Origin of the sequence: Bradyrhizobium sp. OAE829, from assembly GCF_040546575.1 — a bacterium.
Taxonomy (GTDB): Bacteria; Pseudomonadota; Alphaproteobacteria; order Rhizobiales; family Xanthobacteraceae; genus Bradyrhizobium.
This window is the reverse complement of the sequence record NZ_JBEPOE010000001.1, coordinates 3,155,769-3,267,296: the sequence shown is the minus strand read 5'-3', so window position 1 is coordinate 3,267,296 and position 111,528 is coordinate 3,155,769. Positions and strand designations below refer to the sequence as shown.

The window sequence follows — 111,528 nt, the reverse complement described above, 5'->3', positions numbered from 1 at the left end:
AGGCGAGGGAAGTCGGGCCATCTGCATCGACCGGCAGCAGGGTTCCGATGCGGCATGCCGTTCCGGCATTTCGCTTCGGTGCTTGATCGGCAGAGATAGGTAGTCTCGCTAACGGCTGCCATGCCTTTTCAGTTGCAGGGCATGCCGGAACAGCGTGCGGGTCCTGGCGCCCGATGTGTTCCGGCTCGTGATCAAGACAAAGGACCACGTCCATGGCCGATTGCGAGCAATCGGTTACCTGGACGCGTCCATCCTCGATTGTCGCGGTTCGAGTTGGGCGATGCTTCCTGGTCTATCTCGTGTTCGCGATGGTGGCGCTGATATTTGCCGCGTTCGTGGTTGCCGCGTTCAGCGGATTCATCAGCTTGATGAACTCGGTCGACGGCGACTCCGCGACCGAAATCACGTCGTGATCGCGCATCCGGAATGAGTCCGCGTGGAACCAGCCGTCGGGCTTGCTCATGTCGAACTTGTAGATGGCGGGCGCCAGCTCGGTCGGGAACTGAGCTACTTCGAGTCCGATCTTCTCCAGCAGCGGCTTTGGTTCGAAGCGATAGACGAAGATCGATTTGGCGTCGGCGCGGATACCGTCCAGACCGCCGGCTTTCGCCAGCGCTTCGGCCAACGTCATGCTGTCGTTCTCGAAGGTGAAACGGCGATTGTTGGTGCCGCCGATCGAGCCGGGCGACGGTGTCGAGCCGAACACCATGAACACCCTCGGAATTCGCGTCAGGAAGACGACGTCGCCGGGAGCGAGCAGTACGTCTTCGCCGGGATGTCGGACCACGCTCGACATCGACTCATTGTAGGTACGGCCGTTTCGTTTGATCGTGATGGTGGATTCGTAAGAGGGATATTTGGGGCCGCCTGCACGTGCAATGGCCCCCATCAATCGAATACCGCCGGGATCGACCGGGAAGCGCAGCGGCGTGTTGACCTCGCCAAGCACGCTAACCTGGTTGCCGCGCTGCTCCGCAACGCTGACGACGGCTTGCGGATCGATGGCGCGATCCTTGAGACGTTCGCGAATAATATTGCCCACCGCGCGCGGGGTCAGGCCGGATACCTTGATCGAACCGGCATACGGAATGTTGATATTGCCCGACTGGTCGACCTGCTGGCGCGGAATGTCGACGAAATTTCCTGGCCTCACACCCGCTTCGCGCGGAATGAACAGACCGCCGGCTTGGGCCTCGTAGACGGTGACGGTAACGATATCGCCGACGCCGATGGTCACATCGCGATAGTTCCCGCCAGGCAACTTGGAAAATACCAGCCCCGCCCCGTCGGTGAAGGAATTGGTGGCCTGCAGCACCACCGGATTGATCGGCATCAGGATGTAGGGAAGGGGCGCCGATGGCTGCGTAACTATCGCAGCGTTCGAATGCGTCGCTGATCCATCCGGCGCATCCGTCGGAATAAAGCCCGCGCAGCCGCCAAGGCCGAACGCCAGTGCCGCGAAAAGAGCAGAAGAACAAATCAACCCTTTTGCTTTTGCTCTTCTTTCAATCACTGCAGCACCCTCGTGATACGCTTCGTCCAATTTAAAACTCTTCGTCCGGTTTAACCGTAGCAACCATCCGGATCCGAAGTCACTCCCGAGCGACCGCCTTCCGAGGTAAAGCCCCGATCATGTGACCTTCTTGCAACTTGCACTGAGAGGGTTCTGAGCAAAAGCTGGCTAAAGTTTGAGCATGGCGTGTATCGGTCAGTAAATGCGCCATTTTATTGTCACTATCTCGCCTTCATGCCCGGCGGAAAATTAAATGTCCTGCTATTCGGCGATATTTAATATCAGGGGCGACGGCGCGCATACGCTGCGGCGGGTGAGTGCGGCGCCGAGTGGATCAAGGTCAACATGAAGGGTCGAGCGACCAGCCAAGGGATCAACTGAGCGATCAGCCGAACGATCCTTGGGACGCCGTGCCTGAGGCTGCGGAACGCCGTTCGGCGCGGCCGCCGAGCGCCCGCCCGGGGGCGGTACGGCCCCGCCCGGGGCGGCGTCCCGGATCGGCTACGGCGGGTGCACGCAGGATTGAGCGGCTAGGTGGGTTCTTGCTTCGCGGCGATCGATGAGCGAACGCGCTCGCTCAGCCAGTGGCCAAAGAACAAAACCCGGGTGACGATGGAATGGCCGCGTCCACCGGACGATTCAAATTGTATTGGACGTCCGCTCGCGGCATCGGATGGATCCGCAGCGTGAGATTGGGCCGGGTTATCGGCTGAGGCAGGATTTGGCCGGATCGGTCGGAAGTACATTGCCACGGCGAAAAAGATATTAAACACGAACCAGCCTGCCAAAACGTACAGCAGCGTTTCCAAATGGAAGCCTCCTCAGGGGCATCAGCCACTTATACATGAGTTGGCATGGGGAACTCGCCGCAAATCGATGCCGCAGCGCAATAATATTTCGCGGGCCGCAGCGATAGCCGCTTGTCCAATATTTGTTAGGGATTTCAGCCGTTAAGCACGAGTCTCTTGGATTGACGTAACTACTTACTAATCCGGGCTCCCTAGCTATACTCGCTTCAAACGAGAAAAGGGAGGCAAGCGAAATGGATGCCCTACCGGTGGCATTGCTGGCGTTCACCGCGGGATTTTTGACCTGCGCGTTGCTCGTCGCTGTCCTGATACGGTGGTCGTTCTCCGACAGGCGCGAGCGCGGGAACGAATCCGCCGCCAACAATGATCAGAAGCCGCGCGGAGTCGACTTTCTGTGGCTGGGCAGGTGATTTGACGACGCCCGGCCGCCAGCCGTTCGGCGAGGCGTCCAGGCTTTTGAAAATTAATGCCTTTGAAAATTAAAATCTTTGAAGAATTAAGTCGGCTCCGCAAGGCAGCGGCTGCGATCAGTAATTGTTCGGCAGATCCGATTGCAGTTCGGCTTGTTGCCGGGATCGCATGTGATCGCCTCGACCGAGGTCGACATAGACCTGGCTGAGCACGCGATGCGTCTTCTCGATGTCATAAAGCTGTCTGAAGCGCTCGTAGCCTCGCTGGCCGACCGCAGGCAGATCGAGCTTCTGCGCGCGCCGAAACCCTTCAACGAGCTGGGCGGCGGAAGCCGGCTCACAAAGCACGCCCGTCACGCCATCTTCGACGATTTCCGGCAACGCGCCGATGCGAAAGGCAATGATCGGTTTGGCCGCCCGCATCGCCTCGAGGGCGACGAGGCCGAAGGCCTCCCAGCGTGAGGGGATGACGACGAGATCGGCCTTTTCGAGCTGGGCCTCGATCTGGTGCCGGTCCTGCCAGCCCAGCAAAGAGACGTTGGAGGGAAGCGCACGCCCTTCATCCCTGTATTTGCCGATCACCGAAGCCCCGACGATCCGGACGTCGACCTGGTCCTCGAGCGCGCGGGCGGCTTCGGTCAGGAGATCGTACCCCTTCTGGCGGTCGAGGCGGCCGATGAACAGAACCTTGGTCTTTTCCGAAGGCCATATCGCCGAGACCGTATTGAGCAGCGGGCGATTCTTCGAAATGCCGTTGTGCACAAGAACCAGACGATCGGCGTCAATTCCGGCCTGAACCCCCTCTTTATATTCATCCCTCGAAATGCAGATGATCCGGTCCGTGATCCTGGCGAGGATACCTTCCGTGATCTTGGTGACCTGATGGCTCAGGCGGCCCGTCTCGCGAGAGAAAGCCCAGCCGTGCGGACAGTAGACGACCCGCGGCCGCTTGCGCCTCAGCAACAGGAACGGGCGGAGAACCAGTCCGGCGAACGAGGAGTGCAGGTGAACGACATCCGGTTGCTGGCGGTGAACAGCGCGCAGGGTCGCGACCAGCATCCGGAACAGGCCTGAAATACCCCGGTCCGCACGGCCGAATTCCGTGATTTCCGCGTCTTCGATCCCAACCAGATCGGCCCGATGACCGGATGGAATAACGTAGTGCACGTTGCCGGCGCCGAGGCTGGCCCGCTGGTGGGGGTGCAGCTCGTTGAGATAAGTCGCAATGCCGCCCCGGATCGTTTCGGCGACATGCAAGATTCTCATGGTTTTAACCTGACTGCTGGGCACCCTTAATCCTTTATTTTTCTTCACGCCGATACGACAAGGCTGATCCTCATACGCAGCAATAATTGGGCCGCGATGTGGTGGGTTCCTGCCTTTGTTCAGGTTTAATACGTTTATTTAAATTTTAAACTGGGGGTTTTTCGAGAAAACGCAACATGGCGGCAGCGGATTTGGCCCACGAATAGACTAAAAGGCGCGCTTCCTGTTTCTGCCGCTCGGGGCCGGAGATGCCTCCTGCTGCAATTCTTTCGAGCATGCGTTGATGCAGCTCGTCCACGTTGAGAGGGTCGAAATAAGCCGCGGCGTCGCCGCAGGTTTCGCGTACCGCCTCTGCGGTGCTCGCTATCACCGGACAGGCGAAGAACATTGCCTCCAGCGGAGGGACCCCGAAGCCTTCATAAAGGCTGGGGAAAATAAATGCATTTGCACGCGAAAACAGCGCTGCGATCTCCTGGTCGCTGAGCCGGCCCGCCATCACGACCCCGGCCTTTGCGGCGGTGGGGCCGTCGGAAAACACCTTGCTGTTGTCGCCGCCGACCACGACGAGCGGAATATCCGCGCGGCCCAGCCGCTCCGACGCCTGGATGGCCAGCGATACGTTCTTGTTCTTCGTCATCGACCCGACGAAGAGAAAGTACCGGTTGGGAACGAGGCCCAACCGGTCGATCACCCCAAGATCCGGCACCGTTGCCGCAAAATGCTCGGCGCTGTTGGAAAACACCGGCACGGCCGGCGGTGCCAGCCGCAGGGCGGCGGCGAGTTCGCGCCGCGAGAACTCGGAAACCGTTGCAATTGTCGCGGTGCGGGCCAGCAGATGGCCCAGCGTCCGGTGCAGCAGCAGGTAGCTCCGGCTGAAGAAGTCCGGCCGGCGAAACACCTGGGCGTCATGAAGGACGACGAGGTGGTTACGGTGCAGAACCGGCCCGGAGTTGGCGAGGCTGATCAGCCGGCCACCCGCCGACGCCCGCGCAAGGTCGATCTGATCCCAGGCATGCCCGGTCCGCCGGCCCACCTGTCTGGTCCTGATGACGGCGAGGTCGAGCTCGGCCTTCGCGTTGGGCGGGGTGAGGAGCTGCCATTCCGCCGCGAGCAGCGGCTGCGCGGCTTGCCCGGACGCCAGCAGGCGATCCATGGCCTTAACCATTTCGGCGGCATAGCGCTGAACGCCCGTGAGCGATTGCGACAGGAATCTACCGTTGATGAAAATTTTCAAAGACGATCTTCTTCAGCTTTCACGCAACCCGGGCGTCGGCTGCTGCCTTGTTAGTGGGCACGAGGGAGTGAGTTCGAGTTCTGCCGAGTCTGGCATGGCGAAGTCTGGCATGGCGAACCATCCGTGGGAACCGTTCCGCACGCATGCTGTCTCCGTTAAATCACCACATGCCGTGCTGGCAAGAGAGGCTCAATCAAAAGCAAACCAAACGAGCATGTCGGCTTCATGAATCTTGCAGCGTGCTAATTGTTTAGGAACGAATTTGGTTTGATGTGATCGGGCGCGCGCTGTCGGCTGGATTTAATTGAGCGGAGATGGAACCCAGCGCGCAACAAAAAGCACACATTCTGCGCGCATGGGATTTGTGCGGGCATGTTTCCTTGTTGGATCAGCGCGAAATGGTGGAGCGGGATTGTCGCAATGGCTGGGTCTGGTCCAATTAAGGCAAGCGCCGTTCTCGTCAACGGCGTGAAGTCGTGCGTTCCGGCAGTCATGACGACGGTGGTTTTCAGCTTCTTCATTAATCTGCTCGCATTCACCAGCCCGCTTTATATGCTGCAGATCTATGACCGGGTGATCGGCAGCCGCAACGAGACCACGCTGCTCGGCATCACGCTGCTGGTCGGTTATCTCCTGATCATCAATGCGCTGCTTGAGATGCTGCGCTCGCGCCTGATGGTTCAGGCCAGCCTCGCTGTCGACAGCAAGCTGGCCGGCTCGGTCTTCGATGCAACGCACTCCGCCGGCCTGCATTTCCCCCGTCTTGCCCAGGGACAAACGCTGCGGGACCTCGATTCGGTTCGCGAGTTCATCGCCGGTCCCGCGCTGATTGCGCTGTGCGACCTGCTGTGGATGCCGATCTTCATCGTGACCTGCTTCTTTCTTCACCCCTGGTTCGGGGCTATCGCGCTGGTCGGTTCAGTCCTTATCTTCCTGTTGACGCTTGCCAGTGAGCTCGTCACCACGGGCCCGATGAGCCAGGCGTCCAAGTCGTCGATCGCGGCCAACCAGAAGGCCGTGTCTGCCCTGCGCAACGCCGAAGTCATTCACGCCATGGGCATGCTCGATGTCCTGCGCGAGACCTGGATTGCGCAACATACCCATGTGCTCAATCTTCAGGCAATCGCAGGCACACGGTCGGGATTGATGGCGGCCGCGTCCAAGTTCGTCCGCATGTTCCTGCAAGCGATGGTGCTGGGCCTTGGCGCCTATCTTGCGATCCACAATCAGATTTCCGCGGGCATGATCATCGCCGCCTCGATCTTTGTCGGGCGGGCGCTTGCTCCCGTCGAAGGCGTCGTCGCAAACTGGAAGGGACTGACCAACGCGCGCAACAGCTGGAGCAGACTTGTCAAATTGTTCGCCGTGGCTGGCGAGGAGCCGAAGCGGGTGAGCCTGCCGCGGCCGGTAGGCCATCTGACGCTCGAGGCGGTCGCCGCAGGCCCCCCGGAACAGTCTCGCAGCACCTTGCGGAATATCTCATTCGAAGCACGACCGGGCGAAGTCGTGGGCATTGTCGGCCCGAGCGCCGCCGGAAAATCCAGCCTGGCTCGGGTGATTACGGGCGTGTGGCGACCGTCGTCAGGCAATGTGCGTCTCGACGGCTTCGATTTTTCGCATTGGAATCCGCGCGAACGCGGTCGCTACATCGGTTATCTGCCGCAGGATATCGAGCTGTTCTCCGGAACCGTCGCGCAGAACATCGCGCGCTTTCAAGAGGTCGACAGCGAAGCGGTGATCGAGACCGCCCGGCTTTGCGGATGTCACGAGATGATCCAGCTCTTGCCGGACGGCTACAACACGGCGGTCGGCGAGGGGGGCGCCACGCTGTCCGGCGGCCAGCGCCAACGCATCGGGCTCGCGCGGGCGTTCTTCGATCGTCCGGCCCTGGTCGTGCTCGATGAACCCAATGCAAGTCTGGACCAGGGCGGCGAGGAAGCGCTGGTCCAGGCGATCAGCCGATTTCGCTCGTTTGGCACGACAATCATTCTGATTACCCACAAGATCAGCGTACTGACCGTCGCCGACAAGATTCTCGTGCTTGAGGGCGGCATGGCGCAGGTGTTTGGTCCCCGCCACGAAGTGCTCAAGCACTTGATCGCTCCTCCAGTGCCCGTTCGGGCTGCGGCAGGCTGAGGTCAGTCATCATGTTCAAGGTTGGTTTCTCAATTCCTGCATGGTTTTCAATTCCTGCGCGTTTCAAGCCCGGCATTCCCCGGCGCGCCCCCAGTTCGCTGCCATTCGCAAATGCGCAAGGTAAAACGGCAATCGCCGGATACACGCTGATCATTTTCACCTTCGGTGTCATGGGGGGATGGGCGGCTGTCGCGCCGCTCGACCGCGGCGTCGTTGCGCAGGGCGTCGTCATGATCGAGGACAGCCGCAAGGTGGTGCAGCACCTCGAAGGCGGTATGGTGAGCGAGATTTCGGTCAGAGAAGGCCAGTCGGTCGTCGAGGGGCAATTGCTGGTCAATCTGTCGCCGTTGCAGGCGAGCTCGGGGCTCGAGACGGTGCGCAGCCAACTCGACGGCGCACTCGCGCTCGAAGCGTCGCTGGTTGCCGAAATCGATCGCCGTGATCGCATCACCTTTCCTCCGGAACTGCTGGAGCGGCAGGCAGCGTCCCCGGTCCTGGCCAGGATCGTCCAGGACCAGACGCTGCAATTTGAAGAGCGCAAGCGCTCGCGCGCGACCCAGATCACGCTGATCGAATCCAAGATTCAGCAGCTCGGGTGGGAAATGGAAGGCATCGGCGTCGAGAAGTCGTCGACCGAGAAGCAGATCGGTTTCCTCGACGAGGAGTTGACGGGCCTTCGTTCGCTGAAGGAGCGGGGGTTGATCCCGATCACGCGCGTGCTTGCCATGGAAAGGGAGCGCACACGCCTTGAGGGCATCGTCGGCCGGGCCATCGCGGATACGGCGAAAGCGACCAACGGAATCAGCGAAGCGCGCCTGCAGGTGATGCAGCTGGAGCAGAAATTCCAGGAGGAAGTGTCGGCCCAGCTGCTGGAAACACGCCAGAAGATCAATACCGCGAAGGAAAAGCTGATCGTGGCGCGGGACTTGTTCACCCGCCTCGATATTCGCGCGCCGCGGGCGGGCACCGTACAGAATCTGAAGGTGTTCACGGTCGGGCAGGTCGTTCGTGCCGGCGAGTCGCTGATGGAAATCGTTCCCAGCAACCAAAAGCTCGTCGTTCACGCCCAGCTTCCCGTCAATTCGATCGAACATCTCAGCGTGGGGCAGACCGCCGAAATTCGTTTCCCGGGACTCCGCGCGCGCGGCATTCAAATGATGACCGGAAAGCTGGCGTCCATTTCGCATGACAGGCTGGTGGACGACATTACCAAGCAGCCCTATTTTCTCGGCCTCATCGATCTCTCCGATGCCAAGCTCGATGCACGCTACCGCGACAAGCTGATCGCGGGCATGCAGGCCGACGTCGTGGTCGCGACCGGCGAGCGTACGGCACTGGAATATATCGTGTCGCCGCTGACGGATGCCCTGCATACGTCTTTCAGGGATTGAACGCGCGAACGGCGATTTAAATCTTGACGTGGCGGGGTAACTGGCGCCACTCACCCAGATGAGAAAACAGCGGCCGAGCTCAATTGCCCGGCGATCTCGCGCCCCGCGACTGCAATTTGGGCAAATTGGGTCGGGCATGATGCTGTCGCATGCCTGCCCGTCGTCTTGAGTAGGTAAGCCGCAGCTCGTGGCACTATTCTTGCGTTTCATTGTCATTCGCATTTCGTGATCGACGGCTAGGTCGTGCGGTGATTGATGGAGATTCTTCGTGCAAGAGACAGGTGTGCGTAACGGTGCCTTTGGCGCCGATAAATTTGGCTTAAAGAAACTCAAAGAGGTTCGCTGGAACCTCGGAGCGCCGCAGCTCTACCAATATTCGCTGTCGTCAGGCGAAGCCGTGCTCTCCGCCGATGGGTCGCTGTGCGCCGACACCGGCGAGTTCACCGGCCGCAGTCCGAAGGACAAGTTCACGGTGCGCGACGCCTCCACCGAGAAGATGTGGTGGGCCGGCAACCAGTCGATCACCTCAGAGCAGTTCGACGCGCTCTACGCCGATTTCCTCAAGCACGCCGAAGGCATGTCGCTGTTCGCGCAGGATCTCTATGGCGGCGCTGATCCCTCCTTCCAGATCAAGACCCGCGTCTTCACCGAGCTGGCCTGGCATTCGCTGTTCATCCGCACGCTGCTGATCCGCCCTGAAGCGGCCGATCTCGCCAGCTTCGTGCCGGAGCTGACCATCATCGATCTGCCGAGTTTCCGCGCCGATCCCAAACGTCACGGCTGCAAGTCCGAGAACGTCGTCGCGATCGATTTCGCCCGCAAGATCGTCCTGATCGGCGGGTCTTATTATGCCGGCGAGATGAAGAAGAGCGTGTTCACCACGCTGAACTATTATCTGCCCGCCAAAGGCGTGCTGCCGATGCACTGCTCGGCCAATGTCGGCCCCGACGGCGACACCGCGATCTTCTTCGGCCTGTCCGGCACCGGCAAGACGACCTTGTCGGCCGATCCCCAGCGCACGCTGATTGGCGACGACGAGCATGGTTGGGGCAAGGACGGCGTCTTCAACTTCGAAGGCGGCTGCTACGCCAAATGCATCAAGCTCTCGCCGGAAGCCGAGCCCGAGATTTTCGCGGCCTCCAACCGCTTCGGCGCGGTGCTGGAAAACGTCGTGCTGGGCGAGCGCACCCGCGTGCCGGACTTCGACGACGGTTCGAAAACCGAAAACACCCGCTCGGCCTATCCGCTCGATTTCATCCCGAACGCCTCGCGCACCGGACGGGCCGGCCAGCCCAAGAACGTGGTGATGCTGGCCGCCGACGCCTTCGGTGTGCTGCCGCCGATCGCAAAACTGACCCCGGCGCAGGCGATGTATCACTTCCTGTCCGGCTACACCGCAAAAGTCGCCGGTACCGAACGTGGTCTCGGCAACGAGCCACAGCCGGAATTCTCCACCTGCTTCGGCTCGCCGTTCCTCCCGCTTGATCCGTCGGTCTACGGCAACATGCTGCGCGAGCTGATCGCCAAGCACAATGTCGATTGCTGGCTGGTCAACACCGGCTGGACCGGCGGCAAGTACGGCACCGGAAGCCGGATGCCGATCAAGGTGACCCGCGCGCTGCTGACCGCCGCGCTGAACGGCAGCTTGCGCAATGTCGAATTCCGCACCGACAAGTATTTCGGCTTTGCGGTGCCGACGGCGCTGCCGGGCGTGCCCAGCGACATCCTCAATCCCGTCAACACCTGGAAGGACAAGGCCGAGTTCGACAAGACCGCGCGCGCGCTGGTCGGCATGTTCCAGAAGAATTTTGCGAAATTCGAAGCCCAGGTCGACGCCGACGTCCGCGCCGCCGCGCCCGAGGTCAAGCTCGCGGCGGAGTGACCAAGGCGTGACGGTCCCGCGTCGCTGGAAATAATCGGCGCCTGTCTTGGGATAATCCAAACAGGCGCCCCATAAGAAATATCGACGCCAAGTGTCCGGGCAAGGCATTTGAAATAACGGCTATTTGAAATAACCGTAAAAACCGAATCGAAATGCGCTATTTGGCGCGGCCGATTTTGCCCCTCAGCAGCATGACCGCCCATTGTCCGGCGCCAATCCCGCCGATGCCGCCCGCCGCTTTCACGGCCGCATCAAGCAGACGGCCGTGGCGATCCGGCGTCAGCAGTTGCAAGATCTCCAACGCCACTGCGCCTCCGACAACGATCGTGACAACAAAAACCACGCGGTTGGGGTAAGCGAGGGCAAGCGCAAGGCCCAGCAAGGCGAAGGCGACGAAATGCTCAATCAGGCCTTCGGCGAGCACGGGGCGGACGTGGATCGGCGACAGCGTTGCGAAGGCGATGAATGCCAGTGCCAGCCAGCCTATAATCATGCATAATTTTTGAATGGTCGCGATAACCGGACCTCGTCAATGATTGTTGAGAAAACCCTGGGCGTGGAGATCGTCCAGCCTGTCCAGACGCCGGCTGTGCGCGCGTCCTGCAATAATCACAGCAGCAATAAAAAAAGCGAACCCAAGGCAAAACCAAATCATGTACCGGAACTTACCCTCCAACAGCGTCGAAGCAAGTCAATTGAACTTGAGGGCTAAAATTCCCTCTTGTTGATCCGAAACCGCACATTTGCGAGAGTCGTGTTTCTACCGGATGGAGTGACGGCGATGCCCTTGTGGACTTGCGAGCAATGTGGTGCCCAGTTTCCGGACAGCGTCGCGCCGCCGGCAGCGTGCCCTATTTGCGAGGACGAACGGCAGTACGTGAACTGGAAGGGCCAGCTATGGCTTTCGCGCGAAGCATTGGCGGAGCGCCACAAGCTCGTCTGGCGCGATGACCTCGGCCTAGCAGGGATCGCTCTCGATCCGGGCTTCGCGATCGGGCAGCGCGCGCTGCTCATTCCCGGGCCCGACGGTTGCGTGATGTGGGATTGCGTGCCCCTGGCCACATCGGAGGCGGTGGACCACGTCCGGTCGCTCGGCGGCCTGAAGGCGATTGCGGTTTCGCACCCGCATTATTACGGCGCGGTCGCCGACTGGAGCGAGGCCTTTGGCGGCGTTCCGATCTATCTGCATGGCGACGATCGGCAATGGGTCACGCGTCCGCATGCCGCGATCGTGCCGTGGACCGGCGACAGCCGCCAGATTTCCGATGACATTGTTCTCATCCGCACCGGCGGTCATTTCGCGGGCGGCACGATCCTGCATTGGCGTGCGGGTGCGCAGCGGCGAGGCGCGCTGCTCACCGGTGATGTTGCCATGGTGGCGATGGACCGCCGCTCGCTGAGCTTCATGTACAGCTTTCCGAACTACATCCCCCTGAACGCGAAATCGGTTCAACGCATCGCGCGCGCGGTCGCGCCGTTGGCGTTCGACCGCATCTATGGCGCGTGGTGGGGCAAGAACATCGAGGCGGGCGCAAAGGCCGCATTCGATGCTTCGGTCCGGCGCTATCTGGCCGCGATTGCGGATTAGGCTGGCCGAGGGTGGGAACCGGCCGGCCGTCGAACCTTGCCACTCCAGATAGTATCGCTATATCAGGGCTTTCCCACCCACGCTTGATCTCGTGAGCCCCTGATGACCACCACGACTGCCCCCGAATCCCAGCCGTTCCAGGCCGAGGTCGCCGAACTCCTGCATCTGATGGTGCACTCGGTCTATTCGGAAACCGATATTTTCCTGCGCGAACTGATTTCGAACGCGTCCGATGCCTGCGACAAGCTGCGCTATGAGGCGATCGCCGCACCCGAACTGATCACCGATGGCGCGCCGCCCGCGATCCGCATCGTGCCGAACAAGGCGGCGAACACGCTTGCCGTGGTCGACAGCGGCATCGGCATGGACCGGCAGGAATTGATCGACAATCTCGGCACCATCGCGCGCTCCGGCACCAAGTCGTTTCTGTCGCGCCTGACCGAGGCCAAGGATGGCGCCAATTTGATCGGCCAGTTCGGCGTCGGCTTCTATGCCGCCTTCATGGTCGCCGAGCGCATCGTCGTCACCAGCCGCCGCGCCGGTTCGGATCAGGTCTGGACCTGGTCGTCGTCGGGCGGCAGCGGATTTGAGATCGCGCCCGCGAGCGAGGAGGACGCCGCGCGCATCACGCGCGGCACCGAGATCGTGCTGCATCTGAAAGAGAACGCGCAGAAATATATCGAGACCTACGAGATCGAGCGGATCGTCCGCGCCTATTCCGACAACATCCAGTTTCCAATTGAGCTGGTGCCGGAGGAGGGCGAGCCGCGCCAGATCAATTCGGCCAGCGCGCTGTGGCAGCGGCCAAAATCGGAATTGACGCCTGACGATTACAAGGGCGCCTATCAAGCGATCGCCGGCGCGTTCGACGAGCCCGCGATGACCTTGCATTACCGGGCCGAGGGCCGCCAGTCCTATGCGGTGCTGCTGTTCGCACCGTCGACAAAACCGTTCGACCTGTTCGACCAGGCGCGCAAGGGCAAGGTGAAGCTCTATGTTCGCCGCGTCTTCATTGCCGACGACGCCGATTTGTTGCCGGCCTATTTGCGCTTCATCCGCGGTGTGATCGACAGCGAGGATCTGCCGCTCAATATTTCCCGCGAGATGCTGCAGAACAACCCGCAGCTCGCGCGGATCCGCAAGGCCGTCACCAGCCGCGTCGTCACCGAGCTGGAAAACCTCGGCGACAAGGAGCCGGAGGCGTTCGCGAAAATCTGGGATTCGTTCGGGCCCGTGATCAAGGAAGGCATATGGGAAGATTTCGAGCGGCGCGAAAAGCTGCTGGGCCTGTCGCGATTCACCACGACGTCGGGCGAGAAGCGTTCGCTCAAGCAGTACGTCGAAAACCTGAAATCGAACCAGACCGAGATCTATTACCTCACCGGCGACAGCATCGAGCGGCTGAAGTCGAACCCAAAACTCGAATCCGCCACAGCACGCGGGATCGAGGTGTTGCTGCTGACCGATCCGGTCGATGCGTTCTGGACTTCGGCGCCGCTCGATTTCGGCGGCAAGCCGCTGAAATCGTTGAGCCAGGGCGATATCGATTTCGCCCTGATACCGCTGATGGACGACAAGGCCGACGACAAGAAGGAAGAGAGCACCACGGATGAGGCCGCGACCATCGCCGTCATCAAGGACACGCTCGGGGAACGCGTCTCCGACGTGCGGGCGTCGCAGCGGCTGACGTCGAGCGCATCCTGCCTGGTGGCCGGCGGCGACGGCCGCGACCGCCAGCTTGAGCGGTTGCTGGCAATGCAGAACCAGGGGTCAGTGAGCAAGCCGATCCTCGAGATCAATCTGCGCCATCCATTGGTCGCGGCGATTGCCGGGGCCAAGGACGCAGCCGCGGATCTGTCGTTCCTGCTGCTGGAGCAGGCGCAGATCCTCGATGGCGAGTTGCCGGAGGATCCGGCGGCATTTGCCAGCAGGCTCAACCAATTGGTGCTGCGGGGCGTCAAACTGTAGCAGGGGCGAACCCGAATATGGGTTAGGCCGTATCTGTTAGACAGCTTCGGAAAACGGGGTAACTTGCATCGCAATGACCACGCCCGACGGCACCGACATATTTTACGGCGGCATTCCGGTCTTTCGCGGCTTCACCAGCCTGATGGATCCGGCGCTGTACTCGCCGTTGCCGGATGATTGGACCGTCGGCGTCGCCGACATCGTGGAATCGACCAAGGCGATCGCCAATCAGCGCTACAAGGCGGTCAACATGGCGGGCGCCGCTGTCATCGCCGCCGTGACCAATGCGCTGGATGGACGCGAGTTTCCGTTCGTGTTCGGCGGTGATGGCGCCAGCTTTGCCGTGGCGCCCGCCGATCTCGGCCGCGCGCGCGAGGCGCTGGCGGCGACAGCGACCTGGGTCAGCGAAGGCCTTGACCTCGCAATGCGGGTGGCGCTGGTGCCGGTGAAAGCAATCCGCGCGCAGGGCCTCGACATCAGAGTCGCGCGGTTCGGGCCGTCGCCCAATTTGTCCCTCGCGATGTTTTCCGGCGGCGGTCTCGGCTGGGCGGACGCGGCGATGAAGCGCGGCGAATTCGCGGTCCCCGCGGCGCCGGCGGGCGAGCAGCCGGATTTGTCCGGCCTGTCATGCCGGTTCGAGGAAATTCCCTCCGCGCGCGGTCTCATTCTTTCGGTGCTGGTGGTGCCGGCAAAGGGCGCCGATCCGCGCGCATTCCGCAAAGCGATCGAAGACATCATCGATCTTGTCGAACGCAGCCCTGATGCCGGGCGGCCGGTGCCTTCAGGCGGACCCGATATCCGCTTTCCCCCGGCGGGCATCGAATACGAGGCGCGTGCGGCGCGCGGTGGGTCGTTGTTGCGGCGGCGCAGTTCCGCGTTGGCCATCGCGCTGTGGGCCTATGTTGTGTTGCGCTTCGGCATCAAGGTCGGCAATTTCGTGCCGAAGACCTACATGCAGCAGGTGGTGGAGAATTCCGACTTCCGCAAATACGACGATGGATTGCGCATGATCCTCGATTGCACGCCCGAGCTCGAACAGGCGCTGGCGCAACGGCTGGCCAAGGCGGCCTCAAACGGTGTCGTGCGCTATGGCTTGCACCGCCAGGACGCGGCGATGATGACCTGCTTCACGCCGTCGGTGATGCGCAGCGATCACGTTCACTTCATCGATGGCGCGCGCGGCGGCTATGCCTCGGCGGCGACCGCCTTGAAGGCGATGGCGGCTTGAGCTTCTCGCCGCCGCATAACGCGGGCTGGCTGCTCACTTGCCCCAGCGCGTGAAGCGAATGAACAGCACAGTGGAGAGGCCGTATACGACCATCGCGGCGCCGACGAGCGCGAACAGGGTCCAGGCCGGTGCGCCCGATGACGCCAGCCACCAGCCGCCGAGGCCGACCAGCAGCAGCCGGATGGTGCCGGCCATGACCGGGCCGCCGACCTTGGCTGCGCCCTGCGAGGCGAAGTAGAGGGCGAGGCCGGTGCCGAAGAAGCCGAAGGCCGGGCCGGCCCAGGCAAAGTAGGAAGAGGCGGCAGCCGTCACGCCGGGATCGCTGGTGAACAGCGAGATCCAGAGCACCGGCTTGATCGCGACGACCAGGCCGATCAGGCCGACGGTCAGGCCTGCCGCGGCGGCCGCGGTCCAGGCCACCCGGCGCGCCCGCGCCACGAGGCCAGCGCCGACAGCCATGCCGACCATCGGCACCGAGGCGATGCCGAATGCAAAGGCAATCGGGACCAGCAGGAATTCCAGCCGCGAACCCATGCCGTAACCGGCCAGCGTCTCCGTGCCGAGGCCCGCCACGATTTTGGTGAAGATCAGGATGGTCAGGACGGTTTGCAGCGGCGCCAGGCAGGCAATCGCGCCGACTTTGAGGATGTCGACGAACATCTCGCGCTCGAACCTGAAGGCTGTGAAATTCAGCTTCAGCCGGCTGCGGCCGCTGGCGAGGTACCACGCCAGGAAGATCGCGCCTAACGTGAAGGCGGTGAGCTGGCCTGCGGCGACCCCGGGCATGCCGAGTTTCGGCAGGCCGAATAATCCAAGACCGAGGCCGCCGCCGACCGAGACCTGGGCGATCGCAACAAAGATCAGCACGATTGATGGGAGGCGCATATCGCCGGTGCCGCGCACCACCGAGGCCAGCGTGTTGACGAGCCAGATCGAAACCGCGCCGGAGAACAGCACGTGGGAATATTGCATGGCTTGTTCGAGCACGCCGCCGCGGCCGCCGAGCAGCGAGTAGAATTGCCGGCCGAGCGTCAGCATGACAACGGTGAAGAACAATCCGGCGCAGGTGCCGATCATGGCCGCATGCAGCGCCAGCGTGGCGGCGCGGTCGCGGTTGCCGGCGCCGAGCGCGCGGCTGATGGCGGACGACACGCCGCCGCCCATGGCGCCCGCCGACATCATCTGCGTCAGCATCACGAACGGAAACACCAGCGCGATGCCGGCCAGCGGCTCGGTGCCGAGCCGGCCGATATAGGAGGTCTCGGCGACCGCTACCAGCGTGGTGCCGAACATCGCGATCGCATTGGGGAGCGCGAGTTTCAGCAGCGTCGGCAGGATCGGCGAGGTCACCAGGCTGTTGACCGGCGCGGTTCGTATGGCCGCGGGGCGCGCGTCAAGCGGGGCGTCGATCGTCATGCGTCACCGGTTTGTCGGCCAGAAGGGCAATATATTATGGCCAACATATTATCGGCAGGCGCATGCGCAAGCCACCCCATCGCCGCGCAGGGGTCACCATGGCAGGCCGCATAGGTCGATGACGCCGTCGCGCGGAGCGCGGGTGAAGTCGAACACGAACGGCGCCATCGCCTCGAAACGAATGCGTCCCTCCGGCTGCTCGGCATAGATCTCGCCGGTGAATTTATGCCACCCGCGGGCCTCGTAGAAGGCGAAATTATGCGGCTCGCAGAACAACAGCGCAAACTTGATCGCTTCGTGGTCGCGCATGGTCTGGACCGCGGCGCCGAGCGCGAGGCCGGCAAGCCCTCGCCCCCGGAAATCCTCGCGGGTCGCAACCCCGCCAATACCGCCGATATCGACCTTGCGCCCGTTCCAGGTGGCGGTGCGGAAAAAGATACCGACGTGGCAGGCAAGCCCGGGGTTTGGCGATTCGCCGTTAGAATCCTCCGGCGCTTCGATCAGCACGCGCAAATCGGCGTGGGCCCATTTGACATGGCCCCAGGACAGTTTCTCGACCACATGCTGCGGCCAGACCGCATTCATCAGCGGTTCGACCCTCGGCCATGACGCGTCCCCGTTCAGGACATCGATCTCGATACTCATCTTTTACCCCGCAATAGCCGTATGTCCCGTCATACGCTGGACGCGGAGCATCGTTACCGAAGAAGCCGCCCGCTTTGTCAAATTGCGGTGTTTAAGCGCGATGGAACCTTCTATAAGGGTTCCCGTTACACCACGTCTCCCATCATTTTCGGACATCACCCCATGACCTTCACGCTTCCTGACCTTCCCTATGCCCATGACGCCCTTGCCCCCTATATGTCCAAGGAAACGCTGGAATTCCACCACGACAAGCATCACCAAGCTTACGTGACCAACGGAAACAACGCGATCAAGGGGACCGAATTCGAAGGCAAGTCCCTCGAGGAGATCGTCAAGGCCTCGTTCGGCAAGAACCCGGCGGTGTTCAACAATGCCGGCCAGCACTACAACCATCTGCATTTCTGGAACTGGATGAAGCCGAATGGCGGCGGCAGCAAGCTGCCCGGCCGTCTGGAAAAGAAGATCACCGAGGATCTCGGCGGGCTCGACAAGTTCAAGACCGACTTCGCCGCCGCCGGCGTCGGCCAGTTCGGCTCCGGCTGGTGCTGGTTGTCGGTCAAGAACGGCAAGCTCGAAATCTCCAAGACCGCGAACGGCGAGAGCCCGCTGGTTCATGGCGCAACCCCGATCCTCGGCTGCGACGTCTGGGAGCACTCCTACTACATCGACTATCGCAACCGCCGCCCGGACTATTTGAAGGCGTTCGTCGATAATCTCGTGAACTGGGAATATGTCGACCAGCTGTTCGGCAAGGCTTCCTGATTGAGCCCGTCATTCCGGGGCGCGCGATAGCGCGAACCCGGAATCTCGAGATTCCGGGTCTGTCCTTCGGAACATCCCGGAATGACATCGAACTTATATCAAGGGCGGCGGTGCAAAACTGCCGCCCTTATCTTTTGCCTTCCATGCCATCCTTGCAGGCGTCGTGGGCTTGCGGCACAAGCGCTGTTGCCGGGTGATTTCGCGATGTGGAAAATGCTGCGATGAGCTATTTGCTGGTCTTCGTCGGTGGCGGCCTTGGCGCGTCGCTGCGCCATTTCATCAATCTCACCTGCGCCCGCTGCATCGGCCCCGGATTTCCCTGGGGCACCATCATCATCAACATATCAGGATCGACCGTGATGGGGCTGATCGCGGGCTATCTCGCGCTCAAGGGCGAGGCCTCGCAGCCGTGGCGGCTGTTCCTGATGACGGGCATACTCGGCGGCTACACCACGTTTTCCGCGTTCTCGCTCGATACCGCCGTGCTCTATGAGCGGGGTGAGCTTGGCCTGGCGGCGGCCTACATTATCGGCTCGGTGGTGCTGTCGATTGCCGGCCTGTTTGCCGGCCTCGCGCTGGTGCGCCACCTGACCTGAAAAGCGCGTGACAGCCTTGCATGGCCATGCCTGAGCGGCGCATGGATGTTTCAGTTGTTCCGTTTGCGTGAGGCCCCGGCCGGGACTAAGCAGGGTTGGACTTTTCACCTGCCGATTCATTGCATTGTCAGAACCCCCATTGAAAGAACCGGTGCCCGCCGACGAACTTGCGGAGGCCGAAGCGGTCCCGCGACGCAAGCGCAAGCCGGTCGGCTGGTCGATGATCTTCATCGCCGTGCTGGTCGCGGTCAGCGCCACGCTGGTCTATCGCCGCGACGGTATCGACGGCGTGCTCAAGATTCTCACCCATGATCTCTGGCTGTTCGGCGAGATCCTGCCGCGCGTATTGGCTGGCTGCCTGCTCGGCGCGTTCATTACGGAAATCCTGCCGCACGAGAAAGTGTCGCGATCGCTCGGGCCGAACTCCGGCCTGAAGGGATTGCTGATCGGAACGGCGTTCGGCGCCATCCTGCCGGGCGGGCCGTTCACGGCCTATCCGGTGGCGGCGGCGCTGCTCACGGTCGGCGCGGATTTCGGCGCCACCATCGCGATGGTGGTGAGCTGGACGCTGATCGGTTACGGCCGCGCGGTGGCCTGGGAATTGCCGATTCTCGGCACCGATTTCACGCTGTGGCGGATCGTGATCTCGCTGCCGATCCCGGTGCTCGCCGGCGCGCTCGGGCGCTTCGTCTATGTGCGGATGTATCCCAAGGGCGAGGGCGAGCCGTCATGACGATGAGCGCGCTCATCATCGACATCAGCCTGTGGGGCTCGGTGCTGGTGCTTGGCATCATCGCGTTCCGGCGCGGCCGTGTCGTGGTGGTTTCGGCGGCGCGCGAGGGCGCGATGGATTTCATCAACATCGTGCCGCGGATCGCGCTCGGCGTGATCGGCTCCGGCTACATCGCCGCCGTCATCCCTCCCGAAATCATCACCGGCTGGCTGGGCCCGGATTCCGGCTGGCTCGGCGTGCTCACGGCCGTGATCGCGGGCGGACTGACGCCGGGCGGCCCGGTGGTCGGCTTTTCGATCGGCGCGGTGGCGCTGAAGGTCGGCGGCGGCTCGCCGCAAGTAATCGCCTATGTCGTCGCCTGGGCGCTGTTCGCCTTCCAGCGGCTGATCCTCTGGGAAATCCCGTTCATGCCGGCGAAATTCGTCTGGTTCCGCGCCGCGGTATCGGTGCCGTTTCCGTTCCTGGCGGCGGCGCTGGCGATGGCGATCGGGAAGCCGTGAGGCAAGGCCGCTGCAAGGCTTCCTAAGAGGGGCTGAAGCCACTATGTTCCGGGTATGACGCGACTGCTTGAACAGGCCATCGAAACTGTGTCCGCCCTGCCTGACGACGTGCAGGACGATCTCGCGCGGATTCTCCTGCAATTCGCGGGCGTCGAGCAACCGCCTTATGTGCTCACACCAGAAGAAGAAGCTGACCTGAACGCTTCACTCGCTGAGGCTGAGCGCGGCGAGTTTGCGACGGATGAAGAAGTCCGCGCTGTCTGGGCGAAGCATGGGCTGTGAAAGTCCGCTACACACGCCGGGCGCTCCGGCAGATGGCCGACATTCTCGACTACATTGAAACCCGGTCGCCGCAAGGCGCCGACAACGTCAGCAGGCGATTGCAGGCCGTCATCCGTCTGCTCGCTGATCACCCTGAGGCCGGGCGCGTTACCAACAAGGGTAATTTCCGCCGCATCGCCGCGAGCCCCTATCCCTACGTCATTTTCTACCGATCGGACGCCGCTGGGATCGTGATCCATGGCGTTCGCCATGCTGCCCGACGCCCCCTCTAGGCAGGCAAAGTAGGGCTCGGGTAAGTGGACTCAGGTAATGTTATAATATAACATCTTTGCATGTCTCACTCCCATTCCCACGACCACGGACACCATCACCACGCCCATAGCCATGGTCATCCCCATCACCACGACCCGTCGACGCCGCATCCGGCGCAGCCGGCGCCGTGGTCGATCCTGCGGATGACGGTGGCGACGCGGCTTGGCGCGGCGCTGGCGGTCAGCGCCTGTCTTTGGGTGGTCGTGCTGGTGGCGATGAGGTGAGCATGGCGGCGCAGGCAAAAGTTCAGGTGAAATTCAGTAACGTCACGCTCGGCTACGACCGGCATCCGGCGGTGCACCACCTCAACCTCGAGGTTGCCGGGGGTGCGCTGGTCGCGGTGATCGGACCGAACGGCGCCGGCAAGTCGACGCTGTTTCGAGGCCTCGCCGGCATCCTGAAACCGCTGGCGGGCTCAATCTCGCTGGGTGGTCTCGACAGCAAGGACATCGCCTATCTGCCGCAGACCGCCGACATCGACCGCAGTTTTCCAATTTCGGTGTTCGATTTCGTCGGCACCGGCCTGTGGCGCTCCACCGGCTTCTTCGGCGGCATGGGCAAGAAAGAGCGCGAGCGGATTTTGGCGGGGCTTGCCGCCGTCGGCCTCAACGGTTTTGAGAACCGCCCGATCGGCACGCTGTCCGGCGGCCAGATGCAGCGCATGCTGTTCGCCCGCGTGCTGCTGCAGGACGCGCGCCTGATCGTGCTGGACGAGCCGTTCAACGCCATCGACGCCAAAACCTCCGCGGACCTGGTTGCGCTGGTCAAGCGCTGGCATGGCGAAGGCCGCACCGTGCTGGCGGCGCTGCATGATCTCGATATGGTGCGCAACCATTTCCCCGAAACCCTGCTGCTGGCCCGTGGCCCGGTGGCCTGGGGCGCGACCGCGCAGGTGCTGACGCCGGATAACCTGATGGTGGCGATGAAGATGTGCGAAGCCTTCGACGACCGGGCCGCGGCCTGCGCCGCCGATGCGCCGTCGCGGGCTGCCTGATTACAATGCTCCACGATACGCTGATCGCGCCTTTCACCGAATTCGAGTTCATGCGCCGCGCGCTGGCGGCCGTGATCGCGCTGTCGCTGGGCGCCGCTCCGATCGGCGTGTTCCTGATGCTGCGGCGGATGAGCCTCGTCGGCGACGCCATGGCGCATGCGATCCTGCCCGGGGCCGCGATCGGCTTCCTGGTCTCCGGGCTCAACCTGTTCGCGATGACGACCGGCGGCCTGATCGCAGGATTTACGGTCGCGATCCTGGCCGGCGTGGTGGCGCGCACCACCGAATTGAAGGAAGACGCCTCGCTGGCGACGTTCTACCTGGTGTCGCTGGCGCTCGGCGTCACCATCGTGTCCATCAAGGGCACCAATATCGACCTCTTGCACGTGTTGTTCGGCAACATCCTGGCGATGGACGACCAGACCCTGCTGGTGATCGCCTTCAACGCCACGATCACTTTGCTCGTGCTGGCCGTGATCTATCGCCCGCTGGTGATCGAATGCGTCGATCCGGTGTTCCTGCGCACGGTGAGCCGTGCCGGCGCGCCGGCGCATCTGGCGTTCCTGGCGCTGGTCGTGATCAATCTCGTCAACGGTTTTCACGCGCTCGGCACCTTGCTCGGCGTCGGCCTGATGATCCTGCCCGCGGGCATCGCGCGGTTCTGGTCGCGCGACATCACCGGCATGATCTGCATTGCGGTCGCAAGCGCCATGGTGTCGGGCTATGCCGGGCTGGTGCTGTCGTTCCAGACCAAAATTCCGTCAGGCCCCGCGGTCATTCTGGTCGCGGCGGGGATTTATGTGGTGTCCGTGCTGTTCGGCAATGTCAGCGGCCTCGTGAGACAGCTGTTCCCCGGCCGGCATCTCGAGGCGTAACGATGCAGCGTTTGTTAGGGTTCATGTGTCTGGTGCTGATCGCCACAGTCGTTCCGGCCAGCGCGCAGGAGCGCCTCAAGGTTGTCGCCAGCTTCTCCATCCTCGGCGATTTCGTCCGCAACGTCGGCGGTGACCGCGTCAGCGTCACGACACTGGTCGGTGCTGATGGCGACGCGCATGTCTACTCGCCAACGCCGGCGGATGCGAAAAAGATCGCCGATGCGAAGCTGATTTTCGTCAATGGCCTTGGTTTCGAGGGCTGGCTGCCGCGGCTGCTGAAATCCGCAGGCAGCAAGGTCACCGTCGTGACGGCGACGGCCGGCATCGCGCCGCTCAAGTTTGGCTCGGATGCCGACCCGCACGCCTGGCAATCCGTCGCCAACGCCAAAATCTACGTCGGCAATATCCGCGACGCGCTGGCGGTCGCCGATCCTGCCTCAGCCCAGGGTTTTCGCGCCAATGCGGAGGCCTATCTGGCGAAACTCGACGCCCTCGACCGCGAGGCGCGCGAAGCCGTCGCAAAAATCCCGCAAGCCCGCCGCAAGGTGATTTCGACCCATGGCGCTTTCGGCTATTTCGCCGCCGCCTACGGCGTCGAATTCATTGCACCCGTCGGCGTATCCACGGAATCCGAGCCCAGTGCCCGCGATATTGCCGGTATTATCACCCAGATCCGAACCGCCAGGATCCCGGCGGTTTTTCTGGAAAATGTGAGCGATCCGCGCCTGATCCGCCGGATATCGGCCGAGACCGGCGCCAGGATCGGCGGGACCCTCTATTCGGACAGTCTGACGGCCGAAAAGGGCGATGCCCCCACTTACATTGATATGGTCAGGCACAATATAAAGGCCCTGACCAGCGCGCTTGGCGAATAGGGCAGGGGCCTCCCTGCTGTTGCCGGCGCGCCCGAATTTCCGCCCGGAGCCACCATGTCTGAACTGACCGCCCAAAAAATTCCTGTGACCGTGCTGACGGGCTATCTCGGCGCCGGCAAAACCACGCTGCTCAACCGCATTCTGTCGGAAAACCACGGCAAGAAATACGCCGTCATCGTCAACGAATTCGGCGAGATCGGCATCGACAATGACCTCATCATCGGCGCCGATGAAGAAGTGTTCGAGATGAACAATGGCTGCGTCTGCTGCACCGTGCGCGGCGACCTCGTGCGCATCCTCGACGGCCTGATGAAGCGCAAGGGCAAATTCGACGCCATCATCGTCGAGACCACCGGCTTGGCCGACCCGGCGCCGGTGGCGCAGACCTTCTTTGTCGATGAGGACGTGCAGAAGAACGCCCGGCTCGACGCGGTCGTCACCGTGGCCGACGCCAAATGGCTGAGCGACCGTTTGAAGGATGCGCCGGAAGCCAAGAACCAGATCGCGTTTGCCGACGTCATCGTGCTCAACAAGACCGACCTCGTTTCCAAAGCCGAACTCGCCGAAGTCGAGGCGCGGATCCGCGCCATCAACCCTTACGCCAAACTGCACCGCACCGAGCGTTGCAAGGTGGCGCTGGCTGACGTGCTGGAGCGCGGTGCGTTCGATCTCGATCGTATTCTCGAGATCGAGCCGGAATTCCTCGATGCCGGCGATGGCCATGATCATCACCATGATCACGATCATCACCACGGCCATGACCATCATCATGATCACAGCCATGGCGGGCTGAAGCATTACCATGACGAGGAGATGCAGTCGCTGTCGCTGCGCACGGACAGGCCGCTCGATGCCACCAAGTTCATGCCGTGGCTGCAGAACCTCGTCGCCTCCGAAGGGCAGAAAATCCTGCGCTCCAAGGGCATCCTCGCCTTCAGCGACGATGACGACCGCTACGTGTTCCAGGGCGTGCACATGATGCTCGAGGGCGACCATCAGCGCAAATGGAAGGATGACGAACGGCGCGAGAGCCGGCTTGTCTTCATTGGTCGCGAATTACCGGAGCAGATGATCCGCGACGGTTTTGAGAGCTGTATCACCACGTGATGAAACAGTTTGATCCGGGCGAAGGCGCCTCCATTGCTTCGATCACCGACAAGGTGCGGCCGCTTGCGGTCGGCATGCCGATATCGTCGGTGCATTTTCTCGGTGAGACCGCGGTCTTCGTCGGCGCTGAGGAGAAGGCTGCCATCGTCGGCGCCGGCGGCGAGATTTCTCCTGTCGATATTCACGGCGGCGCGGTGCTGTGCGCGGCGTCCGACGGCGCGCGCGTCGTGACCGGCGGCGACGACGGCAAGCTCGTCGCGCTCAACGCCAGGGGCGAGGTCAGCGTGCTCGCGACCGACGCCAAGCGGCGCTGGATCGACAACGTCGCGCTGCATCCCGATGGCGCGGTGGCGTGGTCGGCCGGCAAGATCTCGTACGTTCGCACCAAGGGCGAGGAAAAATCATTCGACATGCCCTCGACCGTCGGCGGCCTGGCGTTCGCGCCAAAGGGCCTGCGGCTGGCGGTCGCGCATTACAACGGCGTGACGCTGTGGTTTCCCAACATGGCGGCAAAACCCGAGTTTCTGGAATGGGCCGGCTCGCATCTGTCCGTCACCTTCAGCCCGGACAACAAGTTTCTGGTGACCGGGATGCACGAGCCGGCGCTGCATGGCTGGCGGCTCGCCGACAACCGGCATATGCGCATGAGCGGCTATCCCGGCCGCGTCCGCTCGATGTCGTGGAGCGCCGGTGGCAAGGGGCTTGCAACCTCGGGCGCCGACACCGTGATCATCTGGCCGTTCGCCAGCAAGGACGGGCCAATGGGCAAGGAGCCGGCGATGCTGGCGCCGCTGCAGGCCCGCGTCTCCGCGGTCGCCTGTCATCCGAAGCATGATATCCTGGCCGCGGGCTACAGCGACGGTTGCGTGCTGATGGTGCGGATCGAGGACGGCGCGGAGATCCTGGTGCGCCGGAGGGGCAACGCCGCGGTTTCCGCGCTGGCCTGGAGCCCCAAGGGATCGCTGCTCGCCTTCGGCACCGAAGACGGCGACGCCGGCATGGTGGAGTTGTAGATCGTTCGCTCCGTGCGTGGCGAGACGACCCGAAGCGCATCAGTGATTGACGGTGCGCTCCCTCTCCCGCTTGCGGGGGAGGGCTGGGGTGGGGGTGTCTCCGCGAGTCGCATTGTTCGTAAAAGCGAGTTGCGTTCGTTTCGAACCCGTACCTGCCATCAAGCACAAGCCCAGCCTACTTCGCCTTCTTCCCACCTTTGACGTAAGCCTCGATGTGGTCAAACGTCTTGCCGGCCGGTTCGAGGTTTTCGAAAGCCGAAGCGGCCTTGCTCATGTTTTCGGCGGTCTTGTCGCGATCCTTCGCGTCGGGTTTGAAGACGGCGAGCATGGTGAGCGCCGTCATATAGTTTCCGAACGCCGCTTGCTCGGCCGTGAACAGGTTTTTCAGGCGAGGATCGTTCTCAAAAAAGCCGGTGAAGGTCTTCTTGATGCCGTCGTCGGCTGATGCCAGCGACTGTAACGCCCAGAATGCGCTCGCCAATGTCAGCACGCGAAAGAATTTGGCGGGCTCGGTTTTGCACGCGTGTTTGTCGCAGGCCATCTTGGCCATCACGTTGTCCCGGCCTTCCGCGGTCATGTTCGGCCCGAACTTGCCCTTCATGAATCCCATGCGGATGGCAATGCCCGCCATGTCGTCATCTGCGCTGGAGAAGTTGGCGAGGATTCTTTCAATGAAACGGGTGTCGCCGGATGCCATATAGGCGCCGATCAAGAGGTCGTTGTCGGCGGCATTCGACGACGGCCGCACCACGGCGAGTTTGGCAGGTTGGTTCTTTTCGATTTTCTGCAGCGTGGCTGTGATCTGGTTTTCCTCGGCAAATTTCTGCGCGTCTTCTGTGAGGCCGGCGCCGTAGAGCGCCACGAGCTTCACCGATTTGACGTAGGAAGAGGCTTCAAGTTGCAGGATGCGCTGCTTCTCCGCGGGCGACGTGCTGAAGATCTGCGCCAGGAATCCGATCACCGCGCTGGGATCGGCGTTTGGGCCGGCTCGCATTTGCGATAGCACGCTGTCGACGCAGGCGGGCTGCCTGGTTCGGTAATAGCCCGTCATGCAATTCTGGTCGGCAACTGCGGGCGAGCATTGTATGCCAAGCAGAGCGACCGCGACGTAAAGCAATCTTTTCATGACAAATTCTCGCAAAATCAGGCAAATCTATTCTATCTGGGACCGCACCGAGCGCCGCTGCCTGCAGCGAAGCGGCTCGTCGCTTGCACCTGTCCCGGCGACCGTTAGTCGCCGGAACGGGCCAGATCGTTCAGGCTGTGATAGATTCGTCACCTCTCTCCCCTAGAGCGTTTTCCAGCGAAGTGGACACCGGTTCGCGTCAAGAAAACGCGTCAAAACAAGAATCTAGAGCCCCGTTCCGATTCCATCGGAACGGAAAAGGCTCTAGAAAACCGACATGCGCTTCCTGACTACCTTCCAGATCGCCGATTTCCTCGACACCCTGGTCAGCCTGACCGCGGCGTTCGTTCTGGGCACCCTGATTGGCGCCGAGCGGCAATACCGGCAGCGGACCGCGGGCTTGCGCACCAATGTACTGGTCGCCGTCGGTGCGGCCGCCTTCGTCGACCTTGCGATGCATCTGAAGGCCGCCGAAGGCGCGGTACATGTGATCGCCTATGTCGTTTCGGGGATCGGCTTCCTCGGCGCCGGCGTCATCATGAAAGAGGGCATGAACGTCCGCGGCCTCAACACCGCGGCGACGCTCTGGGGATCGGCCGGGGTCGGAGCTTGCGCCGGCGCCGACATGGTGGCCCAGGCGGCGGCGCTGACCGTGTTCGTGGTCGCCGGCAACACCTTGCTGCGTCCGCTGGTGAACGCGATCAACCGAATTCCGATCGACGAACGCGCTTCCGAGGCGACTTACTACTTCAAGCTCGCAGTCAGTGCGGAGGCGTTGCCTGACATGCGCGACCAACTGGTCGAGCGGCTGGAGCATGCAAAATATCCGGTCGCCGAGCTCAATGTGGTCGAGCATGGCGATGACCTGCTGGAGATCGTCGCCACGCTGGTCTCCACCGCGATCGATCCCAACGAGTTGAATGCGGTCGCGGTCGATCTGCAGCGCCAGCCCGGCGTTCGCCACGCCACCTGGGAAGTCTCGACCAAGGATTAGTTTGATTCTTGCCCGGTTCCGCACGCTGCGGGGGGCGGAACAATGCGCGCCGCCGGCCGTTGTCATCGCGAACAATTTTGTGGTGAACGATATGCCTGCCGATCAGAACAAGCGCAGCTACCGGATTGATTTTCTCGTTGCGGCCGCGCTGGTCACGACGGGCCTTGTGATGGCCGGCCTGTCGATGGCCGAGTTGCGCGCGCGTGGTCCGCAGCAACTGGCGCAGGCGACCCAACCGCTGCAATCGTCGCCGGGCGCGGAAACCAGGCCGTCGGTGCCCGCGGAGACGACGACCGGAACGCGGCCGTCCAACGTCCCGCCCGAACCGGCGCGTCCCGATGCCGACGCGCAGAAGGCGGGCGCCCAGCCCGCGCTGCCGCCTGCACCGGCCGAGAAAACGGCCGAACCAATCAAGCAGAAGTAGTCTAGGCGTAGGGTGGGCAAAGGCGCATCGCGCCGTGCCCACCATCAATCCACCGTTACCCTGAATGGTGGGCACGCTTCGCTTTGCCCACCCTACGGCCTGACGCCGTTTTGATGGCATTGCAGCTTCTACAGCCTCGCCTGCGTCCCCAAGCTGCCGCATACTCACGTCATCGCGCGACCGCGCCGACAAGATGGGGCAGGCCATGAAAATCGACGATGTCAGACGAACCGCCTATTCGATGCCGCTGAACAACCCGTCCTTCCCGCCGGGGCCCTATCGGTTCTTCAACCGCGAATATTTCATCATCACCTACCGGACCGATCCGGACGTGCTTCGCGCTCTGGTGCCGGAGCCGCTCGAAGTCGTTGAACCCATCGTCAAATATGAATTCATCCGCATGCCCGACTCGACCCGGCTTCGGCGACTACACCGAAACCGGCCAGGTGATCCCGGTCCGTCTCAACGGCGAGGAGGGCGCCTATACCCACGCCATGTACCTTGACGACGAGGGTCCGATCGCCGGCGGCCGCGAAATCTGGGGATTTCCCAAAAAGCTTGCGAAGCCGAAGATCGAAGTCGAGAGCGATGTGCTGGTCGGCTCGCTGCACTACGGCTCGGTGCTCTGCGCCTCCGCCACCATGGGTTACAAGCACCGTCCAGTCGATCATGACGCCGTGCTGAAAGGCATGAAGGCGCCGAACTTCATTCTCAAGATCATCCCGCATGTCGACGGCACGCCGCGGATCTGCGAACTGGTTCGCTTCCAGCTCGAGGACATCACGCTGAAGGAAGCATGGAGCGGTCCGGCCGCGCTTGGCCTGTTTCCCCACGCGCTGTGCGACGTTGCCCGGCTTCCGGTGCGCGAAGTGGTTTCCGCGCTGCATTTCAAGGCTGATCTGACGCTGGGATTGGGGAAGGTGGCGTTCGATTACATGGCGAAGTGACAGTCGTCACCATCCCGGAATGACGAAGACGCTCTACTGCGCGCCCTTCAGCGTGCAGGAGGTCGAGCAGGTCGTCATCACGCCGCGCTGGCAGGAGATGCACACGTTAATGCACTGCTTCAGGTCCTTGGGATTGTAGGAGCTGTAGAGCTTGCGGGCGCAGTTATCGATCGAGCCGGTGATGTCGTTGTTGTTGTCAGGTTTGCACCCGGCCAAAACGACCGCCGATAGCATGATTGCGATAAAGACGCGCATTTCCACCGCTCCACCGGGGACGTCGCTGCGCAGAGACACAGGACGGCTCAAGGCCCTTGCAAAAGGGGTACCCTTCAGGATGGCGCGATTTCATTAAGCGAGCGTTACGCTGGCCGGCGCCCCCTGATGCTGCAATGCACCAAGGGGGTGGAACCCAACCTTACCGCACCAGAATGTTCCGGAACTGCCAGGGATCCGAGGTGTCGATGTCTTCCGGGAACAGGCCCGGCCGGTCCGTCAGCGGCGTCCAGTCGGTGTAAAAACCCTTCACCGGACCGAGATACGGCATCTGGATTTCCAGCAGACGATCGAAATCCATCTCGTCCGCTTCGACGATGCCTTGGTTCGGGTTTTCCAGCGCCCACACCATGCCGCCGAGCACGGCGGAGGTCACCTGCAGGCCGGTGGCGTTCTGATAGGGCGCGAGTTTGCGGGTCTCTTCGATGGAGAGCTGCGAGCCGTACCAGTAGGCATTGTTGTCATGGCCGAACAGCAGCACGCCGAGTTCGTCGATGCCATCGACGATTTCGTTTTCATCGAGGATGTGGTGCTTTTCCTGCATCTTCGCCGCGCGGCCGAACATTTCATGCAGCGAGAGCACGGCATCGTCAGCCGGATGATAGGCATAGTGGCAGGTCGGCCGATAGATCGCCGTGCCCGATGCGTCACGCACCGTGAAGTAATCGGAGATCGAGATCGACTCGTTGTGGGTGACGAGGAAGCCATACTGCGCGCCGCGGGTCGGGCACCAGGTGCGCACGCGCGTGTTGGCGCCGGGCTGCATCAGATAGATGGCGGCGCCGCAGCCAGCTTCATGGGTACGCGCATTCTCGGGCATCCATTTTTCATGGGTGCCCCAACCGAGTTCGGACGGCTGCACGCCTTCCGACAGGAAACCTTCCACCGACCACGTGTTGACGAAGACATCAGGCTCTTTCGGCGACTTGGAGCGCTGGGTGTCGCGTTCGGCGATGTGAATGCCCTTGATGCCGGCCTGCCGCATCAAATCAGCCCATTCGGCCTTGGTCCTTGGCTTGGGGGCATTGAGCTTCAGATCAGCGGCGACATTGAGCAGCGCCTGCTTGACGAAAAACGAGACCATGCCGGGATTGGCGCCACAGCAGGAGACGGCCGTCGTCGAGCCCGCGGGGCGCGCCTTCTTGGCGGCCAGCGTCGCTTCGCGAAGGGCGTAGTTGGAGCGCGCTTCCGGGCCTTTCGAAGAATCGAAATAGAAACCGAGCCAGGGCTCGTTGACCGTGTCGATATAAAGCGCGCCAAGTTCGTTGCAGAGCTCCATGATGTCGGTGGACCCGGTATCGACCGAGAGATTGACGCAGAAACCCTGGCCGCCGCCTTCAGTGAGCAGCGGGGTAAGCAAGGCGCGATAATTGTCCCTGGTCACGCCCTGCTGGATGAATTTCACATTGTGCTTCTCGCAATGCGCCTTGCGGCCCTCGTCCTTGGGATCGATCACGGTGATGCGCGACTTGTCGTAATCGAGATGCCGCTCGATCATCGGCAGCGTGCCTTTGCCGATGGAGCCGAAGCCGACCATGACGATGGGACCGGTGATCTTCGCGTAGATCTGCGAGGCGGGGCTCATGGGATGGTTTCTCCGGAAAGTCTGGCAACAAAAGGTGAGGGGTGGATCAGGCGCTGCGGCGCTTGGCGGTCACTTCGATCTCGATCTTCATCTCGGGCTTGTAGAGCCCCGCGACCACCAGAAGCGTGGCGGCCGGGCGGATGTCGCCGAGAACTTCGCCGCAGACCGCGAAATGGGCATCCGCATCCCTGAGGTCGGTGATGTAGTAGGTCGCGCGGACGATGTCGGCCATCGCGAAGCCGCCTTCCTTCAAGGCGGCCTCGATGGTCTTGAAGCAGTTCCGTGACTGGCTCGTGACATCGTCAGGCATCGTCATGGTGGCGTAGTCATAGCCGGTGGTGCCGGCGACAAAGGCGAAATCGCCGTCGATCACGGCGCGGCTGTAGCCGGCGGTCTTCTCGAACGGCGAACCGGTGGAAATGAGACGGCGGGGCATCGGAACCTCGATTTGCGGCCTGATCCGGAAATAGCTGATTTGGCGCGGTTTAAGGGCTTTTCGCCGGACCGCGCAACCCCTCTGACGCGACGGCTCAGGCCGCGTGCGGCACAGTCTGTAGAGCCTTCTTCGCGCGCGATGCCTTTGCCATTGGCGCGCCCGACGCCGAGATCATGCCCCAGGCGCCGTCGAGCGCGCCCTCGCGCAGCTCGAGGCCGAGCAGGCGGTCGCGCTCGAACGGGCCGGGCAGCGACAGCTCGCCGGTCTTTTCGGCCGAGAAGCCGAATCTGATGTAATAGGGCGCGTCGCCGAGCAGGATCACCGCGTGATGGCCACGCGCCGTCGCCGCCGCGAGCGCGTGGTCCATCAGCGCGGCCCCGACGCCAAATTGGCGGGAGGATTTCTCAACCGCCAGCGGGCCGAGCATGAGCGCCGGGATGCCCCCGGCGCTGACGTGCCACAACCGGACGGTGCCCACGAGCTTCCCTCGTGCCACGGCCGACAAGGCAAGGCCTTCGGCGGGCGCACGTTCGTCACGCAGGCGCTGGCAGGTGCGGGTATGGCGGTTTGCGCCAAAGCAGGCATCCAGCAGCGCTTCACGCGCAACGACGTCCGAAGCCCGTTCCGCACGGATCGCGAACGGAGCGGCTTTCGGGGTGAGGGCAACAGTGGTCTTCCGCAAAGCAGTCATGGCACGTCAGTCCTCACTCCAACGGCAAGTCACGCCGCGGAGCGTTGTCCTCAAAATTCGCAAAAATAGGGGGTGGGAGCCGGCGCACCGGCTCCCGGTTAGTCAGGCCTCAGCGGCCAGTTCAGATGTGGTAGGTCCGCAGCGGCGGGATGCCGTTGAACGCCACCGACGAGTAGGTCGACGTATAGGCGCCGGTGCCTTCGATCAGCAGCTTGTCGCCGATCTCGAGCGTAACCGGGAGCGGATACGGCAGCTTCTCGTACAAGACGTCGGCGCTATCGCAGGTCGGGCCCGCGAGCACGCACGGCGTCATTTCCGCGCCGTCATGCGGTGTGCGGATGGCGTAACGGATCGACTCGTCCATCGTCTCGGCGAGACCGCCGAACTTGCCGATGTCGAGATACACCCAGCGCACCTCGTCCTCGTCGCTCTTCTTGGAGATCAGAACGACTTCGGTCTCGATGATGCCGGCATTGCCGACCATGCCGCGTCCCGGCTCGATGATGGTTTCCGGGATCTGGTTGCCGAAATGCTTGCGCAGCGCGCGGAAGATCGACCGGCCGTATTGCAGGACCGGAGGAACGTCCTTGAGGTACTTGGTCGGGAATCCACCGCCCATGTTGACCATGGACAGGTTGATCCCGCGCTCGGCGCAGTCACGGAACACCGACGAGGCCATCGACAAGGCGCGGTCCCACGCCTTCACCTTGCGCTGCTGCGAGCCGACATGGAACGAGATGCCGCACGGCTCCAGGCCCAGGCGCTTGGCGAGGTCGAGCACGTCGACCGCCATCTCCGGATCGCAGCCGAACTTGCGCGACAGCGGCCATTCGGCGCCTGCGCAATCATAGAGGATGCGGCAGAACACCTTGGCGCCGGGCGCGGCACGGGCGATCTTCTCGACTTCGGCGGCGCAATCGACCGCGAACAGGCGAATGCCGAGCGCGAAGGCACGCGCGATGTCGCGCTCCTTCTTGATCGTGTTGCCATAGGAGACGCGGTCCGGCGTCGCACCGGCAGCCAGCGCCATTTCGATCTCGGCCACCGTCGCGGTGTCGAAGCACGAGCCCATCGAGGCCAGGAGCTGCAACACTTCCGGCGACGGGTTTGCCTTCACCGCGTAGAACACGCGGCTGTCCGGCAAGGCCTTCGCGAAGGTCTGGTAGTTGTCGCGCACGACTTCGAGGTCGACAACGAGGCACGGCTCGGTGTCCTGGCCCTCGCTGCGGCGGTTGCGCAGGAATTCCTGAATACGTTCGGTCATAGCACTCTCCCAAACGGCCCAGCGACGGGATCCGTTCAAAAAATTGATGTCGGATATGAGCGCTCCGGCCACATCGCGCGATGGAGGCGCAACGAAGCCAAAAGACTCAGATCAGACTGTGCTGCCGTGGATTGGTTGGGAATTTCCCGCCCGCACACCTGGCAATGAAGGACAAGCCTTTTCAGTAGCCCGCGCCGGCGTTGGAATGCCGGTAGAGACCAAAAAAGCCCGATCCGTCGTTGCTTTAAGTCGCGTCCCCCGTTGAGAGCGGGGTGCGCCGGTTCGCCTCCGGCTGCCAGTCACGGTTGCAAAGGATGCAGAGACCTTCAACGGCATCTCTTGAGAGAGATGCTGGCCGCTTATGAAGCGACCCTCGGTTCTTCATCCCTTGGCGGCTGTCCGGCCTCTTGTCCGGATACCTACCGACTGACACACGACCACAGGCACGTGCGAAATTGGGCAAGGCTGGAAATAAGGCTTTTGATTCCGCTTCGCAACTATTTTTTTAGGCTGGGGACAAATTTGCCTAACGTGTGCTTACAGCAGCGCGCTCAGCGCGTCGCTTGACGTCGCCAGCGCGTCTGTTGACGTCGCTCGTCACGCGCTGGCGACGTCAAACATGAACAGCCGTTAAGATTTCTCGGGAAATTACGGAGCGTTGTCGCGTGAAGTGGAATCACGAAAGCGCCTGTGCCGCAGCGCTTTCTTCGTTCAGCGCGTCAGCTGCGTTTCCAGAACGGCTCGATGCGCTGAGCTTGGCGGATGAAGCCCACCATGATCACGACGCCGATGCCGAACATCACCGCCTGCAGGATGTGCGCGCCGGTGTCGGAGAGCCCGAGCAGGATCGCGAGCGCCCAGCCGCCGGCGAACGCCGCGCCGAACACCTCGGCGCCGATCAGGATCGCCGCCGAGATGACGGTGATGACGCTCGGCCAGATGATCTCGCTCTTGGCGCCGGAAGAAGGCTGCATGCTCATGAAACAGGTCCTGTTGGGTGGGCGCAATCTCTCCGAAAAGGCCCCCACTATCAAGCTTAAAAGGCCCAAAAATGCCGTATCGCGTGATATAGATTGACGCATCATTCAGAGCGTTTTCGAGCCGAAGCGGATACCGGTTCACGTGAGGAAAACGCGTCAAAAACAAGGCCTGGAGCCCGAAGCGGCTTCAGCGCAGAAACGGGACTTGTGATGTCGGAAACCCAGCAAAATGCAGCCCCTCCGGAAACCCCGGTAAATCCGCTGCTCCGGCCGTGGCAGACGCCGTTCGAGACGCCGCCCTTTGCGGAAATTCTCCCTGAGCACTTCCTGCCGGCTTTCGAGCAGGCCTTTGCCGATCACGCCGCCGAGGTCGCCGCCATCACCCACGATCCCGCGGCGCCGGACTTCGCCAACACGATTACGGCACTGGAGCGCTCCGGCAAGCTGCTCTCCAAGGTCTCCGCCGTGTTCTACGACCTGGTGTCGGCGCACTCCAATCCGGCGATCCTGGAGATCGACAAGGAAGTGTCGCCGCGGATGGCGCGGCACTGGAATCCGATCATGATGAACGCGGTGCTGTTCGGCCGCATCGCCATGCTCCACCACAACCGCGCCACGCTCGGCCTGACTGGAGAGGAGATCCGGCTGCTGGAGCGCACCTACACCAACTTCCACCGCGCCGGCGCCGGCCTCGACGAAGCCGCCAAGGCGCGCCGGGCCGAGATCAACGAGCGGCTGGCCGAGCTTGGCACCTCGTTCAGCCACCACCTGCTCGGCGACGAGCAGGAATGGTTCATGGAGCTTGGCGAGGACGACCGCGGCGGGCTGCCGGAAGCCTTCGTCGCCGCCGCCAAGGCCGCGGCCGAGGCGCGCGGGATGGCCGGCAAGGCGATCGTGACGCTGTCGCGCTCTTCCGTGGAGCCGTTCCTGAAGAGCTCCGACCGGCGCGACCTGCGCGAGAAGGTGTTCAAGGCCTTCACCGCCCGCGGCGACAATGGCAACGCCAACGACAACAACGCCACCGTGGTGGAGATCCTGGGGCTCCGCGAGGAGGCCGCCAAGATCATGGGTTACCCGACCTATGCGGCCTACCGCCTGGAAGATTCCATGGCCAAGACGCCCGAAGCGGTGCGCAGCCTCCTGGAGCGGGTCTGGAAGCCGGCGCGGGCCCGGGCGCTCGCCGACCGCGACGCGCTGCAGGCCATGATCGCGGAAGAGGGCGGCAATTTCGCGCTGGCGCCGTGGGACTGGCGCTACTACGCCGAAAAGCTGCGCCAGGTCCGCGCCAATTTCGACGACGCCGCGATCAAGCCGTATCTGGTGCTCGACCACATGATCGAGGCCGCCTTCGACTGCGCCACCCGCCTGTTCGGGGTCACGTTCTCGGAACGCAAGGATATCCCGGTCTGGCACCCGGACGTTCGGGTCTGGGAGGTCAAGGGAAGCGACGGCAAGCATAAGGCGCTGTTCTATGGCGACTACTTCGCCCGGTCGTCAAAGCGCTCCGGCGCCTGGATGACCTCGCTGCGCGACCAGCAGAAGCTCGACGGCGAGATCGCCCCGCTGGTGATCAATGTCTGCAACTTCGCCAAGGGCGCCGACGGCGAGCCGTCGCTGCTGTCGCCGGACGACGCGCGGACCCTTTTTCACGAGTTCGGCCACGGCCTGCACGGCATGCTGTCCAACGTGAACTATCCCTCGCTGTCCGGCACCTCGGTCTTCACCGACTTCGTCGAGCTGCCTTCGCAGCTCTACGAGCACTGGCAGGAGCAGCCGCAGGTGCTGCGGCAGTTCGCAAAACACTACCAGACCGGCGAGCCGCTGCCTGACGAACTGCTCACCCGCTTCCTGGCCGCGCGCAAATTCAACCAGGGCTTTGCCACGGTGGAGTTCGTCTCCTCGGCGCTGATCGACCTCGAATTCCACACCCAGCCGGCATCAGCCAGCCGCGACGTCGGCGCGTTCGAGAAGGCGGAGCTGGAGAAAATCGGCATGCCCGCCGAGATCGCGCTGCGGCACCGGCCCACCCAATTCGGCCATATCTTCTCCGGCGACCATTATGCGTCGGGCTATTACAGCTACATGTGGTCGGAGGTGATGGACGCCGACGCGTTCGGCGCCTTCGAGGAGGCCGGCGACATCTTCGATCCCGCCACCGCCAAGCGCCTGCACGACGACATCTATTCGTCCGGCGGCTCGCGCGACCCCGAGGATGCCTATGTCGCGTTCCGCGGCAGGGAGCCGGAGCCCGACGCGCTGCTGCGCCGCCGCGGCCTGCTCGAAACGCCAGAGGCGGCGTGAGCCTCGCGTCGTCCCCGCCTAGTGCGCAATTGCGCACGGGCGCGGGGACCCATAACCACTGATGTTCGTTGTGAAGGAACGCCTTTGCCACACTGCCCAAACGAGACGACACGGCGTATGGGTCCCTGCGTTCGCAGGGACGACATCATGCGTGTACTGTTCGGCTTCTTAGGCTTGATCGTCGCGTCGCTGCTCGGCGCCGCCCCGGCACAAGCCCATCCACATGTCTGGATCACCGCCAAGAGCGAGGTGGTCTATGCCGCCGACGGCTCGATCTCGGGCGTGCGCCACGCCTGGACCTTCGACGACATGTTCTCGACCTATGCGCTGCAGGGCATCGAGACCAAGACCAAGGGCGTCTACAGCCGCGAGGAACTGGCGCCGCTGGCGCAGACCAATATCGAGTCGCTGAAGGAGTTCGGCTACTTCACCTTCGCCAGGGCCGACGGCAAGAAGGAGAGGTTCCTGGAGCCGGTCGACTACTATCTCGAATTCAAGAATGACGCGCTGACGCTGCATTTCATGCTGCCCGCCAAGACGCCGTTCAAGGCCAGACAGGCCGCGCTGGAAGTATTCGATCCTGCCTTCTTCATCGACTTCAAGTTCGAGGACAAGGACCCGATCAAGCTGGTCGGCGCCCCCGCCGACTGCAAGCTGCAATTCCAGCGGCCCAATGACGGCACCGCCAATGCGCAACGGCTCAACGAAAACAACTTTATGAACGGCGACAATTCCAACTACGGCGCCATGTACGCCAACAAGATTTTGGTGGATTGCCCGTGAGGCAGCATACCAGCTTCGCCCACGCGATCCTGATCGGGATCATAGCACTCGCCGCCGTTGTCGCGGTCGATGGCGCCCTGCACGTCCTGTTGGCGCAAAACCCGTTCGGCGGCCCGCGGCCGGCCAAAGCCCCTGAGCCGCAAGTCGGCGGCATCGTCGGCTGGCTCTTGGCCAAGCAATCGGAATTCTATCGCGAGATGTCGGCGACCATTCGCGCCGCCAAGTCCGACGGCTCGGCGGTCTGGACCCTGCTGGCGATCTCGTTTGCGTACGGGATTTTCCACGCCGCCGGTCCCGGCCACGGCAAGGCGGTCATCTCGTCGTATCTGGTCGCCAATCACGAAACCGCGCGGCGCGGCATCGTGCTGTCGTTTGCGTCCGCGATGCTGCAGGCGCTGGTCGCCGTGCTGATCGTCGGCATCTGCGCCTGGCTGCTCAACGCCACCGCCAAGACGATGTGCGGGGCGGAGAAGGCAATCGAGATCGCGAGCTACGCTTTGATCGCGGCGTTCGGCGCCCGGCTGGTCTGGACCAAGGGCGGCGGATTTATGCGCGCGCTGCAGGCCAAGCCAGTGCCCGCGATGGCCACCGCTGCGGCTGCGGCCAGCCATGATCACAATCATGGCCACGATCACCACCACCATGAACATCATCACCATGCGCACGCGCACGCTGACGCCCATGCGCACGGTCATGCCCACGCGCACGCTCATGCCGACGCTCATTCCCACGCCGACGGCCACGTCCATGACGAGCATTGCGGCCATTCCCACGGCCCGACGCCGGATCAGCTTGCCGGTCCCGGTGGCTGGCAGCGTGGGCTGGGCGCGATCTTCGCGGTGGGCCTGCGGCCCTGTTCGGGCGCGATCCTGGTTTTGGTGTTCGCGCTGGCGCAGGGCCTGTTCTGGGCCGGCATCGCCGCGACCTTCGTGATGGGCCTTGGCACCGCGATCACGGTCGCAACCATTGCCATCGTCGCGGTGTCCGCGCGAGGCCTCGCCGAGCGCCTCAGCGCCGGCCGCGAAGGCGGCGGCGCGCTGATCATGCGCGGCATCGAATTCGGCGCGGCGGGCCTCGTGCTGCTGTTCGGCCTCGGCCTGCTGTTCGGCTACCTCGCCGCCGAGCGGGTGACGTGTCTGTGATCTGGTTTGTAGCCCGGGTGAAGCGTAGCGTAACCCGGGGCGACTTTATCCGGTCATGCCAAGGCCCCGGATTGCGCTACGCTTCATCCGGGCTACTTGCTTGAATCGATAGACGGGCATGCGCCGCATCCTGCTGATCAATCCGAACAGTTCGGCGGCGACCACCGCCATGATGGTCGGCATCGCGCAAGCGGCTGCGGCCGGCGCGTGTGAAATTTCCGGCGCGACGGCGCGACGCGCACCGCCGATGATCGTCGAGCCCGATGCGCTTGCCGCCGCAGCCGACGAAGTCGTCGAGATAGCCGTCTCGAACGATGGCAAGTACGATGGTCTCATCGTCGCGGCGTTCGGCGATCCGGGCCTTGCGCAAGTCCGGGAGCGATGCCGGACGCCGGCGGTCGGCATCGCTGAATCGGCCTTTCGCGAAGCATCGGCCGGCGGGCGGCGGTTTGGGATCGCCACGACGACGCCGGCATTGAAGGCTGCCATTGATCGGCGCGTCGCCTTGCTCGGGCTGTCGGCGCAATACACCGGCCTTCGAATAACGTCCGCGGACCCCACGGAGTTGGTCAAGGACAAGCTTCGCCTGCGCGACGCGCTGGCCGATGTCGTGCGTCACTGCATTAGCGATGACGGCGCAGAGGCCGTCATTATCGGCGGCGGCCCTTTGGGCGAGGCTGCGCGCGAACTGAAGCCAATGTTCTCGATCCCGATCATCGCGCCCATTTCCGCAGCGATACGGTCAGTTCTTGCGATTCTGGCGCGGAAGTGATGGCGGCGCTACGCGCGGAATCAGCGGATGCTTGATTCTCAGATTTAGGAAAAGTTTGATACGAACTCCGTTTTAGACGTGCTTGCAGGTGTGTAGAGCGACCTGTCCGCCACGTCGTTGCCACTCGGCAAAGCGTCAGCTCCACAGGAGGCAGCAATGCGCATCAGGTCAATTGCCGTCGCCTGCTTGCTGGTCACGGTCTGCTGGGCTGTGACGGCAGTGCCATCCCTCGCGGCCCCGATCTGCTGGATAGATCGTATCGCCAAAGCCAATGGCGGCATCGACGTCTATTTCATAAAGAACGCAGTTTTGAACATAAGTGTAATGGAGAATCCCGGCGTTACCTCGGCTCGCTATACCGCGCATAATGGTGTGGTCCGCGACGAAGGCGGTCGGGAGCAGGATCGCCTCTTTGTAAAGGACGGCGTCGAATTCTCTGCGTTTCAGCTGGCGCACGACAGCTGCACCTACAAGGTTAGCGCAAGCGGGGAGGTCGGCAAGGTGACCGCGAAGGCCGCATTGCATTTGCACGGACTCCCACCCGCTTTCGCTACGCAGACCATCGGGACGGATGGTACCGAAACGGAGGCGGTGTCACCGAAACCATGACCGTCAGGCACACAGCGCGGTGGTTTGCCCCCCGTATCCTCGCCTGCGCATCATGTTGAACAAGCGATCAACGCGGACACGCCCGGCAAGGATCGACCGCAAGCGGTCGAAAAAACGTAATTGACCGGACGGCGTCGTGAGACGATTAGCTGCCATTTGTCGCGGGGTGGGCGGTTGCCGGCTGATATAGTCCGCGCATTGCGCGAGGCACCCGTTCGAGGCGAGCATGCGGCGACGGACATTTTTGATGACCCTGGTGGGTACTGTTTGCTGCCCGTCATTTGCTCGCTCGCAGCAAACGTTGCGGATTGTCGGCGTTTTGGGGTCGGCATCCCCGGCATCGTATGGAAGCTACATGAACGGGTTTTTCCTCGGCCTTCGAGCGGCGGGTTTTACCGAAGGCAGAGACATAAAAGTCGAACAACGATGGGCCGACGGCAACTACGACCGCGTCAGGGAAATGGCGGCCGATCTCGCCTCTCGGCGGCCGAGCGTTATTTTCGCAAGCGGCAATCCCGCCGCCATCGAGCTCAAGAAGCTTACCTCGACGATTCCCGTGGTGTTCACCATCGGCCTCGATCCGGTGAAATATGCCTTCGCGGCCAACATGAACCGGCCGGCAGGCAACATGACCGGCACGCTCCTGTATTCCAGCGATCTCATCATAAAGCGAATGGAGATGCTGAAAGAGATGAATCCTTCCGCGAGCCGTTTCGCATTTTTGGTCAACCCCAAAAACCCCAATGTGGACGACGACACGCAGGCTTTGAAGGCCGCAATTCTGAAGTTGCAGGGAAGTATCCTGATCGCGCATGCCAGCAATGATGGCGAAATCGAAACCGCGTTTGATCGGATGAAGGAAGACAAGGTCGACGCTGCGATCATCAGCCCCGACGCATATTTTGCCGACCGCTCGGAAAAAATCGTGGCATTGGCGGCGCGCCATCGACTGCCGACCATCTATGACCGTCGGATCTCGGCATCGGCAGGTGGCTTGATTGCGTTCGGTCCAAGTTTTATCGATTCTTATCACCGCGCGGGCATTCTGGTTGGTCGCGTCCTGAAGGGAGAAAAGCCGGCGGACCTGCCGGTGGAACTGCCGACGAAGTTTGAACTGGTCGTGAATCTCAAGACAGCGAAATCGCTGGGCCTGCAGGTGCCGCAATCAATCCTTGCCCGCGCTGACGAGGTGATTGAATAGGATTTTTTACTTCCGATATTGACAATTCCCGGACGTGGCGCGATCTCCCGATGGAGTCCGCAATGCGCATCAACACGGATGTCCGCCAACGTCCATGAATTTGTGAGTTCACGCCCTATGTCACGCGAGCAGTTCTGGTTTTTCCACCCGTTTCGGGTGCGCTATTCCGAGATCGACGGGCAGGGCGTTGTCTTCAACGCGCACTACCTGACCTATTTCGACACCACCATCACCGAATATTTTCGCGCGCTCGGCTACGACCAGTATGCGGACTCCCGAAAGACCGGGATCGACTTCCACGTCGTCAAATCGCTGATCGAGTACAAGGCGCCGGTACTGTTCGACTGGGAACTGGACGTTGGCGCGCGGGTGGCGCGGATCGGCAATTCAAGCCTTACGTTCGAACTCGCGATCTTTCAGAAGGGCGGCCACGAGGCGCTGGTGACCGGGGAAATCGTCTGGGTCTATACCGACCAGAAATCCCATCGGCCGGTTCCGATCCCGCAATCAATCCGCGACTTCATCGCGACGCGGGAGCGGCATCTGGCTTAGAGCGAATTGAGGATGATGAGCGCGATCGCCAGGATGAGCAGAACCCACCATATCTGGACGGCGATGGCTACGAAGCCGAGGACGGCCGCGATACCTGCCAGCAGCTTTCCTTCCTTCATGATGATCGCGACGACGGCGAAAGAGATGGCGATCACGCCGAGCGCGGCCGCCCCCGTTGAGAGTACCTCGTTCCAGGTCGCCTGACCGACGAGCCCGGAAAGGTAGATCCCCGGCACCAATTGCGTCAGTGCCGAGACCAGCAGCGCCAACAGGCCTGTCACGCTGCCGATAATGCTGAACCGGCGGGATTGTACGGCACTATCCATCACAGTATCCATCACATGAAATCTCCCGCGCCGCCTTGGAGCGAGCCGCGCTTGTGCCTTGGTGCGATTCCGTCGCTTGAAGGTTCAATGTGAACTGAAGGTGCCCGACAGGCAAGCAAAGCTGCGGCAATTTGGCCCGACGGGCAAATCACTTCCGATTTACGGAAATCGTGTCAAGCCCCGAAGTGAAAAATATTTCTGTTTACCAGAATGAAAATCAGGTGCATATATCTGCCCATCCCGTCCCACTCAGAGGGCGTCGGCCGTCGTCACGGACGTTGGACGGGTTGCGGTGGACGCTGATGTCGCGAAGACGTAACGCGACAAAAGCGTACGGCAAAACCGTGTGGTCCTGGCGCCCGTTGCTGGCGTCAAGCTGTCGGAGAAGCGCAAGCGGAACCGATAGCGACGGAGTCAACCAAGAACTCGTCTCCGGGGAGATCACGGCATAAGCCGTAAAGCCATTGCGCAGGGAAGGCCGGGTGTTCTCCGCTGCCCTGTATGCTCGTGTGCAGCCTTTTTAGTGCAAATCGCACACGAGACCGCGGGTGCAGCGCGCACCCGGTCTTCCCTGCGCCCTCTCATTGAAGAGGGCGGGAAGTTCCTGGCAAAGCTCGGACGCAATGCGTCGCGAGATCGCTAACCCATATTCGGTGTCATCGCCCGGCTTGACCGGGCGACCCAGTATTCCAGAGACGTCAATGATAGAACCGAGAAGCCGCGGCGTACTGGGTCCCCCGCTTTCGCGGAGGACGACAGCAATGACTGGAGGGAGCGGGGTATGGCGGCAGGCAATCTACCCCGGCAAATACCCCTTGACCGCCGGCAGGAAGAAGATCGCGATGTTGATCGCAAAGCCGATCGACCACAGGATCGAGCGCAGCGTCGGGCGGTTGCCCAGATAAGTGAAGACGTAGGCGATCCGCACGATCAGGAACAGCACCGCCAGTTCATCGATCAAATGTTGCGGCCCGAGGCGAAACTCGGCCAGCAGCACCGCGACCGCAAAAAACGGAAAGGCCTCGATGCCGTTCTGATGGGCGCCGAGCGCCCGGGCGCGGATCGGATCCTCGTAGAAATCGGGGTCGCGGGGCCTCGCATTGTCGAAACGGCGAAACCCGATCCATTTGACCGAGGCGATCGTCAGCAAGTACAGCAACAGAGTTCCGAAAACGCACCATTCGGCGACCGTCATGGTTCCTCCCGCCCGCGGCAAGGCCTGAGCGTATCGAACCGATGCTTGTCTTGACAAGGATGGTGCAACGCGCGAAGCCACGGAAATCATGACCGTGGTCGTTCCCATAGGAAGTGCGAAGCCTGCACTGGCCGCCAAGCCGGAGCGCGTCGGCGTGCTGCTGGTCAATCTCGGCACGCCCGATACCGCCGATACCAGGGGCGTGCGGGTCTACCTCAAGGAATTTCTCTCCGACCCGCGCGTGATCGAGGACCAGGGGCTGCGCTGGAAGCTGATCCTCAACGGCATCATTTTGCGCATCCGTCCCCGCCGCAAGGCGCGCGACTACCGGAAGATATGGAACGTCGAGAGGAACGAATCGCCGCTCAAGACGATCACGCGCGCGCAGGCCGAAAAGCTGGCGGAGGCGATCGCGGACCATGATCACGTCGTGGTCGACTGGGCGATGCGTTACGGCAATCCGTCGATCCGCTCGCGCATCGATGCCCTGACCGCGCAAGGCTGCGACCGTCTCCTGGTCGTGCCGCTCTATCCGCAATATTCCGCGGCGACCTCGGCCACCGTCTGCGACGAGGTTTTCCGCGTGCTGGCCGGCATGCGCGCGCAGCCGATATTGCGCGTGACGCCGCCTTACTATGACGACCCTGATTACATCGAGGCGCTGGCGGCCTCGATATCAGCGCATCTGGCGACCTTGCCGTTCCAGCCCGAACTGATCGTCGCGTCGTTTCACGGCATGCCGCAAAACTATGTCGACAAGGGCGACCCCTACCAGGCGCAGTGCATCGCAACAACCGACGCCTTGCGCCGACGCATGGGCCTTGATGCGTCCAAACTCAAGCTTACATTTCAATCGCGCTTCGGCTTCGACGAGTGGCTGCAGCCCTACACCGACAAGACCATCGCGCAGCTCGCGAAGGATGGTGTCAAGCGCATTGCCGTGGTGACCCCCGGCTTCTCCGCCGATTGCCTGGAGACGCTGGAAGAGATCGCGCAGGAAAACGCCGAAATATTCAAACACAATGGCGGCGAGCAGTTCGCGGCGATCCCCTGCCTCAACGACTCCGAGCCCGGCATGGACGTGATCCGCCAGCTTGTGTTGCGCGAGCTTCAGGGCTGGATTTGATATTCCCGCGTCAAGACGCCATACATCTGGCGGCTGTCAAACGGCTCCCTACGTAATCCTTACTTGAGAACAGCCGGGCTGAACCGGCGGTGGCATCCGGCAGACATATGGACGACCGCGTCCGGCAACGGTCTTGCCGGTTTTGGAGGGAATTCATGACTGGTTTCGACATTTTCGCGATTGCGTTTTTGCTGCTGGTCATTGTGACCCTGTTCGCCGGCGTCAAGACGGTGCCGCAAGGCTATGACTGGACCATCGAACGGTTCGGCAAATACACCCGCACGCTGTCGCCGGGGTTGAACATCATCGTTCCCTATTTCGACCGCGTCGGCCGCAAGATGAACATGATGGAGCAGGTGATCAGCATTCCCGAGCAGGAGGTGATCACCAAGGACAACGCCACCGTGACGGTGGACGGCGTCGCGTTCTATCAGGTGTTCGATGCCGCCAAGGCCAGCTACGAAGTATCCAATCTCGATCAGGCGATCATCGTGCTGACGATGACCAACATCCGCTCGGTGATGGGGGCGATGGACCTCGACCAGGTGCTGTCGCACCGCGACGAGATCAACGAGCGGCTGCTGCGCGTGGTCGACGCCGCGGTGTCGCCGTGGGGGCTGAAGGTCAACCGCATCGAGATCAAGGACATCGTGCCGCCGGCGGATCTCGTGGAAGCGATGGGCCGGCAGATGAAGGCCGAGCGCGTCAAGCGCGCCGACATTCTGCAGGCCGAAGGCCAGCGGCAGTCGGAGATCCTGCGCGCCGAGGGCGCCAAGCAGGGCCAGATCCTGCAGGCCGAAGGCCGCAAGGAAGCCGCCTTCCGCGACGCCGAGGCGCGCGAGCGTTCGGCGGAGGCTGAAGCCAAGGCGACGCAGATGGTGTCCGAAGCCATCTCCAAGGGCGACGTTGCCGCGCTGAATTACTTCATCGCCGATAAATACATCAAGGCGTTCGGGCAGCTGGCCGAATCGCCGAACCAGAAGATCCTCATGCTGCCGATCGAGGCCACCAGCATTTTGGGCTCGCTCGCCGGCATCGGCGAGATCGCCAAGGCCACGTTCGGTGACGCCGCTACCGCGGCAGTCGCGCGGCGTGGTTCGGTGCCATCAACCGGACCCGCCACGCCGCCACCGCCGCCGTCACCGTTCTCGCCGCAGCGGTAGGGAGACTTCCCTCTCCCGCTTGCGGGGGAGGGTGCCGAGCGAAAGCGAGGCGGGTGGGGGCTCTCTCCACGAATCATATCGCGGAGAGAGCCCCCACCCCAGCCCTCTAGGAGCGAGCTTCGCTCGTCTCGACCCGCAAGCGGGAGAGGGAGCTGACTGCCGGTGTGTTGTCGAGTTCGACTAAGAAGGACAGAGGTCGTGTCATGGCCGACATATTTGCTACCCTGGGTACCTGGAACTGGCTGATCTTCGGCTTCATCCTGATGGGGCTGGAATTGCTGGCGCCGGGTGTCTTCCTGTTCTGGCTCGGGCTTTCCTCGCTGATGGTCGGCCTGGTGTCGTTTGCGATCAATCCGACGTGGCAGACGCAGCTTTTGATGTTCGCGTTGTTCGCGGCCGCGGCCGTGCCGGCGTGGCGGCATTTTGCCAAGAGCGCCGGCAGCAGCAGCCAGAGCAACCCGTTCCTCAACCGGCGGACCGAAGCGATGATCGGCCGGGAGTTCACGCTGGAAAAACCGATCGTCGACGGCACAGGCACGGTGCGGATCGACGACACGATCTGGCGCGTCGCCGGCCCCGATGCGCCGGCCGGCAGCCGCGTCAAGGTCGTGCGCGCTGACGGCGCCAGCCTGACGGTAGCGGTGGCCTAGAGCATGATCCGGAAAAGTGGGTACCGGTTTTCCGATCAGATCATGCTCAAGCTTGCATTTGCTTGCTCCACCGCTCGGCAAATCGATGCAGGGGAAGGAAGGTTTCATTCAACTCCTGGCCGAGCCCGGTCAGGCCGTAGCCATCGCCCGGCAGCAGCTCGATCAGGCCGGACTCGCGCAACTCGGTCAGGCGGGTCTGCATGACCGTCGGCGAGGCCTCGTCGCAGGCGGTGCGCAGCGCGCGCGAGGTCAGCGGTCCCTCGCGCAACTCCCACAGGATGCGCAAGGTCCAGCGGCGCCCGAGCAGGTCGAGCAACGCCATGACCGGCCGGCCGGTGCGGGAGCCGCGGACGGCGCGTTTCTTCATGGCAGGGGCCTGTTTCGGCATCGGAAAGCCTCTTGCGAGCCGCTACACATATTGTAGCGTACTGCTACAATTATTGTAGCAAAGGAGCGAACCGATGTCACAGACCGCGCCCCGGATAGCGCCGCTGCAGCCGCCTTATCCACCCGAGATTCAGCAACAATTCGAGCGCATCATGCGCGGCGCGCCGCTGCTGATGCTGTTCCGGGTGATGGCCCGCAACGCCCGCGCCTGGGAGAAGTTTCGCGGCGGCAGCCTGCTGGATCGCGGCCCGCTCACCTTGAGAGAGCGCGAGATCGTGATCGACCGCACCTGCGCGCGGACCGGCTGCGAATACGAATGGGGCGTGCATATCGCGGCGTTCGCGGAAGCCGCCCGCCTGACCGCCGAACAGGGCCGCGCCACCGTCCTCGGCGATGCCAAGGCCGCCTGCTGGTCGGAAGCCGAGCAGGTACTGATCGCAACCGTCGATGCCCTGCACGACCGCGCGACGCTCGATGAGGCCGAGTTCAAGGCGCTGTCGGCGCACTATGACGACGCGAAAATCGTCGAGATCATCCAGCTCTGCGGCTTCTACCGGACGGTGTCATATCTGGCCAACGCGCTGGCATTGCCGCTGGAGGACACGGCGGCGAGATTTCCGAGATAGCCGTCATTGCGGGAATTGTAGGGTGGGCAAAGCGCAGCGTGCCCACCATCGAGCGCACGGTCGGGATGGTGGGCACGGCGCTCTGCGCCTTTGCCCACCCTACGAAGCTCATTCGGTCTTACGCCACGCCCGCGCGCAGCAAATCATGCAGATGCACGATGCCGACCGGCTTGCTGGCATCGGTCACGATCAATGCGGTGATCTTCGAGGAGTTGAGGATCTCCAGCGCCTCACCCGCGAGCAGGTCGCGGCCGATGGTCTTGGGATTCTTCGTCATCACCTCGTCGACGGTGGCGGTCATCAGATCGGGCCGCATGTGGCGGCGCAGATCGCCGTCGGTGACGATGCCGACGATATGGCCGCGGCCGTCAGTGATACCAACGCAGCCAAAGCCCTTCGACGACATCTCGACCAGCGCATCGGACATTTTGGTGCCGAGCGGCTTCAGCGGCACCGCGTCGCCTGAATGCATGAGGTCGCGGGTGTACTTCAACAGCGCGCCGAGCTTGCCGCCGGGATGCAGCACGCTGAAATCGACCGAGGTGAAGCCGCGGCCTTCCAATAGTGCGATCGCCAGCGCGTCGCCGAGCGCCAGCATCATCAGCGAGGAGGTGGTCGGTGCCAGATTATGCGGGCAGGCCTCGCGCGCCTTCGGCAAGGTCAGCGCGACGTCGGCGGCCTTGCTCAGGGTGGATTCCCGGTCCGCGGTCATCGCGATCAGGGGAATGGAAAAGCGGGTGGCATAGGTGATGAGATTCTTCATCTCCGGCTGCTCGCCGGACCAGGACAGCGCCAGGATGACGTCGTCGGCGGTGATCATGCCGAGATCGCCATGGCTGGCCTCCGCGGCATGGACGAAGAACGCCGGCGTGCCGGTGGAGGCGAAGGTCGCGGCGATCTTGCGGCCGATATGGCCCGACTTGCCGAGCCCGGTCACGATCAGCCGGCCCTTGGCGTTGCCGATGCAATCGACGGCCGCCGCGAACGGCGCGCGGAGGTCGGACTGCAGCGCCGCCGTGATCGCGGCGATGCCGCCGGCCTCGACATCGAGCGTGCGCAGGGCCGACTCGATGGCGGCGTTGGCGTGATCGGTGCCGGATGATTTTGCCATCAGCGGTTTCGGCTTGGCCATGTCTTAAATCCAGGGAGGAGGGGTAAAGCCCCCGGACCCCTCCTTAGCACGGCCGATTTGGCGATGCGACGCGGGCTGCCGGCTCTCAACGGGTCATTAACCATAATTGTTTTAACTCCATTAACGACGTTCCCCCGCGCGCTGGGAATACGTCCGAATAAGTAGCTGACGTTGTTGGAGTATTTTCATCGTGATGGCAGGTCCAGTCGAGGGCCGTAGCAGGCGCGCGACAGTGTTCCGCGCGGTATTGCCATGCCTTGCGCTGATTGCCCTGACCGGGACCATTGCGCAGGCCCAGACCGTCACGCCGGACCTGTTCAGTCCGACCCGCAGCAGCCAGCTGATGCCGGTGGATTCGCCGCTGCGCCGGACCAGTGCCGAGGCCAACGACAAAACCAGCGACGAGGCCAACGATGCCCGGGTTCGCGACAAGGAGAAGCCCGCGCCGTCGCGCATCGGGGCGATCCCGCGCTACGGCCTGCCCGCCGCCAGCGGCGCCTCCAGCTCCGGTTACGACTCGCTCAACCGCAGGCTTCAGAAGCCGAAATATTATCCGGGACAGGTCCGGCCGAAGCCGCCGCCGGGGCCCGGCAGCCGGCCGCCGCTGCTGTCGAACACGCCGCTGCGGCTTTCGATTCCGCCGTCGCAGACCGCGAACAAGGCCCCGATCCCGCCGGCGATGGCCGGCACGGTGGTGGGCCAACCTGCACGCAAGCGGCTCAAGATCGATGACGATCCGTTCGGCCCGGTCGGCGATTACGCCGGCAGCTTTCTGATCAAATCGGCGGTCGAATTGCGCGGTGGTTACGACACCAATCCCGCCCGAATCGCCGTGCCGCGAGGCTCGCCATTTTATGTCGTAGCGCCGGAATTCCTCGCCATCTCCGACTGGGAGCGCCACGCGCTGGTGGCTGATCTGAAGGGCTCCTTCACCGGCTACACCAACACCTTCCCGCCGGTGGACGGTGTGGTGTCGTCGGCGCCTACCAACGTCGATCGTCCGAATTTCAACGGCCATGTCGATGGCCGTCTCGATGTCTCGCGCGACACGCGGCTGCTGGGACAGGCCCGGCTACTCGTCGCCACCGACAATCCGGGCAGCCCCAACATTCAAGCCGGTCTTGCCAAATACCCCGTCTATGCAACGTTCGGAGGGACCTTTGGCGTAGACCAGAATTTCAATCGGCTGCAGCTTTCAGCCGGCGCAGCGGTCGATCGCACTGTCTATCAGAACTCACAGCTCACCGACGGCACGTCGACCACCAATGATGACCGCAACTACAATCAGTTCGGCGGTCTTGGACGTGTCAGCTACGATCTGATACCGGGCCTGAAACCATTCGGCGAAATCGAAGGTAACGTTCGCTCGCATGACCTGTTGGTCGATCGCAGCGGCTATCAGCGCAATTCCAACGGCGGATCAGTGCGGGCCGGCACCACCTTCGAACTCTCACGAATATTGACGGGCGAACTCGCGGTCGGTTGGGCGGCGCGCACCTACGAGGATCCGCGGTTGTTGCCGCTGCAAGGGCTGCTAACGTCGGCTTCGCTGGTGTGGGTCGCCACTCCGCTGACAACAGCGAAATTCTTTGCCACCACGACGATCAACGAGACCACAGTGCCCGGCGTCTCCGGCGTGCTGACGCGCACCTACACCGCGGAGGTCGATCACGATTTCCGTCGCTGGCTGACAGGCATCGGCAAATTCACCTGGGGCACGCAGGCCTACCAGGGCGATCAGCGTTTCGATCGGTTCTATTCCATTTCCGGCGACCTGATTTACAAGATGAACCGCAATCTGTGGGTCACAGGTACGCTGCGCCGCGACTGGCTGGATTCCAACCAGCCTGGCAACAGCACCGCCGCCACCATCGTCATGCTCGGCGTGCGTCTGCAGCACTGAACTTCATCGCCTTGCTTGCGTGCTGAAGCCGAGGGGAGGGAATTGTGACACACCGCTAACGGTTGTGTGACGGTGTCACACCCACTATTACTTGACCGCGGACCAAAGCGGCCCCAATCTGGTGGCCCTTACAGAAGGAGTTTCAATGGCCCAAGGCAAAACCGCCTCTCGCAGCATTTTATCACGTACTCTGGCCACGATTATTCTCGTTGGCATCTATTGTTTCAGCATCGTCGGTGTGACGGCGCTGATGGTTGGAGGATCGACGACGGCGGCGTACGCGCAGCGCGGTGGTCGTGGCGGCGGAGGCCGTGGTGGCGGTCGCGGCGGCGGACGAGGCCGTGGCGGCGGTCGTGGTCACCATCACCACTATCGTGGCCGCGGTCGCGGCTACGGGTACGGTCGCGGCTACGGTTATGGCGGCGGCTATGCTGCCTGCTACTATGTTGCCGGCGTACGGGTCTGCCCGTAAGACAACATTCCGTAGGACTGACAACTACAAGAATGGATACGAAAATCTGGTGCAGCACGCGAGGGCGCGCTGCACCAGTTTTGATTTTCTACGGTTCAATTGCGGCCGGCTGCGTTCAGCGCGGCAGCGTCGTCGATCCCATCAGATACTGATCGATGGCGCGGGCGCAGAGGCGGCCCTCGCGGATCGCCCACACCACCAGCGACTGACCGCGGCGCATGTCGCCGGCGGAGAACACGTTCGGCACTGACGTCTGGTAGTCGGTCAGGTTGGCGCGGACGTTGCCGCGCTGGTCGAGGTCGACGCCGAGCGTCTTCAGCATGCCGTCATGGACCGGATGCACGAAGCCCATCGCCAGCAGCACCAGTTGCGCGTCGAGTTCGAATTCGGTGCCGGCGATCGGCTGGAACTTTTCGTTGACCTGCACGCAATGCAGCTTCTGCACCTTGCCGTCGACGCCTGAGAATTTCTGCGTCAGCACCGCGAATTCGCGGCGGGCGCCTTCGGCCTGGCTCGACGAGGTCCGCATTTTCAACGGCCAGTTCGGCCAGGTCAGGCCCTTGTCTTCGTGCTCGGGCGGCGCCGGCATGATTTCGAGCTGGGTCACGGACTTCGCGCCCTGCCGGAACGACGTGCCGATGCAGTCCGAACCGGTGTCGCCACCGCCGATCACGACGACATGCTTGCCGCCGGCGAGGATGTCCGCGGCGGCCCCGAGCGGCTCGGAGGAGACGCGGCGGTTTTGTTGCGGCAGGAAATCCATCGCGAAGTGGATGCCGTCGAGGTCGCGGCCCGGGATCGGCAGATCGCGGCCGGCTTCGGCGCCGCCGGTCAGGGCCACCGCGTCGTATTGCCGGTGCAACTCGCGCGGATCGATCGCGGTTTGACCATTTCCTTGCGAGGTGCCGCCGACATGGACGCCGTAATGGAAGGTGACGCCCTCGGCTTCCATCTGCGCCACGCGGCGGTCGATGATGTGCTTTTCCATCTTGAAATCGGGAATGCCGTAGCGAAGCAGGCCGCCGGCCTTGGCGAACTTCTCGTAGACATGGACGTCATGGCCGGCGCGCGCGAGTTGCTGCGCGGCGGCAAGGCCCGCAGGCCCGGAACCTACGATCGCAACCTTCTTGCCGGTCTTGCTGGGGGCGATTTCCGGCTTCAGCCAGCCATTGTCCCAGGCGCGGTCGACGATCGCGCATTCGATGGTCTTGATGGTGACCGGGTTGTCGTCGATGTTGAGCGTGCAGGAGGCCTCGCACGGCGCCGGGCAGATGCGGCCGGTGAACTCCGGGAAATTGTTGGTGGAGTGCAGATTGCGCGAGGCTTCTTCCCAATTGTCCTGATAGACGAGGTCGTTGAAATCAGGGATCTGGTTGTTGACCGGGCAGCCCGGCGTACCCGGCTGAACCGAGCCGGTGCCGTGGCAATAGGGAATGCCGCAATTCATGCAGCGCGCGGCCTGGTCGCGGGTGTCTTTCTCGCTCAGCGGAATGACGAATTCGCGATAGTGCTGCAAGCGGTCGGCGACGGGCGCATATTTGCGGTCGTGCCGGTCGATTTCCAGAAAACCTGTGATCTTGCCCATTAAACCCAACGTTCCTGCAACTTAAGCTTCGTCATTCCTATCAGACCCTCATCCCCGGATGAGCGCTTCGCGCTCACCGAGGGAGCGGCGTCTTCGCCGCGTCTTGAAGGCCCGACCGTGGCCTCATGGTTCGAGACGGCGCAAGCGCCTCCTCACCATGAGGATAACAAATCAAGCCCCGATCGCGATTTTCGGCTCGGCGTCGGCGTTCGCCTTCAATTCCTTCAGCGCGCGGCGGTATTCCACCGGCATTACCTTGCGGAATTTCGGCAGCCAGGTCTTCCAGTCGGCGAGGATCTCTTCCGCCCTCTTCGAGCCGGTCAGCTTGGCGTGGCGCGTGATCAGGACGTGCAGCCGCTCGACGTCGGAGTCGAGCAGGTTCTGGAACACGTCGACCCTGCCATGCGCTTCGAGATCGCCGGTGTGGTGATAGGTGTTCTGGTTGATCATCTCTTCCGAGAGCACCGGTTCGAGCTCGACCATAGCCATGTTGCACAGCTTGGCGAAGTCGCCGGCCTCGTCCAGCACATAGGCGATGCCGCCGGACATGCCGGCTGCGAAGTTGCGCCCGGTCTTGCCCAGCACCACGACGATGCCGCCGGTCATGTATTCGCAGCAATGGTCGCCGGCGCCTTCGACGACTGCGACCGCGCCGGAGTTACGCACCGCGAAGCGCTCGCCGGCGATGCCGCGGAAATAGCATTCACCCTCGATCGCGCCATACATCACGGTGTTGCCGACGATGATGGACTCTTCCGGCACGATGCCGGAATTGCGCGGCGGCTTGACGATGATGCGGCCGCCGGACAGGCCCTTGCCGACATAGTCGTTGCCTTCGCCTTCGAGCTCGAAGGTGACGCCGCGCGTCAGCCAGGCGCCGAACGCCTGGCCTGCGGTGCCCTTGAGGCTGACCTGGATGGTATCGAGCGGCAGGCCGGCATGGCCGTAGATCTTGGCCAGCGTGCCCGACAGCATCGCACCGGCCGAGCGGTCGGTGTTGTTGATCTCCTCGTCGATCTTCACCGGCGCGCCGCGGTCGATCGCGGCCTGCGCCTTCTCGATCAGCCGGCGGTCGAGCACGGCTTCCAGATGATGGTCCTGGCTCTCGGCGTGATAGATCTTCTGGCCGGGCTGTTCCTTCTGGCGCACGAACAATTTTGAGAAGTCGAGGCCCTTGGCCTTCCAGTGCGCCACCAGCGTCGACTGGTCGAGCATCTGGGTCTGGCCGACCATCTCGTTGAAGGTGCGGTAGCCGAGCTGGGCCATGATCTCGCGGACTTCTTCGGCGACGAAGAAGAAGTAGTTGATGACGTGCTCGGGCTGGCCGGTGAAGCGCTTGCGCAGCACCGGATCCTGCGTCGCGACGCCGACCGGGCAGGTGTTGAGATGGCACTTGCGCATCATGATGCAGCCGGCCGCGATCAAGGGCGCGGTGGCAAAGCCGAATTCGTCGGCGCCGAGCAGCGCGCCGATCACGACGTCACGTCCGGTGCGGAAGCCGCCGTCGACCTGGACCACGATGCGGCTGCGCAGCCGCTCGCGCACCAGCGTCTGGTGGGTTTCGGCAAGACCGATTTCCCACGGAGAGCCTGCGTGCTTGATCGAGGTCAGCGGCGACGCGCCGGTGCCGCCCTCAAAACCTGCGATCGTCACATGGTCGGCGCGTGCCTTGGCAACGCCGGCGGCCACGGTGCCGACACCGATTTCGGAGACCAGCTTGACCGAGACCTGACCGTCCGGATTGACGTTCTTGAGGTCGTAGATCAGCTGCGCCAGATCCTCGATCGAATAGATGTCGTGGTGCGGCGGCGGCGAGATCAGGCCGACGCCCGGCGTCGAATGCCGCACGCGCGCGATCACGGCGTCGACCTTGTGGCCGGGCAACTGGCCGCCTTCGCCGGGCTTGGCGCCCTGCGCCATCTTGATCTGCATCATGTCGGAGTTGACGAGGTACTCCGTCGTCACGCCGAACCGGCCCGAGGCGACCTGCTTGATCGCCGAGCGCATCGAATCGCCGTTCGGCATCGGCTTGAAGCGATCGGCCTCTTCGCCGCCTTCGCCGGTGTTGGACTTGCCGCCGATCCGGTTCATCGCGATCGCCAGCGTGGTGTGCGCCTCGCGCGAGATCGAGCCGAAGCTCATCGCGCCGGTGGCGAAGCGCTTGACGATGTCCTTGGCGGGCTCGACCTGGTCGAGCTTGATCGGCTTGCGCTTCTCGTCCTCGGCGGACTTGATCCGGAACAGGCCGCGCAGCGTCAATAGCCGCTCGGATTGCTCGTTGAGGATTTTGGCGAACGCCTTGTAGCGCTCCAGTGAATTGCCGCGCGCGGCATGCTGCAGCATCGAGACCGATTCTGCGGTCCAGGCGTGGTCCTCCCCGCGGGTGCGGTAGGCATATTCGCCGCCGACATCGAGCGCGGTCTTGTAGACCTGCGCCTCGCCGAACGCATCGCTGTGACGGCGGCAGGTTTCCTCGGCGATTTCGGCAAGACCCACGCCTTCGACCCGGGTGTGGGTGCCGGCGAAATACTTGGCGATAAAATCTGCCTTCAGGCCGACGGCGTCGAAAATCTGCGCGCCGCAATAAGACTGGTAGGTCGAGATGCCCATCTTGGACATCACCTTGAGCAGGCCCTTGCCGATCGACTTGATGTAGCGCTTGACGATCTCGTAATCGTCGAGCGAGCCGGGCAGGCGGTCCTTCATCGCGATGATGGTCTCGAACGCCAGATACGGGTTGATCGCTTCGGCGCCGTAGCCGGCGAGGCACGCAAAGTGATGCACTTCGCGCGGTTCACCGGATTCGACCACGAGGCCGACCGAGGTGCGCAGGCCGGTGCGGATCAGATGATGATGCACGGCGGCGCAGGCCAGCAGCGAGGGGATTGGAATCCGGTCCGAGCCCGCCATGCGGTCGGACAGGATGATGATGTTGACGCCTTCGCGCACCGCGCCTTCGGCGCGCGCGCAGAGTTCGTCGAGCACCTGTTCGAGGCCCGCCGCGCCGAAGCCGGCATGGAAAGTCGTGTCGAGCGTGCGCGACTTGAAATGGCTGTCGGCAACGTCGGAGATCGAGCGGATCTTTTCCAGATCCGCGTCGGTCAGGATCGGCTGGCGCACTTCGAGACGCTTGGTCGAAGCGAGGCCCTGCAGGTCGAACAGGTTCGGCCGCGGTCCGATGATCGAGACCAGGCTCATGACGAGTTCTTCGCGGATCGGATCGATCGGCGGGTTGGTGACCTGCGCAAAATTCTGCTTGAAATAGGTGAACAGCGGCTTCGGCCGGTCCGACAATGCCGAGATCGGCGTGTCGTTGCCCATCGAGCCCGCGGCCTCTTCGCCGGTCGAGGCCATTGGCGTCATCAGGATGGTAACGTCTTCCTGCGAATAGCCGAACGCCTGCTGCCGGTCGAGCAGCGGCAGGTTGGAGCGCATGCCCTTGCTCGAGGCGTCGGGCAATTCCTCGAGCTGGATCTGGGTGCGATGCAGCCAGTCGCTGTAGGGATGGCTCTTGGCCAGATCAGCCTTGATCTCGTCGTCGGGAATGAGGCGGCCCTGTTCGAGGTCGACCAGCAGCATCTTGCCGGGCTGCAGCCGCCACTTGGTGATGATCTGGTCCTCGGGGATCTTGAGCACGCCCATTTCGGACGCCATCACGATGCGATCGTCCTTGGTAACGAGATAGCGCGCCGGCCGCAGGCCGTTGCGGTCCAGCGTTGCGCCGATCTGGCGGCCGTCGGTGAAGGCGATCGCGGCGGGGCCGTCCCACGGCTCCATCATCGCGGCGTGATATTCGTAGAAGGCGCGGCGCGTCTCATCCATCAGGGGATTGCCGGCCCAGGCTTCCGGAATCATCATCATCACGGCGTGCGGCAGCGAGTAGCCGCCCTGCACCAGGAATTCGAGCGCGTTGTCGAAACAGGCGGTGTCGGACTGGCCCTCATATGAAATCGGCCACAGCCTGGAGATGTCCTTGCCGTACAGTTCCGAATGCACCGAGGCCTGCCGCGCCGCCATCCAGTTGACGTTGCCGCGCAGCGTGTTGATTTCGCCGTTATGGGCGATCATCCGGTAGGGATGCGCCAGCGACCAGGCCGGGAAGGTGTTGGTCGAGAAGCGCTGATGCACCAGCGCCAGCGCGCTCTCGAAATCCGGCTCGTGCAGATCGGGATAATACTTGCCGAGCTGGTCGGCGAGGAACATGCCCTTGTAGATCACGGTCCGGCACGACATCGAGACCGGGTAATAGCCGGCAAGGCCGCGATCGCGGCGCTGATAGATCGCCTGCGAGATCGACTTGCGCAGGATATAGAGCCGGCGCTCGAAATCATCCTCGGTCTTGGTCGCGCCGTTGCGGCCGATGAACACCTGCATGCAGGATGGCTCGGTCGGCTTGACGGTTTCGCCGAGCGAGGAATTGTCGGTCGGCACGTCGCGCCAGCCGAGCAGCTTCAGGCCTTCGTTCTTGATCTGGTCGGCGATGATGCTCTGGATGACTTTGCGCCACGCGGTCTCCTTCGGCAGGAACAGCGCACCGATGGCATACTCGCCGGGCTTCGGCAGCTTGAAGCCGATCTCGGCGGCCTTGCGCGCGAAGAACGCGTGCGGGATCTGCACCAGGATGCCGGCGCCGTCGCCGGCGCGCGGGTCGGCGCCCACGGCGCCGCGATGTTCGAGGTTGCAGAGAATGTTGATCGCGTCGTCGACGATCTGATGCGACTTCTTGCCCTTGATGTTGGCGATGAAGCCGACGCCGCAGGAATCTTTTTCGAGGCTCGGGTCGTAGAGGCCTTCAGCCGGCGGACGCCAGCTCCACTCGCGCTGAGGCTCGGTATGCAAAGGTTCTGAATACGCGGCGTCGTCCGGCTTCGAGATAGCGGTCGCCGACAGCGCTTCTGTCACGATGTTTTCGCGCTCGAATTCCGACCCGCTCATCTTAGTCCTCTCAATCAGGTCAAGGGCCTTAGCTGTCACCGGCGCACCTTGGGCGCTTGCGGCACCCACCGGGCCACCGCTCGTCCACCGCGAGCCGAAATTTCCTAAATTCAGGCTTGGGCGTTCAACGTCCCTGAGGAACGGCCTTGCCTGTACTTACCGGAGCTCGAAACTGCCCGGTTTTCGTTGCAATCCCTGTGCCGGGAATGCCCCACGATTGAGACAGTGATACTGTCCTAACTCCCGACCATGCCAAATTTTTCTCTATCACACAAGCGCGTGAAAGTCCCTGTCCGCATAGCTGATCCGTGCCTGTAGCCGTCGAAACACACTGACCGGGTTTGCCGAAACATACTGCCCCGGATTTGGGGCAAACGCGCCGCGATCCGGCCCAAGGACCGCCGGATTTCACAAGGAAATTCGGTTCCGGGACGGTCGGGCAAGAGAGCGAACACGCTCCAGGCAGGGGCTAACAGGAGCTAGGAATGATGAAGTTCTTCACAGGATGGGTTTTTGCGGCGGGAATGGCTCTCGCCACAACGGCCACGCAGGCGCAGGTACCGGCGCCTTACGAGGCCGGACGCTCGCCCTATTACTCGGTATCCGACATTGGCGACCCCTATTATGCGCCGCCCCGCTATGCGCCGCCGTCGGCCTACCCCGGGCCGCGTTACGGCTACGGGCAGGGGCCGATGCTGCTGCCGCCGACCGAGGTCTACACGGTGCTGCGCGAGAGCGGATTTTCGCCGCTCGGCATCCCGCAGCAGCGCGGCCTCGTTTACACGATTTCGGTGATCGACCGGGGCGGCGATGACGGCCGCCTGATCATCGACGCGCGCACCGGCCGGATCATCCGCTTCATACCGGCGCACCGGATGGGCGATAATTTCAACGACGATCTGACCATGAATTACGGCGCTCCCGGACCGCTGCCGCCGACCCATGTCAGGGGCGCGCCGCGGCCGCCGAAGCCGGCCCCGCAGGTCGCCAGCCGTACCGTGCCGGTTCCGAAGCCGAGCCCGCTCGCTGCGGCCGCCAAGCCGGCCGCCGCTGTCGAACCGGCGGCCAAACCGGTGGCCGCCGCCCGGCCGGCCACCGTCGAGCCTGCGGCCAAGCCCGCCGCCGCGGTGGAACCGGTGCAGCAATCGGCGGCAGCTCAGCCTAAATCGGCTGAAGCGCAAACGCCGCCGCCCGCCTCTGTGACCACAGGTGCGGTCCCGGCCAAGCCGGTACCGCAGATCGCCCCGACCCAGGACATGCCCAACGTGCAGGGGCTGGAGTAGAGACCAAACCGCAGCGGCGCTTCCTGATCCCTCCCTCTTGCGGGGAGGGATCAGACCACGGCCAGCTATTCCTTATGACCCGCCGCCGCGAGGATCAGGTCGGCGATCTCCTCTGGATGCGACACCAGCGACAGATGACCCGCGTCCAGTTCGACCGTGGTCGCGTTCATGCGCTTGGCCAGAAACCGCTCGAGGTCGGGATTGATGGTCTGGTCCTGCCTGGAGACCGCATACCATGACGGCTTGGAGTGCCAGGCGGCTACGGTGGTACGTCCCGCAAACAGGGAAACGGCGGTCGGCTCCTGCACCGCGTAGAGCACCTCGGCCTTTTTTGGCGCCACGCCGTTGGCGAAATATTTCAGGAACGAATCCTCCGACAATTTGGTGAAGCCGTCATGTTCCCGGATCCCGGCGCGCACCGGCCCGGCCGGGAATTTTCCGGAGAGCGCGACAAAATCCTCGCCCGCATCAGGGCCGCGCGCGGCGACATAGACCAGCGCCGATACTTTCGGATCCGTTCCGGTCTCGCTGATCACGGTGCCGCCCCAGGAATGCGCGACCAGCACGGTCGGCCCGTCCTGCAGCGCCAGCGCGCGTCGGGTCGCGGCGACGGAATCGGCAAGCGACGTCAGCGGATTCTGTACGGCGGTGACCTTCAGCCCCGCGGCCTGAAGATAGGGGATGACTTCCGACCAGCTCGAGCCGTCCGCCCACGCCCCGTGCACCAGCACGACATTGCGCGCCACCGGCGTCGCCGCCTCGGCCTGCGCCGGGAGTGTGCCAAGCGATCCCGCAAATGCCGTGACCGCGAGCGCCGTTACCAGTTGAACCATCTTCATCGAACCTGCTCCGTGATTTTCTCAGCGTGATGCGCTGCGCATGATTGGAGTTCGATGCGCGGGGCTTGACGTTACGGCGCTCACGGCAGTGTGAGATCACGAACATGACGCACGAAAAAACGCCCCGGTTTCCCGGGGCGTTTTCGCGTTCAGCCAATATCTGCTGAAAGCCTGACAGTGTTATGCGGCGACCGAGCTGTCGACGACCCGCGGGGTTTGCGAGCCGTTGCTGATCGGAATGCTGCGCGGCTTCTTGGCCTCGGGAATCTCGCGGACGAGATCGACGTGGAGCAGACCGTGCTCGAGCGAGGCGTTCTTGACCTGCACGAAGTCGGCAAGCTGGAAGGCGCGCTCGAAGGCGCGCGCCGCGATGCCGCGGTACAGCACTTCGGATTTGTCCTGGCCGTTCTCGTTGGCGGACTTCTCGCCCTTGATCGTCAGCGTGTTTTCCTTGGCGACGATCGAAAGCTCGCCTTGCGAGAAGCCGGAGACCGCGACGCTGATGCGGTAAGCGTTCTCGCCGGTGCGCTCGATGTTGTAGGGGGGATAACCGGGGCTGCCGTCTGACGCTGCCTGGTCGAGCAGGGAGAAGAAGCGGTCGAAGCCGACGGTGGAACGGTAAAACGGGGCGAGATCGTAGGTACGCATAGGGTAGTCCTCCATTGAGCGACTGTTGCAATTAACCCGCCCGCCATCGGGCCGGGCTTTCGTTCATGTGCAGCCTCAATGTCCGGGTTCCCGAAACACTGGTAGCGGCCTGCACAGAAATGATATGGGAGGGGCCGAACACCGTTCAAGAGGGGCCGAATCGAGCCTCTTTTTGCCAGCCCGCCTTGATTTCCATTCCTCCTTTCCTAGCCGGTTCCCCGTCCATGACGCTCGTCTCGATCCCTGCCAATCCGGTTCCGGAGGATGTCGTCAGCGGCACCATCAAGACGCCTGACGGCGCCGAACTGCGCTTTGCGCGCTGGGCGCCGCCGGCGGGCCGCAAGGGCACCGTCTGCGTCTTCACCGGCCGCAGCGAGCAGATCGAGAAATATTTCGAGACGGTGCGCGACCTGCGCGATCGCGGGTTCGCGGTGGCGATGATCGACTGGCGCGGCCAGGGTCATTCCTCGCGGCGCCTGCGCGATCCACGCAAGGGTTATGTCCGCGATTTCTCCGATTTCGAAATCGACGTCGAAACCTTCGTGCAGCAGGTGGTGCTGCCGGATTGCCCGCCGCCCTATTTCGCGCTGGCGCATTCGATGGGCGGCGCCGTGATGCTGCGCGTCGCGCATGCGGGAAAACGCTGGTTCGACCGCATGGTGCTGTCGGCGCCGATGATCGATCTGCCGGGAAGCCGGACCTCGTTTGCGGCGCGCACACTGTTGCGGGTGCTGCGGCTCGCCGGGCAGGGCGGCCGTTACGTGCCTGGAGGCAGCGACGCGCTGACCGGCACCGAGTCCTTCATCAACAATCCCTTCACCAGCGATCCCGTGCGCTTTGCCCGCAACGCCGCGATCCTGGAAGAAGACCCGACGCTGGGCATCGGCTCGCCGACGGTCGCCTGGGCCGACACGGCGTTTCGCGCCATGCACGGCTTTCGCGCGTCGAACTATCCTTCCGAAATCCGCCAGCCGATCCTGATGCTGGCCGCCAGCAGCGACACCATCGTCTCGACCGCGGCGATCGAGGAATTCGCCTATCATTTGCGCGCCGGCTCGCATCTGGTGATCGCGGGGTCCAAGCACGAGATCCTGCAGGAGCAGGACCGCTACCGCTCGCAATTCTGGGCCGCGTTCGACGCCTTCGTTCCGGGCACGCCGCTGTTCAAGTGATTACATCCGATCGGTGGGGGAGGCAGTTGCATGCGTCTGTTGATTCTGGGCGGAAGCCAGTTTCTTGGGCGCGCGATTGCGGCTCATGCTTGCGCGGCCGGACATGACGTGACGTGTGCCGCACGGGGGCTTGCGGGTCCGATTGCGACCGGCGCGAAATTTGTTGCCGTCGACCGCGACGTTTCAGACGGGCTTGAGCCGCTTGCGCGCCAGGAGTTCGATGCTGTCGTGGATGTATCACGTCACCCGGGCCAGGTGCGCCGCGCGGTCGCCGCACTCAAGCGGCAGACCGGGCATTGGACCTTCGTCTCGACGGTGAGCGTTTATGCGGACAATCGCACGCCCGGGCAGCGGGCGGACACGGCCCCGCTGCGGGCACCCACCGCCCCTGATGTCGAGTATAGCAGTGAAGAAATTTATGGTGCCGCCAAAGTCGCGTGCGAGCAGGCCGTGGGCGAAAGCGCCTTCATTTGCAGGGCGGGTCTTATTGTCGGGCCGGAGGATCCGACGGGTCGGTTCACGTATTGGCCGGCACGGCTGGCCCGCGGAGGCGAAGTGCTTGCGCCCGGGAGCCCGGAGGATGCCGTTCAGTTCATCGACGTGCGCGACCTTGCGCAATGGATCGTTCAAGCCGCGCAAGCCCGCCTGACAGGTATCTATGACGCAATTGGGCCAACGCGCACCCGCGGCGAGTTGCTGGCTGACTGCGCGGCGGCACTGGGGTCATCCTGTACGTTCACATGGGTAGATCGTGCCTTCCTGGAGCAGCACGACGTCAGACGTTGGGCGGGCCCTCGATCGCTCCCCTTGTGGCTCCCTCTGCCGGACTTTGCCGGCTTTGCTACGCGCGACACGACGCCGGCGCGTCATGCCGGCCTCACTGTGCGGCCTCTTCCGGAGACCGCGCGTGACACGCTAGGCTGGTTGCGTGCCACCGACGGCCCAGTCGTCGGTTTAACCTTCGACGAAGAAAGGGAAGTGCTTGACGCATGGCATGCGAAGCATCCTGGCGACTGACGACGACGTGATCAGTTTTATGACCGCACGACCTAAAGCGGGATGGGGTTAGGTTGAATCGATTTGGGATTCCCAAATCAGTGGGTTTCTGATTCACCATGATGGCTGGACGGAGGCCAGCATGGATGGGCAAGCCTTATTCTCTGGATCTTCGCAAGCGTGTCGTGTCCGCGATCGAGGGCGGGATGTCCCGCAATCAGGCAGCCAAGCAGTTTGGGGTCGCGATCAGCACAGCGATCGGTTGGATGCAGCGGGTCGAGGATACTGGCAGCGTTGCTCCGGGCCAGATGGGTGGTCATAAGCCGAAGGCAGTTTCGGGAGACCATGCGGTTTGGCTGTCGCAACGGATCAAAGACGGCGATTTCACCATACGAGGGCTCGTTGCCGAGCTTGCCGGACGCGGCCTGAAGGTCGACTACCACTCGGTGTGGGACTTCGTGCATGCCGAGAAGCTCAGCTTCAAAAAAAAGCGTGGCGGCTGACGAACGCGATCGACCCGACGTGGCGCGGCGGCGCCTCCAATGGACAAAGTATCAAGGTCGCGTCGAAGCTGAGCGACTGGTCTTCATCGACGAGACCTGGACGCGGACCGATATGGCTCCCTTGCGGGGATGGGCGCCGCGCGGGCGCAGGCTTCACGCCAAGGTTCCCCACGGCCGCTGGAAGACCATGACCTTCCTGGCGGCCCTGCGCCATGACCGGATCGATGCGCCATGGTTTATCGAGGGGCCGATCGATGGCGTGAGCTTTCGCACCTATGTCGAGAAGGTTCTTCTGCCCATCCTTCGACCCGGCGATATCGTCGTTTTGGATAACCTCGGCAGCCACAAGAGCAAAGCAGTTCGCCAGCTCATCCGTTCGGTCGGCGCCAAACTCTTCTTCCTGCCAAAATACTCGCCTGACCTGAACCCGATCGAGCAGGTCTTTGCCAAGCTCAAGCATCTGGTCCGCAAAGCTGCCGCGCGAACCGTCGACGCGGTCTGCGCCGCAATCGGCTACGCACTCGATGCCTTCACCTCAGAGGAATGTGCCAACTACCTCAAAAATTCAGGCTATCGAACTTAATGCCATCACGCTTTAGCCGGCTGGCGCCTGCAACCGGTCGGTGATGCGCTTGGGCAGCTTCCGCTCGACGAACAACGTGCGGACATCGGCGACGCTGAGGTAGCGCGTCTCGCCGTCGCCCTTGCCGAGAATGTCGAGCAGGACCGGCCATTCGCCCTTCATCATGATCGGATAGGTCCAGCGCGCCTTATCGCCGTCGCGCTTCAGATTGTCCGCCATGAAGGTCTCGATCTGCTTGGCGTTCAGCCCGGGCTCGGTGCCGCCATCGGGATTACGGTATTCCTGGCCGAAGCTCGCGAAGCGTTCGATCTGCTCCAGATTGACCTGTCCATCCACTTCGAGGATGCGAGAGCCGGCGCCATGCTTGTCGAGCGGGCCGTTGCGCAATTCATCGAGAATTGCGCCCGATGTCACGCTCCTCACGGGGTGGCCGTTTGCGATCATCGCAATTCCGTAGGTGAGCACCTTCGCCCGGATCAAACCCATTCCCGTTTTGCCGCTCGCCAGCCCGATATCTTCGGTCAGCGTGCCGAGCGGCACGATGTGGCCGTCGACATAGCCGTTCGCGACCAGTGCGCGCAGGAAAGGGCAGGGATTGTTCTTGGAGACGGCGATCTGCGGGGCCGGTGCTTGGTCTGGCATGGATCCAATCCTGAAAAGGCAGCGAATATGAAAAAGACAATCGGCCTCGGTCTGAAGGGGAATGGGATTCGAAAAGCGAATCCGCCGGTCGTGTACTACTTCAGGGTGCAAACGATTTTCGCCGGATTCGAAGCCGTGTCAACCGGAGGCCGGGACGAGCCGGCCGGGATGACAATTTGGCGCAAATGTACGCCCCTCTTCAGGAATCGGCGGCAAGCTTCGGCGCGGACTCGACGAGCGTCAATCTGGTGGAGGGAGCGCCGGCCTTCAGCAGGCCGTCACGGTAATGGGCGATGTCTTCGGGCCGTTTCCAATGGAAATTGCTCAAATGGCGTTCGACGGTAAAGGTCGGATAATTGTGCAGCAAGACCTCGGTGGCGTTGGCCGCTTCCTCGGCGCGCCCGAGCTGGGCGAGCGCGGCCGCCCGGATCGCGAGCGCCTGAAGATGATTGGGATTGAGGTACAGCTGTTCGCGCGCCCAGGACAGCGACGCGTCATATTGCCCGACGAGGTAATGGCTGAACGCGTTCACCGCCTCCCATTGATATCGGGGGTCGGAGTTGCCGCGCTGTGCCGCCATTGAAATCAGTTCGATCGCCTTGCGGTGTTCGCCGGCGTAGAAATAGCAGAAGCCGAGAACGCCGCGGGCGCCCATGTCGTAGGGGTTCAGCCCGACCGCCCGGTTCGCGGCATCCATGGAAACCTCATGATGTCCTTCCAGGGCGTGCAGATAGGCGACGATCTGGAAGGCAAACGACGAGCGCGGATCGAGCCTGACGCTGCTCTCGGCGAGATCCATCGCCGTGGTCCACAATTCGCGCGTGCTCTTGATCCATCCGAACTGGATGCTCTGCATCATGATGGTGGCAAGATAGGCGCGCGCGATCGACAGCGTCGGATCGAGCGCGACGGCTTCTTTGAACAGGCCGATCGAGGTTTCGAAATCCGCCTTGGTCTGCAGGTAATAATAGGACAGCCCCTTGAGGAAGCGATCCCATGCGGTCAGGTCGTTCGACGACGGCCGGGGAGGCGCGGAAGCCTCGGCCCGGTAGATCTCGGCCGCGACCGCCGCCGACAGGCTGGTGGTGATCTCGTCCTGCATCGCGAACAGGTCGCCCATGTCGCGGTCGTAGCGGCCGGTCCATAATTGCTCGCCGTTCTCGGGCGCAATCAGCTCGGCCGTGACGCGGATCTTGCTGCCGGCGCGGCGCACCGAGCCCTGGATCAGGTAGCTCGCGTCGATCTCCCGCGCGATCAGGCGGGTGCTCAGGTTCTTGCCCTTGAAGGAGAACGTCGAGTTACGGCTCAGCACCCGGTAGAACGATTGCAGCGACAATGCGTGGATCAGGTCCTCGGTGAGGCCGTCGGAGAAATACTCGTCCGCGCTCTCGCTCAGATTGGCAAACGGCAGCACGCCGACGATAGCGGTCCGGTATTGCGCAGGCAGGTTCGCGGTGTCCCTGGCCTCGCGGCTGCGGTGGTCCGCGCCTTCAGGCTCCCAGGTCCAGACGCTGACCGGCTCCTCGATGTTCTTGAAGCGGTGCGGACCGGCATCGACCAGGGGAACGCTGAGGCGCTTGCCGGCCTCGCCATAGGCCTTGCCCGACACCGCCACGCCGCCTGGGGCGGCCACCGATTCGAGCCGGACGGCGATGTTCACGTCGTCGCCGAACACCTCGTCCTCGTCGGCCATCACGTCGCCCATATGGATGCCCATACGGAATTGCATCACGCGGTCGGTGGGCAAATGATGGTTTCGTTCAGCCATCATCATCTGCATCGCGACCGCGGCCTCTATGGCGCCGACGATGCTGGGAAACTCCAGCAGGAAGCCGTCGCCGGTGTTCTTCACCAGACGGCCGCCATGATTGAGGATGATCGGGTAGATCGCGGTCCGATGGGCCTTGAAGGTGGCATGCGTGCCCGCCTCGTCGGCTCCCATCATGCGGGAATAGCCGGCGACATCAGCGCAAACGATGGCGGCTAGCCGTCTTTCCATGTATCCCTAAAACTCCCGCACTTGCATACTACTATGTGGTCGGCCAAGCGATTCCAATGATTATTAAATACGCTGTATCTGGCGGAACGCCGATCCAGAAGTGATAGTAACGCAATCCAATTGCGATTGGCATGCGCTGGAACAATGGGTTGTCACGAGGGAACTGGTCAAAACATGGGCGAGCTGCTCGGCATAAACGAACTCTGGTTGTTCATCCTCTCGGGGTTGCTGCTCAACGTCACGCCGGGGCCCGATACCGCTTATATCATCGGCCGCAGCATCCAGTTGGGGTGGCGCGGCGGGGCCGCGGCCGCGCTCGGCATCTGCTGTGGCTGCCTGGTTCACGTGTTTGGTGCCGCGATTGGCCTGTCCGCGCTGCTGATGACGTCGGCGGCCGCCTTTACGGTCCTGAAGCTGGTCGGCGCGGCCTATCTGGTGTTTACGGGCCTCCAGATGCTGCTGTCGCGCGCGGCCCCAATTGCTGAAGCAGCCGTGCAGGAGGGGACGGTCTCGCTGCGCCGGGTGTTCTGGCAGGGGGCCTTGACCAACGCGCTCAATCCGAAGGTGGCGCTGTTTTTCCTGGCGTTCCTGCCGCAATTCGTGGCCGCCGATTCGCCGCACAAGACGGCGGCCTTCCTGGCCCTCGGCCTGATCTTCATCTTCAACGGCACGCTGTGGTGCCTGGCCGTCGCGGCGTTTGCGTCGAAGGCCGCCTCCCGGATCCGGCACTCCCAGCGCGTGATCGCCTGGATCAACCGCGTGCTCGGCGGGATGTTCGTCTATCTCGGGTTTCGCGTGGCGATGTTGCAGACCCGCTGACCTAACCCATTTGGGTGGGGCGTCTTTAGGCGTGGTGGTCCGGTCTGCTCAGGCTCGAGAAATCATCACGCCCTAGCCGTGAATTTTCAGAAACCCGCCGACGGCTAGATAGAGCCCGAGGAAGATCATCGCGATCAGGAACCAGCGGCGGAACACGTCCGGCTGCATCCGCGTTCGCACCGCCTGGCCGATGAACATGCCGGCAAAGGACGCCGCCATCGCCACCGCGCCCGGCAGCGCGGTTGCGGCCGTGAGCAGGCCCGCCGCGGTGATGTTGAAGGCGAGCGCCACGGTGGCGACCGTGAAGAACACGCCGAGCGCCTGCACCAGTTCGTCCTTCTGCATGCCGATTGCCTGCATGAACGGCATTGACGGGATGACCTGAACGCCGGTCGCGGCCGAGATCACGCCGGTGACAAGGCCGACGATGCCGCCGATCCACTTCTCGTCGCGTTGCGCGACCTTGAAGCTGAATTTGCTCAGGCCCACGATGGCATAGATCACCAGCAGCACGCCGAGGATGACGGTGCCATAGGCCGCATAGGGCCCGGTCAAGAGTCCGCCGTTGAGCCAGATGCCGATCACGGTGCCGACCATCAGCGGCCACAGCCGCCGCATGATGTCGCGCAAGTAAGGGCCGCCGAAGGTCTGCCAGATATTGGTGACGATCGCCGGAACGATCACGATCGCGATCGCCTGGCCGGGCGGCATCGTCACCGCGAGCAGGCCCATCGACACCGTCGGCAGGCCGAGCGCGATGACGCCCTTGATGAAACCGGCGAGCAGGAACGCGGCCGCGATGAGAATGAGCATGGAATCGATCATGCGGCCACATTGACCGATCGCGCTATCAGGCACAATCTGGAGATTACGGAGACAGCATTCGGCCAGGCCGAAGGCAGATATCGGAATTCGTGATGCGCTTCGATCTGGTCGATCTACAGCTCTTTATCGCGGTGGCCGAGACGCGCAGCATCACCAATGGCGCGAACCGCGTGCATCTGGCGCTGGCCTCGGCCAGCGCGCGGATCAAGGGCCTGGAGGCCGCGCTTGGCGTTTCACTGCTGCAGCGTGGCCGCCGCGGCGTCGAATTGACGCCGGCTGGCGAAAGCCTGCTCGATCACGCCCGCATCGTCATGCACAATGTGGACGCGCTGCGCGGCGATCTCGCCGCCTTCTCGCGCGGCGTCAAGGCCACCGTCCGCTTCCTCGCCAACACATCAGGCCTGTCGGAATATCTGCCGAAGGCGCTGGCCGCGTTCCTGAGCCAGCATCCGCATATCTCGATCGACGTCGAGGAGCGCGAAAGCGCCGACATCGCACGGGCCATCGCCAGCGGCGCCGCCGATCTCGGGCTCGCCGCCGAGCACGCGCTGCCCGACGGCATCGAGCGGATCCCCTACAGCGAAGACCGCCTGGTGCTGGTCACCGCGCGCCAGGACGAACTGTCGAACCGGCGGCAGGTCGATTTCCGCGAGGTGGTGGAGCGGGACTTCGTCGGCCTGATCACCTCGAGCGCGCTGCACGCCCATGTCACCGGCCACGCGGCGCGGCTCGGCGCGCGCTTGCGGTTTCGCGCGCGGCTCAACAATTTCGATGCGATCGGGCAGATGGTCTCTGCCGGCATCGGCGTCGCCGTGATGCCTGAAGTGGCGGCCAGGCGCTGCGCGCGGTCGATGAAGATCAACGTCATCAGGATCAGGGATCCCTGGGCCAACCGCAGGCTTGCGATCTGTGCCCGCAGTTTTAAGTCGCTGCCGAAACCGGCGCAGCAACTGGTAGAGCATCTGCGCAAGATGGCGCCGAAGTAATTTGGAGAAAGAGAATGCTCAAGGTCTGGGGACGCCGCAGTTCGTTCAACGTCCAGAAAGTCATGTGGCTGATCGGCGAGCTCGACCTTGCCCATGAGCATATCGATGCCGGCGGTTCGGCCGGCGGGCTCGATGCGCCAGCCTTTCTGGCGATGAATCCGCACGGCCGCATTCCCGTGATCCGGGATGGCGACGCCGTGGTGTGGGAATCGCATGCGATCCTCCGGTATTTGGCCGCGCGCTACGGGGCAGATCGATTCTGGTCCGATGATCCGGTGGCGCGTGCCGCCGTCGACGGCTGGATGGACTGGTCGCAAACCGCGTTGCAGCCGGATTTCCTGAGCGGCGTATTCTGGGGATTCTACCGGACGCCGGCAGACAAGCGAGACTGGCCGGCGATCAAGGCCGCGCTGGCGCGTTGCGCCAGGGATTTCGAGAAACTCGACCACTTGCTGGAGGAACGCAGCTTCCTGCTCGGCGAGACCTTGTCGCTTGCCGACATCGCGGCCGGGACGTCGCTCTATCGCTACTTCGAACTGGAAATCGACCGCCCGCCATTGCCACAGGTCGAGCGCTGGTATCGCACCCTGCAAAGGCGCGAGGCGTACCGGACCCACATCATGATCCCGTTCGGCGAATTGTTCGGGCGGCTGGATTATTGAGGGGCTGTACTCATAAATTTAGCGCTCGGCCCGCAAGCTAAATCCGAGGGCGTGATACAGGCGCTGCAACGCTGCCACAAGAACTGTCTGGGCAATTTATGTGGTAGGGTGTGCACCCGCTCATTATGTCCGGAGGAAGCTTGTTGTGAGCGTTGTGGCAGCCCACCTGTATCGTCATGGCAAGAATGTCAAAGCCGTTTCGCTGGACGAACCCATCGATTGCAAGGGCAAGTCCGAGTTTGTCTGGATCGGGCTATTCGAACCTTCGAAACGAGAGCTTGAGCAACTCGAGAAGAACTACGGGCTTCATCCGCTCGCGATCGAGGATGCGTTCAAGGCAAACCAGCTGCCGAAAATTGACGTCTACGGCGACCAGCTGTTTGTCATGACGCGCACGGCTCATCTTGAGCAGGATCACATCGCCCATGGCGAAACAGCGATTTTTGTCGGAAAGAATTTTATCATCACGGTTCGGCATGGCTCGGCTCGGGCGCATAGCGAACTGCGCGCCCAACTCGAAGCGGCTCCCAGCCTGCTGGGACATGGTCCGGATTATGTCTTGCACGCCATCCTCGACTTTATCGTTGATGGATACCTGCCGGTGGTCGAGACGATCGAGGAACACGTTCTCAAGATGGAGCAAAGCGCGCTTGACAGCTTCCTCAGTCGCGCAGACGTCAAACGGCTCTTCGGGCTGCGCCAGGAGTTGATCCGCTTTCAGCGAATTATCGGTCCCATGATGGAGGTCTGCGGCCGGCTCGTACACATTGATACACCGTGTCTTGACGCTAACGCCCGTCCCTATTTCCAGGACGTCCTGGACCACGTGCGGCGCGTCGAAGCGATGGTGAACTCGTTGCGAGACGTGCTGACTTCGGTTTTCGAAGTGAGCAATCTATTGGAGCAGCAGCGTCAGAGCGCGATTACGCGGCAGCTGGCCGCGTGGGCCGCGATCCTGGCCGTGCCCACCGCGATCGCCGGGATCTACGGCATGAATTTCGAAAACATGCCCGAGTTGAAGACGCAGTACGGCTACTTTGTCGTGGTCGGCGTTATCGCCCTGCTTTGCGCGGTGCTTTATGTGCGTTTCAAACGCGCTCGATGGCTCTGATACGAGTTTGTGGCTCGCCGCTTTTACCGAGTTGAGGCAATCGATAGATCACGCTGCGGCCGAATGTCCGCTATCCCGCCAAAAGCGGCAAGCAGTCATCACTTCTTGCGCCAGATATCCAGCAGTGCGTCGGCCTTGGTTCGCAGCGGCAATCGTTCATTGGTCAGCGCATCGAGGAAACCGGCAATGCGCTGCGACTTCGCCAGCGTATAGAGCGTAAGCGCTGCGAAAGCGGCCGCCGTTACGGCTACGTAAACCGCCTTCGCCGCGAGATGGTGGTCGGTGGCGGCGATCAGGCTGCTCATGCCGAGGAAGCCTGTCGTGGTGGTGCCGATCAGGCCGATCATGGTCACGACGGTGAGCCTGAGGAAGATGTTCGATTGGCGACGCAGCAGATCGCTGTCGAGATAGGCGCCCATATCCTTCAGCTCTTCCCTGATATCGACGTACAGGCGATCGGTGCCGAGGTGTTTGACCAGGGCGTGGAACACCTCGCGGGTCTGCACGTGCTCCGATACGTCGTGAAACCAGTACCGGTGGGTGAAGCGAAGGAATATTTCGAGCAGGCCCCTGATCTCGGCGCGGAATCGTCGCACGGTGTCCTGCTGCTCGATATTGAGACGCGTGACAGCGTGCACCAGGCGGTCGGACATCATCAGCAAGGCGCCCTTGTGCATGTGCGCGATCAGCGCCAGCAGAAAGAACTGATGACGGAACTGGCCAAGAACGCCGCGCTCCGCATCCAGGAATACGGGCCTCGCGGCGTCGCCGACGATGAGGAACGCGTGATCGCAACACATCACGCGTGTGCGCAGCCGGGCGTCGGATTGGGTTTCGTCGTAGTACCTGTCGTAGCAATGGTTCTCTTCGAAGCTCGTCAGATACTTCTCGGAGTAGGGCAGCGCATGCCGGTCGCCGGGCGCGTTCGCGTAGGCCAGCCGGGCGAAGTCTGCCCGCGTCAGCCGCTCCGGATGATCGACGGCGAGATAAGCCATCAACGGCATGCGATAATATTCGAGTTGGCGGAACCGCAGCGCTCCCGCCTGATCGGAGTGATGGGCCGCCATCGGGTTGAGCAAATATTGCCAGTGCGCGGCGAGCGGCGGCGCCCGCTCGCGACACACCGATGCCAGATACTGCTTTCTGTCCTCGTAGTCCGACACCGCGAGCACGCGCCCGTCTGCCGCCAGCCATTCCACCTTGCGGGGGCAGTTGATGCCGTTTCCCTCTGCGGTCCAGCCCGCAGGATAGGCGCGGCCGAACCGATGCAGGGAGTCCTGCACCACGTCGAGCGGCAGGTCGGAGCCGGACACTTCGACGGCAAGAATGACGAGATCGACGTCATAGAAAAAGTAGAGATCGACGTGCCGGACATCGAAGACGACAGGTGCGTCCCGTTCGGGGAAGAGGATCCTCACCGCTGCCACGTCCGTCCGGCGGTAAGCTTTTATCGGGGATTCGCCGTAGGCGGCCATGGAGCGGCGCTTGGCGCCTTCGCCGTAGAGCAGACGCTGCACATAGGGCAGGAACGTCACGAATTCGCGATAGTGCCGTTCCTGGAAGGCGTCGGGATCGGCGCAGAATTCGTCATCCACTTCCCTCCAGATCCGGCCGGCGTCCTTCTCGAGGAGCTCCCAGTGATGATGGATTTGCGAACCTTCCTTCAGCGGCAGCAGTTGAAGCGGCCAGAGCAGGATCTGGTGGAACGTACGCACCAGCGGTGTGGATTCGGGCGTGGATTCGCTCGGGTCCGATGCCAGGCGCGCCTTGGAGTCCACCTTGGATTCCAGCCCGCCGATCGTTTGCGACACCATGGCACGTCCTCGACATTCGGTTTGGAGGCCAGAATACTGAACCATACGGCAAAAGCACCAAGCATTATCAGCGCGTTGCTGTCGCACGCTGCAAGCGGACGACGCCAAATTCCGCATTGCAGCGGGAATGGCGCAAAGGCCAATAGACGACATTTTCGAAAGGAGTAGGCTGGCGAGCGTCTCATGGCTTTTTCAGGAGGTCAGACCATGACACGGCACCTTTTCTTCGCGATCACCCTTATAGGCACCGGAATGCTCCTCAACGCACAGGCAGAAGCCATGACAGCCTCGCGATGCGAGGATCGGGCCGCAAATTGCGTCGGCAGATGTGCCAACCCCACGGGCGGGGGCGGTGACTGGCGAGGGCATCAGAACAAATGCATGCTCTACTGCGACCGGCAGGTAAGCAGGTGTCTGATCCGCGCGCGATACTAGCCGCTACGCCCTGTGTTGGCTGAGGCACCAGGAGGATTTCGTAGCGGCGTCATCTTTGGCCCTCCCGCGCGGAAGCGAAGGTGGCCGCAAGGCGTGAGCACAGCACCGTTCTTGAAGAGGATACGCTTGGAGAGAATTACTTCGCCGTTTCGAGGCCCGCGTCCTTGATCACCTTCGACCACTTCTTGATTTCAGAGTCGATGAAGCCGCGGAAATGCTCCGGGCTGTCGCCGGCCACGGTGAGGCCCTGATCGGAGAGTTTGGCCTTGACGCTGGGATCGGCCATCGCCTCGTTGGCGATGCGGTTCAGCTCAGTGATGATCTTCTCGGGTGTGCCTCCCGGCGCGATCATGCCGTACCAGTTTTCGATCAACAGATCGGGCATGCCGACTTCCGCCGTGGTCGGCACGTCGGGCGCGGTCGGCGCGCGGGTGGGGGAGCCCAGTGCAATTGGCTTCAGGGAGCCCGCCTTGATATGCGGCAGGATCACCGGCAGGTCGAGGAACGTCATCTGCACCTGCTGGCCGAGCAGGTCGTTGATGGCGGGCGCCGCGCCGCGATACGGCACATGCACGATGTCGAGTTTTGCGGTCAGCTTGAACAGTTCGCCGGCCAGATGCGGCAGGCCGCCGACGCCGGCGGAGGCAAAATTGAGCTTACCGGGCTGCGCCTTGGCGAGGGCAATGAGTTCGGCCATGTTGTTGGCCGGAACGTTGCTGGCCACGACCAGCATTTCCGGCACGGTCACGACAAGCGTGACCGGTGCGAGATCCTTCCGCACGTCGTAGGGCATTTTCTCCAGTGACGGGTTGATGACGAGCGAACTCGCGCTGGTGATGGCGATGGTGTAGCCATCGGGCGCGGCTTTCGCGATCGCGTCAGTGCCCAGCACCCCGGCCTGTCCGCTGCGATTTTCGATCACGATCGGCTGCCGGGCCAGTTCCGACATGCGCTGGCCGACAACCCGGGCGATGATGTCGTTCGGCCCGCCGGGTGGGAACGGCACGATCAATTTGATCGGTTTGGTTGGAAAATCCTGTGCCGTGCCCGCGGCCGGCAATAATAGCAGCGACAATCCGGCCGCCAGCGCGCCCCAAATCCTCATGCAAGCCTCCCTGCGCAGATGTCTAAAGCGTCTGTCGCGTCGCGGCTTATAGCAGATTTTTTGTGCCCCGGGTTACGTCATCGGTGCGGTCAAGGCACGAGTTCGTCGGTGGCCGCGAGGCGGACGGGTTTTTGGGAAATGAGATTGCACCAGACCCAATGATGATGCCGCATGACGCTGACCGCATCGAGGTGAGGGCGGTCGCTCAAGGTGTGGGCATCGGTCACCACGACGACGTTGTGCTGGTTCGAGACGGCGGATCGGACGGTGGCGTCGACGCACAGATCGGTGGCCCACCCGGTCACCAGCACGCGGTCCGGCGCGATCCTGCCGAGGCGGGCCTGCAGCTCGGCGCCGGCGAAGGGGTCGTTCATGCTCTTCTGAACGACGACATCGGCGGGATCCCTGATGAGTTCGGGAAGCAGCGCCCAGCCCGGTGATTGCGGCTCGAAATCGTCGCCGGTGTCGCCGCAGTGCTGGATGAAAATGACCATGCCGGACTGCGCGCGCACGCTGGCGGCGAGCCGGTTGATGCGGTCGATGACCCCTGGCAGATCGTGCTTGGGATCGCCGCTCCGCAGCCCGACCTGCATGTCCACGATCAGCAGTGCGTCCATGCGGTGCCTTCCGTGGCCTGGAGCATGATCGCCGGGCAAACCGTTTGTCCCGAGGAAAGAACCTGCCCCGCACTTGATGGGGATGGAACCGGTTTTCCCGGGGGGCAACACCAAGTGGTTGCCCGAAGATCGTCTTTAAAAGAATGCGCTAGCTGTTGAGTAGTTTCATCGCCGCTTCATGCACGCGGGCGTCGCCGGCGGCGATGATGCGGCCGCCGCTTTGGGCGGGCTTGCCGTCCCAGGTGGTGACGATGCCGCCGGCGCCGGTGATGATCGGGATCAGGGCGGCGATGTCATAGGGTTTCAGCTCGGTCTCGACCACGAGGTCGAGATGGCCGGCCGCCAGCATGCAGTAGGAATAACAATCGCCGCCATAGCGCGTCAGCTTCACCGCCTCTTCGACCCGGCCGAAGGCGGCCCGGTCGGCGGCGTTCATCAATAGCGGGCTTGTCGTGTAGGAAGTCGCGTCCGCCAGCGAGGCGCAGCGCCGCACGGAAAGCTTCCGTTCGCCGGAGGGGCCGGAATATTGCGCCGAGCCGCTGTCGCCGGAAAAACGCTCGCCGATGTAAGGCTGGTGCATCATCCCGAACACCGGCGTGCCCCGGTGCATCAGCGCGATCAGCGTGCCCCAGATCGGAAAACCCGCGATGAAGGATTTGGTGCCGTCGATCGGATCGAGCACCCAGACATATTCGGCGTTTTCCTGCTCGTTGCCGAATTCCTCGCCGACGATGCCGTGCTGGGGAAAGTTGCCCTTGATCAGCCGGCGCATGACGGCCTCGGCGGCGCGGTCGGCCTCGGTGACGGGATCGAAATCCTTGGCGCTCTTGTTGTCGATCGAAAGCGAGGTCCGGAAGAATGGCAGAATGGTTTCGCCAGAGGCGGTTGCAAGGCGGCCGATAAAGGCTGTGAAATCGATGACCGTCACGGCAGTTCCTTGAAAGGGCGGAGGGGCGTTCAAGCGTTCGCGTTCTTGCCTAGCTCAATCCTGCGATCGGCGCACGATTAACGGAATGTTATTCCCATCTCATCCGACTCAGGTCCCCCTTTCGTCCGACTCAGGGTCCCCTTTGGGGTTTCGAATCGGCTTCGTTTAGGCATGCATTTTTGGTGACACGGCTATTCACAACATCGAGATTTGTGAATTGTGGCCGCTCCGTAACACCGGGTTCCCACGGAATTTTCTTCGCAAGATATTGAATATAAAAGGAAAATTAGTATTTAACTGACCTGTTGCATAACAGCCAGCCTCGCCGGGATTACGCTGGCAAAGTTTCGAAAGGACTTGCGTTTTGTGCAGCGCGGCCGCATATTGTTGCGGTGCGGTAGGGCCTCGCCCTATCGCTGCCCTCCTTGGGCGTTTCCTCCCTAGACTTGGGCCGCTTGTTCATTCAAGCGGCCCTTTTTTCTTTTGGGATTGTCATTCCGGGGCGCGCGCAGCGCGGACCCGGAATCTCGAGATTCCGGATTCGCCCGCTTTCGCGTGCGCTCCGGAATGACGGTGAATCAATTTACTCCGCCGCGGCCTGGAACGGCCCGAGGTCGCCGAGCGGCACGTTGGCCAGCGCGTCGGCCAGAACAGCGAAATCGGCCGCCACCTGCGCAAAGCGCGGTGAGCGCTCGCGGCGGCGTTCATCCATATAGATCGCGCGGTTGAGTTCGAGCTGCACGGTGTGCAGTCCGCTTGCCGGATTGCCGTAATGCTCGGTGATGAATCCGCCGGCATAGGGCTTGTTGCGGCCGATCGAATAGCCGAGCCCGCTCATGACGTCCTCGACGACGTCGGGCAGCAGTGCGGCGCAGCTGGTGCCGTAGCGGTCGCCGATCACGATATCGGGCCGCCGCGGCTCGTCGCGCGATACGCCGATCGACGGCATCGAGTGGCAATCCACCAGGATCACGGTGCCGAACGCCTGGTGCGCCTTGTTGATCAGCCGCCGCAATGCGCGGTGGTAGGGCTTGTAGAGCGCCTCGATCCGCCCCAGCGCCTCGTCGACATTGAGCCGCTCGCGGTAAATCTCCTGCCCGTCGCCGACCACGCGCGGGATGGTGCCGAGACCGCCGGCGACCCGCATCGAGCGGGTATTGGCAAAGCTCGGCAGCCGGCCGGTGAACATGCGCGGATCGAGCTCATAGGGCTCGCGGTTCACGTCGACATAGGAGCGCGGGAAATTGACCCGCACCGTCGGAAAGCCGCGATCGCTCAAATCTGCGATCAGTTCGTCCATGAACGAATCCTCGGAGCGGCGCAATGCTGCCAGATCGATCCGGGAGCCGTTGAGGAATTCCAGCGGATAGACCGAGCCGGAATGCGGGGAATTGAAGATGATCGGCGCCCGCCAGCTGGCCGGCTCCACGATCTCGAACGGAGGCGACAGTTCGCCATCAAACTGGGTCATCGTCGGGCGCCGTCCCTTGGATCCGTGCTTCCCAAGCAGTCGATCAAGACAGTCGATCAAGCCTCGCGATAGAGCAACCGATTCTGCCGGAAAACCAGAGATTTTATGAGGACGCATTGTCGATAATCACAATCATTCTGCCAAGTGAAAAAAGCCGCAATGGTACTGGAACACATCTCAAATGCGGAAAACGCCTGCCTTGATTGATCTCTGGCGCGTTCCGGTACAGAAATAGCGCCGCTCGCCGTGACCCGCACACTGCTGCCTTTCACCCGATCTTTACCGTCTGTCGGGCTTAGTGTGCAGACTGACCCTCCAAGCCGGATTCGACGACAGACCGCCATGCACAAAATCCTCCTCGCCGAAGACGACAACGACATGCGCCGCTTCCTGGTCAAGGCGCTGGAAAACGCCGGATTTCAGGTCTCGCCCCATGATAACGGCCTGTCGGCCTATCAGCGGCTGCGCGAGGAGCCGTTCGAGATGCTGCTGACCGATATCGTGATGCCCGAAATGGACGGCATCGAACTGGCGCGCCGCGCCTCGGAACTCGACCCCGATATCAAGATCATGTTCATCACCGGCTTTGCGGCCGTTGCCCTCAATTCTGATTCGGAAGCCCCGAAAAACGCCAAGGTGCTGGCCAAGCCTGTCCACCTGCGCGAATTGGTCAGCGAAGTGAACAAGATGCTGGCGGCCTGATTCGGGTACCATTTTAGCTCGAAATCACACCGGAAATTACCCAGAAGCGTCCTTGCGGGGGCGCTTTGGAGCCGATATACGGACCGCACCCAATACGATCAAAGCTGGAGCGGGATGGTCATCCCAATCTAGGGCGCGTAGCTCAGCGGGAGAGCACTACCTTGACATGGTAGGGGTCACAGGTTCGATCCCTGTCGCGCCCACCAGCCTTCGCTCGCTTCGCGAGCTACGGCTGGGCAAGCCGGAACGTACCCTATCGTAGCGAAGTGTGCGAAGGCTGCCTCGCCGAAGCCTCTTGGCGTAGGCGGGCTTGGCGCCGCGGATCTCCGCTCCACCTCACATCCCCAAAGTCTTCACCACCGCCGCCACGGCCGCGCCCACCAGCATGGCGCTGAGCGCGCTGCGGGTGACGATGGCCACGATCGCGGCCGCCGCGACGGCCATCCAGATCCGCGGCGCCGCCGCCAGCGTTGTCGGGACGACGATCGAAATCAGAACCGATACCGCCATGTATTTGAGGAAGGCTTCGATGCGCGGCGTGATTTTGACGTAAGACATCATCCAGACGCCGCCGACCCGCGTCGCCATCGTGACCAAAGTCAGCAGCAGGACGGCTGCAACCGCCGCAACCGTATCAACCATGGCGCCAGGTTCCGACGATTCCGCCGGCCAGGGCGCCCGCGATGATGTGCCAGCCCGGCGGCAGAACATACGTCCCGATCACGGCAACCGCCGCCGCCGCAAGCCAGGGATACAGGTCCTTAGTCCCCTTCCATTGGCCAACGACGACGGCCGCGAAATACGTCACCATGACCGCATCGAAGCCGAAGCGCGTCAGATCGCCGAGAAATGAACCCGCAAGGGCGCCGACCGCGGTGCTGGCGATCCATATCAGCCACATCGCGATGCCGCTACCGAACAGAATGCCGGCGTCGACTTCTCCCCGCTCGCGGGCGGACATGGCGTACGCAAAGCTGCCGTCGCTGAGCCCGATCAGCGCCGCCAGCCGCCCCTTGATCGGGATCTGCAGCAGCCACGGCGCGAGCGCCGCGCCGAGGAGAATGTGCCGCGCGTTGACGGCGAGTACCGTGAGCGCGAGGGTCGCCAGCGGCAACGGCGCGTACCACAGATCCAGCAGCGCGAATTGCGAGGCGCCCGCATAGATCGCGATGCTCATCAGGATGCTGACTTCCGGCGCGATACCCTTGGCGGAAGCGGCGACGCCAAACGCGATCCCGAACGGGATGATGAACACGGCGATCGGTGCGATTTCAACGCAGCCACGCCACACGCCTTTCGCGGTGAAGCGTGGAATTTGTGCCGGTTCGGTTACCGTCGTTTGCTCCGCCATGCGGCTATTTGAAAGCGAAGCGCTGGTTTGGTCAATCAGGTTGGCGCTGCTGCGGTGTATCAATCCCGCACTGCGACCAGTCTATCCTTCAATCCGTGCGCTGCTCATTGGTCGTCTGTCGCAAATCCAGCAGGGCGCCAAGAACGGCCGGTGAATGAAGGGCGGCAAATGTCTCGCGAGGGCTGAGGAATGTGGCCGCCTCGTCCAAGGTTTCGGCGTCCTCGATCTTGGCGCGCGCGATCGCGAGATGCGGATCGATCTCGCCGCGATTCCGCGGCCTCGGACCGGACAGATTGTCGAGATGCGCCTCGCGCAGGCCGGCGTCACGGCGGAGTTCGAGAAGCGGGCAGGAAACCGCCCGGTGTGAGGCGCTGGCCAGTTCGTTGGCCCGCCGCAAGACCTGCGGCGGCGAAGTCTCCTCCGGTGTGCGGAACAGACTGGAAGTCGCTCCAGCGCTCGAGGAAGACAGCGTGGCAAGCGGAATAGCGAGCAGCAGGCCGAGAATAACCGGCATCATCCACAGCAGCAGCGGCAATGACACCGCGTAGGCGCTGATGGCCATCGCGATGCCAAAGAATGTCGGAACCGAATATTTGCGGAGCGTATCTTGACGCGATACCGCGCCGTCGTCGCGGCGCTGAACCTGCCATCCGGCATCGCGTCCCAGGAGGATTTCACCGACTGCGGACGATTGGAAAATCATCATTACCGGCGCCGTCAGGCCTGACAGGAATGTCTCGGCGACGATCCCCGCAAGGGCGCGAAAGCCGCCGCCGAACTTTTTCCGCTCGTCGCGTCGGGTGAGCATGACGATCCAGGCGAGCAGTTTGGGCAGGATCAGCATGCCCATCGTGCCGACGAAAACCCAGGCCGCCAGGATCGGATCCTGCGCGGGCCATGTCGGAAACAGCGAGAACCCCTTCGGGAAATATTCGGGCCTGACAAACTGCGCCTGCAGCGAGACCAGGATGCCGAGCCCCAGAAAGATGAACCAGAGCGGCGCCGTCAGGTAGGATCCGATCCCGGTCAGAAGATGGAGCCGCGAGACCCAGTGCAGGCCGCGCGAGGGCAGCACCGCCAGATGTTGCAGATTGCCCTGACACCATCGCCTGTCGCGGGCGGCGAAATCCAGCAGCGACGGCGGGCATTCCTCGTAACTGCCGCCGAGCGTGGGCGCCATATGGATGGCCCAGCCGCCACGGCGCATGAACGCAGCCTCGATGAAATCATGGCTGAGGATGTGCCCGCCGAACGGCTTGCGGCCCCGGAGTTCAGGAAGCGCGGCGTAGCGGGCGAATGCCCTGACGCGGATGATGGCGTTATGTCCCCAGTAATTGCCTTCGGATCCATGCCACCAGGCAATTCCGGCGGCGATCAACGGACCGTACAGCCGGCCGGCAAACTGCTGCCACCTCGCGAACGACGTTCTGGCGTTGACCACGATCGGCAGCGTCTGGATCAGCGCGACATGTCGATGTCGCTCCATCGCAGCGACCAGCCGCACGATGGTGTCCCCTGTCATCAGGCTGTCGGCATCCAGGATAAGCATGCATTCATAGTCGGAGCCAAACCGCTTGACCCAATCCTCGATATTGCCGGATTTGCGCGCGGTGTTTTCCGGACGGTGACGATAGAAAATCCTGGCTGCCGGCCCGGCTTCATGCCGGAGTTGAAGAAAACACTTCTCCTCGGCGATCCAGATCGCAGGATCGGTCGTGTCACTCAGAACGAACCAGTCGAACTTCGCCGCGCATCCGGTTTCCTCGACCGATTCACAGATGGCGCGCAGCCGGGCCAGAACGCGATAGGGGTCCTCATTGTAGGTGGGCAGCAACATCGCGGTCCGACCTTCGATCGCCGGCAGGGCCGCGCCGGCATCGATGCCGAGTTCGTCCTTGCGTCGAAACAGCAGCACGAAGAAGCCGGCGATCGCCGACGTGAAGGAAAACGCAATCCACGCAAACAACAGCACGAACAGCACGAGGATCATCCACTCCAGGATCGTCACGCCTCCGACCTGGAGCACCTGATACATTTCGTAGCAGCCGGCCAGGGTCAGCAAGACGGTGCCGGCAAGGATGCATGCGCGCCGCGGCCATGCCGTCGTGAAATCCGCGGCTTTGGCTTGCGGCTCGAATCGCTGCTGCGGCTGGAGCGCCATTTCCATTGGCGCTTCACGGGGAAGGAACTGGTTCGGCGGAGGAACGCTGCGCAGCGTTCCATGGACTTTCGCTAGGGTGTCCATCGATATACCCAAAGTTCCGATACCGCCTCGTTCTCCTGCATGAGCGATGCGCGTATCTCGACGGGATTCTTCTCCTTCAAAAGTTCGAAACTCAAACGCCAGCCGCCGGTGGCCGGATTCGGCTGGGTGACGATGTTCTGGATCTTGGCCTTCTCCGCGGTCACAGCGCCCCGCAGGGTCTTTGGGTCGACGGACTTCAACCTGTCGCCGACCAGGTCCAGCACGAACAGCGTGGCGTTATCGCCTCTTGCGCCGATGCCGGTCCGGGAAAACCGCGCCAGCGGGGTCGGCTTCGGAACGTCCGGTCCCCAATTCAGCCGATAGGTATAGGTGTGTTCGCCCTTGGCCTGCAAAGCTGCCTTGGGTTGCCAAAAGCTCGCAATATTGTCGTGCACTTCTTCCCTGGTCGGAATTTCGATCAGCTTGACCGAACCTTCGCCCCAGTCTCCGATCGGCTCCGCCCACAGACTTGGCCGCCGCTCGAAACCGGATTCGAGGTCCTGGTAGGCGAGAAAATCCCTCTGGCGCTGCATCAGGCCGAAGCCATGCGGGTTGAGGTCGGCGAAGGCGCTGATCTGAAGATCCGTCGGATTATGAAGCGGCCGCCAAAGCTCCTCGCCGCGGCCGTTGGACACGAACAGCCCGTCGGAATCATGGACGGATGGCCGGAAGTCGTCGACGTCCTTGCGGTCGTTCGGTCCGAAAAAGAACATGCTCGTCATCGGCATCAGGCCGGCACGCTCCAGATCGACTCTGGGATAGATCGCCATTTCCACGTCGAAGACGGTGGTATCGCCGGGCCGGATGGTGAAGCGATACGCCGCCGCCGCACTTTCGCTGTCGAGCAAGGCGTGCACCACAATGGATTTGGCGTTGGCTGTCGGCTTCTCGATCCAGAATGCCTTGAACGACGGAAATTCTTCGCCCTTGGCTTCGCCCGTGTTGATCGCAAGCCCGCGCGCCGACAGCCCGTACAACTGGCCCTTGGCGACGGCCCGGAAGTAGCTCGCGCCGAGAAAGACGCAAACCTCGTCATAATAGTCGGGTTTGTTGATCGGCGCATGAAGCCGAAAGCCGGCAAAGCCGAGATCGACACCCGCGCCGGGTGGCGTCAGCTTGCCGAATGAAAAGAGGTCGGGCTGATAGGCGATCTTCGCGGCCTGGCCGTCCTTCACCTCATAGATATCGACCCGGTTGGCGTAGAAAAATCCGCGATGAAAGAACTGCGCTTCGAAGGGCAGCTTTTCGCCGCGCCAGAGCGCGCGTTCCGGCAAAAACCGTATCGCCCGGTAACGATCGTAATCCAGATCCTTCAGATTATCCGGCAGTTTATTGTCGGGCGCCTTGAAGGCCTTGCCGGCCAGATCACGCGCCATTTGCCGCACAAGGGACCGGTCGAAAGGCACCGGCTGCGCGTGCGCGGAGGTCAGGAGTCCGGGCGCCGCGATCGATACAAGCGGCAAGGCGGAAGCTGCGAGGAAGTGTCTGCGGTTCACAAAATCACTCGTGGTTGCTGGTGGCGACCATGAGCAACGCAGTGCAGCAATAACGGTTCCTGCCGCAGGAACTCGATTGCCATTTTTTCCCGATTGCCCGGGATTTAAGCATATGCCGCGGGGCGTTCGTGAATGCTAGTTAGCCAACGTGTGGCTTATTCGCGTGACCACGCCATCCCATTGCCGCTTTTCCGCGGCGGGATAATTGATCAGGACGCAATTCATATAGCCGGCCGAACGGTTGCAGCGGTTGTACCAGATCCGGTCGTTGCGGATGCTGGACACCACGAAGAAGTTCGGCGTCACCCTTTTGTAGACGATGCCGGGCGGCGGATTCTTCTTCGCCAGAAACGCCGCGGGCGAGTCGTTTTCGGGATTTGCAACCGATTGGACGGTCAAATCAGCGCGGCGATCGTCGGTGTAGAAGCGTCGCCCGGTTCCGCCATCCGGCAGTTCGGCGTCCCTGCTGAAAATCTTCACCGGAATTTCGACGTTGGTTCCGGTGCTGGGAATTACATATCTCTGCCACTCCGCGCCGGCCGCCAGGACGGTCGCGGGGAGGAGAGCGGGAACAAGAGCCGTGAACAGGCGGAGCGTGCGCACCAAGAGATCTCCGGTTCGATCGACACTCAATCGAGCCGATGAGCATTCGTTCCACCCGGTCTGCAAATCAGGCGGGCGACACAACATACCCAAGCCGTGGAAAGTGAACGACGACCTTGCCGAGATCAGGATCGCGCCTGCGGATCGCGATGTGATGAACCGATAGCGAGACGATCTCGCCCTCGATCGGCGTCTTGACCGGCTCATCGGCCGACACCTTCACGACGTCGCCGATCCTCCGGCCTTCGAAATCGCGGGTCGCCTCCGGCGCACGGGCCTCGGGTGTGGCTTTCGCCGCAATGGCGAGCGCGTCCTGTCCCGAGAGTTCGGTGCGCGTGCCGTGGCCGAGCGCGCGGACCCGGTCCTCCCACTCGCGCAGCCGCGGAAATTCGGCCAGCAGTTCGTCGGCGAGTTCAGGCAGGTTCGAGCGGACGTACCAGATGTTCATGTAGCAGCCGGCATCGGCGAGGCTGAATTCGCCGAGCAGGAACTTCCCGCCGTGCGCGAGCTGCGCCTCGATCAGCGCCGCTTGGCTGCGAAACTGGTCGCGATGATGCGGCAATGCCGCCGCCATCGCCTTCACGTCGAACGGCGCGCCGCGCAATTTGGTCCGGTCGTCGATGAAATCCTGTGGGACCTTGTCGCCGAGCGAGCCGAACACCAGGAACACGGCGCTGCCGAAGAAGATCCGATCGGTCCACAAGCCGGTCATGTCAGGCACGCCGCCATTGCCGCCCGGAAACAGCGTCGGCTCGGGAAAGCGCTTCTCGATCTCGCGCTGGATGATCCGGGTGTCGCAGAAAATATCGGCGCCGATCTGCATGACCGGCGTGCGGCGATAGCCGCCCGTCAGCGGCACCAGGTCCGGCTTCGGCATGATGCGCGGGATCAGCACCGACTGCCAGGCGATCTGCTTGAAGCCGAAGATCACGCGGATCTTCTCCGAGAAGGGCGAGGCTTCGAAATGATGCAAAATCGGCAACTGAGAATCCGTCATGCCGCTTGTCCCGCGATGTGCCGTCCCGCGATATACCCGAACGTCAGTGCCGGCCCCAACGTAATCCCGGCGCCGGGATAGTTGCCGCCCATGATGCTCGCCATGTCGTTGCCGACAGCGTAGAGGCCCGCGATCGGCTGTCCGTCGGTGCCGAGCGCCTGCGCATTCGCGTCGGTCCTTATGCCGGCATAGGTGCCGAGATCACCGATCACCATCTTGATCGCATAGAACGGCCCGTCCTTGATCGGCGCGATGCAGGGGTTGGGGCCGTGCAGCGCATCGCCCTGATAGCGGTTGTAGGCGCGCGAGCCCTTTCCGAATGCCGGGTCCTGTCCGTCGGCGGCACTCTTGTTGAACTGCGCGAGCGTCGCCTCGAGCCCCTTGGCGTCGATGCCGGCCTGCGCGGCGAGTTCAGCCAAGGTCGCGCCGCGCTTGAGATAGCCGGTGCGCAAGTGATGGCCGAGCGGCATCGGAAACGGCGGCACGCAGCCGAGGCCGTATTTGCGCAAGGCGCGGTGATCGCACAGCAGGAACGCCGCGATCTCCTCGCCGGGTTTTGCGACCTTCATCATGGCCTGCACAAAATCGTGGTAGGAATTGCCTTCATTGGCAAAGCGCACGCCCTCGCGCGTCACCGCGATCACGCCGGGTTTGGCGCGGTCGATGAAATGCGGCATCACGCCCTTGCTGCCGTCCTTGCGCGTGGTGATCGAGACCGGCACCCAGGCCGCGGCATTGGGCAATGAATCCTCGGCGTGGCCGCCGGCGGATTCCGCCAAACGCAAGCCGTCGCCGGTGTTGCCGGTCGGGCCGGGCGAATAATGCTCGTTGCCGGTCGGGGCATGCGGGAACATCGCCTTGCGCCTCGCCACATCGTGCGGAAAGCCGCCGCAGGCGAGGATGACGCCGAGCTTTGCATCAACGCGAATCTTGCGCCCGTCGCGCTCGACGATGGCGCCGCGCACCGTGCCGTTGTCGGTGATGAGTTCGCGCACCGGCGACGACAGCCATAACGGGATCTTCAAATCGAACGCCGATTTGGCGAGGCGTCCGGCCAGCGCATTGCCGTTGGTGAGGTTCATGCCGCGGCCGTGGCGGATCACGTCGACGAGATGCTTCGACAGCCGCTTGGCGACAAACAGCGCCGAGGTCAGCGACTTGGTCGCGCGCATGAAATGGACGATCTCCTTGCCGGAGCCCAGCATCATGCCGAACACAGTGAGTTCGGGCAGGGGCGCGCCGATATCCTTGAGGTGTTCGCCGAGTTCTCGGCCGTCGAACGGCCGCGTCACCATCGAGCGGCCGCCCTGCGTGCCGCCGGGAGCTTCGGCGTGATAATCCGGAAAGGTCAGCGGCATGTCGAAACGCACCGCGGTCTTGCTGGTGAAGAAATCCACCGCTTCGGGACCGGAGGTCAGAAACGCATCGACGCGGGCGGCATCGTAGGAATTTCCGGCCTCATGCCGCAGATAGGTCCGCGCCTGCTCGGGGCTTTCGACGATCCCCCAGTTGCGCGCCAGGGAGGTGCCGGGAATCCACAGCCAGCCGCCGGAACGCGCGGTGGTGCCGCCAAAGCGCGGCTCCTTTTCGACCACCAGCACCTTGAGCCGTTGATGTCCCGCGGTGACCGCGGCCGACAGGCCGGCACAGCCCGAGCCGACCACCAGCACGTCGCATTCGTAAGTTTCTTGTTCGTTGCCCGCCACGCGATCCACCCATTGTTCTTGTTCTGGGCGGACATTGGAGGCGGATAGATTTGTCTGTCAATGCGCGCTTCTTCCCCTCTCCCCTTGTGGGAGAGGGTGGCGGCGCCACCAATCTCAACTACATCTTCGGCCGCAACGAGCGCTGCATGTCCATGGTGTAGGTGTACCGTCCCTCCGGATGCGTGGTGACGGTAACCTCGAACAGCTCCTCGCGCAGGCCGTAGTAGCGGCGCACCATCGTCAGCGCGGGTGAACCGGTCTTGACCCCGAGCGCCTTTGCCAATTTTGCCGGCATGCCGCGCGCGAACACTTCCAGTTGCGCGTACTCGATGGTCTCGCCGAACATCTTTGCGATCTGCTCATGCACGGGGCTGCGGCCATGATCGCGCCGCTTCACCACGCCGGCGAATTTCCGCAGCACATAGATTTCCACCCAGCCCAGCGGATCCGCAAATTCATCGGAGCGGCGGATCGCCTCGATCAGGAACCAGTGTTTGCCGGGTTCGCATTTGAGCAGGGCGGCGAGGTTGCGGTCGGCGACGATTTCGCTGGAGCCCACCACCTGGCGATAGGTCTCGTTGGAATATCGCAGCCATTCATTGAGCGATTTGACGCTGTGCGTGAACAATACCGGCGGCTCGGCCGCGATCACCACCGAGCCGAGCCCGGCCCGCCGCACGATCAGGCCCTGTTCGGTGACGATCCGCAGCGCCTCGCGCACGGTCTGGCGGCTGGCGCCAAAGCACGCCATCAACTCGGTCTCGGTCGGCAGCAGTTCGCCGACCGGCGTCGAGCCGAGCCGGATTTCCTTCTGCAGCTCGGCCGCGATGTCGCGGTAGCGCGTCGATTTGCGTGGTTCTTTTTTAGCGGCCATGTTGACCGGCATTTTCTTGAAGACATTGCACGGGCAGGCCGGTTTTCATCGATTGCAGCGCCGCCTCGAACGCCGACAAGGTCGCCAGCACCTCGGCTTCCCGTACCGGGAATGAACCCTTGTTCTCGATCGCGCTGGCAAAGGCGTCGAGCTCGGCGCGCAGCACGTCGGTCGCTGGATAGGTGAGCCGTTGCGGCGCAGCGCCGCTCTTTCGCACGATCATGGTCGTTTCATCCAGCACCTCGGCGGAGCCGTCCGTTCCGAACAGGTGTATGCGCCAGTAGAACGGCGTTGCCCGCACGGTGGCAAGGGTGCCGGTGACGCCATTGGTAAATTCCAGCGCCACGACCGCCGTATCGAGCGGCGGCGGGCCGGTCTCGCGCTGACGCAGCCGGGCATAGACCCGTTCCACCGGCCCCATCATGCTGACGAAGGCGTCGAGCACATGCAGGCCTGCGCCGGTGAAGCCGCCGCCGGGCGATTCCTCCTGCGATAGCCGCCATCCGCTGGTGATTTTCTGCGAGTTTTCGTTGCTGTTGTGACCCTCGACGTGAAGGATCGTCCCGAGCTGGCCGCTCGCCAGCGTTTCGTGCAGGGCGCGGATCGATGGCAAGAACCGCAGGCTTCAAATGAACCGCGTCACCTTACCTGGCAAACGGATTCTGCCAGCCGCCGCGCGCAGCCGGCGCGCGCGGTGGATAGGCAGCTTCGAGATAGCCCAGCACCACGGCGCGATCCTTGTCGTCGAGGGGCGGCATGTTGTGCCGCCTGATCATCAGGTTGATCGAATCGTCCCACTGCGCGCGCGTCAAACCTTGCTGGGCCACGAGTTTGAAACCATGGCAGGCGGTGCAGGCGTAGAAGGTCTCGTCGCGGCCGGTCCCGGCGGCAAATTCCTCCGGGCTTTCGTCACGCGGCGTGAAGGCGGTCTGGGCGATCGCCGGCGTCATCGACAGCAGTGCGGCGACAGCCATTCCCAAGGCTCGCAGCATCAGCCCACCAGCACCGCGATCCGGTGCATGGCGTTGCCGCCATAGCCCTGCGGATTCCAGAAACCGGCCTGGTGCGGTTGCATCGCTCCCTTGGAATCGGTCGCGCGGGTCCAGATTTCAAAATAGCCGTCGGAAGCCAGCTTCACGCTCGCGGTCCAGCGCTGCCAGTCATATTTGTTCTTCGGCTTTTCCAGTTTTGCGCGCTGCCAGCTCGCTCCGAAATCGGTCGAGACGTCGATCTGCTTGACCGTGAGATCGCCGGCCCACGACGCGCCGCGCAGCTTCAGCTCCTTCGTCCCGGCCGCGAACTTGGCGCCGTTCGCCGGGCTTGTGATGACAGAGCGAGCCGGCATCGATTCCAGGATCCGGAAATTCGCTGGATCGCCCTTGTCGCCGGGGATCATCGGCTTGATCGGAACGCGATAGGAAAATTCGGTCATTCCCGGCCCGTCATGTTCCTTGTCGCGGATGGTGATGCGCGTCAGCCATTTTTGCGATGCCGAGCCGGGCCAGCCCGGAACGATCAGGCGCACCGGCCCGCCATGGATGTTCGGCAGCGGCTGGCCGTTCATGCCCCACACGATCAGCGTGTTCGGATCCATCGCCTTTTCTATCCGCACGCCGCGCGAGATCGTCGGCTTGGTTGCGTCGCCCGACAGATGCAAATCGGCCGCATAATGCGCGGTGTATTTCGCGCTTGGCTTCAGCCCCGCGCTCTTGAGCACATCGGCTAGCGGCACGCCGGTCCATTCGGCGCAGCCGACCCCGCCATTGCTCCACTGGTTGCCTCGCGCCGGCGGCGAGAATGCTCCGCGACCGTTGCCGCCGCACTCCAGCACGATGCGCCGCGTCACCGCCTTGTATTTCGATTTCAACTCGCCGATCGTGATCTCGATCTTGTTGTTGACCTCGCCGTCGATGGTGATTTTCCAGGCGTCGGGAGTCTTTGTCTCTTCCGGCAGCTGCCCGTTGTTGCGGATGAAGAATTTCTCGATCGGCGTGGTGTCGTCGTCGAGCAGGCTCTCCGGCGTCTCCGCCACCAGCGGCTTGTCGCCGAGCAGGATGAGCTTTTCATTCTTGCCGGGGAATTTCAGATATTGCGGCCCCTTCGGCGCGGCGGCCGCGGGCGCCGTGCCTTGTGCATAGGCGGCGGGAATGTCGGCGCCGCTGCCGGAAATGCCGAGGGTGACTCCGAAGGCAGCAAGACCCGTCGTCCCTAAGAATCTGCGCCGGTCGATCTGCATGCTGTTCTCGCAACTAGCGGCCTTCCGCTCCGTATGCGTCATAATGTTTCTCCCCCGGTCCCTGTTTCGTGCGGGTTCAGCCGGAATCTTTCCCGGCACCGCTTGAGACGAGTATTTGCGCTTTGCCGCCGTGCCGCAAGGCCGCGAATATCGCTCGCTATGCGTCCATCCAAGGTCTGCCACCCGGTCGGTTTCCATGCTCGACCCTTGCGCTGCCGGGGCATCGGCGGCACATTTGCGGCGCGGCGGAACGGTCGCCAATAACGAGATATCCCAGGAAAACGCCATGGCGGCCACGCGGATCGACTGCGATATCCATCCCGCGGTGGGCGGAACCCGCACCACGCTGCTGCCATATCTCGACGATCACTGGAAAGAGCAGGTCGTCAGCCGCGCCATCGACGGCCTCGATCTCAATTCCTATCCGCCGAGCATGCCGCTGTCCGGCCGCGCCGACTGGCGCCCCGCGACGGGCAAACCGGGCAGTGATTTGGCGATGGTGCAGCGCGGTGCGTTCGACCAGCTCGGCGCCAGCCACGCGATCTGCAACGTGCTCTACGGCGCGCAGGCGGTGTTCGATCCCTATATGGCGGCAGACTTCTGCAAGGCGATCAACGACTGGATATCGGCCGAATGGCTGGCAAAGGATCCGCGTTTGAGCGCCTCGATCGTGGTGCCGATGCAGGCGCCGGATCTCGCTGTCGAGGAAATCGAACGCAGGGCCGCCGACAATCGTTTTGTCTCCGTGCTGGTGCTGGCGCAGGGCGATCAGCTGCTCGGCAAGCGGCACTTCTGGCCGGTGTACCAGGCCGCCGAGAAACACAAACTCCCGATCGCCATCCATGCCGGCAGCCAGTATCGCGGCGCGCCGAGTTCGATCGGCTGGCCGTCCTACCGCTACGAATTTTATTTGATGGAGGCGCAGGCGTTTCAGGCCCAGATACTGAGTCTGGTCTATGAGGGCGTGTTCGGCAAATTCCCCGGCCTCAAAGTGGTGCTGATGGAATCGGGCGTCAGCTGGCTGCCGGCCTTCATGTGGCGCGCCAACAAGACCTGGCGTGGCGTGCGCGTCGAGGTGCCCTGGGTCGAGCGCGAGCCGGCCTCGATCATTCGCGAGCATTTTCGCGTCACCATGCAGCCGTTCGACGGCCCGCCGGATGCGGCTGGTGTCGCAGATATCATCGAGCAGATCGGTTCCGACAAGATGTTCCTGTTTGCGTCCGACTATCCGCACTGGCAGTTCGACGGCGATGACGCGATGCCGCCGCATCTGCCGGCCAGTATCGTTTCGCGTATGTGCGCCGACAATCCGCTTGAGACGTTTCCGCGACTAAAGCTCGCGGCTTAACATTCTACCAAGGAGGCTCGCATGAGCGACGTCATCGACCGCCCGATTCTGGAACAGGAAGTCGCCGCCAAGAGCCGGCTGCGGATTATCGATTGCGATGTGCATCCGAGCATCCATGCGCACACTGACCTCGACCAGTTCATGACGAAGCGCTGGCAACAGCATTTCAGGGAATATGGTAGCCATCTTCGCACGCCCTATATCGGCACCACGCCCTATCCGCGCTCTTCGCCCTTGATCGCGCGGCGTGACGCGTGGCCGCCGACCGGCGGACCTCCGGGCTCCGACCTTGCCTTCATGCAGAAGCAGCACCTCGATCCCCTCGATGTCGAGTACGGCATTTTGCAGGTGCTCGACCTCTTCATCTTCTCGCAGCAGAATCTCGAATTCGGCGCCGCGATCCAGCGCGCCATCAACGACTGGCAGCTAGCCTTCTGGTCGGATCGCGATCCGCGATTGAAAGCCTCGATCCTCGCCGGCCAGGACGATACGGCGCTCGCGATCGCCGAGATCGAACGCTGCGCCAAGACCGGCCGCTATGTGCAGATCAACGTCTGCCCGCGCGCCAACGAACCGCTGGGGCGGCGGCGTTACTGGCCGATCTATGAGCGCGCCCAGGAACTCGGCCTGCCGCTCGGCATTCACGTCGGCGGCTATGGCGGGCACGCGCCGACCGGCGGCGGCTGGCCGTCTTATTATGCTGAAGAACACCAGAGCAACGCGCATACCATGGCGTCGATGCTCTGTAGCCTCGTGCTCGAAGGAATTCCTGAGCGTTTCCCGAACCTGAAGATCGTGTTCATCGAAGGCGGCTTCGGCTGGATACCGCCTGCGATGTGGCGGATGGACCGGCATTTTGAAACCTTCCGCAGCGAGGTGCCGCATCTGAAGCGAAAGCCGTCGGAATATGTGAAGGAGCATTTCTGGTTCACGACGCAACCGATCGACGAGCCGGACGAGGCAAAACATCTGCGCTCGCTGATCGAATGGGTCGGCGTCGATCGCCTGCTGTTCTCGTCGGATTACCCGCATTGGGATTTTGACGATCCGCGCTTCGCGTTCAGGACGCCGCTGTCGGAGGTCGAGCGCCAGAAGATTTTCTCTGGCAACGCCCGCGCGGTTTATAAGCTGTGAAGCTCGAGCAGGGCAGCGAGCTCGGTGCACCTCTCCCGCTTGCGGGGGAGGTCGACGCGCGAAGCGCGGCGGGTGGGGGCTCTCTCCACACAATGACTCGCGGCGACACCCCCACCCCAACCCCCCCCCGCAAGCGGGAGAGGGGGCGCACTTTCATCGTGGATGCAATTCGATCCAATCTCGTCACGCGCTAGGCCAAAGAGTCAAAAATGACCCGGCACATCGTCGCCCGCACGTCAGACATCCCGCCCGGCGGCAACAAGGTTTTCGGCGTCGAAGGCCGCGACATCGTCGTGTTCCACGTCAATGGCGAGTTCTTTGCGCTGCTCAATCGCTGTCCGCATGCCGGTGCGCCGCTGGAGAAGGCGGCGTGCGTGGCGCGATTGACCTCGCCGGAGCCGGGCGTCTATCAGCGCTCGCGCGTCGGCGAGCTGCTGCGTTGCGCCTGGCACGGCTGGGAATTCGACATGCGCAACGGCCAGTCGTACTTCGATCCGAAGCGCGTCAAGATCCGCTCCTATCCGGTTGCGATCGAACGCGGCGAAGAGCTTACTCAAGAACTTGCCAAAGGTCTTGAAGACCTCGAGAAGGGCCCCTATGTGGCCGAGACCTTTGCGGTCCATGTCGAGGACAGCTACGTCATCATCGAGACTTGAACCGCCGCAACATCTTTCTCTTTTTCATCCCACCGAAGGAAGAATCATCCCATGACGCACGCCATTCGTTTTCACAAGACCGGCGGTCCCGAGGTTCTGGTCTGGGAGGAAGTCCAGGTCGGCAAGCCCGGCCCGGGCGAGGCGCGCATCCGTCACACCGCGGTCGGTTTGAACTTCGTCGACATCTACAACCGTTCGGGAGTCTATCCCCAGCAACTGCCAAGCGGGCTCGGCAGCGAGGGCGCCGGCGTGGTCGAGGAAGTCGGCAGCGGCGTCACCGATCTGAAGCCCGGTGATCGCGTCGCCTACGGCGCCTCGCCGCTCGGTGCCTATTCCGAGGCGCGGCTGATTCCGGCAGACCGGCTGCTGAAGCTGCCCGACGGAATCGATGACAAGACCGCGGCCGCGATGATGCTGAAGGGCCTGACCACGCAATACCTGATCCGCCAGACCTATCGCGTCAAATCCGGCGATACCATTTTGCTGCATGCCGCCGCCGGCGGCGTCGGCTTGATCCTCGGCCAGTGGGCCAAACACCTCGGCGCCACCGTGATCGGCACCGTCGGCAGCGAGGAGAAGGCGAAGCTCGCGCAGGCCCATGGTTGCGCCCACACGATCATTTACACCAAGGAGGATTTCGTAAAACGCGTCGATGAAATCACCGGCGGCGCCAAGGTGCCGGTGGTCTATGATTCCGTCGGCAAGGACACATTCCTGAAATCGCTCGATTGCCTCGCGCCGCTCGGCGTCGCCGCGCTGTTCGGCGCGGCCTCAGGCCCGGTCGAACCGCTCAACCTCGGCCTGCTGGCTGCAAAGGGATCGCTCTACGTCACCCGCCCGACGCTGTTCACCTACGCCGCCAAGCGCGAGAATCTCGTGGCGATGGCCAACGAATTGTTCGAAGTCGTGAAATCGGGCGCGGTCAAGATCGAGGTGCATCAGACCTATCCGCTAAAGGACGCGGCCAAGGCCCATGCCGATCTCGCCGCGCGCAAGACCACTGGGTCCACGGTATTGACGGTGTGAGCTTGTCCAACTTGCTTTCCGTCATGGCCGGGCTTGACCCGGCCATCCACGTCTTTCTTGCTTGAGTGCTGCAAAGACGTGGATGCCCGGCACAAGGCCGGGCATGACGGCGTTCCTTAAGGCTGCTGCGCTTCGCTCGCAGCGCATTCGATACAATTTTACTAAAATCCGACTCCACCTCCGCACCGCCCTTCAACGCCTCCCGTGTATTCTGGGTTACGAGAAACTCAGGGGGCTGAGATGACGGATTTCTGGATCGTCGGCGGTTTGATGGCGGGGGCGTTCGTCTCGCCGCTCTATTTTTTGGTGATGCGGTGGCTCACTCAATCGCAGCGCGCCACGTTCTTTGCCCTGATCGGCGCGCTGCTGCTGGCGATTTCAGCGCAGATCTACAACAGCTCGATCGCGGGCCATGATTTGCCGCTGGCTGATATCCTGGCGAAGTTGTCGTTCCTGGCACTGACGATGGGCTGGTTCGTGTGCGGCCTGTTCCATGCGCTCGCCTCGCTTGGCCTTGCGTGGGCGCCGCAGGCGCGGCCGGCATCGTTGTACAACTTGGACGTTGGCTCATTAACGCGCAGCCCTGGACGGATCGCCGCAAGCTGAACGACAGCCGCCGCTTCCAAACTATTTCGCATTCAATCGAGGTCTCAAGCCAATGGATGATGACGACGATAGTTGGCTGGCCGAACTATTTGAGCGCGGAAGCGATCCGGACCGCGCAAAACAGCTGCCGGCCTGGGCCCTGCTGTTCCACTCGCCGTTCGACCGTTCCGACGACGCCACGTCGTGGATCGGCGGCGCGCCCAAAGCGCCGCGCAATTTCGAATGGCCGAAAGACACCGACCGAACGCCGCTCCACTTCATTGCCCAGATTGACCTCGCGTCGTTGAAGGCTGAACCGCAGACCGGATCGCGCCCGCCGGGATTGCCGGCTGAAGGTGACCTGCTGATCTTCATCGGAAAATCCTGGGCCTGCCGGATCCTGAGCGTAGCCCAGATGTCCGAGGCGGAGATCCTTCCGCCGCCCGAAGATCTCGCGCCGGTCAGAAAGCACGGCTTCTTCGGCGAAGGGCGAACCTTCGCCCGCCGGCCCGTCACCCCGACCGCGTATCTCGACGCCGGCGACGAACGCGCGGCGTCATTCCCGGATCGTTTCACGTCGCCGCTCGACTGGATCGTCAACTGGGGCATCGCCGCGCTCGAAGCCGAGAGCGTGATCCACAGCCTCAATCTCGATCTGAGGGACGGGCTAGATTTCTTGAGTCGCTACCGCGGCCCGGCCGGCGAACAGAACCCCAATCAGGTGATCCGCGACAAGACTGCGCATTACGGCGTCCTCGAACGCAAGGCGCCAAACGTGATCGCGGCCCTCGAAGCCTGGCGCGACCTTGCTCTCTCAAAACCCCAGGACGAGGCCATCGACAAGGATTCATTGCACGCAATCATGCGCTTGCGCCTCGAACTGCATGACGAGATGCAGCCGCACATGTCGAAGCACATGCTTGCGGGCAGGCCCGTGGCGGTCTGGGACGAGATCCTGCGGCAGCATCCGCGCCTCCGCCACGGCGAAGGCTATGACGAACTCCCGTCGTGTTACCGCCCCTTCGTCGAGATGCGCGAGACCGGCTGGCGCGGCCATCGGCTGTTCGGCATCGAGCCGGAGTTTTCAAACAATTGGGAAGATTTGCGCGGGCATGACTGCGTCATCAGCATCTTCGCCGATGAGCTGCTCGAGACAATGTCCGAGCACGAGTACGGGCTCTCGATCTGGTGTCCGCGCGACCGCATCGCGAACGGCCTGTTCGACGAAGGCCAACTGATCCGCCATTGCGCCGTCTAAGCCGCCAACGGCGCCGTTGGCATTGCTAGGTCAGCCCCTTCACCATCGCCCGCACGATCACCGCGATCTCCGCGCGCAGCGCCTCGACCGGCACCGCGATCAGCTTCTGTTCGAGGCCGAGCAGCACCATGCCGTGCACGGCCGAGAAAAGACTGCGCGCCGTGACGCCGAGTTCTGTCGCCGATCGTGACGGCAGCAATGAAGCGAGCGGCTGGAAGATGTGACGAAACAGATCCATCTGCTCGCTGACCGCCCATTCCGGAATAGGTTTGCCCGGCGTCATGCGGTGTTCGAACAGCGCGCGCCAGAGTTCGAGATTTTCGGCGGCGAAATCGCAATAGGCGACCGCAATACGCACCAGCGTCTCGGTCGGCGAGGGGGGCCCCGCGCTTTCGGCCTCGCTCAGCGTGGCATCGAGCCGTCGCAGCGTGCGCGAGCCGACCAGCAGGACGAGTTCGTCCATATCGTCGACCAGATTATAGACCGCCCCGTTGGCGCAGCCGATCTCCCGCGCCAGTTCCCGCGTCTTCAGGGCCCCCAAACCGCCCGTGGAAATGCTCCGCTCCGCCGCCAGGATCAGGTCATCGCGTAATTTAGCTCGTCTTTCCAGTGCCTTAGACATCTTTCTCACTTTTCTTGAGCGTTGCTCAAAATAGTTCTTGAGCAATGCTCAAGATGTGCTACAACAGATTTATGAGCAATGCTCATAACACAGGGAGCTGCAAATGTTCAAAACTGTTTTGACGCTTTTCCGGGGCAGCGTGGCTGCGGCGGGAGAAGAACTGGAAGACCGCTCGGCGCTTCTGATCCTCGACCAGCAGATGCGCGACGCCGCTGCGGCGGTCGAGCGTTCCAAGCGGACGCTGGCGCTGGCGATCGCAGGCGATCAGCAGGAGGGCCGCCGGCTCGACGCCACCAACGCCCGGATCGCCGATCTCGAAGTGCGCACCACCGCGGCGCTTGATGCCGGCCGGGAAGATCTCGCCCGCGAGGCCGCGCAGGCCATCGCCAACCTCGAAGCCGACCGCGACGCCGCGATGACCGCGCGCACGCTGTTCGCGTCCGAGATCACGCGGATGAAGCGCCAGGTCGCCGGTGCGGAGTCCCGGATCACCGAACTCGATCGTGGCCGCCGCATCGCCCGTGCTTCGGAAGCGGTTCGCGCCATGCGCCGCGGCGGGGTGGAGGCGACGCGCCCCTACGAATCGACGCTGCCCGAAGCCGAGCGGACACTGAAGCGTCTGCGCGAAAGGCAGATGGAAGCCCAGGCCGCCGACGAAGCCCTGATCGAACTCGACGCCGCCTCGGGCCCGCTGGCGACCGCGGAGAAGCTCGCCGAACAGGGCTTCGGACCGCGACTGAAAACCACCGCCGACGACGTGCTCGCGCGGCTGAACGCCAAGCGTGCGCAAACGACCTGAACTTACTTTGTGAAGCAAGCCTTCGATTGATACCCAACCTCAAACGCCCACACACAGGAGATTATCATGAACCAGAATGTCCAACCCCACAGCAATGCCTGGGTCACCTTCACCTATGTTTCGTTTGCCGCCTCCGTCTTCATGGTTGCCGTCGGCCTGTTCTATCTGCCGATCGATCTCTGGATGAAGGGCTATCTCACGATGGGCATCATCATGATGGTCCAGTGCTGCGTCACCCTGACCAAGACCGTCCGTGACATGCACGAAAGCGGCAAGCTGGTGAACCGCATCGAAGATGCGAAAGCCGAGCGCCTGCTGATGGAAGTTTCGAAGGCCGCGTAAACCTGTGGCGCGTGCTGGCGAAGGCGGGCGGCGGCTGCTTCGGCATCCGCCGTCCGTTTCTCCGGGAGCCGGATCATCAATGATCGCGTCAAAGCGCCATCTCGCGCGAACTCCAATCTACAAGGCAAGAGAAAGGTGAGGACGATGCATATGTCTTCCGAAAATCCTCTCGAAAACGATGATTTGCGCGGCGTGCCGGCATGGGGTCCAGCCTCGCTGCGACGGGCGCTGGTGTTCCTGCTGCTGGGTCCGATCCTCGGAGTTCTCGTCGCCTTGTCACCCGACGTTGCGAGCGGGGGACTTAACGCCTGGCTCGTGCTCATCGCCAAGCAGGTGTTTGTCATCGCCCTGCTGGTCTCGGCAATCACCGGGCTCGTCGACGGCATCCTGTCCCGCTCCTTGTCGATCTTCTTGCGGGCGCCCCTGACCGCGCTGGTCGGCGCGGTGGCCGCCGTTGGTCTGCCGGCCGCCCTGCTTGGACGGCTGCCGCAGGAGATGTCGATGTGGCTTGCGATCGGCGGCGCATTCTGCATGGGCGTGTGCTCGGTGCTGTCGCACGAATATGGCCGTACGAATACTTGAGAGCCGGCATCCGCCGTCCGCTTCTCCGTCCACCGCTTCATCAACGGTCGCGTCGAGCGTCCACCACGCGCCAATGGGCCAAGTCATGTTACAAGGCGAAAACAGGACCAAGAGCAATGCACGTGTCTACTGAAAACCCTCCCGGAAATGATGCCGACCGCGGATCGCTGTTTACGGATCTGCCCTGGCTGCGACGCACGCTCGTGTTCGGGCTGCTGGGTCCACTGCTCGGCGTCTTCGAATTGTTGGCATATGAGGCCGTTCTCGGCGGACTAGGTTACCTGCTTTCCGTCATCATGGGGGTGGTGTTTGTGTTCGGCCTCCTTGCATCCATCGTCACCGGGATCATGGACGGCAGGCTGTCCAGCATCTTGCCGGTCGCCTGGCGGGCGCCCCTGGCGGCGCTGTCAGGTGCGCTGCTCGCCGTTGGCCCGCCGGCTGTCTTGCTTGGGCCGATGCCGCTAAATTCTTCGATAGCGGTTGGGGTTGTCGGCGCACTCAATATGGCCGTGTGCTCGCTGCTGTCGCATGATTCTGGCCGCGGCCGTCCGTCATGAAGGACTGACTTCAATGAATCGAACGCTGGTGTTCCTGCTGCTAGGTCCGCTATCGGTCGTTCTCACGACCTGGGTCGCGGTTGGAATGCCCTTTGAAAGCTTTGTCCTCTTCTTCGCGGTGCTGTTGTTTCTTGTCATCTTTCCGGTTTCGGCGATCGTGGGCGTCCTTGACGGGCAACTGGCCCGTGCGATCCCGCTTCTGCTGAGGGCGCCCTTGACGGCGCTGGTCGGCGCGACGGCGGCCATGGTGCTGCCGCGCGCCCTGCTTGGACCGATGCCGCAGGACATGTCGGTGCAGTTAGGCCTCGGCGGCGCACTCTGTATGGGCCTGTGTTCGTTGCTTGCGCATGACTATAACGCCCAAAAAACCCGGCCCGGCGATATCAGCGGTTCCCGATCATGAGTCATTTGCAATGACCGCTCAATGTATCGTTTACCCTTGCGCAACCTGAGGGTGCCGGACTCATATCTCCTTAACTGGCGCGGGCGCAGAATTCCGACGGCGGAAAGGTCCGCAACGGGTTTCACGTCAGCGGGCCGGGACCGGTCCTTCACTTCAGCCGCATCAGCAGGATGGCGCCATGAACCAGAACGTCCAGCACCACAGCAACGCGTGGGTCACCTTCACCTATGTCTCGTTCGCGGCCTCGGCCTTCATGGTCGCCGTCGGCGTCTACTTCCTCCCCGTCGATCTCTGGATCAAAGGCTATCTCACGATGGGCATCCTGATGCTCGTGCAGTGCTGCGTCACCCTGACCAAGACCGTGCGCGACATGCACGAAAGCGACCGGATGGTGAACCGTCTGGAAGACGCCAAGGCCGAGCGGCTGCTGATGGAAGTTTCCAAATCAACGTAATCCGTCCACGTAACGTGAGCGCCGTGGCTGGCGAAGGCAGGCGGCGGGTGCTTCGGCATCCGCCGATTGTCTGCCTGGTACGATGTCTGCCTTGCAGACTTCCTTGCGGATTGTTTGACGCCGCCAACACATCGTTTACCCTCTCGCCACCGCAACGTGCCGCACTCATGGCTCCTTAACGGGCCCGGCGCACAAATCCGGATCGGGTGCGGGCAGGTGGCATGGCGTCTTTCTGGAGCGGCAATTCGGCGATCCGTCATGGTTTCGGGCAGCTCCGCGCTGCAGCCGGACGTCTGCCCGGCTACGCGGCGTTCTGGCTGAAGGCGTTCTCGCAGGAAACCATCGATCTCACCTTGCGCACCCATACCGGCCTGCAGACGCGGATCGTCGAAAGCCCGGGGCTGTCACTGTCGCAGCAGGACCTCGACGCACTGGTCGCGGATTTGCGCACCGTCGCCGGCAAGACCCTGCCGGCCGGCAGCCTCACCTACGGCATCTTCTCCGGCGAGCGCGAACGCCTGTCGCGCGCCATCGTCACGCTGATCCGCGAGGAAGCCACCGGCCGCCCGATCGCCTTCAACGCGCTGTCGGTGATGTCCGTCGAGCTCGACGGCGAGGAGCAAGAGGTCACCCATCTCGGCCTCGTGATGGTCGATCCGGACGTGCAGGGGCAGGGGCTGTCCTGGGTGCTGTACGGCCTGACCACGCTGGTGCTGTTCGCCCGCGACGGTTTTCGTCCCAAATGGATTTCGAACGTCACGCAGGTGCCTTCCGTGTTCGGCATGGTCTGCGACACGTTTTCGGATGTATACCCCTCGGCCAATGCTAATTCGCGGCAGAGCTTTGCCCATCTGCAGCTGGCGCGCGGCATCATGCGGCACCATCGCGCGGTGTTCGGCGTCGGCGACGACGCCGGGTTCGACGAGGGGCGTTTCGTCATCACTGACGCCTATACCGGCGGGTCGGACGCGCTGAAGAAATCCTGGGAGGTCGCGCCAAAGCATCGCGACGAGCAATACAACGCGTTCTGCCTGCGCGAACTCGACTACGCCAGGGGCGACGATGTGCTGCAGCTCGGCCGCGTCGATCTGGCCGGCGCGCGGCGCTATCTGCAGCGCGAGGTGCCGGCCGGCTCGATGCCGGCGCTGCTGGCGGCCTCCGCCGTGCTGGCGCTGCAACGGCTGGTGCTGCCATTGCTGCATTGGCTGGACGATACGCGCGCGTTCGGCACCTTGCGGCCGCGAGGGAGCGGCCGATGAGCCCGATGTCATCAGGCGTGATCGCCGATTCCATCGTCAATCTCTGCGGCGCGCTCGGGCTTTGCGTCGCGATGTTCGCGCTGTACCGGCGCGATCCCCGAAGCCCGCTGACCCAGCGCCTGCTCTTGCTGCTCGGCGTCGTCGCGCTGTTGTTTTTTGCGCGCGGCGTGGCGTGGTGGACCGGCAGCGCCTTGCTCGACCGGCTCTCGCTGATTCCGGCGGCGCTGCTGCCGCTCGGCGCGCTCATTGTCACCGAAGGCATTTTGCGGCGTCATGCGCCGCGCGCGGCCAAGATCACGGCATTGGCGGGCGCCGTCGTGATCGGCCTCGGCGGCGTGTTCGGGCTGGAGAGCTACACGAGGCCTTATGCGATCGCGCTGGCGATATTCCAGCTTGCGGGATTTGTCGTTTGCGCATGGCTGTTGGCGACGCGGGACCGTACCTCGCTGCTGGCCTCAGAAAACCGCAGCATCGGCCGGCTCGCGGCCGGCGCGCTGATCGTGATCCCCTTCATCGTCACGGATTATCAGGCGCTTGCGCCTGATATGCCGGTCCGGCTTGGCGCGCTCGGCGCGCTATTGGTCGTCACCGCCGTCTTGATCGCAGGCGGCGGCACCGAAACGCGGCGGCAGGGTATCCTGATGACGGCGCTGCGGCTGGTGAGTTCCGCATTGCTTGGCGCGGCAGCCGCCTGCGTGTCGCCGGATGTCGATGCCGCGCAAATCATGCGCTTTTGCGCGATCGCGATTGCGGGCGTGCTGACCATCGGCCTGATGACCGATACGCTGCGCGCGCTGTTCGAAGCCGAGGTGCCGGGTGTTTTGAATTCCGTCGCGGCGTCCGCGGCCCGTACCCGCGACGAATTGATCGCGGAACTGGCGCGCCATCCGATGTTCGAAAGTGCCCGGCGCTACCGCGAAAGCGATCTTGCCGCCTACGATCCGCCATTGTTGCGGAAGGCGCTGTCGACGCGCCGGGTGTTGCGCCGTCCCGAAGCGCCATGGGGCCTTGCCGCGACGGATCCCGCGGTCGAACGGTTGATGTCGCTGATGAAGGCCGGCAATGCCACGCATGTGATTATTTTGTCGCATCAACCGGTCGATCTGCTGGTGCTGGCCGTTCCCGTCATTTCCGCCGATCCCGCCACCGAAACCGCGCTCGCGCTGGTGCGGCGCATCCTCGCATTGACGCCGGAAGCGGCGTGACGGCCGACATTAAAATGTGTTAGGTGCCTGACAGACATGATCCGGAAAAGTGGGTACCGGTTTTCCGAGGAGATTATGCTCAAACGATAAGATGGATTGTGAAGCCGCATCGGAGATGCGTCGTCACAGTCTAACGTGCGCGGCAAGCGTTCTTCATGACAGGTGCGGCTGATGGACAAGCAAGCGATGCGCGAGGAGGCCGAGCGCCTGATCCGCGAGACCATGGAAAAGAGAAACCTGACCATCAAGCAGGGCAATACGCGGATCGAGACAACTTGCGGCAAATGTGGCGCGCCAAACCGCCTGCAGGCCGAAAAGGGCGCCACCCGCGTCAAATTCGCCTGCAAGCAATGCGGCCACAAGCAAGAGACGCTGTGATCACTTTTGTCATGGCCGGGCTTGTCCCGGCCATCCACGTCTTTCTTGCTCATTGGAAGCCAAGACGTGGATGCCCGGCACATAGGCGAGCGGAAGCGACGCCGTCCTTCGGACGGCTATGGCCGGGCATTAAGGCGCGCTATTTCATTTATCTCTTTTGCGTCACATTTTCAGAACACGCCCGGCAATAGCATGGCGACCCGTTCGCGATATTTGCGGTATTCGTCACCGAAGAATGCGACGAGGTCGCGCTCTTCCAGCCAGATGCCGACGAAGATGTAGGCCGTCGTCACTGACGCGAACAGCAAATGCCCCAGCGTCATGAAAGGCGTTGACCAGAAGGCGATGATAAAGCCGAGATAGATCGGATGCCGGATCAGGCTGTACAGCCCGGGCGTCCTGAACGCGATGGGCGCGGTCAGGCGTCCGGCGAAATGCGCCACCACCTGCGTCAATCCGAACAGCTCGAAATGGCTGATCAGGAAGGTGCTGTAGAGCACGATAAGCCAGCCCATGAAGCCAATCGCGGTCACGACGCCGGCGAACACCGGTCCTTCGATGTTCCAGACCACCGCCGGCATCGGCTGCCATTGCCAGAACAGCAGGATCAGGCTGAGGCTGGCGAGCAGGACGTAGGTGGAGCGCTCGATCGCCGGTGAGGCGAAGCGCGCGAACAGTCTTTTGAAGCCCTGACGCGCCATCCCGCTGTGCTGTACGGCGAAGATCGACATCAGCACCAGGTTGATCAGCAACGCCGTCGACAGCGAAGAGGTCGGGCCGGTGTTGATGGTCTTGGGGACGACCAGTCGCGAGACGAAGCCGACCGCGTACAGGAACGTGCCGAGGAAAATCAAATAGGCGAGGCCGCCGTAACAAAGGGCGAGCATTCTCATCGCAAAGGAAGGGATGGCGGGAGGCGTACCCGTTTGCATCGTAATCGACATCTTCAGTCTCCTTTGAAATATGCAGTTACTCGGAAATCGCTTCGTTCAAGCCGTGTCAGGCGGCGTGCTTGCGCTGCCTCGCTGCGGCCACGATCTGGTCGAGCGGGCCGCAGTAGATCCGCGTCTTGTCCAGTCGGGGTTGATCGAGCTTTCGCTGCGCGATTGACGCGGCCTCTCGCTCATGGTGGACGATCGCGACCGCCACCTGGCCATTGAGGAATCGCCTCAGGCGCGCGGCCAGGACGAGGATCTTCCTCAGCAGGGTTGGCACCGTCGTGGACTGGAACGGCGCAAGCGCCCACATTGCATGATGCTGGCCGCGTTGCCGTGCGGCAACGGGCCGTCTGGCGGAATATCCGTAAGCGTGGAAATCAGATGAGCCGATCATGTGGCGTCTCCGGTTGTATGATCCTTGACCCGTCTGTAAATTGAGATGCGCCCTCACGCTTGGCGGACTCCTTCAGGAGACGTTGGTTTTTCCTCCGCCAGAGGTTGATTTCGATCTGCAATGCTGAGGATTGTGGCGCGGCCTCCGCTGAGGTGGTAATGAGATACCGATTTTCCAATTTCGAGATCGACCTTGGTCAACACGAGCTGCGCCGCGAGGGCGTGTCCGTCCACATCGAGCCTCAGGTCTTCGATGTCATTGTTCACCTGGTGCGCAACCATGACCGGGTCGTCAGCAAGGATGAGTTGATCGACACGGTCTGGCATGGCCGGGTGATTTCGGAAGCCGCGTTCTCCAGCCGCATCAATGGTGCGAGACGCGTGCTTGGCGACAACGGAACGGATCAGCTTTTTATCAGGACGTTGCACCGGCGCGGCTTCCGGTTCGTCGGCGATGTTCAGGCGGTCGCAGCTTCGGATGCCGATGCGGTCCGGCTTGCGCCTGACGATACCGCTGCGGCGGGTGTTGCTCCCGCGCGGGTTTCGATTGCCACCGACGTGTCTCATCTCGACGATGTCGTCTCGGAAGCCGTGAAGGCGGAAGCCATCGCGCGATCGTCGATCGCGGTGCTGCCGTTTGAGAACATGTCGAATGACCCGGAGAACGACTATTTCAGCTACGGCCTGACCGAAGACATCATCCGCCTGCTGGCCCGCAATCGCTGGCTTTCCGTGATCTCGCGCCACTCAACGGTCGGATTCGGGGGGCGCGTGGTCGATGCGCGTGAGGTCGGTGCCCAGCTCGGCGTGAGTTATGTGATGTCCGGCAGCGTTCGCAAGAGTCACGACGCGGTCAGGATCACGGCGGAACTGGCCCGGGCTGCGGACGGAAAACAGCTTTGGTCCGACAAGTACGATCTTCAGCTCGAGAATATTTTCGATATCCAGGAAGAAATGGCGAGGCAGATCGCGGCCACGATCGAACCGGAGCTGTCGAAGGTGGAGCAGCAGCTGGCTGCCCGCAAGGCGCCGGAAAGCCTGGATGCCTGGGATTGCTACCAGCGGGGCCTATGGAATTTATGGCGATTTACCACACCGGGGTTTGACCAGGCCGAGGTCTATTTCAAGCGCGCGCTCGAAGCCGATCCGGATTTCGCCCGCGGCCATGGCGCGCTCGGCTACGTCAATGTTCAGCGCTCGCTGTATGACGAGCCCAGGGATCGCCCGGCGCGGCTGGAGACGGCGTTGCGCCAGGCGCGTGTCTCCGTGGCGCTCGACGACCTCGATTGCTTTTGTCACTGCGTGCTCGGCCGCGCGCTGTGCCTGAACCGTCAGAATGATGAAGCGCTGGCAGCGATCGACCTGTCGCTGGAACTCAATCCAAGCTTTGCGCAAGGGTATTTTGCGCAAGGGTTCAATCTATTGTGGTACGGGCGGGAGATCGAAGCGGAAACGCTGCTCGATCGAGCGACCATGCTCAGTCCGCGCGACAGTCATCTTTGGAGTTTCCACCACGTGCGCTCCTGGGCGCATTTCTCGCTCGGTGAGTACGACATCGCGGTCGAGTTTGCCCGCAGGGCAACCCGGCAGCCCAATGTCCCGTATCGGGCGTTTGCGACCCTGGCGGCCTCGCTCGGCCGTCAAGGCGAAAAGGCTCAGGCCGAAGCGGTGGCCGCCGAACTGCTGCAACGCAAGCCGGGCTACAAAACGGATACCGCGCGGCAGGAGCTCTTCTTCTGCAATGATCAGGGCTTCATCGACCGGTTCGTCGCGGGCCTGCGCGTCGCCGGCATAACCGGCGGCTAGGAACGCGGCTATTTCACCCGCAGCTTGAGCGGGATGACCTGCCGGTCGGAGCAGGTCATGGTGCCGTTGTAGCCATCGGACAATGGTCCGCTGGCCGTGCATTCGGTGCCCGGCATCGACAATGTCGCGTTCAATTGGGACGAAGCCGAAATCTGCAGCCGCATTTCGCCCTTCTTCTCCAGCGGGCCGTCCTGCGTGCACAGGCCGATATGCTTCAGCACGAGCGGGCCACGGTAGTCCCTGATGCGCCCGGATGCCGTTTCCGTGACGGTGGCGGTCACTTCCCACTCCCCGAGAAAGCCGGAAGTGCCGCTCACCTCAAGCGCGCGCGCCGGCGACAGCGTCAGAGCGACGCCCAGCATGACGGCCAGACCGAATGCTTTCACAACCTGCTCCCGTGCGAGTTGGCCAGCCACTCTTATCACGACTCTCTCCGTCCGTCATTCCGGGGCGCGCGCAGCGCGAGCCCTCAGATGCGCAATTGCGCATCGGGGAATGACGGCTCAATTTGGATGTTGTCCTCTCCGCGTCATTGCGAGCGCAGCGAAGCAATCCGTGGTGCGCCCAGCCGAGGAATGGCTTGCTTCGTCGCTTCACTCCTCGCAATGACGGTTGTCTGCGGCAAAACGACCCGACGGGCAAATCAGTTCTGAATTACGGAAATCGTGTCAAGCCCCTAAATAAAAAATATTTCTGTTTACCAGAAGGCAAATCAGGTGCATATCTTTGCCCATCCCGTCCTGGTCAGAAGGGCGTCGGCCGTCGTCACGGACGTTGGGCGGGTTGCGGTGGACGCTGGTTTACGCCTCGACGACGGCGTGGATAAGCGTACGGCAAAACCGTGTGGTCCTGGCGCCCGTTGCCGGCGTCAAGCTGTCGGAGAAGCGTGAGCGGAAACGATAGCGACGGAGTCAACCAAGAACTCGTCTCCGGGGAGATCACGGCATAAGCCGTAAAGCCATTGCGCAGGGAAGGCCGGGTGTTCTCCGCTGCCCTGTATGCTCGTGTGCAGCCTTTTCTGTGCTAACCGCACACGGGACCGCGGGTGCAGCGCGCACCCGGTCTTCCCTGCGCCCTCTGTATTTAGGGCGGGAAGTTTCTGGCAAAGCTCGGGCGCAAAGCGTCGCGAGAATGTAAACGCACACCCAGCTGTCATCGCACGGCTTGACCGGGCGACCCAGTATTCCAGAGACGCCGATGATTGAGCCGAGAAGCCGCGGCGTACTGGATCCCCCGCTTTCGCGGAGGACGACAGCTTCATGTGGCGCAGCAGCGCGGGCAACAATCGAGCCCCTACTCCCCCTTCACAAACCGCGCAAACGCCTCCGCATAATCCTTGTGCCAGCGCGACAGCGCCGGGCGGTTTTCGACGATGTCGCCGGCGGCCCACAGCATGCGCCGTTCGTCGAGTTGCCGCGGGACGTCATTGTCAGGGCACAGGATATAGAAATCGCCGGCATCGATGCGTTCAATCATGAAGTCGACGGTCTGCTCCGGTGTCCAGGCACCCTCAGGTTTCTCGGTGCGGCCGCGGGAGGTGAGGGCGGTGAAAACATGACCGGGGATCATCAGGTGCGCGCTGATCTGGCAGCCCTCGGTGTTACGCAGCTCATGCTGCAGCGCCTCGGTCAGCGCTTTGACGCCGGCTTTAGAGACATTGTAAGCGGGATTGCCGGGCGGCGTTGTAATACCTTGCTTGGAGCCGGTATTGATGATGAGCCCGGGCCGGCTGCGTTCGATCATGTGCGGCGCGAAAACCTGGGTGCCGTGAATGATGCCCCAGAGGTTGACGTTCAGAATGCGCTGCCAGTTCTCCAGCGGCCCAAAGCTGTTGCTGTCGGGGCCGATGCCGGCATTGTTCATCAGGATGTCGGTGCCGCCGAACCGCTTCTGCACCGCAGCTTCGAGCCTGGTGACGTCCTCAAACCGGCTGACATCGACCTCGGCGGTCATCACATCGGCGTCGCCGCCCTTGGCGACAGACGACAGTTTTGTGGCAGCCTCCGCCAGCCGCGCGGCGCCGATATCGGCGATACAAACCTTCATGCCGAGGCCGGCGAACCGCATCGCGGCCGCAAGCCCGATCCCGGACGCGCCCCCGGTGATCACGGCGACATGATTGGTGGACATGGCTGGGTGGGGCATGCAGACTTCCTCCGGACACAAATCGGGTTAGACTACTTATCAGCGCAAATCTTCATCAGGACAACACCGACCACGCACGAACCGGCATGGCAGGTCTTCATTCCCGTCCCGCTTCCGGCGGCTCGTTCCGCTTTACGGTTCGGAGCCCAACGCTATAGTTATCCAGATATAACGATCTTCATCACAAAAACGGCTATCGATCCAAGGGAGTAAATACATGGCTGTATCACAGGCAATTCCGATCACGCGCCACCCCTATGCGGATGGTTCCTACAAGAAGATGCTGATCGACGGCCAATGGGTCGATGCGGCCTCCGGCAAGAAGTTCGAGACCCATAACCCGGCGACCGGCGAACTGCTCGCCACGGTAGCCGAAGGCGACGCCGAGGACATCAACCGCGCGGTCACGGCAGCCCGGCGGGCCTTCGAGGGTCCGTGGAGCAAGGTCAAGCCGTTCGAACGGCAGAACCTGCTGTTGAAGCTGGCCGATCTCGTCGAGAAGAATTTCGAGGAGCTGTCGCAGCTCGATACGCTCGACATGGGCGCGCCGATCAGCCGCACCCGCGGCAACCGGCTGCGCGTGCTCGGCATGCTCAGATATTATGCGGGCCAGGCGACCGCGCTGCATGGCGAGACCATCGAGAACTCGCTGCCCGGCGACATCTTCTCCTACACGCTGAAGGAGCCGGTCGGCGTCGTCGGCGCGATCATTCCCTGGAACGGCCCGCTCAGCGCCAGCGTCTGGAAGATCGGTCCGGCGATCGCGACCGGCTGCACCGTGATCCTGAAGCCGGCAGAGGAATCGCCGCTGACCTCGCTGCGGCTGGCCGAACTCTGCATGGAGGCCGGCATTCCGCCCGGCGTCGTCAACGTGGTGCCGGGTTACGGCGAGACCGCGGGCGCGGCATTGTCTTCGCATTCCGGCGTCGACAAGGTCGCCTTCACCGGCTCGCATGTGACCGGGCAAGCCATCGTCAGGGCCTCCGCCGGCAACCTCAAGCGCGTGTCGCTGGAACTCGGCGGCAAATCGCCTGACATCGTGTTCGCCGACGCCGACCTCGATGCGGCGGTGCCGGGCGCGGCGATGGCGGTGTTCGCCAATTCCGGCCAGATCTGCAGCGCAGGGACGCGGCTGTTCGTCGAGCACAAGATCTATGACGAGTTCGTCGGCCGCGTCGCCGAATTCGGCAAGAAGCTGCAGGTCGGCAACGGCCTCGATCCCAACACCCAGATCGGACCGCTGGTGTCGGCGGAGCAGATGAAGCGCGTCTCCGGCTATCTCTCGATCGGCCAGCAGGAAGGTGCCAAGGCGCTGACCGGCGGTACGCCGCTGACCGAGGGCGCGCTGTCGAAGGGCTATTTCGTGGCGCCGACGGTGTTCGCCAACGTGCAGGACAATATGCGGATCGCGCAGGAGGAAATCTTCGGCCCGGTGATCTCGGCGATCTCGTTCAAGGACACCGACGAGCTGATCGCGCGCGCCAACGCCACTACGTTCGGATTGGGCAGCGGCGTCTGGACCACCAATGTCAGCAAGGCGCATCAGATTGCAAAATCGCTGCGCGCCGGCTCGGTCTGGGTCAATTGCTACCAGGCGATGGATCCGGCCGTGCCGTTCGGCGGCTACAAGATGAGCGGCTACGGCCGCGAGTCAGGCAAGCAGCACCTGGAGGAGTATCTCAACGTCAAGGCGGTGTGGATCAAGACGGGGTAGGGCACTCGTCATGCCCGGGCTTAGCCGTCTGAAGGACGGCGTCGCTTCCGCTCGCCTATGCCCGGGCATCCATCCAGCTTCGCAAGAAGATTTTTCGAAGGAGATGGATTGCCGGGTCAAGCCCGGCAATGACAGATCGGGAAGGTCACCCCGCCCGCTTCTTCCGGCCGATATCGCTGCGCAGCGCCTGCAGCTCCTTGCGCGCCGCGCTCGCGGCGTTGCGTTCGATCTTGCGGTAGCGTTTGACCAGCGAGATGCCGAACGACGTCAGCACCGCGCCGCCGCCGTTCTTGCCGCCGGTCTGCCGCTCGACGGCGGCCTGCCGGCAGATGCGGTTGATCTCGTCGACCAGATCCCACGCCCGCTTGTACGACATCTCCATCGCGCGGCCCGCGGCCGAAATCGAGCCGCAGGTGTGGATGTTTTCCAGCAACTGGATCTTGCCCGGTCCGATCCGGGCGTCCGCACCCAGATCGATGCGAACGCTGAGGGAAGGAAGCGACTTGGCACTCGATTTCGACATGAAATGTTTGCTCACAATACGTTTCAAGCGGGGCTACCACTTCGCTTTCAAAACAAAAGCTGCTCCAGTCTTTTACGGGCAAGCGGAACCAGTTACATACTCGTATGAATACGGATACTTTGGAGTTCCACACCGGCATGAATTATCCATCATTGTTTTCCCCGCTGCAGATCGGTCCCTACCAGCTCAAACATCGTCTCGCCCTGGCGCCGCTGACGCGGATGCGGGCGGAAAAGCCCAGCCTCGCGCCGCGGCCGCTGAACGCGGAATATTACGCCCAGCGCGCGACGCCGGGCGGATTGCTGATTGCGGAAGCCTCGCCCGTGATGGCGACGGGTTTCGGCAGCCCCGGCGTCCCCGGAATTTATACCGAGCAGCAGATCGCGGGCTGGCGAGAGGTCGTCGATGCCGTTCACGCCAAGGGCGGTGTGATCTTCCTGCAGCTCTGGCATGTCGGCCGCGTTTCGCATTCCTCGTTCCAACCCGGCGGCGTGCTGCCGGTGGCGCCCTCGGCGGTTGCGATCCCGCCCGATCTGAAGACCGGGACGGCCGACGGCAAAGCCGTGACCTACGAGACGCCGCGCGCGCTCGAGACATCCGAAATCCCCGGAGTGGTCGATGCCTACCGGCAGGCGGCGAAGAATGCGCTTGCCGCCGGATTCGACGGCGTCGAGATCCACGGCGCCAACGGTTATCTGATCGAGCAGTTCCTGCAGTCGCACACCAATCTGCGCACCGATCAATATGGCGGCGGAATCGAAAACCGCACGCGCTTCCTGATGGAAGTGACCGAGGCCGTGGTCGAGGTCTGGGGCGCGAGCCGCGTCGGCCTGCGGCTGTCGCCGTATGGCATCGCCAACGGCAGCGGCGAGCCGGACCCGATGCCGCTCTATAGCCATGTCGTTCAATCGCTCAATCCGCTCGGGCTCGCCTATCTGCATTTCATCGAACCGCGCTCCAGCGGCGCCGGCCGCGCCGAGGTCAACCATCAGAACGTGCCGTCGGCGATGGTGCTGTTCCGGCCCATCTGGAAAGGCGTGCTGATCACGGCCGGCGGCTTCACCGGCGAGACCGCGAACGCTGCGATTGCCGCCGGCCACGCCGACGCGATCGCGTTCGGACGGATCTTCATTTCCAATCCGGACCTGCCGCGCCGACTCCAACGCGGCTTCCCGCTGACGCCGTATAACCGCGCGACCTTCTATGGCGGCGACATCGCCGGCTACACCGATTACCCCGCGCACGACGAGTTGGCGCAGGCGTGAGGAGATCGTAGCCCGGATGAGCGAAGCGACATCCGGGGCCGGTATCAGCAGCGTTCCCGGATGTTGCTTCGCTCATCCGGGCTACATGATCGCCGAGAGGACCGAGCATGTTTCCGGAAGAGGAAGTAACGGAAAAGAAAAAGACCAAAGGAGTAGCGGTGGGCAAACCCGCCGCCGGCCAATGCCTGTGCGGCAAAGTCTGCTTCGAGATCGACGTGCCGGCGCGCTGGGCCTGGCACGATCATACGCCGTCGAGCCGCCGCGCGCATGGCGCGGCCTATGCGACCTATGTCGGAAGCTGGCGCAAGCGCTTCCGCATTACCAAGGGCAAGACGTCCATCACGCGGTACGAGGACAAGGCGACCAAGACCGCGCGCAGCTTCTGCAGCAGCTGCGGCACGCCGATCGCCTACGAGCGCCCGCGTTCGCCGCACATGGTCAACATTCCGCGCGCGCTGTTCACCGGCCGCACCGGCCGCCAGCCGCTCTACCACATCGCGATCGAGGAGCTGCAGGAATGGGCCTATACCGGCGAGCCGCTGGTGCCGCTGAAAGGTTATCCCGGCGTGGTCTGGCAGCGCACGAAAAAGAAGAAACGCAGTGATCGCGAGGGGATGTTCTGATCGCACGCTCTCCCACGCAGGGCAGCCATGACCGCGCTCCATTTGATCTCATCATTGCCGATCGTCATGATGGCTTGATCCCGAGAGGTCAACGAGCCGCGGGCAGGAGGAAATATGAAAAATCGCATTACCGGGCGCTCGGCCTTTCTCGCGCTGCTGAAGGACGAGGGCATCACGCATCTGTTCGGCAATCCCGGCACCACCGAACTGCCGATCATGCACGCCCTGAAGGATCATCCTGACCTCACCTATGTGATGGCGATGCAGGAGAGCCTGGTGGTCGCGATCGCCGACGGCTACAGCCGTGCTTCGGGCAAGCTTGTCGCCTGCAACGTCCATGTCGCGCCCGGGCTCGGCAATGCGATGGGCTCGCTGTTCAATGCGGCCTTCACCGGCACGCCGATGATCCTGACCGCGGGCCAGCAGGAGCAGGGCCACGGGCTGATGGAGCCGGTGTTATATGGCCCGCTGGTGCAGATGGCGGAGCCGCTGGTGAAATGGGCCGTCGAGGTGACACGGCTGGAGGACCTGCCGCGGATCGTGCGCCGTGCCGCCAAGATCGCAACCACGCCGCCGACCGGACCGGTGTTCATCTCGCTGCCGGGCGACATCCTCAATGCGGAAGCCGGCATCGAGCTCGGCCGCTCCACACGCGTCGATACCCGCGTCAAACCATCGGACGAAGCACTGCAGGCACTGGTGGCGCGCATCCTGAAAGCCGAGCGTCCGGTCATCATCACCGGCGACGAG

The 111,528-nt window shown here is 62.8% G+C and carries 111 protein-coding genes, 1 tRNA gene and 2 pseudogenes (1 of these 114 cut by a window edge); 65 read left to right on the top strand and 49 right to left on the bottom strand.

What is annotated here, in order from left to right:
* Window positions 1-292: 292 nt before the first annotated feature.
* Both ABIE49_RS15950 and ABIE49_RS15945 read right to left on the bottom strand, forming a co-directional pair.
* Window positions 293-1,513, bottom strand: coding sequence for a polysaccharide biosynthesis/export family protein (locus ABIE49_RS15950; protein WP_192738211.1), 1,221 nt, complete (start codon window positions 1,511-1,513; stop codon window positions 293-295).
* Between the two features lie 530 nt (window positions 1,514-2,043).
* Window positions 2,044-2,322, bottom strand: a complete 279-nt coding sequence (locus ABIE49_RS15945) for a hypothetical protein (protein WP_192738210.1) — start codon at window positions 2,320-2,322, stop codon at window positions 2,044-2,046.
* 233 nt (window positions 2,323-2,555) lie between these two features.
* On the opposite strand from ABIE49_RS15945, the gene ABIE49_RS15940 reads away from it, so the two are divergent.
* Window positions 2,556-2,732 carry a hypothetical protein gene (locus ABIE49_RS15940; RefSeq protein WP_192738387.1) on the top strand — a complete coding sequence of 59 codons (177 nt, stop codon included), beginning with the start codon at window positions 2,556-2,558 and terminating at the stop codon, window positions 2,730-2,732.
* Window positions 2,733-2,849: 117 nt separating this feature from the next.
* Here ABIE49_RS15940 and ABIE49_RS15935 read toward each other — a convergent pair whose 3' ends face one another.
* Window positions 2,850-3,998, bottom strand: a complete 1,149-nt coding sequence (locus ABIE49_RS15935) for a glycosyltransferase (protein ID WP_192738209.1) — start codon at window positions 3,996-3,998, stop codon at window positions 2,850-2,852.
* Window positions 3,999-4,143: 145 nt separating this feature from the next.
* Window positions 4,144-5,232: a glycosyltransferase family 4 protein gene (locus tag ABIE49_RS15930; protein WP_192738208.1), complete on the bottom strand. Its 1,089-nt coding sequence runs from the start codon at window positions 5,230-5,232 to the stop codon at window positions 4,144-4,146.
* Here ABIE49_RS15930 and ABIE49_RS15925 point away from each other — a divergent pair.
* Window positions 5,219-5,461: a hypothetical protein gene (locus ABIE49_RS15925; protein ID WP_192738207.1), complete on the top strand. Its 243-nt coding sequence runs from the start codon at window positions 5,219-5,221 to the stop codon at window positions 5,459-5,461. The genes ABIE49_RS15930 and ABIE49_RS15925 overlap by 14 nt on opposite strands.
* Window positions 5,462-5,474: 13 nt before the next feature.
* On the opposite strand, the gene ABIE49_RS15920 is transcribed toward ABIE49_RS15925, so the two are convergent.
* Window positions 5,475-5,753, bottom strand: a complete 279-nt coding sequence (locus ABIE49_RS15920) for a hypothetical protein (RefSeq protein WP_192738386.1) — start codon at window positions 5,751-5,753, stop codon at window positions 5,475-5,477.
* Between ABIE49_RS15920 and ABIE49_RS15915 the strand changes: the two genes are divergently transcribed.
* From ABIE49_RS15915 to ABIE49_RS15905, 3 genes are all read left to right on the top strand, one after another.
* Window positions 5,725-7,368 (top strand): type I secretion system permease/ATPase, encoded by a 1,644-nt coding sequence (locus tag ABIE49_RS15915; RefSeq protein ID WP_354066839.1) that lies wholly within the window; start codon window positions 5,725-5,727, stop codon window positions 7,366-7,368. The genes ABIE49_RS15920 and ABIE49_RS15915 overlap by 29 nt on opposite strands.
* A gap of 11 nt (window positions 7,369-7,379) precedes the next feature.
* Window positions 7,380-8,759 (top strand): HlyD family type I secretion periplasmic adaptor subunit, encoded by a 1,380-nt coding sequence (locus tag ABIE49_RS15910; RefSeq protein ID WP_192738205.1) that lies wholly within the window; start codon window positions 7,380-7,382, stop codon window positions 8,757-8,759.
* Window positions 8,760-9,027: 268 nt separating this feature from the next.
* Window positions 9,028-10,641 carry a phosphoenolpyruvate carboxykinase gene (locus tag ABIE49_RS15905; protein ID WP_192738204.1) on the top strand — a complete coding sequence of 538 codons (1,614 nt, stop codon included), beginning with the start codon at window positions 9,028-9,030 and terminating at the stop codon, window positions 10,639-10,641.
* 157 nt (window positions 10,642-10,798) lie between these two features.
* On the opposite strand, the gene ABIE49_RS15900 is transcribed toward ABIE49_RS15905, so the two are convergent.
* A complete protein-coding gene (locus tag ABIE49_RS15900; RefSeq protein ID WP_192738203.1) occupies window positions 10,799-11,134 on the bottom strand; it encodes a hypothetical protein in 336 nt (111 codons plus the stop codon).
* A 288-nt stretch (window positions 11,135-11,422) separates the two neighbouring features.
* Here ABIE49_RS15900 and ABIE49_RS15895 point away from each other — a divergent pair, with 288 nt between their 5' ends.
* The 3 genes from ABIE49_RS15895 to ABIE49_RS15885 all read left to right on the top strand — a co-directional run bounded on the left by ABIE49_RS15895 (window position 11,423) and on the right by ABIE49_RS15885 (window position 15,425).
* On the top strand, window positions 11,423-12,229 hold the full coding sequence (locus ABIE49_RS15895; RefSeq protein ID WP_192738202.1) for an MBL fold metallo-hydrolase: 807 nt from the start codon (window positions 11,423-11,425) through the stop codon (window positions 12,227-12,229).
* A gap of 99 nt (window positions 12,230-12,328) precedes the next feature.
* Window positions 12,329-14,197 carry a molecular chaperone HtpG gene (gene htpG, locus ABIE49_RS15890; RefSeq protein WP_192738377.1) on the top strand — a complete coding sequence of 623 codons (1,869 nt, stop codon included), beginning with the start codon at window positions 12,329-12,331 and terminating at the stop codon, window positions 14,195-14,197.
* Between the two features lie 73 nt (window positions 14,198-14,270).
* Window positions 14,271-15,425 carry a DUF3095 domain-containing protein gene (locus ABIE49_RS15885; protein WP_192738201.1) on the top strand — a complete coding sequence of 385 codons (1,155 nt, stop codon included), beginning with the start codon at window positions 14,271-14,273 and terminating at the stop codon, window positions 15,423-15,425.
* A 33-nt stretch (window positions 15,426-15,458) separates the two neighbouring features.
* Here ABIE49_RS15885 and ABIE49_RS15880 read toward each other — a convergent pair whose 3' ends face one another.
* Entirely contained in the window at window positions 15,459-16,841 is a 1,383-nt protein-coding gene (locus ABIE49_RS15880; RefSeq protein WP_192738200.1) for an MATE family efflux transporter, read from the bottom strand.
* Between the two features lie 93 nt (window positions 16,842-16,934).
* The gene (locus tag ABIE49_RS15875; RefSeq protein WP_192738199.1) at window positions 16,935-17,486 is read right to left on the bottom strand and encodes a GNAT family N-acetyltransferase; all 552 of its coding nucleotides are present in this window, start codon (window positions 17,484-17,486) and stop codon (window positions 16,935-16,937) included.
* Between the two features lie 162 nt (window positions 17,487-17,648).
* Between ABIE49_RS15875 and ABIE49_RS15870 the strand changes: the two genes are divergently transcribed.
* The 12 genes from ABIE49_RS15870 (at window position 17,649) to ABIE49_RS15815 (ending at window position 25,535) form a co-directional block, all read left to right on the top strand.
* A complete protein-coding gene (locus ABIE49_RS15870; RefSeq protein WP_192738198.1) occupies window positions 17,649-18,248 on the top strand; it encodes a superoxide dismutase in 600 nt (199 codons plus the stop codon).
* 221 nt (window positions 18,249-18,469) lie between these two features.
* The gene (gene crcB, locus ABIE49_RS15865) at window positions 18,470-18,844 is read left to right on the top strand and encodes a fluoride efflux transporter CrcB (protein WP_192738197.1); all 375 of its coding nucleotides are present in this window, start codon (window positions 18,470-18,472) and stop codon (window positions 18,842-18,844) included.
* A 124-nt stretch (window positions 18,845-18,968) separates the two neighbouring features.
* Complete coding sequence (locus tag ABIE49_RS15860; protein WP_192738196.1) at window positions 18,969-19,577, top strand: permease; 609 nt, start codon at window positions 18,969-18,971, stop codon at window positions 19,575-19,577.
* A gap of 2 nt (window positions 19,578-19,579) precedes the next feature.
* On the top strand, window positions 19,580-20,077 hold the full coding sequence (locus tag ABIE49_RS15855) for a hypothetical protein (RefSeq protein ID WP_192738376.1): 498 nt from the start codon (window positions 19,580-19,582) through the stop codon (window positions 20,075-20,077).
* Between the two features lie 54 nt (window positions 20,078-20,131).
* Window positions 20,132-20,359, top strand: a complete 228-nt coding sequence (locus ABIE49_RS15850; RefSeq protein ID WP_192738195.1) for a hypothetical protein — start codon at window positions 20,132-20,134, stop codon at window positions 20,357-20,359.
* Window positions 20,356-20,631 carry a type II toxin-antitoxin system RelE/ParE family toxin gene (locus ABIE49_RS15845; protein ID WP_192738194.1) on the top strand — a complete coding sequence of 92 codons (276 nt, stop codon included), beginning with the start codon at window positions 20,356-20,358 and terminating at the stop codon, window positions 20,629-20,631. The genes ABIE49_RS15850 and ABIE49_RS15845 overlap by 4 nt, the downstream gene beginning before the upstream one ends.
* Before the next feature lie 60 nt (window positions 20,632-20,691).
* On the top strand, window positions 20,692-20,895 hold the full coding sequence (locus tag ABIE49_RS15840; protein ID WP_192738193.1) for a hypothetical protein: 204 nt from the start codon (window positions 20,692-20,694) through the stop codon (window positions 20,893-20,895).
* Window positions 20,896-20,897: 2 nt separating this feature from the next.
* Window positions 20,898-21,665, top strand: coding sequence for a metal ABC transporter ATP-binding protein (locus ABIE49_RS15835; RefSeq protein WP_192738192.1), 768 nt, complete (start codon window positions 20,898-20,900; stop codon window positions 21,663-21,665).
* Between the two features lie 5 nt (window positions 21,666-21,670).
* Entirely contained in the window at window positions 21,671-22,540 is an 870-nt protein-coding gene (locus tag ABIE49_RS15830) for a metal ABC transporter permease (protein ID WP_192738191.1), read from the top strand.
* A 2-nt stretch (window positions 22,541-22,542) separates the two neighbouring features.
* A complete protein-coding gene (locus ABIE49_RS15825) occupies window positions 22,543-23,415 on the top strand; it encodes a metal ABC transporter substrate-binding protein (RefSeq protein ID WP_192738190.1) in 873 nt (290 codons plus the stop codon).
* A gap of 54 nt (window positions 23,416-23,469) precedes the next feature.
* Complete coding sequence (locus tag ABIE49_RS15820) at window positions 23,470-24,522, top strand: CobW family GTP-binding protein (protein ID WP_192738189.1); 1,053 nt, start codon at window positions 23,470-23,472, stop codon at window positions 24,520-24,522.
* Window positions 24,522-25,535 carry a WD40 repeat domain-containing protein gene (locus ABIE49_RS15815; protein ID WP_192738188.1) on the top strand — a complete coding sequence of 338 codons (1,014 nt, stop codon included), beginning with the start codon at window positions 24,522-24,524 and terminating at the stop codon, window positions 25,533-25,535. Before ABIE49_RS15820 ends, ABIE49_RS15815 begins: the two co-directional genes overlap by 1 nt.
* Before the next feature lie 175 nt (window positions 25,536-25,710).
* Here the strand turns inward: ABIE49_RS15815 and ABIE49_RS15810 are convergent, their stop codons facing one another.
* On the bottom strand, window positions 25,711-26,661 hold the full coding sequence (locus ABIE49_RS15810; protein ID WP_192738187.1) for a hypothetical protein: 951 nt from the start codon (window positions 26,659-26,661) through the stop codon (window positions 25,711-25,713).
* A 277-nt stretch (window positions 26,662-26,938) separates the two neighbouring features.
* Between ABIE49_RS15810 and ABIE49_RS15805 the strand changes: the two genes are divergently transcribed.
* From ABIE49_RS15805 to ABIE49_RS15795, 3 genes and pseudogenes are all read left to right on the top strand, one after another.
* Window positions 26,939-27,655 (top strand): MgtC/SapB family protein, encoded by a 717-nt coding sequence (locus tag ABIE49_RS15805; RefSeq protein WP_192738186.1) that lies wholly within the window; start codon window positions 26,939-26,941, stop codon window positions 27,653-27,655.
* A 91-nt stretch (window positions 27,656-27,746) separates the two neighbouring features.
* Window positions 27,747-28,079: a hypothetical protein gene (locus ABIE49_RS15800; protein WP_192738185.1), complete on the top strand. Its 333-nt coding sequence runs from the start codon at window positions 27,747-27,749 to the stop codon at window positions 28,077-28,079.
* 205 nt (window positions 28,080-28,284) lie between these two features.
* Window positions 28,285-29,026: pseudogene (locus ABIE49_RS15795) on the top strand (acetoacetate decarboxylase).
* 33 nt (window positions 29,027-29,059) lie between these two features.
* Here ABIE49_RS15795 and ABIE49_RS15790 read toward each other — a convergent pair.
* The 6 genes from ABIE49_RS15790 to ABIE49_RS15765 form a co-directional block, all read right to left on the bottom strand.
* A complete protein-coding gene (locus ABIE49_RS15790; protein WP_192738183.1) occupies window positions 29,060-29,281 on the bottom strand; it encodes a hypothetical protein in 222 nt (73 codons plus the stop codon).
* A 160-nt stretch (window positions 29,282-29,441) separates the two neighbouring features.
* A complete protein-coding gene (locus ABIE49_RS15785) occupies window positions 29,442-30,884 on the bottom strand; it encodes a homospermidine synthase (protein WP_192738182.1) in 1,443 nt (480 codons plus the stop codon).
* 46 nt (window positions 30,885-30,930) lie between these two features.
* On the bottom strand, window positions 30,931-31,320 hold the full coding sequence (locus tag ABIE49_RS15780; protein ID WP_192738181.1) for a RidA family protein: 390 nt from the start codon (window positions 31,318-31,320) through the stop codon (window positions 30,931-30,933).
* Window positions 31,321-31,414: 94 nt separating this feature from the next.
* Entirely contained in the window at window positions 31,415-32,011 is a 597-nt protein-coding gene (locus ABIE49_RS15775; protein WP_192738180.1) for a GNAT family N-acetyltransferase, read from the bottom strand.
* A 121-nt stretch (window positions 32,012-32,132) separates the two neighbouring features.
* Window positions 32,133-33,275 (bottom strand): type III PLP-dependent enzyme, encoded by a 1,143-nt coding sequence (locus ABIE49_RS15770; RefSeq protein WP_192738179.1) that lies wholly within the window; start codon window positions 33,273-33,275, stop codon window positions 32,133-32,135.
* 719 nt (window positions 33,276-33,994) lie between these two features.
* Window positions 33,995-34,255 carry a hypothetical protein gene (locus ABIE49_RS15765; RefSeq protein ID WP_192738178.1) on the bottom strand — a complete coding sequence of 87 codons (261 nt, stop codon included), beginning with the start codon at window positions 34,253-34,255 and terminating at the stop codon, window positions 33,995-33,997.
* A 210-nt stretch (window positions 34,256-34,465) separates the two neighbouring features.
* Between ABIE49_RS15765 and ABIE49_RS15760 the strand changes: the two genes are divergently transcribed.
* The 7 genes from ABIE49_RS15760 (at window position 34,466) to ABIE49_RS15730 (ending at window position 41,615) form a co-directional block, all read left to right on the top strand.
* Window positions 34,466-36,556: a M3 family metallopeptidase gene (locus ABIE49_RS15760; RefSeq protein WP_192738177.1), complete on the top strand. Its 2,091-nt coding sequence runs from the start codon at window positions 34,466-34,468 to the stop codon at window positions 36,554-36,556.
* A gap of 147 nt (window positions 36,557-36,703) precedes the next feature.
* On the top strand, window positions 36,704-37,339 hold the full coding sequence (locus ABIE49_RS15755; protein ID WP_192738176.1) for a DUF1007 family protein: 636 nt from the start codon (window positions 36,704-36,706) through the stop codon (window positions 37,337-37,339).
* Entirely contained in the window at window positions 37,336-38,481 is a 1,146-nt protein-coding gene (locus tag ABIE49_RS15750; protein WP_192738175.1) for a nickel/cobalt transporter, read from the top strand. The genes ABIE49_RS15755 and ABIE49_RS15750 overlap by 4 nt, the downstream gene beginning before the upstream one ends.
* 118 nt (window positions 38,482-38,599) lie before the next feature.
* The gene (locus ABIE49_RS15745) at window positions 38,600-39,253 is read left to right on the top strand and encodes an aspartate/glutamate racemase family protein (RefSeq protein ID WP_192738174.1); all 654 of its coding nucleotides are present in this window, start codon (window positions 38,600-38,602) and stop codon (window positions 39,251-39,253) included.
* A 156-nt stretch (window positions 39,254-39,409) separates the two neighbouring features.
* Window positions 39,410-39,862 carry a hypothetical protein gene (locus tag ABIE49_RS15740; RefSeq protein ID WP_192738173.1) on the top strand — a complete coding sequence of 151 codons (453 nt, stop codon included), beginning with the start codon at window positions 39,410-39,412 and terminating at the stop codon, window positions 39,860-39,862.
* A gap of 247 nt (window positions 39,863-40,109) precedes the next feature.
* On the top strand, window positions 40,110-41,063 hold the full coding sequence (locus ABIE49_RS15735) for an ABC transporter substrate-binding protein (RefSeq protein ID WP_192738172.1): 954 nt from the start codon (window positions 40,110-40,112) through the stop codon (window positions 41,061-41,063).
* Window positions 41,064-41,180: 117 nt separating this feature from the next.
* On the top strand, window positions 41,181-41,615 hold the full coding sequence (locus tag ABIE49_RS15730) for an acyl-CoA thioesterase (RefSeq protein ID WP_192738171.1): 435 nt from the start codon (window positions 41,181-41,183) through the stop codon (window positions 41,613-41,615).
* Here ABIE49_RS15730 and ABIE49_RS15725 read toward each other — a convergent pair.
* Both ABIE49_RS15725 and ABIE49_RS15720 read right to left on the bottom strand, forming a co-directional pair.
* Window positions 41,612-41,953: a hypothetical protein gene (locus tag ABIE49_RS15725; RefSeq protein ID WP_192738170.1), complete on the bottom strand. Its 342-nt coding sequence runs from the start codon at window positions 41,951-41,953 to the stop codon at window positions 41,612-41,614. The two genes, ABIE49_RS15730 and ABIE49_RS15725, sit on opposite strands and share 4 nt — an antisense overlap.
* A gap of 784 nt (window positions 41,954-42,737) precedes the next feature.
* The gene (locus ABIE49_RS15720; protein ID WP_192738169.1) at window positions 42,738-43,136 is read right to left on the bottom strand and encodes an MAPEG family protein; all 399 of its coding nucleotides are present in this window, start codon (window positions 43,134-43,136) and stop codon (window positions 42,738-42,740) included.
* 88 nt (window positions 43,137-43,224) lie between these two features.
* On the opposite strand from ABIE49_RS15720, the gene hemH reads away from it, so the two are divergent.
* The 3 genes from hemH to ABIE49_RS15705 all read left to right on the top strand — a co-directional run bounded on the left by hemH (window position 43,225) and on the right by ABIE49_RS15705 (window position 46,075).
* Window positions 43,225-44,262, top strand: coding sequence for a ferrochelatase (hemH, locus tag ABIE49_RS15715; RefSeq protein WP_192738168.1), 1,038 nt, complete (start codon window positions 43,225-43,227; stop codon window positions 44,260-44,262).
* 155 nt (window positions 44,263-44,417) lie between these two features.
* Window positions 44,418-45,425 carry an SPFH domain-containing protein gene (locus tag ABIE49_RS15710; protein ID WP_192738167.1) on the top strand — a complete coding sequence of 336 codons (1,008 nt, stop codon included), beginning with the start codon at window positions 44,418-44,420 and terminating at the stop codon, window positions 45,423-45,425.
* 203 nt (window positions 45,426-45,628) lie between these two features.
* Window positions 45,629-46,075: an NfeD family protein gene (locus ABIE49_RS15705; protein ID WP_192738166.1), complete on the top strand. Its 447-nt coding sequence runs from the start codon at window positions 45,629-45,631 to the stop codon at window positions 46,073-46,075.
* A 46-nt stretch (window positions 46,076-46,121) separates the two neighbouring features.
* Here ABIE49_RS15705 and ABIE49_RS15700 read toward each other — a convergent pair whose 3' ends face one another.
* Window positions 46,122-46,463, bottom strand: a complete 342-nt coding sequence (locus tag ABIE49_RS15700; protein ID WP_192738165.1) for a winged helix-turn-helix transcriptional regulator — start codon at window positions 46,461-46,463, stop codon at window positions 46,122-46,124.
* Between the two features lie 73 nt (window positions 46,464-46,536).
* On the opposite strand from ABIE49_RS15700, the gene ABIE49_RS15695 reads away from it, so the two are divergent.
* Window positions 46,537-47,088: a carboxymuconolactone decarboxylase family protein gene (locus tag ABIE49_RS15695; protein ID WP_192738164.1), complete on the top strand. Its 552-nt coding sequence runs from the start codon at window positions 46,537-46,539 to the stop codon at window positions 47,086-47,088.
* A gap of 118 nt (window positions 47,089-47,206) precedes the next feature.
* On the opposite strand, the gene ABIE49_RS15690 is transcribed toward ABIE49_RS15695, so the two are convergent.
* Window positions 47,207-48,220, bottom strand: a complete 1,014-nt coding sequence (locus ABIE49_RS15690) for a KpsF/GutQ family sugar-phosphate isomerase (protein WP_192738163.1) — start codon at window positions 48,218-48,220, stop codon at window positions 47,207-47,209.
* Window positions 48,221-48,413: 193 nt separating this feature from the next.
* Here ABIE49_RS15690 and ABIE49_RS15685 point away from each other — a divergent pair, with 193 nt between their 5' ends.
* Window positions 48,414-50,123: an outer membrane beta-barrel protein gene (locus tag ABIE49_RS15685; protein ID WP_192738375.1), complete on the top strand. Its 1,710-nt coding sequence runs from the start codon at window positions 48,414-48,416 to the stop codon at window positions 50,121-50,123.
* Between the two features lie 181 nt (window positions 50,124-50,304).
* Here the strand turns inward: ABIE49_RS15685 and ABIE49_RS15680 are convergent, their stop codons facing one another.
* The 3 genes from ABIE49_RS15680 to gltB all read right to left on the bottom strand — a co-directional run bounded on the left by ABIE49_RS15680 (window position 50,305) and on the right by gltB (window position 57,115).
* Window positions 50,305-50,487, bottom strand: a complete 183-nt coding sequence (locus tag ABIE49_RS15680) for a hypothetical protein (RefSeq protein ID WP_210337421.1) — start codon at window positions 50,485-50,487, stop codon at window positions 50,305-50,307.
* A 223-nt stretch (window positions 50,488-50,710) separates the two neighbouring features.
* Complete coding sequence (locus ABIE49_RS15675; protein ID WP_192738161.1) at window positions 50,711-52,180, bottom strand: glutamate synthase subunit beta; 1,470 nt, start codon at window positions 52,178-52,180, stop codon at window positions 50,711-50,713.
* 171 nt (window positions 52,181-52,351) lie between these two features.
* Window positions 52,352-57,115, bottom strand: a complete 4,764-nt coding sequence (gene gltB / locus ABIE49_RS15670; protein WP_192738160.1) for a glutamate synthase large subunit — start codon at window positions 57,113-57,115, stop codon at window positions 52,352-52,354.
* Window positions 57,116-57,600: 485 nt separating this feature from the next.
* Between gltB and ABIE49_RS15665 the strand changes: the two genes are divergently transcribed.
* Complete coding sequence (locus ABIE49_RS15665; RefSeq protein WP_354066838.1) at window positions 57,601-58,398, top strand: hypothetical protein; 798 nt, start codon at window positions 57,601-57,603, stop codon at window positions 58,396-58,398.
* Between the two features lie 65 nt (window positions 58,399-58,463).
* Here ABIE49_RS15665 and ABIE49_RS15660 read toward each other — a convergent pair whose 3' ends face one another.
* A complete protein-coding gene (locus ABIE49_RS15660; RefSeq protein WP_210337420.1) occupies window positions 58,464-59,237 on the bottom strand; it encodes an alpha/beta fold hydrolase in 774 nt (257 codons plus the stop codon).
* Window positions 59,238-59,417: 180 nt separating this feature from the next.
* Window positions 59,418-59,885: an Hsp20 family protein gene (locus ABIE49_RS15655; protein ID WP_192738159.1), complete on the bottom strand. Its 468-nt coding sequence runs from the start codon at window positions 59,883-59,885 to the stop codon at window positions 59,418-59,420.
* Between the two features lie 224 nt (window positions 59,886-60,109).
* Between ABIE49_RS15655 and ABIE49_RS15650 the strand changes: the two genes are divergently transcribed.
* From ABIE49_RS15650 to ABIE49_RS15640, 3 genes are all read left to right on the top strand, one after another.
* Window positions 60,110-61,057: an alpha/beta fold hydrolase gene (locus ABIE49_RS15650; protein WP_192738158.1), complete on the top strand. Its 948-nt coding sequence runs from the start codon at window positions 60,110-60,112 to the stop codon at window positions 61,055-61,057.
* 30 nt (window positions 61,058-61,087) lie between these two features.
* Entirely contained in the window at window positions 61,088-62,074 is a 987-nt protein-coding gene (locus tag ABIE49_RS15645) for an NAD-dependent epimerase/dehydratase family protein (RefSeq protein ID WP_192738157.1), read from the top strand.
* 125 nt (window positions 62,075-62,199) lie between these two features.
* A protein-coding gene (locus ABIE49_RS15640) for an IS630 family transposase (RefSeq protein ID WP_502915856.1) occupies window positions 62,200-63,139 on the top strand; the annotation gives its coding sequence in 2 pieces (ribosomal slippage) (window positions 62,200-62,535 and window positions 62,537-63,139; 939 coding nt in all).
* A gap of 24 nt (window positions 63,140-63,163) precedes the next feature.
* On the opposite strand, the pseudogene ABIE49_RS15635 reads toward ABIE49_RS15640, so the two are convergent.
* Window positions 63,164-63,781 (bottom strand): annotated as a pseudogene (locus ABIE49_RS15635) (di-heme-cytochrome C peroxidase); the annotation flags it as partial.
* A 199-nt stretch (window positions 63,782-63,980) separates the two neighbouring features.
* Window positions 63,981-65,780 (bottom strand): adenylate/guanylate cyclase domain-containing protein, encoded by a 1,800-nt coding sequence (locus tag ABIE49_RS15630; protein WP_192740382.1) that lies wholly within the window; start codon window positions 65,778-65,780, stop codon window positions 63,981-63,983.
* A 183-nt stretch (window positions 65,781-65,963) separates the two neighbouring features.
* Here ABIE49_RS15630 and ABIE49_RS15625 point away from each other — a divergent pair, with 183 nt between their 5' ends.
* Window positions 65,964-66,599 (top strand): LysE family translocator, encoded by a 636-nt coding sequence (locus ABIE49_RS15625; protein WP_192740391.1) that lies wholly within the window; start codon window positions 65,964-65,966, stop codon window positions 66,597-66,599.
* Window positions 66,600-66,671: 72 nt separating this feature from the next.
* Here ABIE49_RS15625 and ABIE49_RS15620 read toward each other — a convergent pair whose 3' ends face one another.
* The gene (locus tag ABIE49_RS15620; protein ID WP_192740381.1) at window positions 66,672-67,424 is read right to left on the bottom strand and encodes a sulfite exporter TauE/SafE family protein; all 753 of its coding nucleotides are present in this window, start codon (window positions 67,422-67,424) and stop codon (window positions 66,672-66,674) included.
* 92 nt (window positions 67,425-67,516) lie between these two features.
* Here ABIE49_RS15620 and ABIE49_RS15615 point away from each other — a divergent pair, with 92 nt between their 5' ends.
* The 3 genes from ABIE49_RS15615 to corA all read left to right on the top strand — a co-directional run bounded on the left by ABIE49_RS15615 (window position 67,517) and on the right by corA (window position 70,183).
* Window positions 67,517-68,410, top strand: a complete 894-nt coding sequence (locus ABIE49_RS15615; RefSeq protein WP_192740380.1) for a LysR family transcriptional regulator — start codon at window positions 67,517-67,519, stop codon at window positions 68,408-68,410.
* A 14-nt stretch (window positions 68,411-68,424) separates the two neighbouring features.
* Window positions 68,425-69,072 (top strand): glutathione S-transferase family protein, encoded by a 648-nt coding sequence (locus ABIE49_RS15610; protein WP_192740379.1) that lies wholly within the window; start codon window positions 68,425-68,427, stop codon window positions 69,070-69,072.
* A 145-nt stretch (window positions 69,073-69,217) separates the two neighbouring features.
* A complete protein-coding gene (corA, locus tag ABIE49_RS15605; protein WP_192740378.1) occupies window positions 69,218-70,183 on the top strand; it encodes a magnesium/cobalt transporter CorA in 966 nt (321 codons plus the stop codon).
* 98 nt (window positions 70,184-70,281) lie between these two features.
* On the opposite strand, the gene ABIE49_RS15600 is transcribed toward corA, so the two are convergent.
* From ABIE49_RS15600 to ABIE49_RS15580, 5 genes are all read right to left on the bottom strand, one after another.
* Window positions 70,282-71,997, bottom strand: a complete 1,716-nt coding sequence (locus tag ABIE49_RS15600) for a hypothetical protein (protein ID WP_210337559.1) — start codon at window positions 71,995-71,997, stop codon at window positions 70,282-70,284.
* A 571-nt stretch (window positions 71,998-72,568) separates the two neighbouring features.
* Window positions 72,569-73,537 (bottom strand): Bug family tripartite tricarboxylate transporter substrate binding protein, encoded by a 969-nt coding sequence (locus ABIE49_RS15595; RefSeq protein ID WP_192740377.1) that lies wholly within the window; start codon window positions 73,535-73,537, stop codon window positions 72,569-72,571.
* A gap of 89 nt (window positions 73,538-73,626) precedes the next feature.
* Window positions 73,627-74,154 carry an isochorismatase family protein gene (locus ABIE49_RS15590; RefSeq protein WP_192740376.1) on the bottom strand — a complete coding sequence of 176 codons (528 nt, stop codon included), beginning with the start codon at window positions 74,152-74,154 and terminating at the stop codon, window positions 73,627-73,629.
* A gap of 148 nt (window positions 74,155-74,302) precedes the next feature.
* Complete coding sequence (gene hisN, locus ABIE49_RS15585; protein ID WP_192740375.1) at window positions 74,303-75,082, bottom strand: histidinol-phosphatase; 780 nt, start codon at window positions 75,080-75,082, stop codon at window positions 74,303-74,305.
* Between the two features lie 583 nt (window positions 75,083-75,665).
* Window positions 75,666-76,553 (bottom strand): N-formylglutamate amidohydrolase, encoded by an 888-nt coding sequence (locus ABIE49_RS15580; RefSeq protein ID WP_192740374.1) that lies wholly within the window; start codon window positions 76,551-76,553, stop codon window positions 75,666-75,668.
* Between the two features lie 342 nt (window positions 76,554-76,895).
* Here ABIE49_RS15580 and cpdR point away from each other — a divergent pair, with 342 nt between their 5' ends.
* Together cpdR and ABIE49_RS15570 are read left to right on the top strand one after the other, a co-directional pair.
* Window positions 76,896-77,255 (top strand): cell cycle two-component system response regulator CpdR, encoded by a 360-nt coding sequence (gene cpdR / locus ABIE49_RS15575; RefSeq protein WP_074823489.1) that lies wholly within the window; start codon window positions 76,896-76,898, stop codon window positions 77,253-77,255.
* A gap of 131 nt (window positions 77,256-77,386) precedes the next feature.
* Window positions 77,387-77,461: transfer RNA gene (locus tag ABIE49_RS15570), tRNA-Val, on the top strand.
* 130 nt (window positions 77,462-77,591) lie between these two features.
* Here ABIE49_RS15570 and ABIE49_RS15565 read toward each other — a convergent pair.
* The 11 genes from ABIE49_RS15565 to ABIE49_RS15515 form a co-directional block, all read right to left on the bottom strand.
* The gene (locus tag ABIE49_RS15565) at window positions 77,592-77,897 is read right to left on the bottom strand and encodes an AzlD domain-containing protein (RefSeq protein ID WP_192740373.1); all 306 of its coding nucleotides are present in this window, start codon (window positions 77,895-77,897) and stop codon (window positions 77,592-77,594) included.
* On the bottom strand, window positions 77,890-78,606 hold the full coding sequence (locus ABIE49_RS15560; RefSeq protein WP_192740372.1) for an AzlC family ABC transporter permease: 717 nt from the start codon (window positions 78,604-78,606) through the stop codon (window positions 77,890-77,892). Before ABIE49_RS15560 ends, ABIE49_RS15565 begins: the two co-directional genes overlap by 8 nt.
* 88 nt (window positions 78,607-78,694) lie before the next feature.
* Complete coding sequence (gene mdoH, locus ABIE49_RS15555; protein ID WP_192740371.1) at window positions 78,695-80,851, bottom strand: glucans biosynthesis glucosyltransferase MdoH; 2,157 nt, start codon at window positions 80,849-80,851, stop codon at window positions 78,695-78,697.
* Window positions 80,839-82,347: a glucan biosynthesis protein G gene (locus ABIE49_RS15550; RefSeq protein ID WP_192740370.1), complete on the bottom strand. Its 1,509-nt coding sequence runs from the start codon at window positions 82,345-82,347 to the stop codon at window positions 80,839-80,841. Before ABIE49_RS15550 ends, mdoH begins: the two co-directional genes overlap by 13 nt.
* 135 nt (window positions 82,348-82,482) lie before the next feature.
* Window positions 82,483-82,953 (bottom strand): hypothetical protein, encoded by a 471-nt coding sequence (locus ABIE49_RS15545; RefSeq protein ID WP_210337557.1) that lies wholly within the window; start codon window positions 82,951-82,953, stop codon window positions 82,483-82,485.
* Window positions 82,954-83,017: 64 nt separating this feature from the next.
* Complete coding sequence (locus ABIE49_RS15540; protein ID WP_192740368.1) at window positions 83,018-83,947, bottom strand: glutathione S-transferase family protein; 930 nt, start codon at window positions 83,945-83,947, stop codon at window positions 83,018-83,020.
* Complete coding sequence (locus ABIE49_RS15535; protein ID WP_192740389.1) at window positions 83,944-85,653, bottom strand: FAD-dependent oxidoreductase; 1,710 nt, start codon at window positions 85,651-85,653, stop codon at window positions 83,944-83,946. The genes ABIE49_RS15540 and ABIE49_RS15535 overlap by 4 nt, the downstream gene beginning before the upstream one ends.
* A gap of 118 nt (window positions 85,654-85,771) precedes the next feature.
* The gene (locus ABIE49_RS15530) at window positions 85,772-86,527 is read right to left on the bottom strand and encodes a GntR family transcriptional regulator (RefSeq protein ID WP_192740367.1); all 756 of its coding nucleotides are present in this window, start codon (window positions 86,525-86,527) and stop codon (window positions 85,772-85,774) included.
* Entirely contained in the window at window positions 86,517-87,140 is a 624-nt protein-coding gene (locus ABIE49_RS15525; protein ID WP_354066837.1) for a Gfo/Idh/MocA family protein, read from the bottom strand. The genes ABIE49_RS15530 and ABIE49_RS15525 overlap by 11 nt, the downstream gene beginning before the upstream one ends.
* 31 nt (window positions 87,141-87,171) lie before the next feature.
* Window positions 87,172-87,501, bottom strand: coding sequence for a hypothetical protein (locus ABIE49_RS15520; protein WP_354066836.1), 330 nt, complete (start codon window positions 87,499-87,501; stop codon window positions 87,172-87,174).
* A gap of 17 nt (window positions 87,502-87,518) precedes the next feature.
* Entirely contained in the window at window positions 87,519-88,805 is a 1,287-nt protein-coding gene (locus ABIE49_RS15515) for a sulfite oxidase (protein WP_192740365.1), read from the bottom strand.
* A 244-nt stretch (window positions 88,806-89,049) separates the two neighbouring features.
* On the opposite strand from ABIE49_RS15515, the gene ABIE49_RS15510 reads away from it, so the two are divergent.
* The 6 genes from ABIE49_RS15510 to ABIE49_RS15485 all read left to right on the top strand — a co-directional run bounded on the left by ABIE49_RS15510 (window position 89,050) and on the right by ABIE49_RS15485 (window position 94,770).
* The gene (locus tag ABIE49_RS15510) at window positions 89,050-90,111 is read left to right on the top strand and encodes an amidohydrolase family protein (RefSeq protein WP_192740364.1); all 1,062 of its coding nucleotides are present in this window, start codon (window positions 89,050-89,052) and stop codon (window positions 90,109-90,111) included.
* Window positions 90,112-90,132: 21 nt separating this feature from the next.
* Complete coding sequence (locus tag ABIE49_RS15505; protein ID WP_192740363.1) at window positions 90,133-91,245, top strand: amidohydrolase family protein; 1,113 nt, start codon at window positions 90,133-90,135, stop codon at window positions 91,243-91,245.
* A 209-nt stretch (window positions 91,246-91,454) separates the two neighbouring features.
* Entirely contained in the window at window positions 91,455-91,901 is a 447-nt protein-coding gene (locus tag ABIE49_RS15500; RefSeq protein ID WP_192740362.1) for a Rieske (2Fe-2S) protein, read from the top strand.
* A 51-nt stretch (window positions 91,902-91,952) separates the two neighbouring features.
* On the top strand, window positions 91,953-92,927 hold the full coding sequence (locus ABIE49_RS15495) for a quinone oxidoreductase family protein (protein ID WP_192740361.1): 975 nt from the start codon (window positions 91,953-91,955) through the stop codon (window positions 92,925-92,927).
* 240 nt (window positions 92,928-93,167) lie between these two features.
* Complete coding sequence (locus ABIE49_RS15490; RefSeq protein WP_192740360.1) at window positions 93,168-93,533, top strand: hypothetical protein; 366 nt, start codon at window positions 93,168-93,170, stop codon at window positions 93,531-93,533.
* A gap of 52 nt (window positions 93,534-93,585) precedes the next feature.
* Complete coding sequence (locus ABIE49_RS15485) at window positions 93,586-94,770, top strand: DUF1963 domain-containing protein (RefSeq protein ID WP_192740359.1); 1,185 nt, start codon at window positions 93,586-93,588, stop codon at window positions 94,768-94,770.
* A 25-nt stretch (window positions 94,771-94,795) separates the two neighbouring features.
* Here ABIE49_RS15485 and ABIE49_RS15480 read toward each other — a convergent pair whose 3' ends face one another.
* Window positions 94,796-95,392 carry a TetR/AcrR family transcriptional regulator gene (locus ABIE49_RS15480; RefSeq protein ID WP_192740358.1) on the bottom strand — a complete coding sequence of 199 codons (597 nt, stop codon included), beginning with the start codon at window positions 95,390-95,392 and terminating at the stop codon, window positions 94,796-94,798.
* A 103-nt stretch (window positions 95,393-95,495) separates the two neighbouring features.
* On the opposite strand from ABIE49_RS15480, the gene ABIE49_RS15475 reads away from it, so the two are divergent.
* The 9 genes from ABIE49_RS15475 (at window position 95,496) to ABIE49_RS15435 (ending at window position 101,371) form a co-directional block, all read left to right on the top strand.
* Window positions 95,496-96,191 carry a PspA/IM30 family protein gene (locus ABIE49_RS15475; RefSeq protein ID WP_192740357.1) on the top strand — a complete coding sequence of 232 codons (696 nt, stop codon included), beginning with the start codon at window positions 95,496-95,498 and terminating at the stop codon, window positions 96,189-96,191.
* 66 nt (window positions 96,192-96,257) lie between these two features.
* Entirely contained in the window at window positions 96,258-96,533 is a 276-nt protein-coding gene (locus ABIE49_RS15470; protein ID WP_192740356.1) for a YiaA/YiaB family inner membrane protein, read from the top strand.
* A gap of 150 nt (window positions 96,534-96,683) precedes the next feature.
* On the top strand, window positions 96,684-97,115 hold the full coding sequence (locus ABIE49_RS15465; RefSeq protein WP_192740355.1) for a hypothetical protein: 432 nt from the start codon (window positions 96,684-96,686) through the stop codon (window positions 97,113-97,115).
* Window positions 97,116-97,237: 122 nt separating this feature from the next.
* Complete coding sequence (locus ABIE49_RS15460) at window positions 97,238-97,672, top strand: hypothetical protein (RefSeq protein WP_192740354.1); 435 nt, start codon at window positions 97,238-97,240, stop codon at window positions 97,670-97,672.
* Entirely contained in the window at window positions 97,644-98,075 is a 432-nt protein-coding gene (locus ABIE49_RS15455; RefSeq protein WP_192740353.1) for a hypothetical protein, read from the top strand. Before ABIE49_RS15460 ends, ABIE49_RS15455 begins: the two co-directional genes overlap by 29 nt.
* Window positions 98,076-98,253: 178 nt before the next feature.
* Window positions 98,254-98,529, top strand: a complete 276-nt coding sequence (locus ABIE49_RS15450; protein WP_192740352.1) for a YiaA/YiaB family inner membrane protein — start codon at window positions 98,254-98,256, stop codon at window positions 98,527-98,529.
* 221 nt (window positions 98,530-98,750) lie between these two features.
* Window positions 98,751-99,788 carry a hypothetical protein gene (locus ABIE49_RS15445; protein ID WP_192740351.1) on the top strand — a complete coding sequence of 346 codons (1,038 nt, stop codon included), beginning with the start codon at window positions 98,751-98,753 and terminating at the stop codon, window positions 99,786-99,788.
* Window positions 99,789-99,793: 5 nt separating this feature from the next.
* Window positions 99,794-100,993, top strand: a complete 1,200-nt coding sequence (locus ABIE49_RS15440) for a hypothetical protein (protein WP_192740387.1) — start codon at window positions 99,794-99,796, stop codon at window positions 100,991-100,993.
* Window positions 100,994-101,164: 171 nt separating this feature from the next.
* Window positions 101,165-101,371, top strand: coding sequence for a hypothetical protein (locus ABIE49_RS15435; protein ID WP_192740350.1), 207 nt, complete (start codon window positions 101,165-101,167; stop codon window positions 101,369-101,371).
* A 170-nt stretch (window positions 101,372-101,541) separates the two neighbouring features.
* Here ABIE49_RS15435 and mddA read toward each other — a convergent pair whose 3' ends face one another.
* Both mddA and ABIE49_RS15425 read right to left on the bottom strand, forming a co-directional pair.
* Window positions 101,542-102,315: a methanethiol S-methyltransferase gene (mddA, locus tag ABIE49_RS15430; RefSeq protein ID WP_210337556.1), complete on the bottom strand. Its 774-nt coding sequence runs from the start codon at window positions 102,313-102,315 to the stop codon at window positions 101,542-101,544.
* Window positions 102,316-102,370: 55 nt separating this feature from the next.
* Window positions 102,371-102,703, bottom strand: a complete 333-nt coding sequence (locus ABIE49_RS15425; protein ID WP_192740349.1) for a hypothetical protein — start codon at window positions 102,701-102,703, stop codon at window positions 102,371-102,373.
* A gap of 158 nt (window positions 102,704-102,861) precedes the next feature.
* Here ABIE49_RS15425 and ABIE49_RS15420 point away from each other — a divergent pair, with 158 nt between their 5' ends.
* Window positions 102,862-104,508 (top strand): winged helix-turn-helix domain-containing tetratricopeptide repeat protein, encoded by a 1,647-nt coding sequence (locus ABIE49_RS15420; RefSeq protein WP_192740348.1) that lies wholly within the window; start codon window positions 102,862-102,864, stop codon window positions 104,506-104,508.
* Window positions 104,509-104,516: 8 nt separating this feature from the next.
* Here the strand turns inward: ABIE49_RS15420 and ABIE49_RS15415 are convergent, their stop codons facing one another.
* On the bottom strand, window positions 104,517-104,894 hold the full coding sequence (locus ABIE49_RS15415; RefSeq protein ID WP_192740347.1) for a hypothetical protein: 378 nt from the start codon (window positions 104,892-104,894) through the stop codon (window positions 104,517-104,519).
* A 907-nt stretch (window positions 104,895-105,801) separates the two neighbouring features.
* Window positions 105,802-106,653, bottom strand: coding sequence for an SDR family NAD(P)-dependent oxidoreductase (locus tag ABIE49_RS15410; RefSeq protein ID WP_192740346.1), 852 nt, complete (start codon window positions 106,651-106,653; stop codon window positions 105,802-105,804).
* A gap of 217 nt (window positions 106,654-106,870) precedes the next feature.
* Between ABIE49_RS15410 and ABIE49_RS15405 the strand changes: the two genes are divergently transcribed.
* Entirely contained in the window at window positions 106,871-108,367 is a 1,497-nt protein-coding gene (locus ABIE49_RS15405; protein ID WP_192740345.1) for an aldehyde dehydrogenase family protein, read from the top strand.
* 145 nt (window positions 108,368-108,512) lie between these two features.
* Here ABIE49_RS15405 and ABIE49_RS15400 read toward each other — a convergent pair whose 3' ends face one another.
* On the bottom strand, window positions 108,513-108,890 hold the full coding sequence (locus ABIE49_RS15400; protein ID WP_192740344.1) for a winged helix-turn-helix domain-containing protein: 378 nt from the start codon (window positions 108,888-108,890) through the stop codon (window positions 108,513-108,515).
* Window positions 108,891-109,027: 137 nt separating this feature from the next.
* Between ABIE49_RS15400 and ABIE49_RS15395 the strand changes: the two genes are divergently transcribed.
* The 3 genes from ABIE49_RS15395 to ABIE49_RS15385 form a co-directional block, all read left to right on the top strand.
* Window positions 109,028-110,155, top strand: coding sequence for an alkene reductase (locus ABIE49_RS15395; RefSeq protein ID WP_192740343.1), 1,128 nt, complete (start codon window positions 109,028-109,030; stop codon window positions 110,153-110,155).
* A 107-nt stretch (window positions 110,156-110,262) separates the two neighbouring features.
* Window positions 110,263-110,778, top strand: coding sequence for a GFA family protein (locus tag ABIE49_RS15390; protein ID WP_192740342.1), 516 nt, complete (start codon window positions 110,263-110,265; stop codon window positions 110,776-110,778).
* A gap of 114 nt (window positions 110,779-110,892) precedes the next feature.
* Window positions 110,893-111,528: the beginning of a thiamine pyrophosphate-binding protein gene (locus ABIE49_RS15385; protein ID WP_192740341.1), read on the top strand. 1,029 nt of this gene lie beyond the right edge of the window; the window shows 636 of its 1,665 coding nt (coding positions 1-636); the start codon lies at window positions 110,893-110,895; the stop codon falls past the right edge of the window.

Excerpts from the sequence above, each read along its gene's own strand:
- ABIE49_RS15840 (WP_192738193.1), top strand. The coding sequence starts at position 20,692 with ATGTCTCACTCCCATTCCCACGACCACGGACACCATCACCACGCCCAT.
- ABIE49_RS15815 (WP_192738188.1), top strand. The coding sequence starts at position 24,522 with ATGAAACAGTTTGATCCGGGCGAAGGCGCCTCCATTGCTTCGATCACC.
- mdoH (WP_192740371.1), bottom strand. The coding sequence starts at position 80,851 with ATGGACACCCTAGCGAAAGTCCATGGAACGCTGCGCAGCGTTCCTCCG.
- ABIE49_RS15680 (WP_210337421.1), bottom strand. The coding sequence starts at position 50,487 with ATGGTGACCACGACCGCCGCCACGGCCTCGTCCGCCGCCGCGACCGCC.
- ABIE49_RS15855 (WP_192738376.1), top strand. The coding sequence starts at position 19,580 with ATGAGCGCGCTCATCATCGACATCAGCCTGTGGGGCTCGGTGCTGGTG.
- ABIE49_RS15705 (WP_192738166.1), top strand. The coding sequence starts at position 45,629 with ATGGCCGACATATTTGCTACCCTGGGTACCTGGAACTGGCTGATCTTC.
- ABIE49_RS15755 (WP_192738176.1), top strand. The coding sequence starts at position 36,704 with ATGCGTGTACTGTTCGGCTTCTTAGGCTTGATCGTCGCGTCGCTGCTC.
- ABIE49_RS15910 (WP_192738205.1), top strand. The coding sequence starts at position 7,380 with ATGTTCAAGGTTGGTTTCTCAATTCCTGCATGGTTTTCAATTCCTGCG.
- ABIE49_RS15515 (WP_192740365.1), bottom strand. The coding sequence starts at position 88,805 with ATGACGCATACGGAGCGGAAGGCCGCTAGTTGCGAGAACAGCATGCAG.
- ABIE49_RS15810 (WP_192738187.1), bottom strand. The coding sequence starts at position 26,661 with ATGAAAAGATTGCTTTACGTCGCGGTCGCTCTGCTTGGCATACAATGC.
- ABIE49_RS15730 (WP_192738171.1), top strand. The coding sequence starts at position 41,181 with ATGTCACGCGAGCAGTTCTGGTTTTTCCACCCGTTTCGGGTGCGCTAT.
- ABIE49_RS15475 (WP_192740357.1), top strand. The coding sequence starts at position 95,496 with ATGTTCAAAACTGTTTTGACGCTTTTCCGGGGCAGCGTGGCTGCGGCG.
- ABIE49_RS15925 (WP_192738207.1), top strand. The coding sequence starts at position 5,219 with ATGAAAATTTTCAAAGACGATCTTCTTCAGCTTTCACGCAACCCGGGC.
- ABIE49_RS15660 (WP_210337420.1), bottom strand. The coding sequence starts at position 59,237 with ATGAAGATGGTTCAACTGGTAACGGCGCTCGCGGTCACGGCATTTGCG.
- ABIE49_RS15735 (WP_192738172.1), top strand. The coding sequence starts at position 40,110 with ATGACCCTGGTGGGTACTGTTTGCTGCCCGTCATTTGCTCGCTCGCAG.
- ABIE49_RS15740 (WP_192738173.1), top strand. The coding sequence starts at position 39,410 with ATGCGCATCAGGTCAATTGCCGTCGCCTGCTTGCTGGTCACGGTCTGC.
- ABIE49_RS15610 (WP_192740379.1), top strand. The coding sequence starts at position 68,425 with ATGCTCAAGGTCTGGGGACGCCGCAGTTCGTTCAACGTCCAGAAAGTC.
- ABIE49_RS15665 (WP_354066838.1), top strand. The coding sequence starts at position 57,601 with ATGATGAAGTTCTTCACAGGATGGGTTTTTGCGGCGGGAATGGCTCTC.
- ABIE49_RS15850 (WP_192738195.1), top strand. The coding sequence starts at position 20,132 with ATGACGCGACTGCTTGAACAGGCCATCGAAACTGTGTCCGCCCTGCCT.
- ABIE49_RS15695 (WP_192738164.1), top strand. The coding sequence starts at position 46,537 with ATGTCACAGACCGCGCCCCGGATAGCGCCGCTGCAGCCGCCTTATCCA.
- ABIE49_RS15915 (WP_354066839.1), top strand. The coding sequence starts at position 5,725 with ATGACGACGGTGGTTTTCAGCTTCTTCATTAATCTGCTCGCATTCACC.
- ABIE49_RS15920 (WP_192738386.1), bottom strand. The coding sequence starts at position 5,753 with ATGAAGAAGCTGAAAACCACCGTCGTCATGACTGCCGGAACGCACGAC.
- ABIE49_RS15785 (WP_192738182.1), bottom strand. The coding sequence starts at position 30,884 with ATGAGCCCCGCCTCGCAGATCTACGCGAAGATCACCGGTCCCATCGTC.
- gltB (WP_192738160.1), bottom strand. The coding sequence starts at position 57,115 with ATGAGCGGGTCGGAATTCGAGCGCGAAAACATCGTGACAGAAGCGCTG.
- ABIE49_RS15655 (WP_192738159.1), bottom strand. The coding sequence starts at position 59,885 with ATGCGTACCTACGATCTCGCCCCGTTTTACCGTTCCACCGTCGGCTTC.
- ABIE49_RS15485 (WP_192740359.1), top strand. The coding sequence starts at position 93,586 with ATGGATGATGACGACGATAGTTGGCTGGCCGAACTATTTGAGCGCGGA.
- ABIE49_RS15465 (WP_192740355.1), top strand. The coding sequence starts at position 96,684 with ATGTCTTCCGAAAATCCTCTCGAAAACGATGATTTGCGCGGCGTGCCG.
- ABIE49_RS15900 (WP_192738203.1), bottom strand. The coding sequence starts at position 11,134 with ATGATTATAGGCTGGCTGGCACTGGCATTCATCGCCTTCGCAACGCTG.
- ABIE49_RS15775 (WP_192738180.1), bottom strand. The coding sequence starts at position 32,011 with ATGACTGCTTTGCGGAAGACCACTGTTGCCCTCACCCCGAAAGCCGCT.
- ABIE49_RS15790 (WP_192738183.1), bottom strand. The coding sequence starts at position 29,281 with ATGCGCGTCTTTATCGCAATCATGCTATCGGCGGTCGTTTTGGCCGGG.
- ABIE49_RS15620 (WP_192740381.1), bottom strand. The coding sequence starts at position 67,424 with ATGATCGATTCCATGCTCATTCTCATCGCGGCCGCGTTCCTGCTCGCC.
- ABIE49_RS15745 (WP_192738174.1), top strand. The coding sequence starts at position 38,600 with ATGCGCCGCATCCTGCTGATCAATCCGAACAGTTCGGCGGCGACCACC.
- ABIE49_RS15875 (WP_192738199.1), bottom strand. The coding sequence starts at position 17,486 with ATGAGTATCGAGATCGATGTCCTGAACGGGGACGCGTCATGGCCGAGG.
- ABIE49_RS15700 (WP_192738165.1), bottom strand. The coding sequence starts at position 46,463 with ATGCCGAAACAGGCCCCTGCCATGAAGAAACGCGCCGTCCGCGGCTCC.
- ABIE49_RS15725 (WP_192738170.1), bottom strand. The coding sequence starts at position 41,953 with ATGGATACTGTGATGGATAGTGCCGTACAATCCCGCCGGTTCAGCATT.
- ABIE49_RS15780 (WP_192738181.1), bottom strand. The coding sequence starts at position 31,320 with ATGCCCCGCCGTCTCATTTCCACCGGTTCGCCGTTCGAGAAGACCGCC.
- ABIE49_RS15510 (WP_192740364.1), top strand. The coding sequence starts at position 89,050 with ATGGCGGCCACGCGGATCGACTGCGATATCCATCCCGCGGTGGGCGGA.
- ABIE49_RS15395 (WP_192740343.1), top strand. The coding sequence starts at position 109,028 with ATGAATTATCCATCATTGTTTTCCCCGCTGCAGATCGGTCCCTACCAG.
- ABIE49_RS15645 (WP_192738157.1), top strand. The coding sequence starts at position 61,088 with ATGCGTCTGTTGATTCTGGGCGGAAGCCAGTTTCTTGGGCGCGCGATT.
- ABIE49_RS15470 (WP_192740356.1), top strand. The coding sequence starts at position 96,258 with ATGAACCAGAATGTCCAACCCCACAGCAATGCCTGGGTCACCTTCACC.
- ABIE49_RS15720 (WP_192738169.1), bottom strand. The coding sequence starts at position 43,136 with ATGACGGTCGCCGAATGGTGCGTTTTCGGAACTCTGTTGCTGTACTTG.
- ABIE49_RS15495 (WP_192740361.1), top strand. The coding sequence starts at position 91,953 with ATGACGCACGCCATTCGTTTTCACAAGACCGGCGGTCCCGAGGTTCTG.
- ABIE49_RS15420 (WP_192740348.1), top strand. The coding sequence starts at position 102,862 with ATGAGATACCGATTTTCCAATTTCGAGATCGACCTTGGTCAACACGAG.
- ABIE49_RS15935 (WP_192738209.1), bottom strand. The coding sequence starts at position 3,998 with ATGAGAATCTTGCATGTCGCCGAAACGATCCGGGGCGGCATTGCGACT.
- ABIE49_RS15825 (WP_192738190.1), top strand. The coding sequence starts at position 22,543 with ATGCAGCGTTTGTTAGGGTTCATGTGTCTGGTGCTGATCGCCACAGTC.
- ABIE49_RS15560 (WP_192740372.1), bottom strand. The coding sequence starts at position 78,606 with ATGGCGGAGCAAACGACGGTAACCGAACCGGCACAAATTCCACGCTTC.
- ABIE49_RS15805 (WP_192738186.1), top strand. The coding sequence starts at position 26,939 with ATGCGCTTCCTGACTACCTTCCAGATCGCCGATTTCCTCGACACCCTG.
- ABIE49_RS15765 (WP_192738178.1), bottom strand. The coding sequence starts at position 34,255 with ATGAGCATGCAGCCTTCTTCCGGCGCCAAGAGCGAGATCATCTGGCCG.
- ABIE49_RS15595 (WP_192740377.1), bottom strand. The coding sequence starts at position 73,537 with ATGAGGATTTGGGGCGCGCTGGCGGCCGGATTGTCGCTGCTATTATTG.
- ABIE49_RS15480 (WP_192740358.1), bottom strand. The coding sequence starts at position 95,392 with ATGTCTAAGGCACTGGAAAGACGAGCTAAATTACGCGATGACCTGATC.
- ABIE49_RS15455 (WP_192740353.1), top strand. The coding sequence starts at position 97,644 with ATGATTCTGGCCGCGGCCGTCCGTCATGAAGGACTGACTTCAATGAAT.
- ABIE49_RS15650 (WP_192738158.1), top strand. The coding sequence starts at position 60,110 with ATGACGCTCGTCTCGATCCCTGCCAATCCGGTTCCGGAGGATGTCGTC.
- ABIE49_RS15835 (WP_192738192.1), top strand. The coding sequence starts at position 20,898 with ATGGCGGCGCAGGCAAAAGTTCAGGTGAAATTCAGTAACGTCACGCTC.
- ABIE49_RS15505 (WP_192740363.1), top strand. The coding sequence starts at position 90,133 with ATGAGCGACGTCATCGACCGCCCGATTCTGGAACAGGAAGTCGCCGCC.
- ABIE49_RS15400 (WP_192740344.1), bottom strand. The coding sequence starts at position 108,890 with ATGTCGAAATCGAGTGCCAAGTCGCTTCCTTCCCTCAGCGTTCGCATC.
- ABIE49_RS15600 (WP_210337559.1), bottom strand. The coding sequence starts at position 71,997 with ATGGTGTCGCAAACGATCGGCGGGCTGGAATCCAAGGTGGACTCCAAG.
- ABIE49_RS15590 (WP_192740376.1), bottom strand. The coding sequence starts at position 74,154 with ATGGACGCACTGCTGATCGTGGACATGCAGGTCGGGCTGCGGAGCGGC.
- mddA (WP_210337556.1), bottom strand. The coding sequence starts at position 102,315 with ATGTCGATTACGATGCAAACGGGTACGCCTCCCGCCATCCCTTCCTTT.
- ABIE49_RS15710 (WP_192738167.1), top strand. The coding sequence starts at position 44,418 with ATGACTGGTTTCGACATTTTCGCGATTGCGTTTTTGCTGCTGGTCATT.
- ABIE49_RS15630 (WP_192740382.1), bottom strand. The coding sequence starts at position 65,780 with ATGGAAAGACGGCTAGCCGCCATCGTTTGCGCTGATGTCGCCGGCTAT.
- ABIE49_RS15580 (WP_192740374.1), bottom strand. The coding sequence starts at position 76,553 with ATGACCCAGTTTGATGGCGAACTGTCGCCTCCGTTCGAGATCGTGGAG.
- ABIE49_RS15440 (WP_192740387.1), top strand. The coding sequence starts at position 99,794 with ATGTCATCAGGCGTGATCGCCGATTCCATCGTCAATCTCTGCGGCGCG.
- ABIE49_RS15490 (WP_192740360.1), top strand. The coding sequence starts at position 93,168 with ATGACGGATTTCTGGATCGTCGGCGGTTTGATGGCGGGGGCGTTCGTC.
- ABIE49_RS15820 (WP_192738189.1), top strand. The coding sequence starts at position 23,470 with ATGTCTGAACTGACCGCCCAAAAAATTCCTGTGACCGTGCTGACGGGC.
- ABIE49_RS15410 (WP_192740346.1), bottom strand. The coding sequence starts at position 106,653 with ATGCCCCACCCAGCCATGTCCACCAATCATGTCGCCGTGATCACCGGG.
- ABIE49_RS15425 (WP_192740349.1), bottom strand. The coding sequence starts at position 102,703 with ATGATCGGCTCATCTGATTTCCACGCTTACGGATATTCCGCCAGACGG.
- ABIE49_RS15405 (WP_192740345.1), top strand. The coding sequence starts at position 106,871 with ATGGCTGTATCACAGGCAATTCCGATCACGCGCCACCCCTATGCGGAT.
- ABIE49_RS15445 (WP_192740351.1), top strand. The coding sequence starts at position 98,751 with ATGGCGTCTTTCTGGAGCGGCAATTCGGCGATCCGTCATGGTTTCGGG.
- ABIE49_RS15690 (WP_192738163.1), bottom strand. The coding sequence starts at position 48,220 with ATGGCCAAGCCGAAACCGCTGATGGCAAAATCATCCGGCACCGATCAC.
- cpdR (WP_074823489.1), top strand. The coding sequence starts at position 76,896 with ATGCACAAAATCCTCCTCGCCGAAGACGACAACGACATGCGCCGCTTC.
- ABIE49_RS15685 (WP_192738375.1), top strand. The coding sequence starts at position 48,414 with ATGGCAGGTCCAGTCGAGGGCCGTAGCAGGCGCGCGACAGTGTTCCGC.
- ABIE49_RS15830 (WP_192738191.1), top strand. The coding sequence starts at position 21,671 with ATGCTCCACGATACGCTGATCGCGCCTTTCACCGAATTCGAGTTCATG.
- ABIE49_RS15540 (WP_192740368.1), bottom strand. The coding sequence starts at position 83,947 with ATGACGGATTCTCAGTTGCCGATTTTGCATCATTTCGAAGCCTCGCCC.
- ABIE49_RS15500 (WP_192740362.1), top strand. The coding sequence starts at position 91,455 with ATGACCCGGCACATCGTCGCCCGCACGTCAGACATCCCGCCCGGCGGC.
- ABIE49_RS15390 (WP_192740342.1), top strand. The coding sequence starts at position 110,263 with ATGTTTCCGGAAGAGGAAGTAACGGAAAAGAAAAAGACCAAAGGAGTA.
- ABIE49_RS15615 (WP_192740380.1), top strand. The coding sequence starts at position 67,517 with ATGCGCTTCGATCTGGTCGATCTACAGCTCTTTATCGCGGTGGCCGAG.
- ABIE49_RS15770 (WP_192738179.1), bottom strand. The coding sequence starts at position 33,275 with ATGACCGAACGTATTCAGGAATTCCTGCGCAACCGCCGCAGCGAGGGC.
- ABIE49_RS15885 (WP_192738201.1), top strand. The coding sequence starts at position 14,271 with ATGACCACGCCCGACGGCACCGACATATTTTACGGCGGCATTCCGGTC.
- ABIE49_RS15760 (WP_192738177.1), top strand. The coding sequence starts at position 34,466 with ATGTCGGAAACCCAGCAAAATGCAGCCCCTCCGGAAACCCCGGTAAAT.
- hemH (WP_192738168.1), top strand. The coding sequence starts at position 43,225 with ATGACCGTGGTCGTTCCCATAGGAAGTGCGAAGCCTGCACTGGCCGCC.
- ABIE49_RS15450 (WP_192740352.1), top strand. The coding sequence starts at position 98,254 with ATGAACCAGAACGTCCAGCACCACAGCAACGCGTGGGTCACCTTCACC.
- ABIE49_RS15880 (WP_192738200.1), bottom strand. The coding sequence starts at position 16,841 with ATGACGATCGACGCCCCGCTTGACGCGCGCCCCGCGGCCATACGAACC.
- ABIE49_RS15895 (WP_192738202.1), top strand. The coding sequence starts at position 11,423 with ATGCCCTTGTGGACTTGCGAGCAATGTGGTGCCCAGTTTCCGGACAGC.
- ABIE49_RS15940 (WP_192738387.1), top strand. The coding sequence starts at position 2,556 with ATGGATGCCCTACCGGTGGCATTGCTGGCGTTCACCGCGGGATTTTTG.
- ABIE49_RS15675 (WP_192738161.1), bottom strand. The coding sequence starts at position 52,180 with ATGGGCAAGATCACAGGTTTTCTGGAAATCGACCGGCACGACCGCAAA.
- ABIE49_RS15520 (WP_354066836.1), bottom strand. The coding sequence starts at position 87,501 with ATGGCTGTCGCCGCACTGCTGTCGATGACGCCGGCGATCGCCCAGACC.
- ABIE49_RS15435 (WP_192740350.1), top strand. The coding sequence starts at position 101,165 with ATGGACAAGCAAGCGATGCGCGAGGAGGCCGAGCGCCTGATCCGCGAG.
- crcB (WP_192738197.1), top strand. The coding sequence starts at position 18,470 with ATGAGCTATTTGCTGGTCTTCGTCGGTGGCGGCCTTGGCGCGTCGCTG.
- ABIE49_RS15530 (WP_192740367.1), bottom strand. The coding sequence starts at position 86,527 with ATGGCCGCTAAAAAAGAACCACGCAAATCGACGCGCTACCGCGACATC.
- ABIE49_RS15565 (WP_192740373.1), bottom strand. The coding sequence starts at position 77,897 with ATGGTTGATACGGTTGCGGCGGTTGCAGCCGTCCTGCTGCTGACTTTG.
- ABIE49_RS15800 (WP_192738185.1), top strand. The coding sequence starts at position 27,747 with ATGCCTGCCGATCAGAACAAGCGCAGCTACCGGATTGATTTTCTCGTT.
- ABIE49_RS15870 (WP_192738198.1), top strand. The coding sequence starts at position 17,649 with ATGACCTTCACGCTTCCTGACCTTCCCTATGCCCATGACGCCCTTGCC.